This window comes from Sulfurimonas hydrogeniphila (genome assembly GCF_009068765.1).
GTDB classification, from domain to species: domain Bacteria; phylum Campylobacterota; class Campylobacteria; order Campylobacterales; family Sulfurimonadaceae; genus Sulfurimonas; species Sulfurimonas hydrogeniphila.
In genome coordinates, this window is sequence record NZ_CP035534.1 from 1,437,707 (window position 1) to 1,553,049 (window position 115,343).

Here is a 115,343-nt window from a genome sequence, read left to right on the forward strand (position 1 = left end):
TCCAACTTAGAGAAAAACTCCTTATTTATTCGCATCCTGTAAAGAATCAGCGATTAAAAATGCCAACTCTAATGACTGATCAGCATTGAGACGCGGGTCACAGTGTGTATGATAACGAGAACTTAAATCCTCTTCTGTTACAGTAAATGAACCGCCGATACACTCCGTAACATTTTTTCCTGTCATCTCCAAATGAACTCCGCCGGCAAATGTACCCTCAGCCTTATGTACCTGAAAGAACTGCTTCATCTCGGTTAATATAGCATCAACAGGACGTGTTTTATAGTTGTTGGATGATTTTATAGTATTTCCGTGCATTGGGTCACATGACCAGACAACGTTGAGTCCCTCTCTCTCAACAGCACGAATCAATGCAGGCATATGCTCGCCGACTTTGTTCGCACCCATTCTCACAATGATATTGAGACGCCCTGCTTCATTTTCAGGATTTACCGCCTGAGCCAACCGTACCAGATCATCCGGGTTCATAGTAGGTCCCGCTTTAATGCCTATAGGGTTTTTAATGCCTTTCATATACTCAACATGCGCACCGTCAAGCTGGCGTGTTCTATCCCCTATCCATACCATGTGTGCTGCAGTATTATACCAGTCACCGGTAAGAGAATCCTGTCTTGTAAAAGCCTCTTCATACGGTAAAAGCAGTGCTTCATGGGAAGTAAAAAAATCTGTTTCACGCAATGTTCTGTATGTTTTAGAAGTAACACCACAGGCTTCCATAAACTTTAATGATTTTTCTATATCCTCTGCCAATGCTTCGTATTTCTCACCCACTTCACTTTTATGGGCAAAATCCAGGTTCCACTTACTGACCTGGTGCAAGTCAGCCAATCCGCCTGATGCAAAAGCACGGAGCAGATTTTGTGTAGCCGTTGCCTGGTTATAGGCTCTTATCATACGTTCCGGATCCGGTGTACGTGACTTTTCGTCAAAGTCTATACCGTTAATAATATCCCCACGGTAAGAGTCAAGAGTAATATCCCCTTTTGTTTCCGTATCTGAGGAACGCGGTTTTGCAAACTGACCGCCGAGACGTCCTACTTTTACAACAGGAAGTCCGCCGGCATAGGTCATAACAACCGCCATTTGCATCAAGGCTTTAAAAGTATCGCGAATATTATCTGCATGAAATTCACTGAAACTCTCGGCACAGTCACCGCCTTGCAGTAAAAAAGCCTTTCCCTGTGACACATTGGCCAACTGTTCTTTCAATGAACGTGCTTCTCCTGCAAATACCAATGGCGGGTAGCTTTTCAACTCTTTTAAAACAGCTTCAAGTTTTGCTTTATCAGGATATGTCGGTTGTTGTAATATCGGTTTTTCTCTCCAGCTAGACGGGCTCCAAGTGCTCATTATCAGACCTTATATATTATTGTTTTTGGAATTTTATCAAAAAATAGCTAAAATTGCTATGAGAAAAGCTTTTTTTATGCTTAAATTAGTATAATTGTGAATATTTTTATTTGGAGATTTATGACAAAAAGTGACTTAAAATCATTAGTAACTCAAATGTATCATGAGCTGCTTGAAAATATTGACACACAACAAGAGCCTAACAAGGAACAGGTTATCACCTATTTGCAGGATGCTGTGATGACTATTCAAAATATAAATGACGGGGATATAGACTCAGTAGAACATGCAAAGCTGGCATTCACCAACACTTATAAAGAAATTGCAAATAAAACACTTTTATCATATCAACATACAAACAACAAATTTGCCAAACTGACTCAAATTCATGAAGAGACTATTCACAGCTATGAAAATCAGCTCATAGATATGCCTTCAATAAAAGAAAAGTTTGATGAGATTCAAAATCACATGGCAAAAGAGGTACAACGCGCAAATCAGGTTATATCAGAGTTAAGCACACAGGTAAAAAAACTTGAAGAGAGCTCAAACCTGGATTCTTTGACAAAAATATTCAACAGACGGGCACTTGATACATACCTTCAAAAACTCTGTGCAAAAAAAGAATTAGAGTATGAACTGCACATACTTCTTCTGGATATAGATGATTTCAAACATATCAATGATAAATACGGACATATTGCAGGTGATAAAATACTGATTTTTGTTGCCAGACTTTTAAGAAAAACATTGCGTGACGGTGATAAAGTTTTTCGTTACGGTGGCGAAGAGTTCTTGATTATACTCAACAGAATAGATGCACAAACCTGCCAAAAAATTGCAAGAAGAATTTTAACGCTTATCAGTTCAAATCAACTCTTTTATCAGGGAAAATCTTTGAAAGTAACCATGAGTCTGGGTGCGACAATGTACTATCCTGGCGATACGGCGGAAACACTTATAGAAAGAGCTGACAAGGCACTGTACAAATCCAAGCAAAACGGAAAAAATCAAATGCATATGGAAGTGAAAAATGGAATTTAACTATTTTGACATTATTGTAGGAGTTGTCATTCTGCTCCTGGGTTTAAAAGGAATACTGAACGGGTTTTTTAAAGAAATTTTCGGACTCATTGGTATCATAGGCGGTATATTCGTAGCATCCAGATTTGGTGATGATGTCGGACTGTATCTGAGTAATACGATATTTAAATTTTCAAACGAATCGGCTATAAGTTTTACAGGTTTTCTGGTAACACTGGCACTTTTTTGGCTGGTAATGGTTCTTATAGGGTTTGCATTTAAAAAGTTAAGCGCAGTAAGCGGTCTTGGTCCGATAGACAAAATTTTGGGATTTATCGTAGGTTCAAGCAAGTTTTTTCTTATAGCAGCAGTTATTGCTTATGCGGTTTATAATGTCAAGGCAATAAGAACGACACTTGATTCTGCACTCAAAACAAGTATACTCTTTCCTGTTTTAGTCGAAACAGGAAAATATATTATGAAAATAGACCCTACGGATATTTCAAATGATATCAATACAACAATCTCACAGGGCAGTGCTGATATGCAACAAAAAATTGAAGACAACATCTCAGCAGCAGCCTTGCAGCAAATTGACACTATCAAAAATCAAATAAAAGAGAAATAATTATGATACATGTAACGACAAACTTCAACAATAAAACCATGGAATATGAAGAACTGCTGAATGATTTCAAAAAATTATTAAAAAAGAATAATCTCAAATTTACGATTCAGCGTGAAGTGATATTGGAAACTCTGTACAATTCGGATGAACATCTGACTCCTGAAGATTTACATCATCTCCTGCAAAACAAATACCCGGAACTAAAAACAGGTATAGCAACTGTTTACAGAACACTTTCGCTTCTTGAAGACTCCCAGGTTGTTACCTCACTTTCATTTGGAGCACAGGGAAAAAAATACGAACTTGGTGTAAAAATACATCACGACCACCTCATCTGTACAGAATGTGGAAAAATCACAGAATTTTTGGATGATGAGATAGAAAAGCGCCAACATATAATCACAAAAAAATTCGGTTTTAAAATGACTGACCACTCTATGCAGATATATGGCGTTTGTAAAGAGTGCCAAGAAAAAGAAAACAACTAAGAAAGAAGGAAAACTATTGATTTTTGAAAATAAATACATACAGCAAAGAATAGAAAAAGCAAATGCATTAAAAGATGCAGGGTACAATCCTTATGCAAATGATTCACAAAGAAATACAACTATCGAAAAATATTTGAATGTCAACTCTGATGTGGCCGAGATGGAAAACAAACGTGACGAAAAGCGTCACTACATTGTAAGCGGGCGTATAAAGTTTCTTCGTATTATGGGAAAAGCAAGTTTTGTAAAGATTGAAGATGAAAGCGGTATGCTACAGGTTTATATTACACGCGACAATCTTCCTGAGGGTTTCTACAACACTATGTTTAAAAAAAACATAGAAGTCGGAGATATCATTGAAGTCGGCGGTTTTCCTTTTGTAACAGGACAGGGAGAACTCTCTTTGCATGTAGACAGTTTCAAACTCCTGACAAAAGCCATCTCACCGCTTCCTGAAAAATTTCACGGTATTACTGACAAAGAGATTCGTTACAGAAAACGCTATCTTGATCTGATTATGAATGCGGAAGTCAGAAAAACTTTTCAAATCCGTTCCCGCGTTATCTCTTTGACACGCCGTTTCTTTGAGGACAAAGGTTTTTTGGAAGTGGAAACACCTATGATGCATCCTATTGCCGGCGGGGCCAATGCCAAACCTTTTGTTACACATCATAATGCACTCGGTGTTGACAGATACCTCAGAATTGCACCGGAACTTTACCTTAAAAGGCTCATTGTCGGCGGTTTTGAAGCCGTTTTTGAAATCAACCGTAACTTTAGAAATGAGGGGATGGATGCAACACATAACCCTGAATTCACCTCTATAGAGTTTTACTGGGCATACAAAACATACAAAGATTTAATCGAAATCACAAAAGAGTACTTCCAGTACCTTTTTGAACATTTAAATCTGCCGACACTCTTGCCTTACGGTGATTTGGAAGTCAATTTTGCAAACTTCCAGGAGATTCCTCTTATAGAGTCTTTAACAACGATTGGCGGAGTTCCTGCAGATGTTACAAAAGACAAAGAAAAAATCATTGCCTATTTGAATGAAAAAGGTATTACGGTTAAACCCGGAATGAATTTGGGGCAGCTTCAGGGTGAACTTTTTGATGAATTTGTTGAGAAAAAACTGATAGACCCTACTTTTATTACAGAGTATCCTGTTGAAATTTCTCCGCTTGCTCGCAGAAGTGATGCACATCCTGAAATTACAGAGAGGTTTGAACTCTTTATAGCAGGCCGTGAAATTGCCAATGCTTTCAGTGAGTTAAATGACCCAATAGACCAACTTGCACGTTTTGAAGGACAGATGGCTGCAAAAGAGAGCGGAGATGACGAAGCCCATGAAATGGACAGTGATTTTGTTGAAGCACTCAGCTATGGCATGGCACCAACAGCGGGACAGGGAATAGGAATAGACAGACTTGTAATGTTGCTGACAAATGAGCACAGCATAAGAGATGTTTTACTCTTCCCTGCTATGAAACCTGTACAGGAAGAAAACACAAAAGAAGAGGAAGAGTAAAAATACTCTTTCCTCCCCCCCATCTTCTGCTGATTACAGCTTCTCTGGAGTCAGCCCTGCACTCTCTAAAAAATGACGCAGTTCTACCACTATCTCTTTTGAAATATTTGTATCTTGATGAGGAAGAGGCATAACATACTCTTTGTCATTTAAAAATATTTTTACATGATGATTTTTTGTCATCTCTATTTTTGCACCATAATGTTCTAAAGCATGTATTAGTTTTTTATAATCAATATTAGATGAAAGCGGATGCTCAAATACTTTTTCTATTTTTGCTTTGTGTTTACTCATGGGTAAATCCTTTTCTTTTTTATTTATAGTGCTATTATAACATGCAGACAGAGAAACTTTTGCTACTTAGTTTGCATTTTTTTCAAAACCAGGAATGCAGTGCCGGAACTCACCGTTTTTTCTCCACTCTCAGCCAGGACTGCAGAAAAAAATTCAGTTTTTTTCTAAGTCATGCTTTAGCATAGAAAGTCCGGGTTTCGAAATATTCCGGAATCGGTACTTTAGTGCCGACTGTTGTTACATCCTTGTCACTCTCAGCCCACCCTAAAGGATGGGTTCCAGAAAAATAATATGCTTTTTCCCAACCTAATGCATCAAGACTGAAGTCCGAGGGTTCCGAAATATTCCGGAATCGGTACTCTGCTTTTACTCCTTTTTTGCTACTCTGTTCTTTTTTTAAAGATAAGCAGTGTTTTGTCTTGTGTATCATAAAGAGAAAAAGTCTGTTTTTCCACAAGTTTGAGTTTTGAAAGTTTTTGAAATATCTGTATTTTATGAAAATACTGCACAATTGTATCTTGCTGTTTTGTATAACTTCCATCTTCTTTTTTTTCAAAAAGTGTGAATTTTGTATGCAGTTCATTGTTTTGAAATATGGCATCGACATTTAAAAATTCTTCTTCATTTTCACTGCTCATCGTTCCTTCTGCCACATCACTGAAACCATAAAGCGTATTGATATCAGCGATAAAAACACCCTCATCACTGAGTTTGTCCGCAACCGATTCCAAAAAAGAAAGAAGACTCTCTCTGTCCATAAAATTTAAAACATCAAAAATACTTACAATGGCATCAAATTTGCCATCAACCTCTTTTATATCAATGCACTCGGCGTCAAATCCCTGCTCTTTACACTCAGCAACCATTACAGCACTCAAATCAATGCCTTTACATGTAACACCGTCGCTACTCATTCGCTGCATAAATCCGCCACGACCGCATCCGACATCCAGCAGTGTTTTTACACTATAGTCATCCAGTTCCGAGCGGTATAAATCATAGAGTGCCTCTGTAGCCTCTTCTATACCTAAAAGATGTTCTGCCTTGGCATAAAGATCAAGATTAGTCATTTTCTGCTTTTATAACTTCATTAATTTTTTCGTAAATATCCAAAACTTCATCTTTTTTGGCAATATAACTGTTCTTGTTTGCTATTAAATAGGTCGAACTTGTCATAATGTCCTGCACAACTTCCAAGCCGTTTTGTTTCATAGTCGTTCCCGTTTCAACAATATCTACTATCATATCTGCAAGACCGATTAACGGGGCAAGTTCTATAGAACCGTAAAGCTTTATAATTTCTACACTCACAGCCCGTTCTTCAAAGTAACGCTTTGTAATGTTGACCATTTTGGAGGCTACTTTAAGCTCTGGTTTTGTCAAATCAAACTTTTCACCCCTTCTCATGCCTATTGCCACTTTACAAATGCCACGACGCAAATCGAGCAGACGGACAACATCAAGTCCCTGTTCTTCCAGGGTATCAAGCCCGACAACCCCAATATCAGCTGCCTGATGGTATACATAGGTTGCCACATCTTGATTACGCACAAGTAAAAAACGAAATTTCGACGTCTCAAGAATTAGTTTTCTGTCATCAAATTTAAAACTGTCACCAAAAATAGTTTCAAAAATTTCCAAAGTTTCTTTGGCTATACGACCTTTTGGCAGTGCAACTGTTAGCATTGTCTATCCTCATTCTGTAATATAATCTTTTTCATAGAGTTGAAAATCAGTTTTTCATCGACTTTTGCATCTCTAAATATCTTTTTAAATTCCAAGGCATCGCCACCTGTCAAGATGACCGGCAGGTTATTGGACATTACTTCACTATAGAGTGTTTTTAAATATCCGTAACTTATGGCATCTTGTGAATTTTTTGGCATTATATCCAAGTCACACTCAAAGTTAAATGAATATGCCAGCGCAGGAGAAATATTCTCATAGGTTTTTTGCATTGCTTTAATTCCCGGGTAAATAAAACCGCCCATGAATTGTCCGTTTTTTACAACATCAACAGTCACAGCACTCCCCGCATCAATAATAATACCGTCGGAAACAGACTCTACGGCAAAAATTCTGTCAATTCCCATAGTCTGATAATATTTTTTTTTATCAATATATTCAGATAAATCTATCCAGTTTGGCAAAGACTGCAAGTTTACATGCAGAGCCTTGTTCACACAAATATAATAGACTTTTTCTTTTATACAGGAGGGGTCAAAACTCTTTACATGTTCTTTATAGTCTCTGTTTTCATCATAAAAATGATAGGAAGTATTGCCTATATCACACAAAAGCATTATTGGATTTTCCATCCTGCTTCTTTAAAAGCTTTTTGGGCTTTTGAGCATAAGGGTGCATCTATAAACAAAATCTTATGTTTAAAATTGTGTTCACAGTAGAGTGTCAACTTTGCATAAATCTCTTCAAATTTATGCACATCTTTCATCAATATTCTGCTCTTTTGGCTCACAGCAAAAATTGCCCAAAAATATCCGCGTATATCTGTTGCCTTATAAATTTTTATCTTATTTCTTATACCCAAATCTTTTGGAGAAATCTCCTGCATCTTTTTAAATATTTTACCCTTGTGTCTCAAAGAGTCTACAATCATTTGCATAGAAATACTATACTCCTTTGTTTTTTGCAATTATAAATGCTTCACATTCATCTACAGGTAACGGCTTGGAGAAAAAATACCCTTGAATGTCATAACATCCCTCTTGTACTAAAAAGTCCAGTTGTTCTTTAGTTTCAACACCTTCAGCTATTATTTGCAAGCCTAAATTTTTTGCCAAAGATATAATTGTTTTGACAATTGCAACATCATCTTTGTTTTTTGGAACATCTGTAATAAAACTACGGTCTATCTTGATTTTGTTTACCGGCAGTTTTTTCAGATAGGACAATGATGAATATCCTGTGCCAAAATCATCTATAGAAACGGAAATACCCAAGTTTTGTATTTTATTTAAAATATCTATAGATTTTTGAGGATCTTTCATAATCTGACCTTCAAGAATTTCAAGTTCCAAAAGAGCTGTATCAAACTGCAAACGCTCAACAGTATAAGCAAGCTCTTCAATATAATTACCGCTTTCTATCTTTTTAGTAGACACATTTACAGAAACCTTTCCAAATTCAAGACCCTTTTGCTGCCATTTCAGTATCTGTTTTATTGAGTGCGTCAGCATGTATTTGTCAATTTCGAGAATTAAGCCTGTTTCTTCACAAAACGGGATAAAATCATTTGGATTAATCAAACCTTTTTGCGGGTGTATCCAACGAATCAATGCTTCTAATCCTACAATTTTTCCGTTTCTTGCATCTATTTTCGGTTGAAAATAACTTACAAATTCTCTGTTTTTCAAGGCTTTGCGTATATCTGCATCGAGTTGAATTTTCTGCAGTGCCATCTCTGTCATTTTTTTCTCATAAAACTGATAGGTGTTCTTACCGCTGTCTTTTGCTTTATACATGGCAGTTTCGGCATTGCGTAAAAGCTGGCTCGCTTTTTTGGCATCTTGAGGATACAGGGCTACACCAATACTGAATGTAGTATATATTTCTATATTTTTTATATTAAACGGTTTTTTCATCTGAATCAAAATAGATTCAATCAGATTTATTGTACTGAAATGTGTTGTATTTCTGTGCAATATGGCAAACTCATCTCCACCAAGCCGTGCCAGAGTATCATCATTCTTTATACACTTTTGCAGCCTTTTGGTAATTTCTAACAGCAATTCATCGCCTACTTCATGTCCGTAGGTGTCATTGACATCTTTAAAGCTGTCTAAGTCTAAGAAAAATATACTCAACTGTTCGCCGGTTGCTTTGTAGTGTTTTATAGCCTCTTCAATTCTGTCTAAAAGTAACACTTTGTTTGGCAGTTGTGTCAAATGGTCATGATGCGCAATAAATCGCAAAACATTTGACTGCAGTTCCAGCTCTTTGGTTTTTTCCTCTACACTTTGTTCGAGTATCTCATTTTGTTCTTCTATAAAGCGTTTGTAATTTACATTATAAGCATAATACAAGAGCACAATGATCAATAAAAAAATGAGCAGTGTTACTTCCAAAATACTGTTTTTAGCCTGTTCAATATCTGAAAGATCAATCAGTCTCAAATCTTTTGCAATGATAAAATAGCCCATGGATTTTGCATTCAAATCCGGCAACCGCAAGGTTGTAATCAAAAGAGAATGCTCTTTGTCTACTCTATATTCAGGAATATCAAGGTATTTTGTAATTGACGAACTTTTGACTATTTCAAGCAGCCTGTTGCTCTTAAAGGGATTGACTATATAATAATTTTCAACAAAAGTATTTGAATAGGCTTCACTCAACTGCTTTTTATAACTTTTGTCAACAACTATCAGCAGATCATTGCCACTGCGTTTCATTTTTTCACTTATGGAGTCAAATTTTGCGATGCTCTCAACAATACCTATGAACTTGCCTCTTTCATAGATCGGCACCATTGCTTTAAAAGTCATATCAAATTTTCCGGTACTGACGGTGGAGATAACTTTAGGATCATGAATAGCCTGCTTTACATCCTGTCGCACAAAAGAGAGATCATCTCCTCTTTTGTCACTCCAGCTTCTGTAAATGCTTCTCCCGTCGGGTGCGATAAACTGTATCCAGATATTTTTTAAAGAGGAGTAGCGTTGCAGAGTTGTAATTAAATTATCAAGATAAAGACTGCTGTGATTTTTCTGTTCTAACGCATTTTTTATATTCTGATTTGCAGAAAGTGCCAAAGTCACCAGCAAAATCGCCTCAGATTTTTCTTTAATCAGACTCTGCAGTTCATTTTTCATATCTTTACTGACTTCAAAATACTTTTCATTTTTTAAAGTCTCTACTTTATTGGTCACATAAAGATAGCTTCCTGTCAAAAAAACTGTAATTAACAATACAGCTATGACAATGATTCTTAAAAACTGCGTCATAAAAAATTATTTACTCAAACCTAATTCTGCAAATAAAACTTCAAAATATTCACTGATATTCAAAAGCTCTTCCATAAGTGTTCCAAATGCTTTATCCTCTTCTATCCACTCTTCAATTCTTTTGACACTGTCACTTTTTTGGCTCTCATCCAGCTTGTCACTGTTGACAACTGCATCTTTGATTTTTTCTAAATGTTCTTTGTGTTTATGTGCGCTCATTTCTTTTTCCTTTGTAATTAATAATTTTCATATTTTCCGGCTTTTACATCTTCTCTAAGCTGTTGAATCTTTTTTTCCATAATATTTAAAATAATATCTGCCGCCTCTGTATCATCCGCTTCGGGAACATCCCAGTCTGTTATTTTCATATTCATTTTAAACAGTAATTCCAATTCTTTTTCTATTTCAGCCTTTCTTTCCGCCAATTCCTGTATAACTGCATCTGACATTTTCAATCCTTACTTTTTCTTTTAGTATACATCAAATTTTATTTAATATCTATATACTTTGGAATGAAACTTTTGATTTTTTTGTAAATCCTTTCAAAATCTGTTGAGTAGACTCTTGTATGAGCAACAGCAGTGATAAAGTTCGTATCTCGCTCCCATCTTGGAACAAGATGCATATGAATATGCTCGGCTATTCCTGCACCCGCAGCCTTGCCCAAATTCATACCGATATTTACGCCGTTTGCACCTAATCCTTCTTTGAGCAGTTTGACACTCTGCTGTGCGAGTTTGGACATGTTCAGCCAAACTTCACTCGGCAGCTCTTCAAGTTTGTCCGTATGCATATGGGGGATAATCATAAAATGCCCCGGAGTATAAGGATATTTGTTCATCACCATAAAACAGTGTTCATTTCTGTAGAGTACATGTAAAGACGCATCCTCTTGCGGGTGTGTACTGATATGGCAAAAAACACACCCTTTTATTTTTTCCTGTGTAACATATTCATCCCTCCAGGGAGCATATAAAATATCTTCCATTCATTCTCCTTCAAAAATTATAAATCGCTATGGCAACAGTAATAAAACCAGCCTAAAGCCCGCACTGAAGTACGGGTTCCGAAAAAAAAATACAGACTCACCCGGAATCGGTACTTCAGTACCGACTATTGCTACTTTCTTGCCACTCTCAGCCCGCACTGAAGTACGGGTTCCAAAAAAAAACACAGACTCACCCGGAATCGGTACTTTAGTGCCGACTGATGGCGACAGCATTACAAAAATGCAAAAACCAGATCAGGAAAAGCCACGACAAGCCCCAGACCTAACAACTGCAAAGCGATAAAAGGGATAATACCTTTGTAGATATCCATCGTTGTAACACTGTTGCCGGCGGCCCCTTTTAAAAAGAAAAGCGAAAGTCCAAACGGCGGTGTTAAAAATGATGCCTGCAGATTCATGGCTATTAACACGCCAAACCAGATGGGATCTATTCCAAAAGCAGCCATAACAGGGACTAAAATAGGTACAATAATGAAACTTATTTCTATAAAATCTATAAAAAATCCGAGTATAAAAATACTCAGCATTGCCACAGCTATAAATACCCAGACATTTCCTATGTCTTGCGAGAAAAATTCCAAAATCAAATCAGTTCCACCGAGTTCGTTAAAAACAAGACTAAAAGTTGTCGCACCGATTAAAATCATAAAAATCATACCGCTGAGCTTCATCGTCTCAAACAGAGCATATTTTATCATCGCAAACTTAAGTGTTTTATTGTATGCCGATAAAATGACGCCACCGAGTACGCCAAAAGCCGCTGATTCTGTCGGAGAGGCGATACCGGTAAAGATACTACCCAAAACCGCCAGCATTAACAAAAGCGGCGGGATTATAGCAGAGAGTACGGCAAACATACTGATTTTTTCTTCACTCATCAGTGCCGGAGCATCTTCTTTGTTCATGAAAGCACGAATGAGAATATAGGCTATATAGAGTGAAACAAGTGTCAGTCCCGGCAAAACCGCACCTTTGAACAAATCACCGACACTGACACTCATCACATCACCCAGCACTATAAGAATGATCGAAGGCGGTATAATCTGTCCAAGCGTTCCGCTTGCGGCAATAGTTCCCGATGCCAGGCTTTTATTGTACCCGGCTCCAAGCATCAACGGCAAAGCAATGACACTCATCATTACCACAGAAGCCGAAACTATTCCCGTAGAAGCTGCCAAAAGTGCGCCGACCAGAACAACACTTACACCCAAACCGCCGCGAACACTTTTAAAAAGCGCACTCATCGAAATCAGCAGCTTTTCCGCCATACCTGACTTTTCGAGAATCAGTCCCATCATAATAAAAAGCGGCACTGCCATAAGCGTAGTATTGCTCATAATGCCGTAAATTCTAAAAGGCAGTATATTAAAAACATCAAATCCCAAAGAAGGAATGAAAAAGGCAAAAAACATTGCCACACCGCCAAAGGCAAAGGCAACAGGGATTCCCCAAAGTAAAAGTGCAAGCGCCACACCAAACATTACAAATGCCATTAGAGTGATTTCCATTTTTCAATGTCGCTTACAAGCTCTTTGAGTGCCTGCAACACCAAAAGAACAAAAGCAAACGGCATCAAAGATTTGACAATCCAACGGTATTGCAAACCGCCCGGATCTGAAGAGGCTTCATGCTGCACAAAGCTCATCTCCACAAATCCTATTCCTATATAAATAATCAAAATTGAAAGAGGGAGTACAAAAAAGAGAGCCGAGACAATATTAATGAGGGCCTGTGTCTTTGGCGAAAATTTTTCATAAAAAATATCAACACGGACATGGGTATTATGACGCAGAGCAAAGGCAATACTGAGTAAAATAACCACATCAAAAAAATGCCACTCCAACTCCTGCAGTGCCGTAGAACCGTGAGAAAAAAGATAGCGGCTTGTTGCATCAAATACAACCAAAACAACCAGTAATGCCAGAATCACTGCAGTCAAATAAGATATATACTTCATAAATTTATCGACAGCATTTAACATACAAAAATCCTATATAAAATTCGGTGCATCATTGGCAAAGAGTATGATATCGCCTGATTTTGTCTGACTGGCCAAAATGTCAACCATTGATGCTTTGTCTTTGAGTATTATTTTGTTCTTTACATGTAAATGCCTGTCAAAAAGATCTGCATTTAAGGAGCCGGTAACAATCACTATGTCAAAGACTTTGTTGATTGCTTCAATCAGCTGCAGATTCAATTCATCCGTACTTTCAACAAGTCCCGGTGTAACGATGACTTTTCTGCCCTCATGCAGTGAACACAAACGTATACCCTCAAGCATACCGTCAATATTTCCGTTATATCCGTCATCAAGAATGATTTTTCCACCGGCTTTTATGAGTTGGAGTCTATGCTCAACCGGTTCGAGGTTTTTGACAGCCTCAACTATCTCTTCATCACTCATTCCAAAACTTTTTGCTATTCTTACCGCTACGGCAATATTCATCGTCTGAAAAGCACCCAGAATATCTGTATGCAGTTGTAAAGTTCTCCCATCTGATTCAAGTTCAAAATCAGTACCTTCGAGCGTTGCCTGTACGTTTTTTATCTCATCACCGAAAAAAGTTACCTTTTCATGCGGTTCATCTGTCACAGAGGTATGAATAAATGCCTGCTCCAACCTTGGTGATTTAATAATTTCGAGTTTTGTAGCGATAATATTTTTCAAAGATTTAAAATACTCTATATGTGCCTCACCCACACGCCCGACCACAACTCTCTGCGGTTCCAGAAAAGTCGTAATTTCATAAATATCTCCGCGCTCTCTTGCGCCTGCTTCACATACATATATCTGTGTATCTTCAGGGAGATTATTGTTTATATCCGCAACAATTCCGCCTAAAGTGTTTACACTTCTCGGTGTTGCATAGACATTAAATTTATACGAGAGAATTTTGGCTGTAAAGTTTTTAATGCTTGTCTTGCCGTAACTGCCGGTAATGCAGACAATTTCCAAATCTTTCATAGATTGCAGTTTTTTCTTCGCCTCTTTCATGTAGACTTTGAAAAGAAACTTCTCTATTATATAACTGCCGATATAGGCAAGTGCCAAAGGCATAAAAACACCGTATGTTGCACAGCCCTCTTTAAGCGTACACAGTACATCCTGAAACAATGTCAGCGAAACCAAAAGAATCAAAAATCTTTTGACACGCCATGTAAAAACCAGCTTTTTATCAAGCTTTTTATACCAGATAATAATACTCGGGACAAAAGCAAATATAAAAAATATAATGAAAAACTTCCCTGTTGTGTAATAGGCGATAAAAGGAATAATAAAATACAAAATATGCCAATGCGGTTTATGATGTCTGAAAATCACTCTCTCAATTTTATAATCATACCACTGCAGGTTTGTAATAAGGTACCAGCCTAAAAGTGTGACAAAAAGAACATTGGTTACAAAGGCCAGCAGTGTTTCATACTCTTGCATTGCATACTCCCTTTTAGTGTTGCATTGTTTCTAAAAACGCAGTTTGAATTTTTAAAGAAATATCCTCTGCATTTTTCATAAAAAAATAATGATCGCCATTATATACTTCCAAAGCAGAATCATTGATAAGCTCTTGGATTTTTCTTCCCGAATCAAGTGGGGTGGCACTGTCCTCTTTACCCCAAAAAAGCAATGCTTTTTCTTCAAATCTTGAAAATTCATCACTAAAATCTTCATTGACCACATTTTTAAAAGTCTGATACATGTATTCGCTGAGTTGCTTGGCATCATCTGCCACAAAGAGCGAACGGAATTTGGATAAACCAAAAACTTTCAATGCCTTAAAAAGTGCTATTTTTGCCTGTACTTTCAAAGGCTTTGGTATATAAATACCGGCACTTGCAACCAAAACAAGCAGTTTCGGCTCCAGCAACAAAGCAACTTTTCCGCCAAAAGAGTGCCCCATTACAATATCTTTTGAAGCATTCATATGAATCATCAGCAATTCTACAATTCTTGCTACATCAGCAGTTGTTAAAGCATCATTACATGTAGAATTACCAAAACCCGGCAAATCTATATAGATGTGGCGAAAAGTGTCCATATAGGGAGAAAATGTCTGTTTCATCAGATTTTTATTGCTTCCCCAGCCATGCAGGACTATCAAATCAACCTTTGCTTGAGGATTCACTATTTCATAACTAATGTCAAAAGTATGCTGATTATACTGTATTGACTTTACCGCCATCTATTTGCCTTTGGCCTGAGAAATAGAGTGAATATAATCATAAGTCACTTTTGGACGTTTTGAATGGGGTAAAGAGGAGGCAAGTTCTTCAAGAGAGGCTGCAAAATCTTCAAAAAGATAATTTGCCATAGAACCCGGAATAGGGTTGATTTCATTGAGCAGTACTTCATCATTGAAAACAAAAAAGTCACAGCGTATCAAAGCACCTTCAAACAAACCACGATAGACTTTTTCAAAATTTGTTTTCAGACGCAGTGCCAACTCTTCACTGACATCCGCCTGAAGCACCTGTTCACTTCTTGAAAAATCCATATACTTTTTCTCAAAATCTAAAAATTCTTCTTTTTTCGGTTCTTCGACAATGGAGTAATGCATCATGCCGTTTGCGTAATATCCTGCCAGATTATACTCTTTGACACCCTCTAAAAACGGCTCTACAATGAGTGTGTCATCAAATTCAAAAGCAACATCGAGTGCATAATCAAGTTCACTTTCATCTTTGACTACACTTACCCCGATTGAGCTGCCAAGAGAAGCAGGTTTGACTATAAAAGGATACGGTATCGTTATATTGCAATGTTCATTTTTATGAATAACTTCATATTTTACATACTTGACACCTGTGGCTTCACACAAATATTTTGTATAACGCTTGTCATAAGAGAATGTACAGGCATCCACACGCGGACCAATGTATTTTACAGAGTAAAAATCAAACAGTGCGGCTATTGTCCCGTCTTCTCCATCCGCCCCGTGAATTAAATTTAACACGATACTGTTGTATTGACTCTTTGAAAACATGCTTTTTTGTACAAAAGAGCCCTGTGCGAGTGTAAGCAGAGGCATCTTTTTATAGGCACCTTTTGAAAAAGTGACTGCTTTCATTTTTGCAGGTTCTATGAGATAAAAAGTATGATCACTGTCACAAAATACAAATGTCAAATCAAAACCTGCTAATTTCTCTTTTAATGTTATGGCACTGACAATGCTTATTTCATGCTCGAAACTTGCACCGCCAAATAAAATTGTTAATTTCAATAGATATTTCCTTTTAAATTGTTTGGAGTTGTTTAAGGGCACCTTTTACAAGTGAAGCGGTATCGTCTCCCTCACATGCGCTCAATGCCTTTGCTATTTTATCTTTTTTAAAGCCTAAAGCTTCCAGTGCTTCACTGGCTTCGTTAAATGCCTGTGAGGCCTGCGGTGTTGCATTGTCACCGAGTATTTCAGCATCAAAACCGTTAAGTTCCACTAAAATTCGCCCGGCACTTTTAGGCCCTATTCCGGGTACTTTTTTGACACCGTTCACGTCTTTGTTATTTATAATTGCAGCAAACTGGGAAGGTGTATAGGTAGAACAGATTGCCATAGCAACCTTGGGACCGACGCCGTTGATTTTGATCAAACGGGAAAACATTTTTTTCTCTGCCATATCCATAAAACCAAAAAGCAGCTGTGCATCTTCGCGAATGATGTGTGTTGCAAACAAAGAAACATTTTCTTTTGGCAAAGCAGAAAATGTGTGTAAAGAGATAAAAACCTCATATACAATTCCCTGTACGTTTACATGTACATATTTTGGTTCTTTATATTCAATTTTTCCGTGTAAGCCTACTATCATATTTATTTCATTTCCTCTTCATTCATAGGACGTATGGCATATTCGCCTTCGTCCAGTTCAACGAGTCCAAAAACCTGTTCACGGGAACCTTCCATAGGTTTATAAACCAGTTCCATAGGAGGGTCGACCAGTTTAAATCTAATTTCGTTGTACCCTATCCACCTGTCTCTGTTTATAATCCTTGCATCAAAAATATTTTCTTGAAAAGAAGAAGTTTTTGTTGTTAAAAGGTTTAACGCATCCTGTGTCACTGAAACTTCGGTCTTTAAATTCTTTACATTTTCCTGCATGACCTGAAACTGTTTGTATTTTTTTACAAAAGAAGCAGGCATTTTCACTCCGTTTTTTTTGTAATGCAAAAGTCTTTTTTTAATTTCTATAAAAGCCGGTGTTGCTTCTTTGAGCAAATGCATCTGTTTTTTTAATTCTTCTCGTAACTCTTTGAGCTGCAGCTCCAGTTTTTCTATTTTTTGCTGATTCTCGTCCAGGCTTTCTTTGGCTTCTTTTTGCAACAAAGGATCAATCGTAAAAATGTTTTCACTGCCCTGAAGTTTTTGTATTTCAATGCGTTTTGTTGCAATTGCTTTGACATGAGAAGTACAAATTTCTATATCTATTTCCCGGCCTCGAATTATACCACCTAAAGCTTGTGCAACCTTTACCTGCTCACCGTCAATTTCACCATGTTCGAGTCTCGTAACCCGGATATTTTTCCCATAGGCTTTCCCCTTATGGACATTTATTTCCAAGTTGTCTGCTTTGATAACAGCAGTTTTATGCGTTTGTCCGTTTACAGTAGCCTCTTTTGCTATAACTTTTGCATTGGAGCCGACATTTCCTTCAATTTTTATTTTACTTACCTCAACAGTCATACCTGTTCCAACAGCATCTTTGACGGCATCTGTCTCTTTTACAGACATCTCCACATCAGAGTCCACACCGCTTTTGATAGATCCTGTCGTTTTGAAACTGACTTCTCTTACATCAACGTCATTTTTTATCACATAAGTATCGTTTTCAAAAGCAATATAACCATTTTCATTGGCAATATATTTTATTGATTTTTCATCTTCAACGACTCGTATCGTACTGTCAACTTTAAAAGTCGGTTCATGTTTGACGACAGGCTCGGCAGGTTTTATATATTCGCCACGACAGTTACGCCCGGGTTTTCCGGGTTTTGGTTTGATATACTCTATAAGCACTTCATCTTTTTTGACACTTTGTATAAACCCTCTTAACGCATAATCAATTCTCTCATTTTCATCAAACTCTTTATTTTTTTCAAAATAGAGTATCAAAGCATCATTTGTTGTAGGTGTCGGCTCAATCCCTTCTGCTATCAAATGTGTTTCATTTTGCAAAAATTCAAGGTGCTGCGCCACTCTGACTCGTGCAGAGATTTTTGAGACCACATCAGGAAGCATCTCATCAAAAATATGCACAAGAATTCCTGCCCGTATTTTTTTCTTATTTATAAGATCCAAAAAACTGTCTTCGAATCTCGGAGAATACTCAACACTTGATCCCGCTGCAATACTCAGATACACTTTACACTTTGTAGCATTGGCCCCAACTGCTGTTTTGAAATTTTTACAGAGTTCATCTTCATCCAGCCTTTTGGAAAAAATTTCCACCTCATATGTCTGTTTAATCTGAAAATCAGGGTTTAAAAAGCTCTCTTCATTGTTGAGTTCACGCAGGGCTTCGGGTGTGACTTCTTCCCATTCACTCTCTTCTTTGTCTTTTTTTATTCTCGTATAAGTCTGAATATCAAGTATGTTAAAATCCAGCAATTCCGGCTTTATATCGTATGATTTTGCAATGTTAAAAATCTCTTTTGCAACATTTTGCGTTCGTACGACAGTCGGACGAACTTTTCTTACTGTTTTAGTCTTTTTATCAGAACCAAATAATGCCATAATGAAATTACCATACTTTTTTTAATTTTTTTTATGAAAGATTTTAACCAAAGATTTGTTAAAATTATGTAAAACTTATATTATATCGACAAAGAAGCCTATGTTTAAAGCAATTTTCACCAACAGTTTTGGAATTCTCATCTCCCGTGTATTGGGATTTTTCAGAGACCTTTTAACCGCATCCGCACTTGGTGCAAACATATACAGCGATATATTTTTCATCGCCTTTAAACTCCCCAATCTTTTTCGCAGAATTTTTGCAGAAGGTGCTTTCAGTCAGGTTTTTATACCTGCGTTTACACGAAGCAGACACAAGGCGCTCTTTAGCATCAATATACTCCTTGTTTTCACTTCTGTCATACTTATACTCACCCTTCTTGTCAATCTCATACCGCAGCTTTTTACAAAAGCAATCGCCACAGGTTTTGATGCGGACACCATTGCCCTCGCCGCTCCCTATGTTGCCATCAATTTTTGGTACCTTCCGCTTATATTTTTTGTTACATTTTTGAGTGCTATGCTGCAGTACAAACACCATTTTGCAACCTCGGCATTTGCAACTGCCCTGCTCAATCTTTCACTCATTGCTGCTTTGTACCTCTCTCAGGACAAAAGCCAAAGTGAAATTGTTTACTATTTAAGTTACGGGGTCATTATTGGCGGAGTGTTGCAACTCGGCGTCCATCTGCTGGCCATATACAAACTCGGACTGGCAAAACTGCTTCTTGGCGGCGTGAAGTATTTTGGAGTCAAATCTAAAAATATAAATGAGGATACCAAAAAATTTCGCACAAATTTCTTTCCGGCGGTCTGGGGAAACTCTACCGCACAGGTTTCTGCTTTTTTGGACACTTTTTTAGCCTCGTTTTTAGTCACCGGTTCTATCTCCTATCTTTACTATGCCAACCGCATTTTTCAACTGCCTTTGGCACTTTTTGCCATTGCCGTATCTGTTGCGCTGTTTCCAAGAATCGCACGCTATTTAAAAAACAATGATGAAGCAAAAGCGCTTGCAAACCTGCAAAAGGCTTTCTGGTTTTTGGCATTTCTGCTTACATGCAGTACTCTTGGAGGCATCATCCTTTCTCATGAAATCATCTGGCTTTTGTTTCAAAGAGGTGCCTTTGACGCCCAGGATACCCAAAACACAAGTGCCGTACTGCAAATGTATATGCTCGGACTTTTACCTTTTGGCATACAAAAACTTTTTGTTCTCTGGCTCTATGCAAAAGAGATGCAGGCAAAAGCCGCAAAAATAGCGACTGTTTCTCTTGTCGCCTACATTACTTTTGCCTTGGCTTTTATTGGCCCTTTTGGCGTGGCAGGTTTGGCACTGGCAAGTACCATCGGCGGCTATGTGAGTCTCTTTTTTACCCTCAAAGTTTTTGGGATAAAAAACTTTTTTGCTATACTTCGTTCAAAAAATCTCATCTATCTGGCTGTAAGTTCTGTTGTACTTATCGCATTACTACTCTATTTAAAGGAAATTCTCCGTGCATATATTTGATTCTGTACAAAAAACAAAACGAAAATTCATTCCGCTCAAAGAAGGAAAAGTCACACTCTATGTCTGTGGTCCTACCGTTTATGATGATGCCCACCTCGGACATGCAAAATCAGCGCTTGTGTTTGACTTGCTTACGCGTGTTTTGGAGGCAAACGGATATGAAGTCATCTATGCACGCAACATTACCGACATAGATGACAAAATCATCAAAAAAGCGATAGAGCAGAAAAAAGAGATACAGGAGATTACAGACTTTTATACAGAGGCATACCACAAAGAGATGGAAGCTATCGGTGTAAAAAAACCGACCCTGGAGCCAAAAGCAACACAAAACCTTGAAGCGATGGTTGATTTGATACAAAAGCTCATAGACAAAGGACATGCCTACACAACACCTGATGGCGATGTCTATTTTGATACGGCAAGCGACAGTGAGTATCTGACGCTTTCACACCGCAGCCAAAACGAAGAAGACAAGCAGGAGCGGGTCGCGAGTTCTAGCTACAAAAAAAATCATGCCGATTTTGCCCTGTGGAAAAGTGTCAAGGACAACAGTGTTACCTTTTCTTCTCCTTTTGGTGCAGGTCGTCCGGGCTGGCATCTGGAGTGTTCTGCCATGATAGAAAAGCATTTGGCCTACAAAGATACGCCTTTTGCCATAGACATCCACGGAGGCGGAGCTGACCTGCTTTTTCCCCACCATGAAAATGAAGCGGCACAGACACGGTGTGCCACAAAACATGAACTTGCCAACTACTGGATGCATAACGGATTTGTCAATATTGAAGGCGAAAAGATGAGCAAATCACTGGGCAACAGCTTTTTTCTCAAAGATGCCCTCAAAGAGTATGACGGCGAGGTATTGCGGTTTTACCTCTTAAGTACACATTACCGCAGTAATTTTAATTTTAACACGCAGGATCTGGAAGCTTCCAAAAAGCGTCTTGACAAACTCTACAGACTGAAAAAACGTCTTTTTGGTTTGTCTGCGTGTAATGATGAAACACCCTTTAAAAAAGAGCTTTTAAAATCTCTTAATGATGATATGAATGTCTCAACGGCTCTGGCCCTTATTGATGAGATGATAAGCAAAGCCAACGAAACACTCGACACTGCAGGAAAACACAAACTGCTCAAGCGTGAGACTCTGGCAAATTTGGCATACATAGAAGAAATTTTGGGCTTTGGTGTACAAAATCCTTTTGAGTATTTTCAGTTTGGCATAGATGACAATACAAAAGAGAAAATTAATACCCTCATAGAACAAAGAGACAGCGCAAAAAAAGAGAAAGATTTCGCGCTCTCGGACAAGATTCGAGATGAAATTCTTAGCCTTGGTGTTCATCTAATGGATACCCCGCAGGGAACTTTTTGGGAAAAAGTATAAATGACACTCAAAGAACTCCAACAGCATCTTGAGAAAAACGCCCTTGCATGTAATGAAGAGTTTAAACGCCTGTTTCATGGTCGTGGCGGACTTTACGAGGAGTGGAGGCATCTTACAGTAGACTCCATTGACACTATTTTGAGTATTGCTTTGTATTTTGAAAAAAAGAATGAGACAGAACTTTTAGAGATGCTCAAAGCCTTTACATGTAACACGCGATATACAACACTTGTAATACAAAGACGATATCTTAAAGATGCACCGAGTGAAGTGATTACAGGAGAAATTCCGCAGGATTTACATGTAACAGAAAACGGCATGCAACTCAAAATCAACCTTCTCTCCAACAAAAACAGCGGTTATTTTCCCGATATGAAGAACGGGCGTGCCTTTGTACGCGAAAATGCCAAAGGCAAACACATTTTAAATCTCTTTTCCTATACCTGTGCATTTAGTGTTGCGGCAAAGCTCGGAGGTGCAAAGAGTATTGTCAATGTCGATATGAGCAAAGGTGCCCTAAAAACAGGAATGGCAAACCATGCTTTAAACAATCTCGACCCAAAAGGTGTGAGCTTTCTCTCATACAACATACTCAAATCATTCTCTTCACTCAAAAGAAAAGGTCCTTACGATATGATTGTCATCGATCCGCCGAGCTTTCAAAGAGGCAGTTTTGAAGCGACAAAAGATTATGAAAAACTCATAAAAAAACTGCCGCAGCTTGCAAGCCAGAACTGCATACTTTTGGCATGTCTGAATTCTCCTGAGTTGGAAAGTAACTTCATTATAGAGATGATAGAAAAATTCGCACCGAGTTTTACATTTGAAAAACGACTGGAAAACCTGCCCGAATTTGCAAGTAATGACGAAGAAAAAAGTTTGAAAAATCTTGTTTTTACAAGAGTTGCTGTATAATCAGTTATGAAAAAAGAGAACCAAATCAAATATGAACTGATGCGACTGATGGCATTGGATTCTTATGCCTCTTCTGTTTCATTGCTTTTTATAGTTACCGTAGTTGCCGCTCTTTTTTGGCAAGAGACAGCACTGAAGGTTCCGCTTGCTGTTTGGTTGCTCTCTCTTTATACTGTTCTTATAATCAGAAGCTACTATGTAAGACAGTTTTTACATAATAAAACAAACCTTCAAAAAGCACAGACAATTTTTAATTTTTCCACCATTTTTTCAGCTCTGCTCACCAGTGCAGGTTTTTTGTTTTTATTTACAACTGCTGACCATGTGCATCAGACATTTATTATAATTATTATTTCCGGAACTTCAGCCGGTGCTGTCATTACACTCTCTTATTTCAAAAAACTGAGTATCAGTTATTTGTTTGTCCTGCTGCTTCCGCTTATTTACACTCTTTTGACACATAAATCGAATGCTTTTAATGCACTAAGCTATCTTATCATTTTGTTTTTGATTATGCTCTCCATTTTTTCGGCAAAATACAATAAAAATATTGTAACAACATTAATAAGCAAATATAAAATTTTGGCGACCAAAAAAGCACTCGAAGTTTCAAAAAACAATTTTGAATCAATTTTCAAAGAACTTCCTATCGGTGTTTTCACCTACAGCAAAGACCTCGTACTGACCCAGGTGAACAAAGCATTTGCAAAAATTATAAAGGTTCCTCAGGAAAAACTTTTCAACCTTGACATGAAAACACTCAAAGACAAATCTATAATAGAACCCCTGCAAAAAGTTTTTAAAAATGAAAAAGCAGTTTATGAGGGTATTTACCATACAACACTCACTGACCTGGATCTGTGGATACGCCTCCATGCAATTCCCATGTATGATGCACAGGGCAATATCATTTCCGGACTGGGCATGGTAGAAGACATCACAACAGAGGTACAGAATCAAAAAAAACTGGAGTACCAGGCTTTTTATGATTCTCTGACCGGTTTAACCAACAGAGCCTCTTTTCGCAACTATTTAGAGCAGTTTATGAAAAAAATTCACCGCTCAAAAGAGTATGGTGCCCTGCTGTTCATTGATCTGGATGACTTTAAGAATATTAATGATTCTATCGGACATGATGTCGGTGATTATGTATTGCAGATATTTGCACAAAGAATCAGAAAAGTTCTCAGAGCAGAAGATATTTTTGCCAGACTCGGAGGGGATGAGTTTGTCATTCTCCTTTCGCAAACTGATGCAAATCTTGCAAAGATGCATGAAACAGCTCTGTACTTATCGGAAAAAATTCATACAACCCTCAAAGAACCGATACACAAAGAAAATGAAACACTCTATATATCACTCAGTATAGGCATAAAAATACTCACACCCGAAGAGCTTGATACTACCACTATACTCAAACATGCAGATATAGCCATGTATGAATCAAAAAAAGGAGGAAAAAACAAAACCTCTTTTTATGACAGCGCAATGAGCAGACAGATACAGGAGCAATTGCTTTTGCACAATGAACTCAAAATTGCCATACAGGAAAAACAGTTTGAACTCTACCTGCAGCCTATTGTAGAGACAAAGACAGGTAAAATTGTTTCTGCCGAAGCATTGATACGATGGAATCACCCGACAAAAGGGCTTCTGTTTCCAGATGCTTTTATAGAGTATGCAGAACAGTCCAGCCTTATCATCAACATAGGCAGTTGGGTGATAGAGAACGCTTTTGCAATGTATAAAGAACTCGAAGATACGCTTGAAAATATTGCTGTAAATATCAGCTTGAAACAGTTTTCCCAGGATAATTTTGAAGAACTTTTGCTTGCGAGTGCAAAAAAACACAATGTACATCCTCGCTGTATCAAACTTGAACTTACAGAATCTGTGATGCTAAACAATCTGGAAAAGACCATTGACAAAATGCTCCATATCAAAGCGCACGGATTTGCATTTTCCATGGATGATTTTGGCACAGGCTACTCTTCACTCTCCTATCTGAAAAATCTGCCGTTTGACTATCTCAAAATCGATCAAAGTTTTGTACGGGATATGCTTGAGAATGAAAATGACAAAAAGCTTGTCAAAATTATTATTGATGTGGCAAAACAGTTTGATTTTTCAGTAATAGCCGAAGGGGTAGAAACAGTCGAGCATGCTCACTTTATAGAGGAAAACGGATGTGACTACTATCAAGGCTATTTGATATCCAAACCTGTTCCTTTGGCAGAATTTAAAAAACTCCTCTAAAAGACTTATTATTATGTAAGTTAATAAAATTAATAACTTACATTTATTAATTGTTAATGCTGATTGGAATAATATTCCGCCATGAAAACACATATCACAAACTTTTTTCGATCCGTTTTCTATTTGTACTATGATGGTTTTGTAAATATGAGAATAGGCAAAACCCTTTGGATTCTCATAGCTGTAAAACTATTTGTTATGTTTGCCGTTATAAAATGGCTGTTCTTCCCAAATATATTGCAGGAAAACTTCAAAACTGACACACAAAGAAGTCAATATATTTTGCAACAACTCACAAAGGAAAAATAATATGGAACACACTGACGTGCTTGTTGACTGGTCACGGGCGCAATTTGCTCTTACAGCACTCTATCACTGGCTTTTCGTACCGCTTACACTTGGTTTGACATTTATCGTTGCCATTATGGAAACTCTTTATGTCAAAACCGGCGATGAAAAATGGAAACAGACAACAAAATACTGGATGGGACTTTTAGCCATTAACTTTGCCATAGGGCTGGCTACCGGTATTATTATGGAGTTTGAGTTTGGTACCAACTGGTCGAACTACTCCTGGATTGTCGGCGATATTTTCGGTGCACCGCTTGCCATTGAAGGGCTTATGGCATTTTTCATGGAATCGACATTCTTTGCCGTTATGTTTTTCGGCTGGGACAAAGTCAGCAAAAAAATGCACCTGACCTCCACATGGCTTGTTGCGATCGGTTCAAACCTCTCTGCACTGTGGATTTTGGTAGCAAACGGCTGGATGCAGCACCCTGTTGGTATGAAATTCAATCCCGATACGGCAAGAAACGAAATGTTGAATTTTTGGGAAGTATTTTTCAACCCGAATGCAGTCAGCAAGTTTTTGCATACAATAAGCAGCGGTTATGTACTTGCTTCACTTTTTGTTATAGGAATCAGTGCCTGGTATCTGCTTAAAAAACGCGATACACAGTTTGCACGACGCAGCATTATTGTAGCCTCAAGCTTCGGGCTTATTACCTCACTTTTTTTGTTAACCACAGGTGATGAATCAGCCCACCAGGTAGCCCTCAACCAGCCCATGAAACTTGCCGCTATGGAAGGTTTGTATGATGGAGAAAAACGCGCCGGAATTGTTGCCTTTGGTGTACTTGATACCGCAAAAGAGATAGGTGACGACTTAAATCCCTTTCTTTTCAGTTTTGAAATCCCGGGTGCGCTTTCTTTCCTTGGCTACCATGATTTGAATGCTTTTGTACCGGGTATAGACAACCTGATGCAGGGAAGCGAGAAATACGGCATTATGTCCATACCGCAAAAAATGCAAAAAGGGAAAACTGCCGTGGCCGCTTTAGGCGCCTATAAAAAGTTCAAAAAAGAAGGCAATCTCGTTGAGGCTGAAAAAGCACTCAAAACTTTTGAAGCAAATCAGGCTTATATGGGCTACGGTTATTTGAAAAAACCGCAGGATGCTGTCCCCGATGTTGCACTGAGCTTTTACAGTTTTCACACAATGGTAGGGCTTGGAACATGGTTTTTGGTTCTTTTTATGGTGACCCTTTATTATGCCATGACCAACGAAATGCACAACAAAAAGTGGCTGCTCTACCTCGCAGTGGCAACCATTCCGCTTGGATATATCGCACAGGAAGCCGGATGGATAGTAGCAGAAGCGGGACGTCAGCCCTGGGCTATTCAGGATCTGCTTCCGGTAGGCATGGCAGCTTCCAACATTGCCTCAACAAGCGTTATGATTACTTTTTGGCTCTTTGCAGTGCTTTTTACAGCACTCTTAATAGCCGAAGTAAAAATCATGTTAAAACAGATAAAAATCGGGCCGGAGGGACATTAAATGTTTGACTTACTCACTTTACAACAATACTGGTGGTTCTTAATCAGTCTTTTAGGAGCACTCTTTGTCTTTATGACCTTTGTACAGGGCGGACAGACACTGCTGTATACTCTGGCAAAAACAGAAGATGAAAGAAATGTTTTAGTCAACTCTTTAGGGAGAAAATGGGAACTTACTTTTACAATGCTTGTCATGTTCGGCGGTGCGCTTTTTGCCGCAATGCCGCTTTTTTATGCAGTAAGTTTCGGCGGTGCCTATTATGTCTGGATGGGCATTCTTTTTTGTTTTATTATTCAGGCTGTCGCGTATGAATACAGAAAAAAACCGGACAATTTTTACGGGGAACGTTTTTATGAGACCCTGCTCTACATCAACGGCTCCCTCGGGATATTTTTAATCGGTGTGGCAGTGGCGACACTCTTTAGCGGCGGTAATTTCATTGTCAATGAAAACAACCTCTCACACTGGACGATGCAGAGCTACGGGCTTGAAGCACTTTTAAACCCTTTTAATGTTGCCTTTGGATTGATGCTTGTTTTTCTTTCACGATTTCAGGGTGCTTTGTATTTTTTAAATAATGTCGATGTGCCGACTGTTACGGCAAGAATCAAAAAGGTTGTTATTGTAAACTTCGGGATGTTTCTGATCCTTTTTCTTTATGTTTTGGCAACAATATTGTTTATGGACGGTTTGCGTTATGATCCCGATACCCTTGTTGTCAGTGTTGAAAGTATGAAATTTTTACACAGCTTTATGGATATGCCGGCTTTAGCAGGTTTACTGCTTGTCGGTGTTCTCACATTATTATACGGAGTAGTTATCGCAGTAACGAAAAAAGCACAAAAAGCCATCTGGTTTAGCGGATTGGGCGTTATACTTACAGTGCTTGTATTGTTTTTGATTTTGGGACTGGACGCTTCGGTTTTTTACCCGTCACTTGCAGATATACAAAGTTCACTCACCATACAAAACAGTTCAGGAAGTCACTACACACTTGAAGTGATGAGTATTGTCTCTGTCCTTGTTCCGGTTGTCCTGCTTTATATTATATTTGTATGGCGTTCAATGGACAAATCACAAATCACAATAGATGAAGTCAAATCTGACCCGCATCATTACTAGGAGAAATTATGGAATATTTAGCAGAATCAATTTGGTATTTAAGCTGGCCGGTCATTATTTATCTCTCATATAAATTTGTCAGTCTCAACCTGCATCACTACAAAAAGATGGAAAGACTCGAAGAACTTGAAGAAATACATACTGAGAACTCACTAAAAATCTCCTGATTTTTAGGAGTGTTCCAGCATACCTTTTTCTTTGTTTTTGTAACGCTCTTGAATATCTGTAAAAACTTGTATATTTTTTAAAAAATTTTCCACTAAAAATGGATCAAATTGTTTTGCTTTACCAGATTCAATATAATTCAAAATTTTATCAAGTGGCCATGCTTTTTTATACACTCTGTCATGTCCCAATGCATCAAAAACATCTACTATTGCTATAATACGCCCATAAATATGAATGTTTTCGCCTTTTAGACCTCTTGGATATCCGCTTCCATCCCATTTTTCATGATGTTCATATGCAACAATTGCTGCAGTTTGTAAGAGTTTTTGTTGAGAACCGCTTAACATTTCATAACCCAGTAAAGAGTGTTGTTTCATAATTTCAAACTCTTCTTCTGTAAGTTTTCCCGGTTTGTTTAAAATAGCATCTTCAATCCCTACTTTTCCAATATCATGCATTGGTGCTGCCATTCTTAGTTCTTCTGCTTCTTCAGAAGAGAGTCCAATTATTAATGCCAATGCTTTTGCATATTCACCGACTCGTAAAACATGATCACCCGTCTCCTTTGATCGTGTCTCACCAATTGCTCCCATCGTTGCAATAACCTCACGTTGTGTTACAATAATATCATTTGTGAGACGCACATTTTTTTCAACCTCTTTTTCAACCAGTTCTGTTATATGTTTATTGTATTTTGCAAGCATTCTATTCGCTTTATCAAGTTCCAAAACAAGCAACTCTTTATCGTTTCTGTCTTGAATAGATTTCTGTTGCATCTTCACAAAGTCAGTCACATCTTCAAATAAAATAATAATTGTTTCGATTGCTTCAAATTTGTTTTTTCTTCCTGCTTGAACACTAATGGTAACATAATCACCATTCTTGTAAATCAATGGTAGTTCTAAATTTGCTCTTTCTCCTTTTCCTATTTGCATCAGTTCTTTCTCTAAACCAATCAATTCAGGAATAAGTTTCATAATACTGACATACATTTGTGAAGCTTCTTCTATATCAATATATTTTATAACTTTGTCAGAGAATTCAATACATTGCATATTCATATCTGCCACTATATATTCATACTGATGCCGTTCATAAATAGCATTAAAGACCTCTTGTATATGCATTTGAACCTCCTTTTTCAACTCTATTGTTTTAGTATAGCTTTACTCAGTGAGAGAAAAAGTTCTTCCACATTCCTGCCATCTTTTGCAGAAGTTTCAAAAATTTCTTCTACTTTTTCAAGAGAGTCGCGAAGTTGTGAAACTGTACTTTTTATTTGAGTATTTTCTATAAGCAAATCAGCCTTATTCAAGGCTACAACAGCAGGAACATTTTTCAGTAAATTTTGTGCTAACTTTAGATGCAAAGATATATTGTCTATACTTGATTGGCGTGTAATATCTCCCACAACAATCACACCATGTGCTCCTAAGACATAGGCAGGATTTGTATCTTTTACATCTGTCCGCCCTTCAATATCCCAGATCATAAGCTGTAACTCTAATTCTTCTGAAACTTGTACATATTTTTTAGATATTTTAACACCTATAGTTGTAAGGTAATCATCACTGAACTGGTTATCAACATAACGACGTATTAAACTTGTTTTTCCAGTTGCAAAATCGCCGATTAAGACTACTTTTTTAGTTATCATTTTTTATCCATTTAATCTGCACTAAGCGTCCTTCATGATTTTTTTTATTCTCCATCTCTGCTAAAGGAACAGGCGAAGCAATAAAACTTATCCTACTAGACGGTATCCCTTTTTCTATAAGATAATTATACACATTTTTTGCTCTTTCTTGCGCATAATATATATTTTTTGAAGAAACACCTCTTCCATCTGAGAAGCCCATTACCAAGAGATTTAAATCATTATAAAGTTCTAAAGTTTTCTTCATTTTTGAAGACTTCATCCATAAATCAATAAGCTTCATCTTTTCCTGAGTCAACTTGGATTGAGAAACCCCATAATAAATTTTCAGTTCATCTTGGGAAAAACTATACTCAATATCTGAAATAATTTGCCTAATACCTTTTATAGAACTTACTTCTTTTAATAAATCATTATAGCTTTTTTTATTTTTTATTATACCACGTATCATAAGTATACCGTTATGGAATTTATATCTCAATCTGTTTCCACTGTCCAAATTAAGCATTGCAAATGCAATCGACAACTCTTTATTTATTTCTTCTTCGCTTAAAGGTGCATGCGCTAAAACAATTTTATCTTCCAATACTCTTCTTGTCAGAAGTGGTTTGATTGTCTGTAAAATATTTGTATGAAGACTTTCATAAGGAATCTTACCTTGAACTAAGACGTTTTTGTAGTTGACATCCACGTTGATATTATAAAGATTAAGATAAGGATTTTTTTGCAAATTTTGTTCAATTTTCTCTTGTAATACTTGATTACTGTAATTTATGTAAGAATATAGAGATAATCCGGCTAATGCTGATATTCCTACTATCCAAAGAAAAGTATAACTTTGTTTTTTTTCTTCTTCTTCCAATATTTCGCTTTCATTTTCAAGCAAGGTATCAAGCTGTTCATTAATCTCATCAAGATTGAGTTTATCCTTATCTCCTTCAAAATGCATAATTGCATCAGAATGTTTTTTGACTAAGAATTCCAAAACAGATGTAATTTTGTCTTGTAACTTACGATTACTTGTACCGCTTAAAACAACAGCCAGATAACAACAACCTGCCACCTCTAAATAAATAGTATAATTTCCAAACTCTATTTCATTTAACTCTAAACTATCACTGTTCTTAGAAATCCAATCATTCACAAAACTTCGAATCGCACTCAACATTGAAGCGACCATCTCAGGTTCTATAGATTCATGATTTTTAATGCTTCGTTCACTAACTAAAAGTCCACTCTCCTTATGAATTAAAAAAACACTCTCTACTTTATTTAATTTTGTAGAACTTTGCAGAAGCAATTCTGTCTCTGATATACCTTTAATTTTAGCAACGATTTTTCTTTTGAGTGTTTCATATGAGAATGTTGTTTGTACTTTTGTATTTATCTCATCAATCATATCTTTAAAAGATTGTGAAACAAACTTACTAATCATATTACCAATAACAGGATAAAGTGCATCTACTATCTCATCTTTTTCATTTTTAACTTGATCTTTAATTGCCAGGGAAATTATAGGAGACATTACTTTTGCTATTTTATCACTCGAGTCTTGAATGGTGCTCTGTAACATATCACCAATAAGTGGAGCAAAAATAGCAATAAATTCAGCTTTATTTTTTTCAATGGTTTTTGAAAATATATCACTTAAAAGTGGTGAAATTTTTTCAACAATAACAGTAGCATCACCACTTTCTTTGATAGCCTTCTGAAGAAGCAGTTCAAGTTCATCTATTTTATGGCGTTCTTCTTCAAACAGCAGCTGTTTTAGTTTTTCGTAATCATTCATCTAATTACTTACTTTTTTCTTCCTCTTTAGGTACGCTCTCTTCTATCATCATGTCAAAATTCTCTGCTATGGTTGTATCTTTTACCTTCATGGCTAAATCAAAAAACATACTTGAAAGATTATCTTTTGAAACTTTTGCGCCCTCGAGATTTTCAACCTGTTCTTTAAGAAGTTTTATAATAGATGTTTCAATTTCTTTTAGTTCATTATGAAGTTCTTCTTTATTTTGGATATTTTCTCTTTTCATTGCATCAACTTGTGACTCAAATACTTTTTGAACGTCATCAAGCGCATTGTTTGCTTTTCTTTCTTGGCGAACAAGCTGTTCTTTTAATTCAATACTTTCATCCTGCAGTGCGTTTGATACAGTTTTAATCTTTTGTTCCAGAAGTTGCACATTTGAAGCATGTTCAGCAGTCAGTTTTTTCTCTAATAATATTACTTTTTGACTTAACTCTTTAGCAACAACATTCATATTTTCTTGAAGTTTGCTCAATTCTTCTTCAAATTTACGAATTTGCGGACCAAACATAAGCTCTCTTATTTGATCCATATTTCCTAATTGCCCTATTGAATTTTCTATTTTCGTTGCCATTTTCTAAACCTTTCATTTCTTCAGTTGCACCATAATAACATAATACATATAAAAATGTAATATCACTAAATATTTACAATAAAGCTTTTAGATACCGGGCAACTTTAGAGTCTAATTGCAGTAAGTTGCCAAAAGCCCTGCTTTGAGTGCATTGTACGTCTCTTCTCCTTTGAGTTTTTTCACGATTTTCAGACCAAAGCACAACGCCGTACCCGGTCCGCGTGAGGTCATCACATTTTGATCTTCAACGACCATTGCTTTGTCTCCCATATATCCTTCTTGGCGTATCTGTTCTTCTACAGACGGGTAGCAGGTATATTTTTCTTTTAAAACACCCGCTTTGTTCAGGGCAAACGGGGCTGCACAGATAGCTCCGATATTTTTTCCTTTGGCATCCATTTCACGCAAAATTCTCTGTACATTTTCATCATCAGCCAACGCATAGGTACCGTCCCATCCGCCAGGCAAAACGACCATATCAATCATGTCGGCATTGACATCCTTTACATGTAAGTCCGCTTGAATGACAATATTGTTCGCTCCTTTTACAAGCATCTCATCACTTAAAGATGCAACCAAAACTTCAATCTCTGCACGTCTTAAAACATCTATGATGCTCACCGCTTCTATCTCTTCAAATCCGTTTGCCAACGGGACTAAAACTTTACTCATAAACTACTCCTTTCCTGAGAACTTTTTATTATTCTAACACGACTTCAGTAACAAAAAAATTAAGTACAATCAAAGGTCAAAGAGATTAAAATGTTCACTAATAAAAGTTATAATGTGTTAATATTAAATACTGGAGATATTTTGACAAAATCGCTGCTTATACTCTTACTGCTTCTTTTGAGTGCCTGCTCTTCAAAACCACAAAAGCAGATTGTCATCTCTACAAATCAATGGATAGGCTATGCACCTTTGTTTTATGCCTATGAAACAGGAAAACTTGATTCTTTGAACATAAAAATAGTTACCAGCGTCTCTCTTGCAGAAGCAGCCGATTTGTACAGTATCGGCAAGGCGGATATGGTCACGACTACACAGCATGAATACAATGTTTTAAAACAAACCACCCATGATATCAAAGCGGTTATTTTGATAGACCGCTCAAACGGCGGCGATATGATTTTGTCAAACAGAACACTTGAGGCACTCAAAAAAAGTACAAAAACAGATGCCTATCTTGAAGTTGATTCCATCAATCAGGAAATTTTACTTGATTTTCTCAAAAAAAATGCCATCAGTAAAGAGAAGATAAACTTTATAAACAAAGATCAGCGGCAAATCCAGGATGTGGAAAATGACCCCCAAAAAGCCATACTCATTGCCACCTACACGCCTTATGAGATTGCTTTGAAAAAAAAGAATTTCAAAGAGGTTGCCTCAACAAAAGATATTAACAGTATTATTGTCATAGATGCACTGTGTGCAAGAGATACTCTTATCAAAAATGACAAGCAGAGGCTTATACAACTCAAAAAAGTGATAGACAAAGCTATAACAGCCATAGAAACAAATCCAAAAGCATCCTATAAAGTTATTTCCAAATACTTTTCACATGTAAGCTATAAAGAGTATCGTCACTCTCTGAGTCTTATCAAATGGATAAACAAGCCCTCACAGGAGTTTTTGGAATATATACAACAGTATGGATACAAAAAGGACGATATCATTTTATGAACTCCATTTCCATAAAGAGTTTTATCCTGTCGATTATATTTGTTGCGTTTGCACTCGAAGGGTATATTTTTTATAATTTTTTTGAAAATTCAAAAGAGACGATAAGCAAACTGCTTCAGACAAGCATACAGACCGATGTGTTAAATCTCAAGCACTTTATGGAAAAAAATTTAAAACAAAAAGACATCAACTTTATTGCCTCTCATATTGACAATATTATTATCATTAATCCCACTGTCAAAGATATACATATTCTTGACAGCAACAAAAATATTATTTACCATGCAAATATCAGATATGAAAATCACAATCACTCAACACAAAAGTGTCTCCCGATTTCCAAAATTACAAATACGAATATTTTCAAACAACAGTGTTACTCTTTTTCCATTAAAACTTTTCATGGACTCCAGGCAAAATATTATTATGCAAATGTATATATTGATGAAGCCTATACGCATGGACTCATTGCACAACAGATAAGAAAAATTCTTGTCGCCTTTCTTGTAAGCGCTTTTGTCTTTATACTGTTTTTATGGATATTGTCAAAAATCTACATCATCACACCTCTTGAGAAACTGCGCCAGTATGCCTACTACAGTCGAAATCCTCCAAAAAACTTTTTTGTCAAAGAGATAGAAAGTATCCGCTACTCCCTCAATATGACATTCAAAAGGCTGCAGCAGGAACAGGAAGAACTCTATAATTTGTCGACAAAAGACCCTTTAAGCGGTCTGTATAACAGGCTGAGTCTTATAGAAAAAATCAATTGGCTGATTGCAAAAAGCAAAAGAGACAAAAAAGAGTTTGCCATTATATTTTTGGATCTGGATAATTTTAAAAATATAAATGATTCAAAAGGACATGCCTTTGGTGATAAAATTCTTTTGCACATTGCTCAGGTTCTTTTAAAAACAACCCGGGAAAATGACATTGTCGCACGTCTGGGAGGCGATGAATTTGTAGTAATTCTGCCTGATTTTACAAATGAAAATACAATTATAGAAATTGCCCAAAGACTCAAAGAAAAACTCTCATTGCCTTTTAGAATTGAGGATGAGGAGTACCAGATCACTGCCAGCATGGGGATTGCCATCTATCCCAAAGACGGCAGGGATGTTCAGACACTGCTAAAAAATGCAGATATTGCAATGTACAAATCAAAAGAGCTCGGAAAAAACAATTTCCAGTTTTTTACAAATGCCATCAACAAGGCGGTTCAGGAAAAAATACATATGCAGCAAATCATAAAAGATGCTTTGCAACACAATCATTTCAAACTCTATTATCAGCCAAAAGTAGATATAAAAACCAAAAAAATAGTCGGATGCGAAGCACTTATCAGACTTATAGACCCTGTAGAGGGAATCATTCCTCCTTACAGGTTCATCGGTATTGCTGAAGAAAACAGAACGATTATTCCTCTTGGAGAATGGATTATTCAAGAAGCTGTTGCTCAAATAAAAAAATGGGAACAGACTCCTTTAAAAAATATAAAAATCTCTGTCAATCTGTCTGCTGTGCAATTCCAAGACCCAAAACTCTTGCAAAAGATACAAAAATATACACAGGACATAGACAGAAGCAAATTTGACATAGAATTGACAGAATCTGTCCTTATACAACATTTCAAAGAACGGTTAAATATTATCAAAAATATTAAAAAGCTGGGAATCACTCTCTCTTTGGATGATTTTGGCACCGGCTACTCTTCTTTGTCTTATCTCAAAGATATTCCTTTTGACACCCTTAAAATAGACAAAGCATTTATAGACAATATTTACACAAAAGATGATTTGACTTTTATCAATATGATAGTGGGTATTGCCGATGACCTGCATCTCAATGTCGTCGCCGAGGGTGTCGAGACAAAAGAACAGCTCAAACTTTTAGAAGAAATCAACTGTAAAGAGTACCAGGGATATTTGTGTTCCAAACCGGTACCGCCAAAAGAGTTTGAGAAGTTATTTAGCTTAGATTGTGTATAATAATCCAATTTTATACAAGTGGACAGTTATGTTAAGTTATGAATCTATAAAACCTTATCTTTTTAAATTCCAGCCGGAAACTGCACATCATATTGCCGAATGCGTTTTACGCCTGCCAAATATTTGTCAGATTCCCTTTAACTTCTTTTTGGAATCTCATTTCATCAATGATGCAAGTCTGAAGCAGGAAATTTTCGGACGTACCTTTTACAACCCGGTAGGACTTGGCGCCGGCTTTGACAAAAATGCAACAATGATACGCGGTATGCAGATTTTGGGATTTGGTTTTACCGAGATCGGTACAGTCACCCCAAAACCCCAGGCCGGAAATCCGAAGCCAAGAATGTTCCGCCATGTGGAGGAACAAAGCATTCAAAATGCTATGGGTTTTAACAATGACGGCGCCTATAAAGTCATAAAGAGACTCAAACAACGCACTCCGTTTACTACACCCATTGGTATCAATATCGGAAAAAACAAAACAACACCTGAAAAAGAGGCTCTTAATGACTATACGCATCTTATCAAAGCTTTTGACGGGTTGGGCGACTATTTTGTAATTAATATTTCCTCACCAAATACACCCGGATTACGGGATCTGCAAAATGAAGCGTTTATTACAAACCTTTTTACACAGGCAAAAAAACTCACACAAATGCCGATCTTGCTAAAAATTGCACCGGACATGGAAATACAAGACGCCGTAAATTTAACAAAAATGGCAGTAGCTGCCGGAGCTGACGGTATCATAGCGACCAATACAACTATAGACTACTCACTTGTCAAACATCCAAAAAGTATAGGCGGGCTCAGCGGTGCCGTCCTTAAAGAAAAAAGCTTTAAAATCTTTGACGCTATTGCAAACGAACTCTATGGAAAGACAGTACTGATTTCCGTCGGCGGTATTGATTCTGCGGAAGAAGCATACAAACGCATACGGGCAGGCGCATCACTGGTACAGATTTTAAGCGGATTGATTTTTCACGGTCCCGATATGATCATGAACATAAACAAAGAACTCATACAACTGCTCAAAGCAGACGGTTTTGACAACATCACACAGGCCGTCGGAGCTGACAGAAAGCAATGAAAACATTACTTACAATACTCTTAACACTAGGAACACTTATGGCGACATCACTCCCAAAATATGAAACAAAAATACTCAAAAACGGACTGCAGATTGTAGTCATCCCTTTGAAGAACCATTCAAATGTCATCAGTACGGACATTTTTTACAAAGTCGGCAGTCGAAATGAGGTCATGGGCAAAACAGGCATAGCCCATATGCTTGAGCATATGAACTTTAAATCCAGCAAAAATCTCAAAGCCGGTGAATTTGACAAAGAGGTCAAAAGCATCGGAGGGGTGAACAATGCTTCAACAAGCTTTGACTATACGCACTACTATATCAAATCAAGCACAGACAATTTAAACAAATCCATAGAACTCTATGCCGAACTTATGCAAAATCTCAATCTCAAAGATGACGAGTTTCAACCCGAGCGTGATGTTGTTACAGAGGAGAGACGCTGGAGAACTGACAACAATCCTTTGGGATATCTCTATTTCAGACTTTTTAACAATGCCTACATTTACCACCCGTACCACTGGACACCTATCGGGTTTATGAATGACATCAGAACATGGACCATCAAGGACATAAGAGATTTTCATGCGACCTACTATCAGCCGCAAAATGCCATTTTAATGGTAACAGGGGATGTCGATCCAAAAGAGGTCTTTAAAAGTGCAAAAGCCGCTTTTGGCAAAATAAAAAATCATGGGAAAATCCCAAAAGTAAAATTTGTAGAACCGGAACAGGACGGTGCAAAAAGAGTGATCGTGCATAAAGAGAGTGAAGTGGAAATGCTCGCTATTACTTTTCATATTCCTGATTTTAAAGACCCTGACCAGGTCACACTCAGCGTTATTTCCGAAATTCTCTACTCGGGGAAAAGTTCACGGCTCTATAAAGAACTTGTAGACAAAAAACGTCTTGTCAACTCTGTCTATGCATACAATATGGAAAACACAGACCCGGGACTTTTTATCTTTATGGCTACATGTAACCCCGGTGTCAAGGCAGAGACAGTAGAAAAAGAGCTTATCAGACAGATAAACCTGATGAAAGAGACAAAAGTGACAAAAGCGGAGCTTGAAAAAGTCAAAATCAACACAAAATCAGATTTTATCTATTCGCTTGAGAGTTCAACCTCTGTGGCTAATCTTTTTGGCAGCTACCTTGTACGGGGAAACATTGAACCTCTTTTACATTATGAAGAAGAGATCAATAAAGTCACAGCAAAGAAAGTACAAAAAGTCGCCCAAAAGTATTTTAATTTTGACAAATCGACAACCCTTATTTTAAAGAAATAACAAATACTTATAACATAAAGTTACATAAAAGTAATTCTTTTGTAACTTTATCAAAAAAATATCACAAAAAATAAGTTTCTGTGCTACCATTAGTAAAAATAATACTATGCAAGGTTCTTATTCGTGTCAAAAACTCTCTTCTTTCTCCTTATTTCATCCGCTCTTTTTGCCATTTCAAACCAGGAAGTTGCCAACAAATGTGAAGCTGTTATGAACGGTTTCAAAGACTCCTCCTCAACTATGAAAATGACGCTCATTAATGCCAACAATCAAAAACGTGAACGTCATATGAAAATGATCATTCTTGAAAAAGCATCCGGAAACAAATCACTGATGACCTTTCTTTCGCCTGCGGATGTAAAAGGAACAAAGTTTCTCAATTATGAGCATATCAACAAAGATGATGACCAGTGGCTCTATCTGCCGGCATTAAAACGTGTAAAACGGATCGCTTCAAAAAACAAATCGGGCTCTTTTATGGGTTCGGAATTCTCTTATGAGGATCTCAGCTCTTTTAGTGCGAAAAAATACACTTTTACAGGTGAAGCCAAAGAAGAAATGCTCAACGGCAAAAAATATTATGTCGGCAAAAGAGTGCCTGTGAGTAAAAACTCAGGCTATACAAAACAGATCTCATGGGTGAATGCAAAAACATTTTTGATAAAAAAAGTGGACTATTACGACAGAAAACATGAACTGCTTAAAACAGCTTTTTTTGATGATTACAAAAAGATAAAAGGCGTATGGCGCGTAGGCATGATGAGAATAAAAAACCATCAAAATGGCAAGAAGACCATTTTAGTCTGGGAAGACGAAAAAATAAAAACCGGGCTCAAAGAGAGAAATTTTCATAAACGCGTCTTGAAAAAATAATTATGAAACTGCTTTTTTTACTGCTTTTTTGCATAAGTATCCTTTATGCAAAATCTGATGATACCTGCTACTCCGTACAACTGACAAGTTTTAAATTCAAAAAGAATTCGACCTATGATTTTGCAGCACACAATTACCCAAAAACATGCAGACTTATCTCTTTTAGCAATATCAACAGTGTACGCTGCGGGTGTTATGAGAAATACCGTGATGCCAGAGCAGCACTCAAAAAACTCTCAAAAAAATACCCAAAGCCTATTATTGTAAATACATATAAATACAGATTTCAAAAAAAAGTTGAAAAAGTTGAAAAATTACAAAAAAATTACAAAAAAATTACAAAAAAGCCGCAAAAGAAAAATATTCCAAAAATAAGTCCAGTGTTGCATGAGCCTTTGCGTGTAAGCGAAGAAGTAATACAAAAAGAAACAGCAAGTTTCCTCGATGACATCAGCTATCAGGGCAATATCAACCTGACACTGCAGTCCTATATGAAAGCTCCTGCAGGCAAAGAGAAACAAAATGCACTGCTGTCTGCCAATTTTGAAGCAAAATACATCAAAGAAAACTTTACAGGGTTTGCAAAAGCCAGAGTACAACAGGATTATTATGATTTGCAAAAAACAGTGAAACATACCAACAGAAGTTTTATCCGTTTGGATGAACTTTACGGCAGTTATGATTTTGAAAATGATTCCATCCTTCTTGGAAAAAATATTTTGTTCTGGGGTGCACTTGAAGTACGCAATATTGTCAATGTTTTTAATCCTGACGAACTGCGGTCTGACCCTTTTTACACAGACAAACTCGGTGTCATCAATGCAACTTACACACACTACACAGAAAGCGGAGAGTTTTCTGCCATTATAAAACTGTATGAACAAAACAGGAAAATGCCTGCCTATCCTTATGTCTATTACTATTTTCCCGCTACACTCAATGTAGCGCCAAATGTTACTCTGCCTTTGGTATATAAAGAAAAACTCAGAACAAAAGCCAGCCCCTACCGACCAAGTATTTACCTGAAATATTCAGACAGCACAGACACCCAATATGCACTTGATTATGCTTTTGTCTTTGAAAACGGGTACGATTCCCAACGCTACTATACACAAACACTCCAGACTGACAATACTGTTACAACAGAAGAAAATGCCTACCTGGTCAACAAATTTATGACCTATGATACCCTTGTAATTGGCGCAACACTCTATAAGCTTGAAGCCACCTTTGCCGACATTCTTGATGATACACTTGTTTCTGATTATATACATGTAGGGATTGGTGCAGAACATACGCTCTCGCAGGTTTACAAAGAGGCTGATCTGGGATTACTTGTGGAATACTACCGTTATATTACACTGCAAAGCGGAAAAAAAGATGATCTGGCACTGTTTGAACTCTTTCAAAATGACCTTTTTTTAGGGCTTCGTTACAGTTTCAACCAGGGCAATGATGCAAGTATCGTCGGCGGCGGCATATTTGACCTTGATTATAATGAACAGGTCTACTATATGGAGTATCAAACCCGTGTTATGGATACTTTCAAACTTAATTTTGACTACAGATACATATCTCCGTCAAAAAATTACAATACGGCTTTTAAACTGATGGGTGCGCATGAACGCATCAGTCTAAAACTCGGTTATTATTTTTAATATAGAGGAAAAAATGAAAAAATTTGTAGATTTCATCATCAGATTTCGCTGGTTTATTGTCACACTGATTCCGCTTATTACTGTTGTCCTTGCCTATCAGCTCAAATATGCACAGTTTGACGGCTCCTACAGAATCTGGTTTGGCAAAGAGTCACAAACACTCAAACAGTATGATGCCTTTAAAAACACCTTTGGCAATGATGACTCCATCATCATAGTTTTTCGCGATGAAAACGGTATTTTTAACAAAAAAGCGTTACATGTAATAGATCGGCTCACCCAAAAACTCTGGCAGACAAAATACATAGCAAGAGTAGATTCGCTTACAAATTACCAATATGTCCATCAAAACCCGCAGGACGAAGATGACATTCTCATAGATAATTTTATAGAAGATATTGACGCTTTACATGTAAATGATTTACAGAAGAAAAAAGCAATTGCTTTGGGTGAAGATTTGATTGTCAACCGTATTATATCAAAAGATGCCAAAACTACTATGATAGTCGGGCGTTTGACACCAAAAGCAGGCAACACCATTGGGGCTTCCAAACATATTATGCAGGATATAAACAGATATATCCAGGAGGAAAAAGAGAGCGGTTACAAATTTTATCTCGCAGGCGGACCTGTTGTCAATACAACATTCAGTTCCCTCGGTCAGTATGATGTCAAAACCTTCACCCCGCTTGTTCTTTTGATAGCTATGCTTCTGCTGTGGACTATTTTTCGTAAAATTTCCGGTGTTTTTCTGACAATAGCCGTCGTTGTTTTTACCTTTACTATAGTTCTGTCACTGCAAACAGTTTTTGGCTACAAACTCAACAACTTTACGGCAAATATGCCCGTATTTATCATTGCTATCGGCATTGCCGATGCTATGCACCTTTTTTGGATCTACCTGCTTGGCAGAAAAGCAGGACTTGACAATTATGCGGCAATTCATGATACTTTGGAGAAAAACCTCCTGCCTACTTTTTTAACCTCCATAACAACCGCTGTCGGTTTTGCTTCTTTGGGTATTTCAGATATTGTTCCCATCAAGACCTTAGGTCTGGCAACAGCAAATGCCGCCATATTGGCTTTTGTCATTACGATACTTTTTGTTCCTGCAGCCCTGGCAATTTTAAATATAAAGGTCAAAGTCACGCAAAAGACGGCTGTCCAAAACAGACTCGGTGCCTTTGCCAAAAAATATGCAAAATTCATCATAAAGCATGACAACAAAATTATCATTGCCACACTTTTGCTCTTTAGCTTTATAGCTTTTGGACTGACAAACCTCAAAGTGGATTCCAATGCGGTCAGATATTTCAGAGAGGATGTTCCCTTTCGTCAAACCGTCAATGTGATAGAAAAAAACCTTACCGGTCCGATGAGTTACGAAATTGTCATAGATTCAAAAATCACAGACGGGATTAAAAATGCAAAATTCATGCAAACTGTCGATAAATTTTCCTATGCGCTCAAAGAAAAATTTCCGGATGCCAGACATACTTCTTCGCTTGTGGATGTGGTCAAAAAATTCAATGAGGTCATTGATGCAAACAAAAGCATACCAGACAACAACAATCTTATTGCCCAATATCTTCTGCTGTATTCACTCTCACTGCCGCAGGGTATGGAAATAAATGATAAAATGGATGTCAACGAACGGCTGCTCAGACTCACTGTATCTATGAATGTCGTTGATACCTCAAAAGATCTGCAGATGATAGAGTGGATTGAGAAGTGGTGGCAAAAAACACCCTACTCTGCACAGGTTAACGGTCAGACCCAAATGTTTGCACATATGCAGGCTGATGTAACAAAAACTCTTATTGAATCTATATTGCTTGCCATTACCGCTACTTCTCTGCTTATGTTTTTTATTTTTAAAAATATAAAAATGATACCGCTCTTTTTAATTCCCAATATCTTGCCTATTGTCTTGGTCATAGGTGTTATGGGCTGGCTCAACATTAACATAGATTTGGGTGTAGCCATCTCAGGTGCCATCATTCTCGGTATAGCCATAGATGACACAATTCACTTCTTAATCAAATACAAAGAAGCGAGAAAAAAAGGATTTGATTTTGAAAATGCCCTGGCCTATGTTATGCAGTATGCAGGTTTGGCAATGGTACTGACCACTGTCGTTTTAAGCAGTGCATTCATAGTCTTCCGTCTTTCACAGTTTATGCTCAATGCAAATTTCGGACTCATTACAGCCATTGCTTTACTCATCGCCCTGCTGGTAGATCTGCTCTTATTGCCGGCACTTTTGAAAAAGATTGACGGCAAAACAAGAAGCATACTTATAGAAAAGGAGAAAATATAATATGTTGGATATAGAAAAAGCCTACAAAACAAATTTTAAAAAAGCCGTAAAATACCTGCCGGCATCTGTTAATAATTTTTTTATACAAAGACTCAAAAAAATATTTCATGAAGAAAAATATAATGAAATTCATGAAAAAAACCATTATCTGCATGGACTGGAGTTCGTTGACAGTATGCTTGAACTTTTGGATATAGACTATACCATCAAGCCAAAGGAGCTCAAAAACATTCCCTCAACGGGCAGAGTACTTGTTGTTGCAAACCATATAACAGGAGCATCAGATGCCTTTGCTTTGGTACAACTCATAGCAAGTGTAAGAGAAAACAAGAAAGTAAGACTGATGGTAAACGGTATGCTCATGGGTGTGACACAGGCAAGTGACATCATCATTCCCGTTGACAACATTACAGGAGCCATTACAAAAACAAGTATCAAAGCCATTAATGAAGCTCTAAAAAATGAAGAAGCGGTAATCATTTTTCCCGCAGGCATTGTCAACAGATTTTCACTCAAAGGGATAAAAGACACCCCGTGGAAAGCAAGTTTTTTAAAAATTGCCAAAAGAAACAAAACACCGATCCTGCCGGTAAGAATCGAGGGTCGCAATAGCTTTTTATTTTATTTTGTCTCGCTGATACTTCCCAAAAAGCTCAGCGGTCTGTTAATGCTCCCGCATGAATTTGTCACAGCAGGAGATAAAAAACCGCTAGTATTTAACATAGGCAGAGTTATTCCTCTCAGCTCTTTTTCTGATGAAAATATCAGCATTGCCGAGTATCTCAAACTTTTCTACCGGCATCTTTATACCCTTGGAACAAAAAAAGAATGTGTATTGCAAACTGAGACTACCATCACAGCAGCGCATAATAAGATGCTTTTGCGTGCAGAGGTAAACAATGCCGAAGTTTTGGGACATACACTTGACGGCAAAAAAATCATTCTCGCCCAGGCGGATGAAGCACCGTTTTTAATGCAGGAACTCGGACGCGTGAGAGAAATTTCTTTTCGTGCAATCGGCGGCGGGACAGGCACGGCAAAAGACAATGACCTGTATGACAACTACTACAAACATCTTATCCTTTGGGACGAAGAAGATCTTGAAATTGTCGGAGCCTACCGCATAGGGGAAGTCGCACAAATCATAAAAAACCGTGGTATGGAAGGGCTGTATACTTACAACCTGTGTGATTTCAGTAAACATTTTCAAGACTACTGCAACAACTCCGTAGAACTCGGACGCAGTTTTGTGCAACCAAAATACTGGGGCTCACGGGCACTCGACAATCTGTGGCAGGGCGTCGGTGCCTATTTGGCAAAAAATCCGCATATCATTTATACCTATGGCACAGTTACCATTAATGCAGACACACCAAAACAGGCCGTTGCGGCACTTGTCTACTTCTACTCTCTGCATTTTTCCTGCAATACCGATATGATGAGTGCAAAAACACCCTATTTTATGAGCTATGAACAAAAACAGGAGTTTGACATGCTTTTTAAATACAGATCCTACAAAGAGGGGTTTGTTGTTTTAAAAAAATATCTCAAAGAGTTGGGAACGGCTGTGCCGACTTTGTTTAAACAGTATGCAGAACTGTATGATGAGGGGGCTGTCCGCTTTTTCGATTTTAGTGTCAATGAAGGACTCCATGGTGTGGTCGAAGGATTTATCATTGCAGACAATTCAAAAATGAAAGAGGCGAAAAGAAAACGCTACATTAAAAACTTCGAATCTGAAAAAATTTAATACTTTTTAGCTATAATTAGCCATTATTTTTAAAGGCTATTTAGAATGAATTTAGTAACAGGTTCTTCAACCGCACTGATAACTCCGTTTAAAAACGGAAAACTTGATGAACAGACCTATGCTGCGTTAATACAACGCCAAATAAACAACGGTATGAATGCAGTATGCCCTGTCGGAACAACAGGCGAAAGCGCCACACTGACACATGATGAACACAAACGCTGTATAGAAATTGCCGTAGAAGTCTGTAAAGGCACGCAGACAAAAGTTTTGGCAGGAGCAGGCAGCAATGCAACACATGAAGCGATAGAAATTGCCAAACATGCGCAAAGCTGTGGTGTTGATGCTATTTTTTCTGTTTCTCCCTACTACAACAAACCATCACAAGAAGGTCTGTACCAACACTATAAAGCTATAGCAGAAGCTGTCAGCGAACTGCCGTTTATGCTTTATAATGTTCCCGGACGTACAGGTGTGGACATTTCTGCAGACACGACTATCAGACTTTTTGATGATGTCAAAAATATTTACGGAGTCAAAGAAGCGACAGGCAGCCTGGAGCGTACTGTAGAACTGCTTTCGCGCAGACCCGAATTAAAAGTATTTTCAGGGGATGATGCGATTGACTATCCTATTTTGGCAAACGGCGGAGCAGGAATCACTTCAGTTACATCCAATCTTATGCCTGACCTGAAATCAGAACTCGTCAACAAAGCGCTCAGCGGTGATTTTATGGGGGCAAAAGCCATCAATGACAAACTCTACCCTTTGAACAAAGTGATGTTTTGTGAGTCAAATCCTATTCCGATAAAAGCGGCAATGTATATAGCAGGACTTACAGAGACACTGGAGTACAGACTGCCTCTTGTTGCTCCAAGCAAAGAAAACATGAAAAAGATTGAAGAAGTAATGAAAAATTACGATATTAAAGGACTCTAAAGTATGAAAAACAAAACTCTCTTTGTAAGCGGCGGAACTCGCGGAATCGGCAAGGCAATTGTGTATGCTTTTGCAAAAGAAGGCTGTAATGTTGCCTTTACCTATGCTTCAAGCGCTGATACCGCAAATGAAATTATTAAAGATATCGAGACAAATTACGGAGTAAAATGCCGTGCCTACAAACTGGATATATTAGAGCCAAACACATATAAAGATGTTTATAAAGAGTTTGACGAAGATTTTGACAGACTGGATTATTTTATATCCAATGCAATTATCTCAGGGCGTGCCGTTGTCGGTGGATTTGGACCGTTTATGCGCCTTAAGCCAAAAGGTCTCAACAATATCTATACGGCAACGGTAGATGCTTTTGTCGTCGGTGCACAGGAAGCTGCCAAAAGAATGGAAAAAACAGGAGGCGGCAGCATTATTTCCATGAGTTCTACAGGAAACCTTGTTTATACGCCGAATTATGCAGGTCACGGAACAAACAAAGCTGCTGTTGAGGCTATGGTACGTTATGCCGCAGCTGAACTCGGTGAGAAAAATATTCGTGTCAATGCCGTAAGCGGCGGACCGATTGATACCGACGCACTCAAGGCATTTCCAAACTACGAAGAGGTAAAAGCTGAAGTTGTCAGACGCTCTCCGCTTTCTCGTATGGGTGTTCCTGAGGATTTAACAGGTGCATGCAAATTTTTGTGTTCTGATGAGGCATCCTGGCTGACAGGACAGACAATAGTCATTGACGGCGGAACTACTTTTCAGTAAACACTTACGGCTTATGAAACTCTAAAGAGATCAAGCCCGTACTTTAGCATTAAGAGTACAGATTCAGAAGAACATATCGGAATCGGTACTTCAGTGCCGACGGCCAAAACATTCCTGCCACTCTCTGCCCACCCTGAAGGATGGGTTCCAAAAAGCCATACATTCCTCAGAATCGGTACTTCAGTGCCGACTGTTAAAACATTCCTGCCACTCTCTGCCCATCCTGAAGGATGGGTTCCAAAAAACCACACATTCTTCGGAATCGGTACTTCAGTGCCGACTGTTATTACTTACTTTTACGCCACTTTCAGCCCGCACTAAAGTACGGGTTTCAAAAATTTGTAAAAGAGAAGAAAGTTTTATAAACGAGCGTAGTTAACACTTATGCAGGCATCTAAAGATGCCAATTCATTCAAGGTAGTATCATTTACCGCATTGTCTACCAAGATCACAGCAAGCGCTTCTGACTGCTCGTTTCTTGCCAATGAAAAATCTGAAATATTGACATTGTTGTCTGCAAGTATAGTTCCTACACTGCCAATGACACCGGGAACATCAGAGTTTTTAAACAGAACCATATCACCTTTGAGAGGGAATTCAATGTCAAAACCGTCTATTGCAACAATACGCTGTAACCCGTCTTCAAAAATTGTAGCCGAAATTGATGTTGTTCCCTCATTTGTTGTGATTTTCACAGTGATCAGGTTCTTGTAAACTTTTGAGTCTCCCAAATTAACCGCTTCAACTTCAATAGCTTTTTCTTTGGCAACAAAGTCTGCATTTACATAATTTATAGTCTCTGAACTGTGGCTCAATGCCCCAACTGTCACAAAAGTAGCAAGAGAATCAACATAGTTTGCTATTTCTCCCTGCCCTTTTACTTTTATAGAGATTATTTTAGACTTATTAATCTGAGACTCCAGAAAACCGATTTTTTGTCCCATTTCCAAGAATGGCTTTACAAAAGGAGGTATTTTACTCTCATCTATCGGCAAATTCATTGCATTAGGATAGGCTATTCCTTTCGCCGCGGCGATTGCATTTTGTGCCGCCTGTGTTCCGATATTGTACTGAGACTCATAGGTATTTGCTCCCAAGTGAGGAGAAACGACAATATTGTCCAAATCAAGCAGTTTATTGTTAATTGCAGGCTCTTTAACAAACACATCGATGCCGGCAAAACGAATTTTACCGGATTTCAGTCCGTCATACAAAGCATCTTCGTTATAGAGTCCGCCACGTGCACAGTTGACAAGCACAACGCCGTCTTTCATTTTTGCAATTTCTTCTTTATCGATAATATTAATTGTCTCTTGGTTTTTCGGTGTATGTATCGTGATAACATCACATGCCAAAATATCATCAAAATTTTTCGTATAGATCATGTCCAAATCAGTTACCTTTGAAGGGTCGATATACGGATCATAGGCAACTATATCCATCTCAAATGCTTTTGCGCGTTTCGCAACACGGGAACCGATATTTCCAAAACCGATAATACCGAGTTTTTTACCTTTAAGTTCATATCCGTACCACTTTTCACGCTTCCAGATTCGCTGGTTTTTCAAATGGTCATGAGAATACGGAAACATTCTCATACATGAAAGCATGTGTGTCATAGTAAGTTCTACCGCAGCAATTGTATTGGCAGTCGGTACATTCATTACAATGATTCCTTTTTTGGAACACTCGGGAATGTTGACATTGTCAACACCGACACCGGCACGCACAATAGCTTTCATATTTGTTGCATGTTCTATAAAAAATTCATCAACATCCGTTGAACTTCTTGTGATGGCAACATCTGCTTTTGGAATAATTGTTTCAACAAGCTCTTTTTTATCCACATCAGCTGCCATGATGAAGTTGATATTTTCATCTTCTTGAAGCATTTTCAAGCCGGCTTCATGGATATGGTCACACACAACTACTGTATATTTCTGCATTTAATCTTCCTTTTTATAAGGCGCAACAGTGGCCTTAATTTTATAATTTTTTAGCACTTTTACCAATTTGTTTAATTTATCTACATTTTGTGAATAAATAAGTAAATCTATACCTTTAGTATCTTTTTTTAAAAAATACTTTAATTTATGTCTTTTCAACTCTTCTTTGAGACAAAAAAGCTGATAGGGATCTAAAAGTTTTGCTGACAGTTTATAGGTAATAGTTTTAGTTATTTTTTCATTCAGATCAAGTGTAATATACACTTCATTCACAGGATAAAAATAACCGAGCCTCTCAGATTTTGAAAAATGATTCAGCCACAGTTTTTCCGGTTTTTTAAAAACAGTTTCATTTTTTAAAACCAGAGGTTGCGTATCTATCACTTCATCCTGTGAGTTTATAGATACTAGAAAAAAGACAATAAACACGGCTACCCCCAATGCTAAAAGCGGGGCAAACCATTTAATTATCTTTTGCATTTAAAAGCTTGAGCTTATTTAAATTTATCTTTTATCAAGTCACCGAGAGAGTGTGATTCTGTATCATTAATCTCTTCAAGCATTGCCTGATTTTTGATATAATCCAATTTTTTAACAGATAAACGGATACGGTCACGACGGGTATCAATGTTTGCAATTGCAGCTTCTATTTCCTGACCCGGCTCTAACTCTTCTTTTACCAGTGGCGCCAAATCTTCATCACGAATAAGTGCATCAACACCGTCTTCGAGAGAAACAAATACACCAAAGTCTTTAATGTCGCGAATAGTCCCTTTGACTACAGAGTTTACTTTGTGTGTTGTAGCAAACTTGTCTATAGGTGACTCCAAAAGTGTTTTACGGTTTAAAGATATTTTTTGGTCTTCTTTGTTGATTTTGGCAATTTTTACTTCAACTTCTTCACCGGATTTCAAAACATCTTTTGCTTTTGTATTTTTGTCCCATGAAATATCCTGATTGTGTAAAAGGCCTTCAACACCGTCTATACGGACAAATGCACCAAAATCAGTTAAAGATGTAACTGTACCGGTCACCACATCACCTTCATGATATTTTTTAACAAATTCATCAAATGGTTTTGGTAATAGTCTTTTTAATGAAACACGAAGTTTATGTGTTTTAGAATTGATTTCTATTACTTCAACATCGATTTCCTGTCCAACTTCCAGATAATCATTTGGATTTTTTACATTTTTGTTCCATGTGATTTCTGAAATATGCAAGAAACCTTCTATATCATTTCCAAGATCAACAAAAACACCGTATGCTTCAATATTTGAAACAGTAACAGTAATTGTGTCGCCCTCATCCAGTTCACTTTCAACTTCTGCCCAAGGGTCAGGCTGAACAGCTTTGATAGATAAAGAAAGATGACGCTTGTCTTTGTCATAAGAGATTGCTTTGACAGTTACAACATCACCCTCTTTATAAAGTTTTGACGGATTTACCGGACCTTTATAAGAGATTTCATTGTAGTGTACCAAACCGTCAACACCGCCGACATCTACAAACATACCGTAACTGGTGATTTTTTTGATAGTCCCTTCAACAATAACATCTTCAGCCATCAGTTGATCAATAATCTCTTTTTTCTTTTTGCGCTCTTCATTGAAAAGCTTACGACGTGAAAGAATAATCGAATTTTCAGCCGGATCAATTTTCACAACCTGTGCTTTGATTTTACGCCCTACAACATCGTCAGTCTCTTTGAATGCTGCTAAAGAACGCGGCATAAAGAATGAAACTGCATCAGCCTCAACAACATATCCGCCACGATTTTTCTTCGTAATGACACCTTCAACAACCAGGTCTTCAAAATCCTCTTTGTGTGCATCAATAAACTCTATAGTTTTTTCCTGCTCTAAAACTTTCTTGTATGATATTTTGGGACGCTCATTGTAGTATCCCATTTGCATAACTTTAATTTTATCACCGGTATTAAACTTCAACTCACCGTTTTCATCACGGATTTCGTCAAGGCTTAATATACCTTCGAGTTTATCACCTACACTTACTAATGCTCTGTTCTCATCAGCCTGTATCTCTACTATTTCACCTTCTACGATGCGACTTGTTTCTTGCTTTTTTTCGCTTGCTGCGAACATCTCTGCAAAATTTTCTTCTTCTTCAAATGATTCGTTATCGAACGCCATTGCCTATCCTCTGTTACATAAAAATTGTCGTGATTATAACAAAGTTATGATTAATTTATACTTTTTTCAATCGAATTGATAACATTTTGTATAATCCAGTCCGGAGTGGAGGCACCTGCAGTAACACCACAATGTTTTTTATCCAAAAACCACTCGCTCTCTAATTCGTTTTCATCTTCAATATGATGACTGTTTGGACAGTTTTCATAAGATATATTAAAAAGCTGTTTGGTATTTGATGAATTTTTTCCACCGATGATTATCATAACATCTGCTTTTTTAGAAAGTTTTCTCACAGCTTCCTGATTTTCAAATGTTGCATTGCATATCGTGTTAAAAATACGTACCTCTTTGTGGCGGGGAATCAGATAATTTGCAATCTCCATATAGTCTTCTACTTTTCTTGTTGTCTGGGCAATCAGTGCTATACGTTCATGAAACTTCAGATTCTGTAACTCTTGAACGCTTGTAACAACCGTTGCACCGTGTGTTGCATAAGACTTTACTCCTTTTATCTCAGGGTGTGATTCATCCCCGAAAATGACAACATCATACCCATTTTCACTCATCTCCTGAGCTATCTCCTGTGGCTTTGTCACAAACGGACAGGTGGCATCCACCACTTCAATGCCATTTTCTTTGAGTTGCGCAAGTTCACCTTTGACTATACCGTGTGTCCGAACGATTGCTTTATCTCCCGGCTTGAATGTTTGAAAATCTTCAACGAGGCCTACTTTAAAATCTTTATCCAGTCTTGCTATCTCTTTAGAGTTGTGAATCAACGGACCATAGGTTGCTGCATTTGTATTTTCTTCTGCAATTTTAATCGCCCGTTTCACACCAAAACAAAAACCGTAGTTTTCTGCAAGCTCTATTTTCATTCTGTAAACTCCGTTTCACTTATTTTGCTTAAAAGTTCAAAAAAGTTTGGAAAAGAGGTATTTATACACTCCAAATCACTCACTTCCATCCCGCATTTCACTCCTGCAATAATAAAACTCATAGCAATCCTGTGGTCTCCGTCACTCTCAACCTTGGCTTTTTTCAATGCTCCGCCAGTAATTTTGTATCCGTCTTCATATTCGTCAACTTCAATACCGCAGGCTCTCAGACCTTCAACAACCGTAGAAATTCTGTCAGACTCTTTGACCCGCAACTCTTTGGCATTTTTGACAATACTCTCGCCATTTGCAGTTGCCATAGCTATGGAGAGTGCCGGCAGTTCATCAATCAACCATGAGATGTTTTCCTCAATGACAATTGAGTGCAAAGGCGCATACTTTACATGTATATTGCCAACAGGCTCATACCTGTCATCTGTTAATTCGTAAGAGATATCCGCTCCCATACGTTCTAATGCCTTAAAAGCTTCTATTCTTGTAGGATTTAGTGTAACACCTTCAAGAATTACCTGAGAACCCGGAACAATCGCAGCCGCAACTGCAAAGAAAAAAGCAGAAGAAGGATCAGCAGGAACTCGAATTTTTAAAGGTTCAAGAAGTTTTTTTAACGGTGTAACAGTCGTTGTCAAACCATCTACTTTGATATCTGCCCCCATACCTTTGAGCATTCGTTCTGTATGGTCACGTGAAAGTTCCGGCTCGCGATACCTGCACACCCCGTCTGCCCGCAGTGCTGCCAAAATCATTGCACTTTTCACCTGTGCTGAAGCAATTTTACTCTCATAATCAAAAGCTTTCAAAGAAGCGCCGCGAATTGAGAGCGGTGCCAAATCTCCGTTTTTTCTGCCGTCAAGTTTTGCACCGATGCTCATCAACGGTTCCGTAACACGTTTCATCGGGCGGCGACGAAGATATTTGTCTCCCGTAAGAACAAAATGTCCGTTTGCAGAACTTAACAGTCCGCAAAAAAGGCGCATACCTGTTCCCGAATTACCGCAGTCAAGTATTTCAAACGGTTCCTGTATGCCGTTAGAGGATATTTTAATGATTTTTCCGTCATCTTCGACATTTGCACCAAGATTTTTTACAATTTCCAAAGAGTTCATCGTATCTTCGGCCCGTAAAAAATTTTCTATCTCACTGACACCTTTGCTTAGCATTGCAAACATGACACTTCGGTGTGAAATAGACTTGTCCGGGGCAATTTCTGAAATTTTCAGAGAAAAAGACTCAGCAGGAGAAACAACTACCGTATTCATCGCAGACCAATTCCAAGTTTCTTGTTTAATGCATCGAGGATAGAATCCATTGCCGTTGTGATATCTTCTTCTTCCAAAGTTTTTTCATCAGACTGCAGTACAAAGCGCAGAGAAAGGCTGATGTTGTCACCCAGTGATTCATCACTGTATTTGTCAACAGGATAAAAGCGCACAACTTCTTTGCGTGCATGTGTATGAATCACATCTTTGACTCTCTCATAACTCATATCTTTTGGCATTATGATGCTCAAATCTCTAAAAGAGGCCTGATATTTTGATCTCTGCTGTGCGGTTTTCAATGCATAAGGAATTTTTTGCAAATCAAGTTCACACATATATGTTCTATGCAGATCATAGGCTTTTTCAACTTCAGGATGCACTCTGAAAAGTTCTCCGATCACTGCATTGTTCAACAAAACCTCTGCTGACTGATAGGTATGGGAAAGGGCATGTTTTGTCGTATACTCACGCAACTCTATATCGCCAACCACATCCGCTATCTTCTGCACAAAAAAGGCAAAATCGACCTTTTCAGGCTTACCGCTGTTGGCAAGATTTTCATTCTCTTTATCCCCGCTGAAAACAAATGACATTTTGTAAGACTCTTCCCTGGTCGGGGTAAAAACAGAACCTATTTCAAAGAGCCTGACAGAAGCGTAACCATTTTTAATATTTGAGGATGCTGCTTTGAGCAGACCTGTTAAAAGTGTAGGACGCAGAGTGTCTAAAGTCTGTACAATTGGGTTTAAAAGTTCAAGGTCTTTTTTTGTTGTTTCAAATCCGTAAGACTCTAAAATCTTTTTCTCATCAAAAACAAAATGAACAGATTCAAAAAATCCGCTCTGTGCGCACCTGTGTCTAAAGACAGAACGCTTTTTGTATTCAAAATAGTTGTCTTCAAGTCTGTTTGCTTCTTTGAGAAGAAAGGGCTTGGAAGGGATATTGTCTATCCCGACCATCCGTACAATTTCTTCTACAATATCCTGCTTGTTTGCAATATCGTGACGAAACTGCGGTATGGAAATTACAAACTTGTCAACTGATGACTTGGAAACATCAAAACCTAAATTTTTCAAAATCTTTGTAATAACGATTTTGTCAATATTTGCACCAATTATCTCATCAATTTCCTGCTTTGTAACAATCACATTCTTTTCTCTGAATGACGTAGACAACTCTATACTGCCGCTGAATGTTGATGAGACAGAGTTTGATTCTATCAGGTCAATACAGTATGAAAGTCCGCCATTCAACTCTGGTTCACTGCCCCGTGATGTTTTGTAAAACATTGGACCTGATTCAATTTTTTTCTCGGCCATTTTTTTAGAAATAATATCAGGCGGAATATAACTGGCTTCCAAAAGAACAATTCCCTCGTTTTTTGTCACTTTGGATTCATCTTTTTGAATAATACCGACTATGGAAGCAATTTGCCCCTCCTGTGTTTTGATACAGGCATATCCGTTTTCATCTTCGCCAAGAATAATCTTCGCCATCACTTCATCATCTTTTGTAAAAAACTCATGTCTGTAGGCTCTCAAAATCACACCTGTAGCATGCGTCACATAGAGTGTCATTGCTTCAACATCACATTTTCGGGACTCTTCTATCTGTCCAAGACGGAGTTTGACAATAAAAGGCAGAACCAGTTCTTTTAAATCTATGGCTTTATAGCGTAAATTTACATCCAAATCTTTTTCATGTGTTAAAGAGAGAATGCGTCCTATTCCTCTTTTTTCATCATTGTCAGTCTGTTCGTACTCTTTCACAGGTCTGTCAAACGCAGCGCTCAAGTCTCTTGCAACACCACGAATACTTAAACAGTCTCCACGGTTTGCTGTCAACTCTATTTCAATCAAATCATCATTGAAAAGAGGATTTTCATTGACATCCTGTCCAAGCGAAAAGGTTCCTACACTTGCATCCAGTTCCATAATACCTTTGCCCAAATCAGGCAGACCGATTTCTGACGCCGAGCATATCATCCCCTCTGAATCTACTCCGCGAAGTTTGACAGGTTTTATCACAAGTCCTGACGGCATTACAGCCCCGATAGTTGCCACGACTACATGTAACCCTGCTCTGACATTTGAAGCACCGCATACAATTTGACGGATACACGACCCTATATCAACCTGGCAGATATTGAGTTTGTCTGCATCGGGATGTTTTTCACACTCTAATACTTTTCCAAAAACTATTTTTGCAGGTACACGATATTCGTGAATCCTGTCAACCTCCAGACCGATAGCGTTAAAAGTATCAGCGAGTTCCTTTGTCGAAATTCCTTCCAGGTCAATCCATTCGTTTAACCAACTCTTCGTAACTATCATTGAAACTGCTCCAGTAACTTAATATCTCCCTCAAAAAGTGAGCGAAGGTCACCTATGTGATGAATCAGCATTGCAAAACGCTCTACTCCCAAACCAAAAGCATACCCGCTGACATTTTTGTAATTGACCGCTTCAAATACATTTTCATCCACAATACCGCAGCCGAGTACTTCCAGCCATCCCGTATGAGAGCAGACACGGCAGCCTTCTCCCTGACAAAACACACAGGAGATATCCACTTCCGCAGAAGGCTCCGTAAAAGGGAAAAACGAAGGGCGAAAACGAACCTTCACATCACCAAACATATACTTTAAAAAATCTTCCAGAATGAACTTTAAATTGGCAAAAGAGACTTTTCCCTCTTCATCAACAAGCAATCCCTCAACCTGATGAAACATCGGGGTATGTGTCAAATCATAATCACGGCGAAAAACCGCACCCGGTGCGATCATACGAATCGGCGGTTTTGACTCCAGCATTGTTCTGATTTGTACAGGTGAAGTATGTGTGCGTAAAAGCATTTCGTCTTTAAAATAAAATGTGTCTTGCATATCTCGTGCCGGATGGTATTTTGGAAGGTTGAGTGCTTCAAAGTTGTGAAAATCATCTTCAACAATCTGCCCTGTTTTTACAGAAAAATTCATACATGAAAAATATTCTACAATTCTGTCCATTGTTTCCATCACAGGATGCAGTGCCCCTGCTGAAGATTTTGTGCCAAACATTGACACATCTATGGCCTCTTCTTTCATAGCACGTTGCAACTCTTGCGTTTGCAAGGCAATTTTTTTTGCAGTAAACTCATTCATCAATGCACTCTTGTGCTTGTTTAAATCTTTTGCGATTTGAGATTTTTGCTCATTTGGAGCATCTTTCATTTTAGCAAATTCGGCAGCTAATATGCCTTTTTTTCCAAAGACAGCAATGCGAATCTCTTCTAAAGCTTCTACACTTGGTGCTTCTTTTATTTTATCATACCACTCTTTCAATAGAGTCTCCGTAGTTATTTAATTTTGTAGTGATTATACTGAAAAATTTGTTATAAATAGCTTTTATGTGCTACAATAATAAGAAATGAAGGAAAGAATTATGTGTCTTTTTTGTAAAATCGTAAATAAAGAAATACCCGCAAATATTGTTTTGGAGAATGAAAATTTTTTAGCTTTTCATGACATCAATCCTAAAGCACCTGTGCATATTTTGGCAATACCAAAGTTGCATATAGACAGCTTTAACGAAGTTACCGGTGAGACTATGGCAAAGATGACAGAGTTTATTCAGGAAATTGTCAAAGAGGTCAAGATTGAGACCTCAGGATACAGAGTCATTACAAATGTAGGAGAGAACGGCGGACAGGAAGTCAAACATTTGCATTTTCATATTCTGGGTGGAGCAAAACTCAAATGGGGCCATTTCAGTGATGCCGATCCAAAAGATTTTTTATAGCTAGAGAAACTCTCTAGCTTGGGCAAGACTCGATTTCGCCCATATCTATTTTCGCTCCGCCGCCGCTGATCATTTTTTCATTTTCACGAATCAGCTTGCCGTTATGTGTGATGGAGTAAGAAATCTCTGTTGTATCTCGAATAGTGTTGATAGTAGAACAATACGTTTCAACCGAAGCCATTACCCATCTTGCCGCTGTTACATCATCTGCATCCGAATTAAAACTGTAGGTCAAATGCAATTTTACAAATTTACGAGGATGATCCTCCGCACGAACCACATCACCGTCTACCACTAAATCGGTGACTGTTTTTCCCTGATTTTTCGGTATCAGTATCAAGTCAGTTGCACTGCATGTAATGATACCTGCCAAGAAATACTCAACAGGTGAAATTACCGGACAGTCTATAATAAAACTGCTTTTCTCGGTTTTTGCCTCAAATTTCATTCCTTCTTTGTGTGATACGCTTACTTTCATTTTTTATTGCTCCTCCAAATATTTTTTAAAATAGTCCAGTTGTTCCTGTGTTCTTAGTGTTGCCGTACCGCCTTGGGATTTTCTGGCATTCATAGAATTTTCCAGCACAAGAAAATCAAGGACATCTTCAGAAATTCTCTCATCAATTTCCTGCAAATATTTTAATGCAATTTCACTTAAATCAATGCCAAGTTCTTCACTTTTGGCCACTGCTTTTCCTGTAATAAAATGGGCTTCACGAAACGGAATATTGCATTTTTCAACCAAATAGTCAGCCAAGTCTGTTGCCGAGAGATGCCCTACCTTACAGGCAGAATGCATATTTTGCGATTTTACCTGCATTGTTTTTATCGCTTCTTTTAAAATTTCCAAAGAGATTTCAGCCGTCTCTACTGCGTCAAATACACCCTCTTTGTCTTCTTGCGTGTCTTTGTTGTAGGCAAGAGGCAGACCTTTCATAACCGTCAAAAGTCCGACCAGTGCACCATATACACGGCCTGTTTTTCCGCGAAGCAGTTCAGGAACATCCGGATTTTTCTTTTGCGGCATTATTGAACTTCCTGTGGAATATTCATCACTCAGTTCTATAAATCCAAATTCATAAGAGGACCAGAGAACCAACTCTTCACTCAAACGGGAAATATGCATCATCATCGTCGATATATTAAAAAGAATTTCAAGAGCAAAGTCTCTGTCACTCACGGTATCGAGACAATTGACACTCACACGTTCAAAACCCAAAAGTTCTGCGCTGTATTGTCTGTCAATATTATGCGGTGTTCCCGCAAGAGCGGCACATCCAAGCGGTGACACATTGTTTCGTTCATACGAACTTTCAAACCGCTCAATATCACGTTGAAACATTGCCAAATACGCTCCAAGATGAAACGCAAAGTTAATAGGCTGTGCATGCTGCAAATGTGTCATACCCGGTAAAAGCGTCTCTGTATGTTTTTCTGCGACACCCACAATCTCTTTCATTAAAAGTTTCACAAGTTTCGCAATTTCAAGATTTTTTCGCAGAACATAACGACGAAAATCAACAGCAACCTGGTCGTTTCTGCTTCTTGCTGTGTGCAACTTCTTCCCGGTATCTCCTATAATTTGCGTCAGGCGTTTTTCTATGCCCATATGCAAATCTTCGTCAGAAATATTCCACTCAAATTCGCCTGACTCAATCTCTTTTTTTACCTGAGCCAAACCTTCTTGAATCTGCCTTAGTTCATCTTGCGTTAATATACCCTGTTTTGCAAGCATCTGGGCATGTGCAAGGGAGCCCTCTATATCTTCACGGTATAACTTCCGATCATACATTATCGAGGCATTAAATTGATCTAAAAGATTTGAAGCAGATGCCGAAAAACGGCCTGACCACATTTTTTCCATAGTTTTTCCTTCGTTTGTTTCATAAATAATATTAAAAAGTTTGCTATTTTATCTAAAAAGAAGAGTTTTACAAAGAGAGAAAAATAAAATGAAGCGATTATGCTTCATTTTATTTAGTTACAGGCAGGAACATTCCCGCTGTCTTTGGCATATTCAACTAAAAACTGTTTCAAATGTTTTGATTTTCTGGCATATTTTTTACTCTTAAAATATTTCCATGATTTTTTGGCTTTTTCACTTTTCAGGTGGATTTCTGCCAAAGCTTTGCCTTTCTTTCGCATAAGCTTTTTCCATTTTTTCATTTTATACTTTGCAACAAAATTCTGTCCGGAGTCATGACACTTTAAACATTTTTTAATAAAAACACGCTGCCCTTTGTAAATAGCAGCATTTGACGAAGAAAGCGTCAAAAAAGCCAAAGAAAGTGCAATTAATAAAATTTTTTCATATACTTTTCCTGAAGTGAAATATCTTTCATTGATATTACATTAGAAATTATTATATATTCCTTACAGTGATAAAATTTATCACATAAAACACAAAAAATTCTATAATTGAAACTTACCGACGAGTTTTTCGTCCAGACTCCAGACTCCTTTTTCTTTTAACTTTTCAACAACACTCTGTGTACATTCGACATCATCAGGCCATTCTCTTGTAAAATTATCCAAGGAATTTTTATTTGTACCGTCAATACCTACCATGAGTCCCGATGTATATACATCACGCAGTGCATCCATATTGTTCGTGACACGCCAAATCAGCATATAAGAGTTCCGTATGTCATTTTTTTCAGCATCAACAAATACAACCACTCTTACATGTGTACTCAATACCAGCAAATCATCAAAATACTCTTTTACATTTCTTTTTTTATCTACACTGATGACTGTAACAGGGTTGTTTGTGCGCTGCATAAACTGATGCAAATCTACAACATCAGGAATGAGCTCTTTTACTCTATTGAGAAGTTCTGCATCTCCCAAAAGCTGAGGCGCTTCAACGCTGTCTGCACCAGTAGCATCTATGCCAAGCTTTCCGCCTACCAAAGTCTCAGGAGATGAGTGGTCAAGCGCATCCAGGATACCTTCTGTAATAAACAGTGATTTAGGAGTAAAACGATTCAGAACATATGTGGCAAAAGCTTCATAGTTCTCCAGTTTTGGTGCTTTTTCATCAACAAAAATGGCATGTTTGACAAAGCTCATCTGTCCGGCGCCCCAAAAAGCATGCATAAACTGTTTTGCATGTCCTTTGTAAAGTGGCTGCATTTTTGCAAGTATCAGGTTGTGAAAACCTGCATTTTCCGGCATGTGGTAATCCAGCAAATCAGGAGCAGTTGTTTTAAGCAAAGGAAAGAAAATTTTTCCTGTTGCCCAACCCATATATTTGTCTTCAAGCGGCGGTTTTCCGACAACAGTAGCTAAAAAAGTTCTTTTTTGCTTCATCGTTATCGCTGAAACTTCCATCACAGGGTAAGGTTCTTCCAAAGTGTAGTATCCTGTATGGTCACCAAACGGACCTTCAATTTTCAGACTATCAGGATCAACCCAGCCCTCTATTACATAATCCACATCTTTGGGAATATACAAAGGCGTTGTCAAAGATTTTACAAGCTGTGCAGGCTTTTTGGTAATCAGTCCATACATTAAAAGCTCATTCACGCCATAAGGCAGAGGAGCAGTTGCGCACCAGGTATACAAAGGATCTCCCCCTACAGCTATACTTACAGGCATTTTTTTGCCGGCTTTTTGATACTGGTCAAAAAAGTGTGAAGAATCCTTATGTATCTGCCAGTGCATGCCCAAATGATTTTTATCATATACCTGTAATCTGTACATACCAAGGTTTACCATTTCGCCGTCAAGGCTTTGTGTATAGACCTGACCCATTGTTATAAATGGTCCGCCGTCTTGTTCCCAGGTTGTCAGGACCGGTAATTTATATAAATCTATTGCATCTTTTAAATATTTTATCTGCTGGCATTCTCCCTCGCCTTTGAGACGTTTTGGAAAAATATTTTTGAGTGAAAAAAGTTCACTTGCCATAGAAATTTTCTCTTTGAAGCCTACGGGCGGTTTCATATGCAGCAGTTTTGTAATTTCATCTGCCACAGACTCAATAGTTCGTCCAAAAAGCAGCTCACAACGCCTGTAAGATCCAAAAAGGTTCATCATGACCGGTTCTTCAAATTTTTTACCGTTTTTTTTATCAACAACATTGGTAAAAAGCAGTGCTTTGCCGCCGTCTTCTTTTTTTACTTCGGCATAAGCCAGATGCGGAATTTCAAGATATATATCGAGTTCAGTATCTATTGTTGTGAGTTCATCATTTTTTTGTAAAAGTTTTATTGTTTTTTGCATATATCCTACTCAAATATTTTTTCCTGATTGTAGCATATAAAAACTGAGTGTATAAAAAATCAGCCTCTTGTTTTTATTGCAAGCTGTCATCGTTTCTGTCTTGTTTTAATTTTTTTTTCAAAATAATTTTGCCGTTTTCAACACCGGGTTGATTGTAGGCATCAATATACATCAGTTTTGCACACAGGGAAGTCAACAGTTCATATTCATACATCAAAGCGGCAATGGCACTTTCACAAACACCGTCTATTGTTATCACATCACACGGGATGTCTTTTTGGCTGTTTATTGATTCTATCGTTGCATCCGCCTGTTTGTTTATCAATTCGGAAAAAGGAATATTATTAAGATATCGTAACTCTTCAAGCCCTTCCAGTTTTACATCCGGAATTTTCAAATCATTGTCAAAATTTTCCACCTTGATGACAGTTACCGTTTTATCTCGTCTGCCTTCGATGATAAGCTGTAAAAACGAGTGCTGATCAATCGGACCGATAATACCGATAGGTGTCAATCCCTGACGTGTATTGTTTATATCAATTTTACCAAGACTTTCTCCCCAAAGCTGAATATACCACTTGTTGAAACCTTCAAGGCGTGAGGAGTAGGAAAAGACTACATTTATGTTGTAATTGTATTTGTATTCGACTAAAAATCGGGCTTTTTTTAAAAGGCGTTGTTTAATATTTATGCCATTGTCAGCCGGCACTGAAGTACCGGTTCCGGAGATATTACCTGTGTCATCTTTGTGGAGAGGCACTGAAGTAGCGGTTCCGGAGATATTACCTGCGTTATCGTTGTGGAGGGGAACTGAAGTAGCAGTTCCGGAGATATTGCCTGTGTCATCGTTGTGGAGGGGAACTGAAGTAGCAGTTCCGGAGATATTGCCTGTGTCATCGTTGTGGAGAGGCACTGAAGTAGCGGTTGCAGAGGTACCCTGGAACCCGTACTTCAGTGCGGGCTGCTCTTTATGAGTCCCAAAAAACTCATCATGTACTTTTCTCGCACCGGACAACAATGCATCTATGTCTATACCCACTATCGCCAAAGGTAGTAAACCGACTGCACAAAACACAGAAAAGCGTCCTCCCACATTTTTCGGAATCTCAAAAATCTTCATGCTGTGTATACGGGCATAATCACTTAATTTGGAATCGTTCTCACTGACAATCACGCTGTTTTCTCTGTTACATGTAACCAAAGAGTTTATATACTTAAACAATGCAATTGTTTCCAAAGTTGTCCCGGATTTTGAAATCACTATAAAAAGCGTATCTTCCAAATCAATATTTTCAATCTTGGACTTTATATCAATAGGGTCTGTAGTTTCAAGAAAAAAAAGTTTTTTCCTTAAATCTTTTGAGTGTTTTAAAAATTTATAAACAGCATAGGTACCAAGGGTACTTCCGCCGATACCGATAACGGCTATATTAGTTTGTTTCACTGTTTTGGCATACTCTTTATAAACAGATGTATCTTGAAGCGGCAGTGTATAATAGCCGATAGAGTTCTTTTCTTTTACAATTTCAGCAAAAACATCTTCATCTGAGATAGTCGGATTGAAATTATGACTATAGTTCATGAACAACTCTTGTTGTAAAAATAATTTGTAGCTGCAACAAAACCGTCTACACTGCCACAGTCAAAGCGTTTTCCTTGAAATTTATAGGCAATTACTCTGCCTTGTTTCGCCTGTTGCAGCAGTGCATCGGTTATTTGAATTTCTCCGCCTTTACCCGGTTTTGTTTCACGCAAAATATCGAATATATCCGGAGTAAGGATGTACCTGCCTATAATGGCCAGATTGGACGGAGCGTCCTGCGGGGATGGTTTTTCTACCATATCTGTAATTTTAAAAGCGTTATCGCCCAGACTAAAGTCTGGGTTCCGTATCTCACCTTCAATATCCTTGTCGCCTAGACTAATGTCTGGATTCCTTGTCTCACCTGCATCTGATTCATCTTCCCGGAACCCGTACTTCAGTGCGGGCTGCTCTTCTATTGCTACTACACCGTATTTGTTAGTATCATCATAAGGTACTTCTTCGACAGCAACGATAGAGCACTTGTATTTTTCGTAAAGTTTTACCATCTGTGCCAAAACACCCGCACTCTCATTATCACACAAATCATCTGCTAGTATGACGGCAAAAGGTTCTTTTCCGATAAGAGTTTCACCTGTCAGTATGGCATGTCCAAGCCCTTTCATCTCAACTTGTCGCGTATAGGAAAAGGTGCAGGTTGTTATTACTTTTCTTATCTCTTGCAAATAACTCTCTTTTGCAGTACCTTTAATCTGATGCTCGAGTTCATAAGAAACATCAAAGTGATCTTCAATTGCACGTTTCCCACGCCCCGTAACGATTGCCATAGTAGTAAGCCCCGCTTCTATTGCTTCTTCCACCCCGTATTGAAGAAGCGGTTTCGTAAGGACGGGGAGCATCTCTTTTGGTATCGCTTTTGTAGCCGGCAAAAATCTTGTTCCGTAGCCTGCCGCCGGAAAAAGACATTTTCTGATTGTTGTTTGCAAGAGAATCCTTTGTTTTAATGAAATGATTATAGTAAACCTTTGATTATATTTACTTAAATTCAGCCCGTACTGAAGTACGGGTTCCGAAAAAGCTGCACATCTCCAGGAATCAGTACTTTAATGCCGACTGTTGTTGCTTACTGTCACTCTCAGCCCACCCTAAAGGATGGGTTCCTAAATACTGAATACTTCCCGGAATCGGTACTTTAGTGCCGACTGTTCTTTAATTCTTATATTTTCAATTTATATACTTTAGCCTGTGGTGTTAATATCACAGGTTCAAAAAGTTTTTTATCATAATTTTCCAGCACCATCAGTTGTATATAGAGCGAATTATATGTCTGTTCATCCACTATTAAAAAAGTATTATAGTTTTTCATAAAAATAATATTTAAATTTGAGGAAAGGTTGATAACCTGTACCTGTTTGTGTAGTTTCATATTTTTGTCATAGTAAGTTTGCACAAAACGTCTTATCGGCAATGTTTTATTTCCAAGAGTAAGCTGCAGAATTCTTTTGTCTAAAAATACATTTTGTGCCAATTGAATTTTGTTGCCAATATCTTTAAAATTCCTGCTTACAAAGAAAAATGGCTGCCTGCCTTTGTCTCCGTTCATTAAATTCAAATTTGAGAAAAGTGTGACAGTCGGATAAATGTTTATCATTCTGAAAGGCAGATAAACGTAGATATCTCTTGTTTTTTTCGGCAGTTTAATATCAGACTGCAAACTCTTTAAAAATTCGTTTGTATCTTTGTATCCGTAATCTTTTGTCATCTGTTCGATATTTGAAAAAACTGTAATATTTTTGTCTTCTATCTCTTTCTTGTTTTTATCTCCAAAATCGTATGTTTTTTCCGTATACTCTACATCAAGCCGTGCCATTTTTGCAGCCTCTTCCTGTGTGTGTGTCAGCATAAAACTCACAGGAAAATTCACGCTTCCACTGTGTTTTCCGCCATCGGCCAAAGTTTTGACATCTGCATAGTATCGAATTGGATAGCCATAGTCCCACCATGCTACAACATAATCTTCACGACTTGCTCTTTTTCCCAGGGTAGTTAAAACTTTCACTTCATTCGCATTAAAAACAGTAGGTACTTTATACGCCTCTATATGTTTATAGTTTGGATACAGTGCCAGCAGAGTAAAAGCACTCATGCTTAAAACTTTCAACTTCTGCGTAGGCATTTTTGAAGCAATCTGCGTAATTAAAAAGGCAATGCCGAAAGCTAAAATCGGTACGGCATAGATTGTAAAACGAAGTCCACCGACATAGGCTAAAAATCCAAGCCCGACAAGAGGCAGTGAAAAGAGCATAATACGGTGTTTGTACAGTAAATAGATATAGCCAAACAAGGCAATCACAAAAGTAACAGTATTTCCACTGATACGATTAGCAAAAGTCTCAAAAGGAATATGCCCTGCTTCTCGTACCGTTTGTATTACCGTGAAAAAATGAAGTCCCAGTCCTTTGGTTCCCGCACTGACACTCTCTCTAAAAATATAGCCTTTTAACTGCGACCAAATCGGATCAAATCCACCGGTTGCAAAAAATGCAATAATTGAAGTCCCTAAGATATAGTAAATATACTTATCATATTTTTCCTGCTTAAATGTATAAAAAGCGGCTAAAACAAAACCCAGACGAACCAATCCGTCTGTATTCATCATAGCAAACATCATAATGGCAAGCAGTTTATAATTAAATACATTTTTTCGATCAAACACCAAAGTATAAAAAAGAATCAATCCGAAAAATGAAAACTCCAAAGAGTAAGATTGAGGGTACCACCATCTGTAAACCAGAATATCCAAAGCAGTAAAGAGCAGATATATGTCTTTATTGGTTTTAATCGCCCAAATAACAGACCAGAGCAAAAACATAGGAAGCACAATGTTGAGCATATCGGTATCATAATACCCTGCCATTGTACGGTTATAATAACTCCATGCAACAGATGCAAATATTGCGGCAATAAACCCCATCTCAAGATTTTTCAGCGCTTTGGCTATCAAAATGATGGGAATAACGACAAGAGAACTCAAAAATACCGGTAAATAAAAAATAACACTCTCAAAGGAAAAAGGCAGGATTTTTGCAAAGAATGCTGTAAGTTGGGAAGCAGCACTTGAAACAGGTGAGAGGTCATGCAACTGATGAAATTTATCAAAATACTCTTTTGCATCCGGATTTGTTCCGGTTCCGGAAAGTAAATCACGAGCACCTTCCGCCCAAACATAACCATCATTGGTATTAATCATAAACTGCCCGTTAAAATAAAACGGTGCATATCCGTTAAAATGATATACCCAAACAAGGCGCATACCAATAGAAAAAGCAAAAGCTATAAAAATATAAAGAAGTGTTAATTTTGTTTCGTGGGAAGTATCTGTCAAGTTTTAGTCCTCTAAAAAGTTGAGGAATTATAACATAAAAAGAAGTGGCTCCGGATACTGGATTCGAACCAGTGACCAAGTGATTAACAGTCACCTACTCTACCGCTGAGCTAATCCGGAATGTATGGCAGAATTCTATCCAAACAATTTTAAAATAACCTAAAATTTTGATAATTTAGGAATTTGTTTGATGATTAAACTCCGGCACTATCTCTTTGAGTTTTTTCAGCGTATCATTACATGTAAGCAGTGCTTCTATATCTTCATTCAATCTTTTCAAATCATACGGTGTAGGTTTTGCCACGGTTATGGATTCATATTCTGTTTTTGTGTCACTCTCGTCTATCAAAAGCTCTTCATAGAGTTTTTCACCCGGTCGTAAACCTGTATATGTAATGTCAATGTTTTGACTTCCGCTCAGGTCAATCATTTTTTTTGCCAAATCAACTATCCTTATCGGTTCACCCATATCAAGTATGAAAATCTCACCGCCGCTTCCTATAGCACCTGCCTGCAAAACCAGTTCACAGGCTTCGGGTATCAACATAAAATATCGTGTGATATCAGGATGTGTTACGGTAACAGGTCCGCCTGCTTCTATCTGTTTTTTAAATTTTGGAATAACACTTCCGCTAGAGCCTAAAACATTACCAAACCTCACAGCGACTATGTCTGTTCCCTGTCCATTTGAATTTTGGGCATACAGTTCGCAAATACGCTTAGTCGTTCCCATAACATTTGTAGGACGCACTGCCTTATCGGTAGATATCATCACAAACTTTTGCACGCCATGCTTTATAGACGTATCTATAACATTTTTAGTGCCTATGACATTATTAACGATGCCTTCATATATGTTTGATTCAACAAGCGGTACATGTTTGTATGCTGCGGCATGTATAACTATCTGAGGTTTATACTTTTGAAATGTTTCATCTAAAAGTTTCGAATTTACTACACTTTGCATAACAGGAACAGCATCAACATTCTTAATCTCTTCCAAAATAGCATACAAATTGTATTCGCTGTGGTCTAAAAGTATAAGTTTTTTCGCTCCGTATTTTTCACATTGACGACATATTTCACTCCCGATACTCCCACCGGCACCCGTAACCAAAACAGTTTTGTCTTTTATGAATGCTTTTATCTTTTTTTTGTCCAAATCTTTTGGATGGCGTGCAAGCAAATCTTCTACAGAGAGATCTTTTAACTGTGTCGAAAGATTTTTTCCCGTTAAAATTTCATCAATAGAAGGAAGAATCTGAATAACTTCAAAGTAATTTGAGAGATTGTCATATATCGTTCTGATACGCTCTTTTGGAACAGACGGCATGGCAATAACAAGCAAATCATACTTTTTATCTTTCATAACTGTTTTGAGCTGTTGCTCAGAAAGTATATTTACAGAATCTACAGAACGGTTTTGCAAAGCCTTGTCATCATCCACAAAATATTCTATTTTATACTTAGAATCATGAAACTCGGATGCCAGTTTTATTCCAGCCTTCCCTGCACCATAAATTACCACTGATTTTGTCTTCTTTACTTTTGATTTGTTGGTAAAATAATAGTATGCATACATCAAAAAATTAATGCTAAAAAGATATAAAAAAAGTTCTGATGCCAAAAAAGAAAAACGTACTTTTCCATAAAATACAGGCAAATAAACAAAAAAAGCAGCAATATAGACAACACTTTTTATAAGAAAAGTTTTTTGCGAAGCTTTCGACCAAGAGAGAGAGTAGTCTCGCAGTATAAAGCGTGATGCAAGCATACGAATGACGATGACGCTTGCCACAACCTCAAACTCAAACGGCATATGATAGATAAAAAATGTCCACCAAAACGTAATAAAAGAGAGTACTATAATTACTAAAAAGTTTAATATTTTTTTATCTATTCGCACTATTTATGATTCTCTGGATCTTTAAGTTTTAATACGCTCATACTATACTTTCCTCTCTTATTATAAACATCATTATAACACATTTGTAAACTCACAGTTTTCACTCCATATGTGCAGCGCACCATAAAGAGTGGGTTCCAAAAAACTGTACACATTCACAGAAATCGGTACTTTCCTGGCATTCTCGCCCGCACTGAAGTACGGATTCCAAATGCAACAATTTCTCGGAATCGGTACTTCAGTGCCGACTGATAAAATACGCCAAGACAAATAAAACCATATTCGCCCCCATAGCCATAAACACAACTCTGTCATGGGAAAATCCGGCCTGCGTCAGCCTTTGGTATAGATGCTTTTTATGTGCCACCAAAAGCCTTTCTCCATTGAGGTACCGCTTGACTAAAGTATACGTCGCATCAAACCAAAACACGCCAAATAAGATAATCCATATCCATAAATTTACAGCATCTTGATTTGCATAATATATAGCAAAAATCGCTACAGTATACCCAAGCAAAGTACTCCCGACATCTCCCATAAATATCTTCGCTCTATGCCAGTTCCAGACCAAAAATCCTAACACAGACACAATCAAAACTAAAAAATGCACCCCGCCAAAAAGTAAAAAACCGGCAATTCCAAGAAAAACAGCTTCACTTCCGGCATAGCCGTCAATTCCGTCTAAAAAATTGTAAAGATTGATAAACCAGATAATCGCCACAAAAGCAATGATATTAGCAACCAGTTGATTTTCAATGCTAAAAAGCCAAAAGTCCAAGCTACCTAAACCACCCAGAGCCATTAACCCACCAACAGCGACACTGCTCTGTGTGACAAGCCTTACTTTAGGAGAAAGTTCATACAAGTCATCCAAGTAACTTACAACAGCAAGCACAACCCCCGCCATTAAAGCATAATACAAAGATGAAACAATCTCTCCCCTGAAAAAAAGATAACTCAACCCCACAAACCAAGTAACAGCTATAGCAATCCCCCACCATGAGGCGTAGGCACCGTGTGAGAACTCCGTTCATTTACCTCGGCAACCAAGGATTTTTCAATGGCATAATTTTTGATAAAATAAGTGAGCATAAATGACAATAAAAATAAAAATATATAGATCACAGATCGCTTCCTTTATATCTGACTCTCAAAAACACAGGAAATCTTGGCTTTTTGTATTTTGTAAATTCTTGGTACTTAAATGTTACAATATCACCGACTTTAGGAGGATCCATTCTCTCTTTATTTGTAAATCCACTGCCTATTTTAAAGGTTGCATTGTTATCTAAACGACAGGTTAACGATCCCATCATATTTGCAAATTTTCCTTTGCCATGGTTGAGAGAGACAACCCTGCATTCGGCATCTTTAAATGATTTTACTTTTAAGGCTTTTGATGTTCTTTTGTCTATATATGCCACATTTGGGTCTCGCACCACAACACCCTCACCGCCTTTTGATTCTACTACGGATAAAAATCTAAAAAGTTCATCTTTTGAATTCACCTCTCTTTGAACTATTACATGTAAGATATCACTTTCATATGGTTTTACTTTTTCTAAACGCTTCAAAAGACCTTCTTTTGCATGAGGTACTTCAAAAATGTTATATGTAATTTCTTTCCATTTTTCAGATGGTACTTTATCTCGCACTATAGAAGATATATTTTCAAAATCATCCCTTTTGCTCCACAACTCCCCATCTAATTCAAAAGGAGGAAAATCTTTTATAAAAAACTTTGGAGCATAAATATGCTTTCCTCCACGACTTATAAGTTGTTTCCCATCCCAGTAAGCACGGATCCCATCAAGCTTTTCACTCATTACCCAATTTGTAATATTTTGATCTTTATAGACTTGCAAAAGTAAAAGTTGTGGTTTTTGCGCAAACAGTACAAATGGCAGGAGTAATATTAGGTACAGTTTCATATCATTAAGTCCTTTAAACTTTTCTCACCGTTTATCATAAAATCAATCCCTTCTTCCGCACCAAACGGAAGCGATGCTTCAGCCTTGCCAAAAAGTTTTTTCATTGCATCCTTATTGTCAACTTCCAAACTCCCATAAAGCCTCTTATGAAACGATGGCTTTAAAACCTTCAACAAACTCTCAAAAAACGGCACCCGAACAAGATAAACTTTTTTTCCTAAATTTTCAGCTATAAGCTCTATAAGTTTTATGGTACTAAACGGTTTATCATCGCTCACTAAAAATATGCCATCTTTTTGCCGCTCAATGACAGCATCCATAAAAAAACATAAATTCCCAATGTAGATCATACTGCGTCTGTTCTCAATTCCTCCAAAAGGCAACACAGGCACTTTGCGAACCAAATTAATAAGATTTTTTATGTTAGCTTTCACCCCATACCCATAAACAATAGGCGTTCTTATAATAGAAACAATAAAATTATCATCTTCGATTTTTTGAAGTTCCTGCTCGGCTTTTAATTTACTTTTACCGTATTCATCCTGAGGGTAACATGGTGTACTTTCTGTATAACAAACATCACTCTCTTCCCCATATACTTTCACACTGCTCATAAACACAAAATGCTTCACGCCAGATGCTTTTGCTTTTTTGGCCAGATCCAAAGTTTGCGTAACATTTATCTTTTCATACGCCTCTTTACTCGCTCCACCCATCTGATGTACCAAAGCAGACAAATGTACAACAACATCAACACCCTTTACATGTAGAGCATCAAAATTCTCCTGTAAAAAAGAAAAAGTTCTTATATTATAGTGTTGAGAATATTTTAACTGGAAATAACTCCCGATAAAACCTCTTACCCCTGTTAATAAAATAGTTTTCATCTATATATCCATGTCTAGTTTCTTTAACTCACCTAACAGTTCATTCCAAAAATATTTTTGATCATACTTTTTGACAATACTATCTCTTACATTGCATCTAACAAAATTGTAAAATTTTTCATCTATAATAAATTTTTCCATTGCATGGAACAAAGCTACTTCATCTTTTTTCTTTACCAGCATTCCATTTATATTGTGTTCTATTACTTCATTACACCCATTTATATCAGTTGCAAGCAGTGGTATATTAAAACTACCTGCTTCTATGAGAACATTTGGCAGTCCCTCCCTGTATGAAGGAAGAACAAATAGGTTAGTAATGCAAAGATATTTTCTTATATCATCCTGAAATTCTATATATTTTACAGAATTATTTTCTTTTATTATTTGATGGCTTTGTTTAGAAATCGGGTCTGATTCATTTTTATAATCGCCTATCAATAATAATTTAATCTTAGGATATTTATCACTTAACAAATCAAATACACTCAACAACTCATCAATGCCTTTATCTTTTACAATTCTTCCTACAAAAGTTATTATAAAGTCATCTTTCTTAAGCTTTAAATTATCCTTGATTTTATTTTTTTGACTCTCCGAAAACTTATCTTTAAAAAACTCGGTATCAACACCGTTAACTGAACCATTTCCAATTATAGCAACCTCTTTCGCTGTCATGTTTTTAACTGTTGCAGTCAAAATTTTGCTATTACAATATATTTTAGAGGAAAAAAAATATGTAGTCTTTTCTGTTATTGTCAATATTTTTTTTCTTATTCCTGTCGCTTCCAAATGAGGAAGGCCCACAACACTGTGCAGTCTATGCGGAACTCTAGTTATCCATGATGAAATCATTCCAAGTAATCCGGCTTTTGGAGTAAGTGTATAAACAATCAAAGGCTTCTTTTTTAACAGATACACTGTAAGCTGTATCAAAACTTTTAAATCTTTAAAAATATTAATTTTTCTATTAAAATCCACTATTTTTACAGATACATTTTCATACTCTTTAATACTTTGGATTTTATCTGAATATGATGTAACTATTTCAACTTCATAATAATTAGATAAAAATTTTGCCTGTCCTTTTAGCCAAGTTTCTAAAACAACAGGAACAGTAACCATTATTACAATTTTTTTCATAAATTAAATTCTTGTTGTAAATATTCTTTCACATTGATAAAATCATTTTTTTGAATTACTTCAACCAGTAATCTTGCATCAGAGGTTGAAACTTTTAACTCATCTCTAAATATATTGCTTGTTTTAATTTCGATCTGATTATTTGACAAAAATTCCAAGATCCCTTTTATTGAACTGCCAAAACCAGTACCTACATTAAGTATTTTAATATTTTGTATCTTTAACAGTTTACTATATATAAAAACCACATCATCAATATGTATAAAATCTCTAATGGCATTTCCATTGTTTACTATTTTTATTTCTTGATTGTTTTTATGAGCATTTATAATTTTACTGATAACAGAAAATTTATCATTTCCGCCATACATATTAAAAATCCTGGTAATCGTATAGTCTATCTTATACTCATTACAATATTTTTCAATCAATTTCTCATTTGCAACTTTTAAAGAGGCATGCAAGTTTATAGGTTTTAATTCATCTGATTCATTACATAAAATATTATTTCCATATACGGAACTGCTACTTGTGTATATTATTTTGTTGATGTCTGCATTTTTAAAGTAATCAAGCACTAAAGAAGTAATTAAAATGGCATTAGTGATGTAACTACTACTGCTATCGAAATTATTTAGCTGTGTTGCAGGTTGAAAGTTATTAAAAATAATATTAATTTTTTGATTTTTATACTCTTGTAAAATATTTATATTTTCCAATATTTCTCTTGAAGACAGTAATATGGAATTATCTATATACCTATTCATTCTTGTAGAAAGATTACTATTTTTCCCAATAATTAAATTTTTAGGCATAACTGTATCTCTTAAAAACAATCTTACAAATTTGTAACAAAGAACTAAATACATAATGTCTCATCGGTATCTCTTTTTTTAAAAAAATCAATGAAAGCAAATACAATGCTTTTCTGTAACCTATATCTGTCTCTCTGTTTGAAATTGAAGCATTATGAACTCTATAATTCAACAGCTTTTCTTTGAGTAAAACAATTTTTTTTTCATTTCTAATTAATTTTATCCAAAGTTGCCAATCTTCTACCGCAATCAAATTTTTCTCTTCTTCAAAATTAACTAAAGCACTTTTTTTTAACAATACAGAATTTACATTTATATAATTGATATAATAAATAATATTTTTCATACTTATAACAGTTTTTAAAAAATTAACCAGTTTTTGATTATCAAAATTTCCTTGTAATTCAGATTTTTCATCAATTTCATATGCCAATGTATGGACTACGTCAGCATGATTGTTTTGTAAAAATGCTAATTGTTTTTCTAACTTTTCCGGCAACCATACATCATCAGAATCCAAGAAAGCTATATATTCACCTTTTGCAATTTTTAAACCCTCATTTCTAGGATAAGCTGGTCCTCCTTTGTTCATATCCAAATTTACGACCTTGATTCTTTTATCTTGCTGCTGATATTCCTCAATAATAGAAACACTTTTATCTGTTGAATTATGATTTATAAGCAGTAGTTCAAAAACCTCATAAGTTTGCTTCAACACTGATTGTATTGTTTCATCTAGATAATTTTCTGCATTATATATTGGAATAATGACACTAATCAAAGGATTTTTCATATTAAATTTTATCCTTAATATATTTTTTCAAACCACTTTCCAAAGAAATATTCACTTTATAATTCAACTCTTTTTGCGACATTTCTATATCTGCACATGCTCTGATTGTATCAATTTTACGACTTTTATTCGCACCCCATGCAATATTTGCTTTTTTATTTGTAATACTTTCTAAAGTCTTTACCAAATCTCTTATTGATATACATTTTCCTGTTCCCACGTCATAGTCAATTTTAGAAGCTTTAATATTATTAAAATCAAGAATAAGGTTATAATAAAGGTTTACAACATCATCTATATGTACAAAATCCAATATCTGCTTACCATCACTCATATTAACAGCCTCATCCGAGTCTAGAGAATCTATAGCATAATCAATAATCTTTTTATTGGCATTTTTCTTTCCATAAACTGTAAACAAAATCATATTTAAAAATTTAAAAGAGTTCTTTTTGGCATAGTACTCAATTATATATTTTGCAGAAGTTTTTGTAGCAGAATAAAAATATGTTGGGCTTATTATATTGTTGATATGATATTCGGAAAAAGAACCTGTATTTATAAACAATTGCAACTTGCAACCTGATAATGCAATTAACAGATTAGAGGTAAATACAATATTTGATTCTATTAGCTTAACTATATCTTTTGGTTCATCTGAACTTGTTGAATATGCAGCCAGATGAACTACAATTTCAGGTGAAAATTGTAAAACACTGTCATTAAACTCAGTTAGGTTATTACATTCGATATATATAACCGCATTCCCAAACATTTTTATGGCACTTTTTGAATCTCGAACAACCAGTGCAATTTCTATATTATGATTGATTAAAAGTTTATTCACAAGATCTGAACCAACATAGCCGGTTCCGCCAGTTACAAGAACTCTTTTTTTACCATTCATAGTTTATCTCATTAATATCTAAATTTATTGCTTCGTCTGGATTATGCTCAATTGAAGCGATATTTAATAACATACTGCTTTCGCTTAAACCTTTAAAAGCCATCCACAAATTTGGTTTTACAGTAAGTCTTTGGTAATTTTTTTGAGAAAGTTTTACACTGAAAAACTCTTTATTTATTTCATCATACACAACAAATTCTATTTCTCCAACAACCACTACAAGATTTAAAGTCATTTGAGTATGTTTCTTCCATCCCTTGATATCATTTAGGTATATAGTTGAAAAATAAGCTTCTCCAAATCCATCAAACCCCTCATCACTTTTTTTCATGGCATGAAAAATATCACCTTTTGGATTATAAATCTGTTTTAGCGGTGTTAAAATTACTCCGTCCATTGCAAACCTCGCGTTTTTGCCATACTTTCATATTCATTTATCTGTTCCAAAGTTTTTTCTAAAATATTGTTATTATTGTTATAAAAGTCATAATACCACTCACTGGTAAATCTAATAGTATCTTTATACTCTAAATTTGCCTGCCATTTCAGATAAAAGAGAGCTTTGTCACAATTGAGTTTTAGCAATCCTGCCTCATGAAAAGGTATGTTCCCTGTAATAGTAAAAGCATCCTTGGCATTTGTAAAATGCCAATACTGACTTAAATCTGCAAGCAATTGTTTAACTGTGTGATTTTGTTCTGCCCTTGGTCCAAAGTTAAACGCTTCCCCATGCAAAGAGTTGTTTTCATACAAAACCTGCCCTAGATTTAAATATCCACTTAAAGGTTCAAGCACATGCTGCCAAGGTCTCGTAGCTTCTGGGCTTCGTATCTCCACACTTTGATTTTTACTCCAAGCGTGCATGCAGTCAACTACAATCCTGTCTTTTGCCCAATCTCCGCCACCTATAACATTTCCGGCTCTACCAATGGCTAACTTAACATTACAATTGTCTTTTTTAAAAAATGAGTGATAATATGATTTTATAATAAGCTCAGCAGCACCCTTGCTACCACTGTAAATATCTTTACCACCCATTTTATCATCCTCTTTGTAGCCCCATACCTGTTCTACATTGGCATACGCTTTATCACTTGTGATAATTATAACGCTGCATTTATGATTTGAGTTTTTAAGAGCTTCTAAAATATTTGCCGTTCCCATTACATTTGAGGATATTGTGTCAATTGGATTTTCATAAGATGTTGAAACTATCGGCTGTGCTGCCAGATGAAAAAGAAACTCCGGCGCTTCTGCGGCTATAATTTCATTCATTTTAGATAAATTTCTTATATCCTCTTGATAATGCTTTATCTTTTTTTGTAGCTGTAACTCTTCAAACATTGAAGGATTTGTCGGAATATCTTTTGAGATGCCTATAACTTTTGCCCCAAGTTTTAAAAGCCACAGAGTAAGCCATGTGCCTTTAAATCCTGTATGCCCGGTAACAAGTACTTTTTTATCTTTGTATACATTTTTGAACATTGCTATTCCCATACCTTCCAAGGGGCAACACCTTCATCCCAAAGTTTATTAAGATCATTTTTATCTTTTAAGCTATCCATCGGCTTCCAAAAGCCTTCATGTTTGAAAGTAAATATTTCTCCATCTTTAGCAAGTTTTTGCAGTGGTTCTTGCTCAAAAACAGTTGCATCTCCACCTGTAATGTAGTCAAAAACTTTCGGTTCGCAAACAAAAAACCCTGCATTTATCCAACCACCGTCACCCTTTGGCTTCTCTAAAAAATCTGTTACCTGATGTGATTCAGAGATATTAAGTGCACCAAAACGTCCATCTGGTTGAGCAGAGGTCATAGTCATTGCTTTACCGTGTTTTTTATGAAATGCTACCAATTCTTTTATATTTACATCACTTACCCCATCTCCATAAGTGAGCATAAACGCTTCATTACCAATAACTTTTTGTGCCTGTTTAATTCGTCCTCCTGTCATAGAGTTCAGCCCTGTATCAAGCAATGTTACCTTCCATGGTTCACTTGAATTATTTAACACTTCCATTTTACCATTTGACATATCTATAGTTATATCACTTTGATGTAAAAAATAGTTTGCAAAATACTCTTTAATATAATAGCCTTTATATCCTAAGAGAATAACAAAATCATTAAAACCATACTCTGAATATATTTTCATAATATGCCATAAAATAGGCTTACCCCCTATTTCAACCATAGGTTTTGGCCTTATGTCTGTCTCTTCACTAAGTCTTGTTCCAAAACCGCCTGCTAACAGTAATACTTTCATAAATTATTTTCCTCAATTCCAAATATATTTTTAATTCTTTCTTCTGTTGGCTCTCTAAAAAAGTTTTCCTTGTACCACAAAGAAATTTGCTTTATTTCATCTTTATAATTTTTTCTATATACCAATAACTTATTATACAATTTCTCAATATCATCTTTAGTAAACGCAATATCCCAAATCTTCCCTTTTCCATGGGTCACTAATGGATTAGCGGTAAGATTATCTTGACTGGCTATTATTATTACAGATAATCCACAGGTTACTGCCTCAAGAGAAGTCCCAGAAGCAGTACCTATTACTAGTTTTGTGTTTTCAAAAAGTTTATAAATATTGCTATTCGAAATTTCAATAGTATTTGGGATATTACCAAGTTTATGTATATTAACTGCTGGATGGTTTTTAAATATCACATTATCTAAATGTTCTATCCTTTCTATCATATATTTTGTATCATTTTCTATATAAGAACCGAGCAAAAGTACATTTTTTTCTTCTTTGATACCCTGAAATTCAAAAACTCCTTTATATCTTAATGAAACTCCAACATCATATTTCACTTTTTCTCTATCTAATACATAATATTTTCCATTAACAGACACCTTATGAGGTGATGCAAGCATATCATAATCTAAATCATCTACATAAGCATTAAAATAAGTTTCATAATTTAAATAAAACTGTAATGCGTTTAATGTTATTTTGTCATTATGATTTCTAATCCCATAGTTAAAACTTCTCTCAATCACTTGAAATTCACTCCAGGAATATATTGTTTTTATACTCTCAATTTGAGCTAAATTTTTACCTAAAATATATCTTGTTAAACTATCAAAACTAAAATATTTAATATCATTAACTACAGCATTATTAAATATTTTATCAATATCATTCTCTTCTTTTTGTAACAGTCTTAATGTTTTAAATGGATACACTACTATAAGTCCAAACAGTTTCACAAAATCACTTAATTTCAAAAATTCATACTCAAATACAAAATCCTTTTTATCTTGATTTATTATTTTAAAAAAGTGTTTTAACTTTAATGGATTTTGACCAACGCCATAAGGTCTTAATAAAATAGCATACTGAGTATGATATTTTTCAAATATTTCATAGATACCGGTTAAATAATTTTCACTAAATTGACCATTTTCATTTGTCTTATCTATAAGTCCAAAAGTATCAATAATAATTTCTAATCTGTTTTTTCTTTGTTTCTTATAATAAATTTTATAGATAAAAAAAGCAGTAACATATGAAAAATAAAGATAAATATTTTTTATATAATATTTCACTAATTTTCTTGTGAATAAAAACAGATTATTGTCTTTTTGAATATTATTTGTAAAAAAGTTTTTAGGAAACACACTTGCATATGGATTTTTAACTAAAGTAGCATTAATTATTGTATAGATATCCCATCTGGCATTTCTTTTTATCTTATCAATGTAGGCATGAAAATTACTTTTTTTATTTTGGTAATTCTCCTCTAATTCCTTTGGATTCAAAGTTTAAACTCCAAAAATGTATCAATATAATTTCCATACTGTTTTAACTCTGAATTATTATACCCATAAAAATTTATCTTATTCTTTTTAGCCGCATTATAATCTGTGATGGCATCACCGATTAATATTGTTTCATCAGTTTTGTAATTATATTTCTCCATAATATTAGCTATTAAAATATCTTTTTTAGTTGGACTTCCATTGATTGATAAAAAATAGCATGTGATTTCAAACTGTTTACACAAATCATTAAGTTCACGATTTTCTGCACCTGAGACGATATGAAAATTATATTCTTTGTAATTCGCTTTTATAAATTCAATGGTTTCCATAATTAAGTTTTCTTTGTTAGATAATTTCATTTTAATAATCCGAGCAAATTTATCTGCTAGTTTTACAATTTCATCTTCTGAAATATCTTGATGCAAAATATCAGTATAAAAATATCTAATTTTATCAAATCTTGAAACACCACCGTTTTCATAATGATATTTCTCAATCTGTTGTAAATATTTTTTGTCATAACCATGGAACAATTTTACAAAACCATCCCCCTTAATCTTCATACTATCAAGTATAACACCATCAAAATCCCATAAAATTGTTTTAATCATGTAATATTCCAAATACAGTACATGGTAAGCCATCACACTGAGATATTCTAAACGGTGACACTATAATCTCTTTAAACTGTACATTTTCGCTAATACTTCTTAAATCCATATCTTCAAGTAAAAGTATAGGTTTTTGGGGATTTAAAAACCTTTTATGGGATTCTCTTCCTAATTCTCTGTTTTGAAAACTAGATACAGAGATAGAATCAAATCCAAACACTCTGATAGATGGAAAATTTTCTATTAAAAAATTATAAATATCTCCATGAAAACCATAATTCTCTTTCCAAAATTTTTCACTATTTCGACTATTACAAATACCTGTTTTTACAATTAAAATATCATAACCAATATCTGTGATGTTTTTTAATCTTGCTGTCAATTTTTCATTTATAATTAACTCTTCTTGAACTATCTCTACAATGAGTGGTTTTTTAAATACCCAAAAATCAGCATTAAAATCCTTAACAGTCTGTCCCTTTTCATAAAAGTGGTAGGGCATATCTATATGTGTACCTATATGAACAGTAGTAGATATTGTTGTATCATTAGCAACATCCCCTTTTAAAATATCACTTTTTTTTATTTGTACAAATTTATTTTTATTCCCGTAAGCAGGTGTGTGTTCATCTAATATATAAGACAAAAACAACATCTACGCTTCCAGCTCTTCATGAATAACTTGAATACATTCCAAAAGACCCTGACCTAAATCAATATACGGATTTGCCACCAACTTTTTGGCAACAGTTGGATGATACGAATAAGGAGTAATTTTATAGTGTCCCATGTTATTATCTGTAATTTGCTTCAGCTCTAGCTTGTTTTGCATGATCTCATTTATCATTGTAAGGAGTTCTATACGTTTTAGTCTTTCAGTTCCTGTTAAGATAATATGCTCATTTTCGTAACTTTCATCCTCTAAAATGTCGACTGAAAGTTTTGCTGCATCTGCTGCGTGAATGTATTCTCTTAGATCTTGACCATCACCTTTGTAGTGAAGTTCTCCATTTTTCAAGGCATCATATAAAAGATTATAAATATAATTGTTATGACTCGCTCGCTCTCCATACAAAGAGCCGTAACGAATAACTGTATATTTCAGACCATACCTTTTATAATATTCTTCCGTAAGTTTCTCTGATGTTTGCTTACTAATGCCATAAAAAGAACCCTCATTACTAAGGGCATAAGCACTGCTTGCATACACAAATCTTTCTACTTTTCTTGTTTTACATACTTCAAGTATATTTAGATTCCCCATAACATTTATATTCATAGTATTGATTGGGTCGTGGATAGCATCATCAAGATTTGCTATCGCTACAAAATTATATACAATATCAGCGCCATTAATTACATTTTTATACTGTTCATATCTAATATATCTACAGTTTGAAACTCTTGATTTACTTGTAAATACTTTGACTTATGAATATCAGCAATAACTACATCATAGTTTCTACGAGACAGTTCATCAGCGACATACGAACCTAAAAAACCACTTCCACCGAAAATAACAACTTTCTTACGATTTGGCATTTAATACCTCACTGCACTGAATTTTTAGGAGTACTAACATATGGCACTCTCCACTTTGAATTCTTATCATAATTTATAATACTCTCTTAAATGTTTTATAGCGCTCATACCCATAGCTTCTACAGCTTCTTTTGCGTTTCCACCAATGTGCGGTGTGCATATAAGATTTGGAAGTTCTAAAAATTCTTTATCTGTAGGTGGTTCTTCAACATAAGCATCTATCGCAGCACCTGCGATTATGCCGTTTTTTAAAGCATATTTTAAATCATTTTCATTTATCAGACCACCTCTGGCCGTATTTAACAAATATGCTGTTTTTTTCATCATTTTCATTTCATTTAAAGTTATGAAATTATATGTGCTTTCATCTTGCGGTGTGTGCACTGTTATAAAGTCAGACTCTCTGTAAAGTTCTTCTTTACTCACTTCTATCAAATCGTTTTGAGTATAGTATTCATCTTGATTTATAATGTCATTCACAAGTATTTTGCACCCAAAAGGCTTCAACAGTCTCACTAATTCTTTACCTATGTAACCCACGCCAACTATACCAACTGTTTTTCCGCTCAGTTGAAATCCTCCGGACTTATTCCAGACACCACTTTTAAGTTCATTTGTTGTCATAAAAAGATTACGACTAAACATAAGCATAAACCCGAGTGCCATCTCTGCTACTGAAAGACGATTTACTCCTCCTGTCCAGCCAATAGCTATGTCCCTTTTTTTACATGCTTTTTTATCTAAATTATTAAGACCAACACCATATTTTGAAATTATTTTTAAATTTTTACAATGCTTGAGCACTTCTTCATTCACAGGTTCCAGTCCAACTATCAAAGCCTCAGCATCTTTGATATATTCTATCAACTCATCTTGATTAAACCTTTTGCCCTCTAAATTTAGCTTAGCCTCTGGAAAATATTTGTATACTTCTTCTTGTAAGATCTTATTTTTTGAAAAACTGGGACTTGTTGCTACTATATTCATAATACTAATCCTTAAAAATTTTTAATATGATAGTATCACATTTCCAATTATTTATTAAATCATTCCTATAAGCTTCTAATGTTTTTTCAGAAAAAATATCAAATCTACCTTGTCCCCCTGGTTTTCCATCCATCATCCAAGTTATATGATTTGACAAATCATATCTCTGTTCCGCTAATAATTCATATTTATATCCTAACTCATCTAAAATATATTTCAATGATTGAGGATTATAATAATAATGATGCGCAATAGACCAATAAAATTTTTCAAATGTTGGTATATTATAAACAGAAGTCAATACATCCGTAGCAGATGGTATTTCGGCTATAATAACTCCACCATCATTGAGCATTTCGTAAGTTTCTTTTAAAAAATCAAATGGATTAGCTATATGTTCAAATACAAAAAAATGTACTATCAAATCAAATTTAATACTTTCTTTATTCTTTAATTCACTTATGCTTTCGTAAGCTTGATGCCCGTTCTTTTTTAAAAATTCTAAGAATTCACCAGATGGTTCAACCCCATAACAATCTAAACCAACATTTTTAAAAGCATCCATCATAAATCCTGATGAACAACCAATTTCTAATATTTTTTTGCCTTTGTGCAAATGATTGGCTAAAAAGTGCCATCGCCTTTTTACTTGATCTTGGTTTGAATCTATATGCTTTTGTGCATTGCTCCAATCTCGATGGTCACCTACTCTTTTGGACATAAATTTTTCAAACTCTTTTTTATAAAAATGTTTTTCTTCTTCTTCGGTTAAATATGGGTATAAATATATTACACCACATTTTGAACATTCCCAAAAATTATGCTCATCTTTTCCACCAAATACATAATCTGCTCTTAAGATTTGATTCTCTTTACATTTACATACTCTACATATTGGCATTTTAATTCTCCTTAACCCACTCAATCATTTTTTTTAAACCTTGCTCAAAACTTGTTAATGGTTTATCATATATACTGAGTAATAATTGATTATTTGCATATATCCCAAACTGATCACCAGGAGTACCTTTTGATATAACAATATCTTTTGTACTTTGTAAATTATCTTTTATTAAAGTCAATATCTGCTTGACTGTTGTTTTTTTACCTGTCCCAATATTTAAGATTTTGTTTTTAAATTTATCATTTCTTGAAGACTCTATAGTGATGTCAACAACATCATCAATATATATTAAATCCCTAAAACGATTTAAATCACCTTTTACAAGTACCTTTTCAAAAGAATCATCTAAAAATTGCTTCAGATATATACTAACCATGCCCTGTTTTAAATTTTCAAGATTTTGCCCCGGACCATACACATTAAAGTATCTTAATGCTACATACTCTATATCATATTGTTGTGCAAAAATTTTCATATATTTTTCACTTGCCAATTTGCCAACAGCATAAAATGATTTTGGATTTTCAACATCATCTTCAGAAAATTGCTCTTTATTGGATTGCTCCCCATATACAGACATAGTAGAAGCATATACAAATTTTTTACATCCTGTTTTTACACAATATTGCAATAACTTCAAAGTAGATAATGTATTAGTATTTAAATCATATTCTGGGTCTTCAAAACTTATCTCCCCAGAACTTTGACCACCTATATGAAAAATTACATCAAATTTTGCATTTTGAAGCTTTTCAATAGTTTCATTTTTACTAAAATCTTCATTAATAAAAACTGTATTTTTAGGGATGTTAGAAAGATGACCTGTTTGAAGATTGTCTATAACATATACTTCATTTCCCTCATTTAACAATCTATTAGCAATAGCACTACCAATAAACCCTGCTCCTCCTGTTACTAAATATCGCATCTTATTTTCTCTTTCGTATAAGTTTTGCAGGAACACCACCCATAACAGAATATGGTTCTACATCTTTTGTAACTACAGAACCCGCACCAATAATTGAACTTTTGCCTATTTTAGTATTTGCTGTAATCACACAATTTGAGGAAATCCAAACATCATCTTCTATTATAATCTCACCATAAGTATGTCCTTGTTCTCTAAACGGAACATTGGGGTCATCAAAAGTATGATTTGCGGCTCTTAATACACAATTCGGAGCAATCGCACAATCATCTCCAATAACTATCTTACCAAAACTAGCACCAAGTTGTGAATTAGTATTCATTGTGAAGTTATTTCCTATCACAATATCCCCTCCATCATGAGCATAAACATAACTATTTTTCATTAATACTATATCATTACCTAATGAAATATTTTTAAACCCCATAATAGTTACTCCAGTATCAATATTAAATTTTCCTTTTACTTCTTGAAAAAAAGGTCTATAACCCCAATATCTTAATGTTGTGCCCAGTTTTGTTGGTATTGATGATAAGAATGCTATATAAAGTTGAAAAAATAACTTTTTAAATTTATTGATAACTTTCAATTAACTCATCCTTTTTAACCATATCCATAATCCTCTCTAAAATTTCTATATCCACTATTATCTCTTTAATACCTCGCTATCTCTTATAAACTCAAATTTATCAATACAATATTTATAAAAAATATCATAAAAAATAAAAGTTTATAAGTAATGTCATAAATAAGATTGATACTATCTACTACTTCATCTTGATTGAAACTATACTCATGAGCTATCTCATTTCTATCTTTTCTCAACTTCAACCATTCATTTTTATCTACAATTCCTAATTCTTCTAATCTATTGAGTCTGTCTATAAATGGTTTACTTTTTACCTCTTCTCCCATTAGCTCAAGCAATGCTGGGAAAAGTTTATCTCCCATAGTATCCTGTAGCTTAGAAAATCTAAATATAAGCTGATCTATATAGCTAATATAATCATCATTAAGATTGTTATACTTTTGAATATTAAGTGGTATAATTGAATCCAGTTTCTTTTTTGCTAAAAGTAACCTTTTTTTATGCTGATTACATTCATGGAGTTTTTCTATAAATGTAGCTTTTAGATCTCTCATAGTTCTATCCCTGTTCTTAAAGCCTCTTTTTCTATAAGTCTATTTAAATCTTTTGCAATTACTACATCAATTTTTTGCTCACCTATGTACTCATCTAATTTTACTAAAAAATCAATCTTCTTTTTTCTTAACTCATCATGATTTTTAGGAACAATATACAAGTCAATATCCCCACCTCTTTTTGTATCATCTACACGACTTCCAAAAAGATAAATTTTACCATCTTTAAAAGTTTCAAAAAAAGCTTTTTTTATTAAGTTTACTTCATCATCAGTGAGTCTCATCTATTTATACCTTAACTTATATATAGTTCTCAAACAACTCATCATCTTTCATAATCTCCACAACTTTATCCAAATCTTCCTTTGTATCAACAGCTTTTGTTTCATACTCTGTGTCTATCATTTTAACTTTGCCCCCATTTTCAAGAATTCTCATCATATCAACTGATTCTATTATCTCTAAAGGTGTTGGTTCCATTTCATTGTACTCTAGTAAAAAATCTCTAGTAAACGGTATGACACACACTTGTTTTTTCATAGGAACATCCAAAACACCTTTTTTTCTACTTGGTATTGGTTCTCGTGAAAAATAAAGGGCATGATTATTCTTATCCATAACAACTTTTACTTCATTTGGATCTTCAAACTCTTCAACCGTGTTTAAATCGGCTACTAAGTTTGTAATTTTTATGCTTGTATCTTGAAGCATAGGTTCTACTGCTTCATCTATCATCTGAGGAAATGTCAAAGGCTCATCACCCTGCACCATTATCATGATGTCAACTTTGATATTTTCATCTTGTTCTATTTTAAGCATAGCCTCCGCACACCTGTCACTGCATCTCTCATGGCAATCACTTGTCATAACAGCTTTTCCGCCTATGGATTCTACATAATTATAAATTTCTTCATCACATGTAGCTACATACACTTCACTCAAAAGTTTAGACATTTTTACCCTTTTGTAAACATGTCCTATCATTGGCATTCCAAGTATATCTGCCATCGGTTTACCTGGAAACCTACTTGAGCCCATTCTTGCTGGAATTATCGAAATGATATTCATGATTTTATTCCTCGTATAATAAATTTATCAAATCATTACATCCAAAGGAGTAGTGATTTGATATTTATTTTTTAGTTTTTGATAAAGTTGTTATATTTGTCAAATACTAAAACAACTTACAGTTAAAGAGTTGAATGACAGTCATTTTTCCTTATGAGGTGTAATGCCAACTATCTAAGAAAGCATACTGCGTTTAACCTGAGTAACTTACCCATAGGATGCCAGGATGAGTTCTATCTCAATCCTCTATCGTTACGAGGCTGTAAGAAAAAAGTTAAACATACGAAAGGATGTACAGATGCACTATTATGTAGGTATAGATATAGCAAAAGGTTTTCATGTTGCCTGTGTGGTTAATCAAGATGATAAAGTGATAAAGAAGTCACTTAAGTTCAGCAATGATGAGAATGGCTTTAATGAGCTACTTTTACTTTTAAACTCCATTGATGAAGTATCAACCTTTACCATTGGTATGGAAACCACTGGAATTTTCTTTGAAAATCTCTATCTTTATCTGAGTGAAAAAGGATTTAATGTACTATTACTCAATCCTTATCAAACAAATAGATTTAGAGAGATGGACAGCATGAAGAAAGTAAAAAATGACAACATTGATGCTTTAATGATAGCAGCTCTTATTAAATCAGGCAGATACTCTAAAGCCTATGTAAGTGAAGATACTTATCAGAGTATCAAATCACTCTATAGACATAAGAATAATCTACTTGAAGAGATGAAAAAGCATAAAAGACAAATCTCTACACTCTTAGCTGTGGTATTCCCAGAGATGGAACAAGTGATAAGAGATCCCTTTAATGTGACAGGCTTGGCACTTTTAGAGAAGTATCCAACTGCAAAGCATTATCATCATGCGAGTGTAGAGAGAATACTAAAAACCTTTCGGGGTATCAAAGGCAATAACTTCAATGAAGAAAAAGCTACAAAGCTTTTAGAGTTAGCCAAACACTCTGTTTATCAAGGCAATGGTGTAGATGAGAGAGCTTATGTTATTAAATCTCATATCCGAGTGATTAAGCTTCTACAAGAGGAGCTTAAAGAGCTTGAGAATGAGATGTTAAAGCTTTTTAATCAAACACCGCAACTTGAGAGTAATGAAGAGCAAGAGATTATGAATATTATTGATAATCTTAGAACCATACCAGGTGTGAGTGATAAAACCATCTTTGCTCTTATTAGTGAGTGTGGAGACTTAGCGCGATTCAAAAATAATTCTCACTTCATTGGTTATTTAGGTCTTTATCCTACACTAGAGCAATCAGGTAATAAACTCACCTACGGTGCAATCGCAAAAAGAGGTGCAAAGCTTGCTAAAAAAGCTCTCTATCAAGCCGCTATTGCTGCCATTAGGCATAATGAGCAACTCAACAAGCTTTTTCTTGACAAGGTCTCTCAAGGTAGAGCCAAAAAGGAAGCTGTTGTGATTGTTGCAAGGAAGCTTGCACATATCATTTTAGCTATATATAAAAACAATGTTGCCTATAACCCACAAAGGGTATTTCAAGCATCACTATCCTAAAGTTTAATTCAACTATTTAACAATAAGTTGTTATAGAACTTGATAAACACTATATAGGAAATTATATAAATTGTCCTATACCCTCAAGGGGCACCTAGTACCTTATCATTGTCAACCAAACAGTTTTTAGGTGTTTGATCATTGAAACACTTGAGTCAAATTCTAGATAATGACTTTAATAAAGTGCTTCAAAAATCAAACAATCCCAAGAGTTTTATACTCTTGAAAATGTTCTTTGAGGTTTTATTGTTACTGGGCTATTGTTTTTTTTATTTTTTTACTCCGTTTAAGTTATTCTTTATAGGATTGCTTTTTTAATTGTTTCCATCCCTTTTATAGCCAAATCTCGCATAAAAAAGTAATCTATCCCGTAAGCTAAAAATGTACAACCTTGTTCTATCTTCTCTTGTAATTTTGATGGGTCTGTATCTACTACATGAAAACCTGAGGGGATATTGTTTTTTTTGCAACTATCGAGTACAGTTTGCACAGCATCCTTTACATCATCTCGTTCAAACTCTCCAGGATGACCTATACTACCGCTTAAGTCATACGGACCTATAATAGTACCATCTATTCCTTCTACACTTATAATTTCATTTATATTATTTATTGCATCTATATGCTCTATTTGAGCTATGATTACAAGCTCTTCTTCCACCCATTTTTTATATTCTTCAAAACCTGTTCCATATTTAGAAGCTCTGTATAGTCCAACACCTCTTTTGCCTATTGGTGGGTACTTTGCAAACTCTACTGCCTGCAGCGCATCTTCTTTTGAATTTACCATGGGCACTATGATGCCATCAGCTCCCATATCTAAAACTTTTTTTATGATTACTTCTTCATTTTTACTTACTCTTACAAGTGCTTTTATTCCACTTGATTGAATGGTCGCTATTAAATCTTGAATTGTTTTTAAGTCTATTGAAGTATGCTCTGTATCTACTACAAGCCATTCAAAACCAGCCAAAGCCATAACTTCAACACTCATAGTATCGCCTATCATTATCCAACTACCAATAGTTAACTCATTGTTTTTTAGTTTATTTTTTAGTGACATTTTTTAACCTTAAAAAAAGTGTATTTATCTCATCTCTATCAGTTGCAAAAACTTTTGGAAATATATATGCTCCTATTATAACAAAACCTGTATATAGTGTACTTGATGTCAAAAAATTTATCAGAGGAGAGGTAAAACTAAAAACATGACTTGATATATAAGCGATGACTACAAAAAACACTATGGAATAAATTTGATGATATACAAATGACTTCATCTTAAAGTTTAAAAATTTAGCATTAAAATAAAGTTGAATATTTACACCAATTAGTTGAAGAATAAGTATTTTAACGGCAAGTCCTATAGCCCCAAAATCTAAAATATATATCAGTCCAAAAGATATAAACATCCCTAGTGGCTGTGTAAATAAAGATATATTGCGCATAAGTTTCGTCTTCCCAGTAGCATAAAATACACTTCCACTAAGCTGTCCATAAGTTTGATGAATAGGGTACAATGCCATTATCATTAAAACCGGATAAGCATTTTGAAATTTTTCATCTGTAAATATTGCCAATACATTTTCACTCTGTATAGAAATAAATACCGCAAAATATGCAGCTATACTATAAAGCATAGGTATATATCTATAAAAAAGTTTTCTCATATTTTCTAAATCTTTTTTCTCATAAGATTTACTAAATTCTCTAGTGATGATAGGTGTCATAGCAGAGGTAAATAAAAAACACATAGCTGCTAAACTATAAGCAAGACCATAAAACCCGGTTTGTTCACTTCCAGCTATTTTTTGAAGAAGCCAAATATCAAAAAAACCGGCAATTAGTCCTACTATGCTGTATATCACAAGAGGATGACAATATTCTATAAACTCTTTTGAGAGATTTAGAATTGAAAATTTAAGACTAAAAACATTTTCAAATATCCTTTTTTTAACAAACAGCCAAGAAATTATCAATAAAAAAGATATTAATGCAATATATTGAAAATAAAAATATTTATGTAAATCAAAAGCAGTAACATAAACAAAACACAAAAGCAACAAAAGAGATGCTATTTTATGCCCTATTTTTATAAGTTCTACTGATACAGTCAATGCATAGGCATCTGATATTTTAATAAATATTTGAGTAAACCATGAAAGAAAACCAAAAAGTAAACCCATAAAAATATATTCACTTGGTATATTTGGCAAAAGTTTTTCACTGTAACCCAAGCTTTTAACACCATATACAAAAAGTAATACTATAAACAATACTGCAATAGAATATAAGAAATAAAATGAGATAAGCTCTTTTCTAGTATGTCTAGCTGAGAGCTTTGTAAAAAAAGCAATAGAACTTCCCATATCTAAAAAACCAATTGCTTTCATAAAAAAATCTTGAAGATATACAAACTGCCCGTAAGCAACAGGACCTAATGCTTTTAGTACAATAGCTACTAAAATAGCACCTATAATACCACTTATGATATTTGCAAAGAGTTTAATGCTATATCGTTTTTTTAGGCTATTTTCTTGCATTTAGTTCTTTCTCTAATATTTCTGTAACTAACTTTTTGGTATCACATTTTTTTGAAGAGTAATACTCTATAATGTCATCATATCGTTTTCTATTTTTTGTTATATTTTCAATATTTCTAACTTTTTCTTCCAAATCATCAACAGTATCAACTAAAATGAACATTTTTTTCATATCTTCTAGTGTCTCTTCTGGTAAGCAGAGAGGTGGTCCACTAAACAAGATTATATCTCTTTTATAGTGCAATTCTCTATTTATAAACTCTGACGAAAAATAGTCACTAATTATATATTTACTTTTCGGAATTAAATTTTGAATTGGAATACTAAATTCTATAGTCACATTTGGATAATTCTGACTTAATTCTAAAAATGGTATATATAACATTGTCTCCAGCATAATACCTGGCTGTATTTTGATACATATATTTTTATCTTTCAATTTTATACCAAAAAGCTCTATTATTTTTTTATGTCTTGTGTATATATTATTTGTATCCGTTGAAACTAAATGAGAAAAATTATTTATTAACACTCCTGTATATGAATAACCGGTACAATATGTAATATATAAAAAATCAAACTTTTTTTTCTTTTCTTTTATTGAATAGTTAAAATTTATACTACCTACAGATTCAATTTTTTTAGCTCCTCTATTCTGAAATAATTCTTTAGTAAAGTCATTAAATACAAAGTTTATATCAGCAGGATATATTTCATTGTATTTTAAAAAAATATTTTCCTGTAAATAACTGCCATGTTGCATAAATATATTTGGAATTGAATTTTTTTTATTTATAAGTATTTGTCGATAGTTTTGCATCCTGGATAAAAAAGAAAAAGGTTTTATAATTATATATTTTTCATCATATTTGGTTATATGAATAGTAATATCTTCTAATAATTTCATATATTGATTTTTAAATAGACTGTTTTTTTATCTATTATAGTTTTATTTACTCTTCCTATGAAATCAAAAATTTGCTTTTTTTCAATACTCTCTTTTCTCGTTACCGGATTCAAATCATTATAGACATCTAAAAAATGTATCATATCATATGGTAAGCTTGTATCTTTTCTTAAAATATATTTATTTATAATATTTTCAAATATATCTTTTTTATATTTTAAAGTATTAAAAATATTTTGTAGTTTATTCTTTTTATAAAAACTTGCATCTTTATTTTTTATGTTTATAATTTTATCCACATATTGATTATCAAATAAACAACTTTTATATAAAAAACAATTCTCTTCTCTCTTTATACCATCTACATCTGTAAGATAAAAAATTTGTCTATTTTCTTTTTTGGCTAATTTTAAATAACTTTTGAGCTGATTAAAATATTTTTCAAAAGTTATCAAAAAAGCAAAATCTCTAAATAAAAAACTCAATTCTTTAAAGTCACTAAAAATTTCTTCAAACTCTTTATATTCTTTAAATACATTTTTATGAAATTCTTCAATCTTTACTATATCATGAAAAGTAATAAATTTTTTCTTAGCTTGATTCAATAAAAAGCTAGAATAAGGGGTCAATGATAATATATTTGCATTAATATCTTTTAGATAACTACTTAAATCAAAACTATTTTGTTTAAATCTCATATCAACAATATATAAATATTTATCTTTCAAATCTATCCCCAAACTTATAGTCTTTATCAGATATTTCACCCAAAACATCTTTCAAATACTTAGGATGTATTCCATATCCTGGTCTTACACTTCTTACATTTTCTTCATTAAATTTTTCACCTTTTTTTATATTTTTAGCCACATAAAGACTTCGTGCAAATTGACGAGATTTTTTCTTTTTTTCATTCATACTATAGTCAACTTTTCCAAGCAATTTCTCAGTATCTCTTATAGCTTTTACCATATCACTAAATTCTTGTTTATCAAGACTAAAATCAGCATCAGCTCCACCTATGCTTTTATCTAGTATAAAGTGTTTTTCAATTACTTTCGCACCAAGAGTAACCGCTGCTATAGGAGCAGTTAAACCTAAAGTATGGTCACTAAAACCACTAATAACTCCAAAAGTTTGTGCTAAGTTTGGTACCATTTGCAAGTTTGCATCTTCTAATGGTGCTGGGTAAGCAGAAGTACATTTCAATAAAACTATATCTTCATTTCCTTCTTCCCTGCAAATATCCACAGCATCCTGAATCTCATCTATTGTTGCTATCCCTGTACTTATAATAACAGGTCTGCCCGTAGAAGCTGTATAGCGTATAAGTTCGTAATCTGTTATCTCAAAAGAAGCTATCTTATACGCTGATGGATTAAACTGTTCTAAAAAGTCAACCGCCGTTTTATCAAAAGGAGAAGAGAAGATGTCTATACCTATCGCTCTTGCATATTCAAAAAGTTCTTTGTGCCACTCCCACGGGGTATATGCTTCTTTATACAAATCATACAGTTTTTTTCCATCCCAAAGAGTGCCACCTTTTATGATAAAATCTTCTTTATCTGAGTCTAGTGTCATACTATCTGCTGTGTATGTTTGAAGTTTAATAGCATTTGCACCTATCTCTTTTGCACCTTTAATAGTATCAAGTGCATTTTGTAATACACCATTATGGTTTGCACTAAGTTCTGCTATTATATAAACTCCATCTTTTTCTAAATCAAAACTACCTATTTTCATTTTTCAACTCCATACAAATTACATCTTTGTTATGCACTATTTTTACTCCAACTTCTTTAAAATTGAATTTTTTATATAAATTTATAGCTTTTTTATTATCTTTAAAAACTTCAAGTTTTAGTTTTTTAAACTTTAAGTTTTTAAAGACATAATTAATGCATAATTGTTCTAAAACTTGACCCACCCCAGCTATTTTTTCAAAAGGATTAGCATATAGTCCAAAATAACATTCTCTCTTTTTATAGTCAATATCGGTAAAATAAATTACTCCAAGAAAGATATCATTTTTTTTGACTAAAAAATACTTATCCTTTTTTTGTTCTAAGAGGTTAATATGTTCTAAATGTTCATATAAAGAAATCTCTGTATTACGATACATCCATTTTTTTACATCCAAATGATTCCTCCACTGCAAAACCATTTCTTTCTCTAAATCTGATAAGTCAGGAAATGAAATTAACTGATAGCTACCCATCTTCATCGTATATTCCTCACACATTTAAAAGCCTCAACATACTCTTTGCCTATTCTCATACCTCGATGCTTAGCATTTAGTTCAATTCCTTCTAAACTCCTGGGATGAGGATATTTACACAATTCGGAATCATACGCTTTCATTGCTTCTATTTTTAAACTTAAAGTCGTTGAGATATCATAAAAAGTATCAGGACTAAAAGAAAGTGGATAGTTCCATTCAGTGGAAGATAAAACCTCAAAGCTATATATCTCCTTAACAGATTCCTCTTCCATAGGTCTAGTAGCGGTAATGACAGTTTGATAGGTTATTCGATGGTCAATATTTAAATCATTTTCATAATGAGTAAAGATAATATCTGGTTTAATATTTTCTTTAACTTTAGAGACAACCTTGACAATATCTAACAAATCAACACTATCAAAACGATTATCCGGAAAACTTTCAACAAAAACTTTTTTAATACCTATAATGCTATTTGCTTTTTTTATTTCACTATTCAGTACCCATAACTCATTTTTTTTATTTTCTATCTCTCTTTTTTTATCTCTACTTGTTTTTCCCTCTCCAAGAATAAGTGTATATGCTTCATATCCTTCTTTTATAAGTCTTGCAACTGTTCCAAAACAACCCAATACTTCATCATCAGGATGCGCTGCTATAATTAATATCTTTTTATTCATTTTCTTTTACCTCAAACCTTCCGACCAGTTCATTCTTTTTTAAATGAACTTCACTAAATTCAATTTTTAAATTATTTACCTCTATATATGCTTTAGGATAGCCTTCAGCATCCAACATCCTTATAAAATCATACATTTTTTTCATAGTTGTAATTTGTTCATTAAGTATATTACTCTGGTTGGGAGTTCTTCTTTTAAATTTTGTTATTTTACCTTTTTGTGGTATTGATTTTATTGGATGATTCAAAAATTGTGGAATCATTTTATTAAAAATAATATTAGACAATTCTATAAAATTTTCTTCTGCACTTCCAAGGGAGATATTAAAAGGTTCTTTTAAATAAATATTACCTGTATCAAGACCTTCTTCAACTCTTATAGCAGATACTTTTGTTTCATATATTTCAGACATTATTAAATTTTGGAAAGGACTTCCGCCTCTTCCAAACGGTAAATCAGTCATATGAAATAAAATTGATTCAAAATTTTCATATATCTCTTTAGGTATTAACCAAGACCAATGAGGGAAAAATATATATTTAGGCTTTATTTTTTTTAACTCTTCATAGTTAAGCTCTTTGGGTGTTGTTATTAACATAAAATCAAATTTATTTTTATATTTTTCTGCCAAAAGAAAGTATTGTTTAATATTCCATTCCTTAATAGTGGCAATGATAATTGTATCTTTCATATCAATCCTTTAAATATGTCTATATTATCAATAGTTTTATATCCATTACTTTTAAGATAACTATAGATTTCTCCTTGATTATCAGCCGTCTTTATAACCACAAAATCAACACCTAAAAAGTATACTTCATTCACCGTTACACTAGGAGTTATTATAGCTAATTGACTCTGATTCATAAGCTTTGCTATCCTCTTTGAGTTTATGAAAAGTGAGATATTTACTTTATCTTTAACATACTCCTGTAACTGGGTTAGATTTTTATTCGCAGTTGTTGTAACAAGTGCCACTTTTTTATCTTTTGGTAAAATTTCTAAAATTTTTATATTTAGATTAGCTGTATCTGCTCCACCCATTGCAATAAAATACTCATAAATTTTTTCTCGTTTTATCTTCTTTTCTTCTATAAATTCATTACGCAAAAGTGTATAGTCAGCCCCACATCTTATCTCACAAAAAGAAGGAACTAAACTTTTATATCTACTTTCATCAGCACTCATATTATGATTTAACAGTATATCACAATAGTGCTTTTCATAAGTATCATCAAACGAAAGAATTTTTAATGTTGGATTTTTGGTTTTTAATGCTTTTTCAGATACTTCATCTATTTCATAATGATCAATAACCAACAAGTCTATTTTTAACTTTTTGATCAAACTGTGTAATTCATTGAGCGTATTAGATTTTAAAAGTTCTATGGCATATCCTGCCTCTTCTATTCTTTCATTTGCATTCCCTTCCAGATCTAAAGTAGCAAAAATAATATTGGCATTTTTATACTGCTGTGCCAATACTAAATCACGCATAATATGCCCTGTTCCTATGCTTGAAGATGAATCTACACGAAAGAGGATATTTTGATTCATACTTAATTCAACCTTTTGAATCCGCTGTGACAGACATCAGTTTCTAATAAATTTTTAATTTTTTTATTTCCCAGTTCACACTCTTTGATAATCTCAAAAATCGGTTCTAATTTCTCAAAATATTCATTTACAATATCCTTTGTATGTGCAATGGAAGCATAAAAAACATTAGAAGCTAAAAATCCTTTTTTTAGCATCTCTTGTGTAATATAGGTTTTATATTCTAATGCATCACTGCTCTCTATCATAAATCCACCCAACGGTTTAATACCCCAAGTATTTATTTCTAACTCATATTTTAATGCTAAATCTTTCCATCTTGTTGTAACATCTGAACCAATCTTGCTAATCTTCTCCCAAGATTTTTCTTTTTCCATAATTTCAAGTGTTTTTAGTGCTGCTGTTGGACCAATTCTTTCTGTCCAAAAAGTACTGCTTATAAAAGTATCTTGTGTGGCTGTCATTATTTCTTTTTTACCGATACAAGCTGAAATAGCATAACCATTTCCAAGAGCTTTTGCAAAAACTGCCATATCAGGTTCAACACCAAAATTTTTATGAAGCCCTCCATAGCTCTCCCTGAATCCTGAAGTACACTCATCAAAAATCAAAACAATATTATGTTTAGTTGCTAAAGCTCTCACTTTATGTAAAAAACTGTCATTAGGACCTTCATTTCGTGAAACTTCCATTTTAATAGCTGCAATCTCATTTTGATTTTCTAAAATGATTTTTTCTAAACTTTCAATATCATTATAATTAAAAGGTAATGTTGTTCCGACCAATCCTCTTGGAACTCCACTAGGTTTTAACCCTGGAAGGAGATGTCCATCCAGGTTCTTATCACTGCTAAGATTTGTAGAAAGGTACCAGTCATGCCAGCCATGATACCCGCAAATAGCTATTTTATCTCTACCTGTAGCACTTCTTGCTATCCTAATAGCTATTGAATTTATTTCACCACCTGCTCGTGCAAATCTTACCATATCTGCCCAAGGATGAAGATTTATGAGTTTTTCTGCCAAATAAACCTCTTCAGGACAATTAAAAGTGGACATATTACTTTTATAAGTTACTTCTCTTACAGCTTCATCAACTTCATCATTTGCGTATCCCAAAGTATTTGTTCCAATACCCATAATAGACATATCTATATATTTTTTATCATCTAAATCCCAAACTTCACACCCTTTTGCTTTGCTGTAATATGCGGGCCATAGGTCAGGTAAAAACATCTCTGGTCTTTTTGAAAGAAGTTGTGTTCCTCCTGGAATATACCGTTTTGCTTTTTTGTATAATTTTTGAGATTTACCCATTTTTTTGATCCTCTTGTAATGATTTTAAATAGCCCTCATTACGATTAATTTCACTATTGAGTTCTAAAATATCTAAATTATGTTCCAGAAATAAAATCATTTCTTCAAATGTAAAATCATTTGTTTTGAAATGATTATAAATTTTCTCTATAACTGTAAAATCACTTGGTTCGTCTACTGTTAAACGCCAATTATTATAAATAATATCTTTTTTTAAATCCATAACCTTGAATTTACCGCTATTCCTAATATAAGGTGTTACATGCTCTTTTTGAGATATTTTAGTTGCTTCATAATATGCTTGTTTTAATGTTTTAAAAGTAAAAACTTCAGCATCAAGTCCATCTGGATAGATTGGTTTTACACAATTTGCCATATAATCACAATCAGCTATTAAAAAAGCATCTATTAATTCATCTATAATCTTAGCATCATGTACAGGACAATCTCCTGTTAGCCTGACAATAATATCGCTATCTTTTAAATCTAACTCATTACAGCATTTATAAAATCTCTCTAAAACATTATTTTTTGAACCACGATAAACTGAATATCCAAATAATTGAACTGTTTTTGCCAATTCATCATCGTTTTTTTCCAAACTCGTTAACAATATTAATTTATCTATTAATTTAGATTTATCTGTTCTTTGCAACTGATGAATAATCATAGGTATACCCAAAAGAGGTTTCAATACTTTTTTAGGTAATCTAGTAGAATCTGTTCTTGCTTGTAAAAGTGCAACAATTTTTCTATTCATTGCATATTCCATCTACTTGGATTAATTATATTTTCTGGAATATTTGAAAAAGCTCTGTTTATATTGTTTAAAATTTCTTCCTTTAATTTAGGTAATTTACTGTAAGTTTCTATATTTTCTTTTGCCTGAGTTAAGCTGTCACATCCAAATAAAACAACAGCATCATCTGCTATACTTTCTACATATGCCATTGCAAAGTCTGCTATAGACAAATCCAGTGTTTCTCGCATACTATTCATCTGCTTTAAATACCCCTTAGCTTCCATAAGTGTCCCTGTTAATTTTTCTATCTCCATAAAAAAAAGACCCTGGAGAAATACAGAACGAATAAAAATCAATTTGTTAGCCTCTTTTGCTTTTTGAAACCAACTATTATTATTTGCCCTTTGATCAAACAGATTAAAAGGAATTTGAATAATTTCTATTGAAGTATTCTCTATTGCCAAATCAAATTCTTCATTGGTATAAATAGAAACGCCAAAGTGATTAATTAGATTATACTTTTTTAATCTATCAACTTTATCTCGATATTCATCTCTCCATCGAAAAAGTAACTCCCCATCATGTAGCATAAAACCAAATAACTTTGAATAACCTAATCTATCCAGTGAGCGAAACAGTATCTTTTCCACATCTGAAAGAAAAATATCTGATTTTACTTTTGAAACAATGTGACAACTTTTTTTTTGATTTAATGCTTTGCCTAAAACGATTTCACTATCTCCATAAGCAACAGCTGTATCAAAACAATTAATACCACTTTGTGTTACAAATCCAACAATATCATTCACCTCATCTTGTTTCGGTTTACCACTACTGTTTGAAATACCATAATTCAGTCCAAATTGAACTGTACCTAAAGAGAGTTTGGAAATTTCATTCCCATTGAAATTTATATATTTCATTTTAACATCTCAAACAAATTCTCTATAATATATTCTTGTTCATCATCACTCAGTTTAGGAAACATTGGTAAAGAGAAACACTCTTTGTAATAGTTATCCATATTAGGCGTGTATTCATCTCCATAACCTAAACTTTGATAATAAGGTTGCTTATTAATGGGCATATAATGCAACTGAATACCAATATTTTTTTCTCTAAGCCTATGAAACAATTCTTCTTTTGAAAGAGTAAGTTTTGAGAAATCAACTTGCACTACATAGAGGTGATACGATGACTTGCCATCAAAAAAATAAAGAGGCTTGATAATACTCTCTTTAAAAGCTTCGTCATACCTTTTTACTATCTCTGTTCGCCGTTCTATAAAGCTATCTAGTTTATTAAGTTGAGAAAGACCTAATGCACACTGCATATCGCTAATACGGTAGTTAAATCCAAGTTCCCGCATCTCATATTCCCAAGGTTTCATATCGGGGGTTTTAACCATTCCGTGACCTCGCAATGTAAGCATCTTTGCATAAAGCTCTTTTGAATTTGTAGTAATCGCTCCACCTTCAGCCGTAGTCAAATGCTTCACAGGATGAAAAGAGAAGATAGAAACATCAGAGTTTGTACAACTCCCTGCTTTGATGCCATTATACACGGCTCCAATAGCATGAGCATTGTCTTCTAAAATTCTAATACTGTAGGTATCTTTTAGATATTTCAACTTCTCTTGATTGACCATGCGACCTGAAAAGGAAACAGCATATATGGCTTTGATAGAACTGTCTTTTTTAAGCTCCTCTTCACACAGATCCAAATCAATATTCCCGTCTTTTGCAATATCGACAAAAATTGGTTTAGCCCCTGCATACAAAATAGCATTGGAAGTAGCCAAAAATGAGTTTGGTGTAGTTAAAACTTTTTCATCCTTATTTAATAAAACCAATGAAGCCAAATGTAAAGCAGCGGTACCATTAGCAACAGCAATACAATATTTCGCTCCACAATAATTACTAAGAGCCTTTTCAAATACTTTTACTACCGGACCCGTTGTTAAATAGTCTGATTTTAATACATCTACGACAGCATCAATATCATCTTGCTCTATAAATTGTTTACCATAAGGAATAAATTGTTTCATCTTATAAACTTTGTTCCATTGCTAAAAACTCTTTTTTACTTATCCATTGTGTATTGTTTAATGAGTTATACTCAAATCCTATACCTATATCTTTACCTTCCTCACCCAAAGCATTAGCTGTATAATCAACATGATGGTTAAATTGAATTGTTGGAGTAATAACATAATAGGTTTTATATTCGACTACCCTGTCATCAGCTGTTATCATCACCTCATGCATCTTCTCTCCCGGTCGAATACCTATAATCTTATGTGGCAAATTTGGAGCTAAGGCTTTGGCTAAATCAGTCATCTTCATTGAAGGAATTTTAGGAATAAATATCTCTCCTCCATGCATTCTCTCAAAATTATTTAAAACAAACTGTACACCATCTTTAAGGGTAATTAAAAATCTTGTCATATCGGCATCGGTTATAGGTAATTCAGATGCACCTGTCTCAATAAGATTTTTAAAAAAAGGAACAACTGAACCCCGACTTCCAACAACATTCCCATAACGAACTACTGCAAATCTTGTTTTTCGTTTTCCTACTATATTATTTGCAGCTATAAAAAGTTTATCAGACGCCAGTTTAGTTGCTCCATAAAGATTAATTGGACTCGATGCCTTATCCGTAGAAAGTGCTATTACTTTTTCAACCTCATTTTTAATAGCAGCATTTATCACATTTTGAGCACCATCAATATTTGTTTTAATACACTCTGTTGGATTATATTCAGCTGCAGGAACATGCTTTAAAGCAGCCGCATGAATAACATAATCAACACCATCCATAGCATATTCAACACGCTGTGCATCGCGAACATCCCCTATAAAATACCTCATGCAATCATCATTAAAAGATTGTGCCATTTCATACTGTTTTAATTCATCACGACTAAAAATAATTATTTTGTTAGGTTTGTACTTTGCAAGTATCATTTCTGTATACTTTTTCCCGAAACTACCTGTTCCGCCTGTGATTAATATATTTTTATTGTTAAACATTTTGTTCCTTTGTTCTCATAATATTAAATTACATATTTGTATAGTTTACTAAGAGTTTTTCGTATTTTTTATAAGAGCAGTACTCAGTATATCTAAAATTTGAATTGTAGTAAAAAATTTATTTCTTATTATCTTAAAAGGTGAAAAATTTTCTGTTAGTATTACATAATCTGTTTTTTCTATTGCTATTGTCATAGACTGTTTCCAACTCTCTTTGCAGTTCTTCATACTCAGCTTTTTTTCTGGCGATAAACTTTTTTGTAAGGTCTATTTTGGTTTTTATGCCATCTTCTGTCAAGAGGTATTTGTACTGGTTTTTATGTTTGTTAGCGAAAAAGTTTTCGGCTTTTACCAAGCCTTTTTCTATGAGGGCTTTAAGAACATAGTTTACTTTTCCTACACTGTATCCCAATTCATCAGCCAAAGATTTTTGACTTCTTGAGCTTTCTATCTTTCTAAGTACATTCAGTATCAATTCATCATTTTGCAATACGGTATTCCTAAAATTCAATTTTTGAATTATAATCTTTTTTTACTTATATAGTTATAAAATGTTCTCTTTCATTTCAATTTTTCTGGAATCTGTACTTTCTATGCTAAAACAAACTACAGAAAAAACTAAATTTTTTTCTGTAGTGCCGACTGTTGTTTTTGTCATGCCACTCCCAGCCCACCCTAAAGGATGGGTTCCAAAAACAATAGCTTCCCGGAATCGGTACTTCAGTGCCGACTAACAATTCCAGGTTACAAAAATACCCATTACTATTAAAAGCACACACAATATTCTGACAATTAACAATAAAATTAGCTAAATAATATTTTTTTATGTACACTGTATTCAAATCAAAAAAAGGATTTCCATGAAATTTTTAGCTATATTAGCCATAAGTACTACACTGCTTTTTAGTGCAGTAGATATAAACAATGCAAGTAAATCAGAGTTGACAACACTAAGCGGCATCGGTGCGAAAAAAGCTGAAGCAGTTTTAGCCTACAGAACAAATCACTGTTTTAAAAATGTAGATGATTTAACAGCAGTCAAAGGTATAAGTACTAAAACTGTAGAAAAAAACAGAGCTAATTTAACAGTCGGAAAGTGTAAAAAATAACTTAATTCTTAGATTAAGAATATTGGCTAACAAACCATACAGTCTCAGCTGTTTGAACTTTTTTGCCACTCTCGCCCGCACTAAAAGTACGGGTTCCCAAATACTGTGGAATCGCTACTTTAGTGCCGACTATTTCCAAATTTTACTAAAATCAAACGGCAGTTCTTTGTTGCATTCATCAATTTTAAATGTCACAATCCCATCGCTAATATCACACATTTTTATATATTTGCCATTTTGAAGCTGGTACACTTTTGCATTTTCTTCTTGAGGATCAACCATGATGTAGTAGTTCACACCCTCTTTTTCATACAAATCATATTTTACGCCTCTGTCTTTTTTGGCAGTTGCCTTGGACAATACTTCAAAAATAATTTTTGGCGCCTGTGTAATATAAGCATCATTTTTGGGTTCATGGCATATCACACTGTTGTCTGGCTGAACAACAGTATCTTCTGCAATTTTCCAATCAACAGGAAGCAAAACCTGACATTTTGGACAGTCTTGAAAAATACTTTTCAATTCCCATCCAATATTATTACTTATTTTCTGATGTTTAATCATAGGAGCAGGAGACATAGCGTACGGATACCCAGCTATCAGTTCCCACTTTCCATCCCATAATTTATAATCATCATACGTATATCGTGGTATTTCTTCTACTTTTAAAGCACCCATAATAAATCCTTGTAAAATTATTGTTCATTATAACAAAGTTTTACTTTTTATTTGAATGAGATATTGATAATATTTATTTTGTAATGATGTTCATGAGGTGGTGGCCTGTCTCGGAATCGAACCAAGGACACAGTGATTTTCAGTCACTTGCTCTACCGACTGAGCTAACAGGCCTTTGTGAAAGAGTTGGAATTATAGTCATACTTAACTGAATAGTTGCTTAGTATGAAGCTCTTCAGCGGTTTTTTTCTTTTTTCTTTGTCCCAACAGCTTTTGTATAGTTTTTTTAAAACAATATTTCTGTATTTATCCAGATCTTTTGTAAATACACACTGGCATTATCTTCTACATATTTACCGTTGCTTACCAACTTTCTTGCTACTATCTCAGCCTACCCTGCAGGATGTGACATTCGGAATCGCTACTTTCTATATTAAAACATGACTTGTGAGAAAAAAACTTGATGTTTTCTTGGAACCTAGGTTTTAACCTAGGCTTTAATCTTGAAAAACACAAAGCCCGCACTGAAGTACGGGTTCCGAAAAAGCCGCTTAACTTAATGGCATTGCCTAAAGGATAGATTCCAAAAACTGCACATCTCTCGGAATCGGTACTTCAGTGCCGACTGTTTCCAAATATCGGTAAAATCAAACGGCAGTTCTTTGTTGCATCCATCTATTTTAAATACTACAACCCCGTCACTTACATCACACATTTTTATATATTTGCTGTTTTGAAGCTTATACACTTTTGCATTTTTTTCCTGCAGGTCAACTGTGATGTAGTATTTTATGCCTCTGTCTTTTTTGTTGCTCTAAAATTTTTCCATCTAACTCATACTGAATTAAAAGCCTTTTTTCTTCACTATTACATGTAAGCAGCAGTTTTTTGAGCACTTTTATTCTGTATACATCCATATTTTTTCGAAACCCGAGTTGTGCATCATGCCCGGCATATTTTATAATAAGTGTTTCATCTATAAGCCCTATTTTATGCTTACATGTAATACGAAGCCACAGGTCATAATCTTCACAAACTGCCAAATGCTCATCAAAAAGTCCTACTGTTTCGAGTAAACTTTTATGAAGTATTACGGATGAAGGAGCAATATTACAATATGACAAATTTTCTAAAAAAGCATCTTTTCCTATTTTTCTATATTTTTTAGGTATTTTTACCGTAATTCCGTTTCTCACCCATTTTTCATGCGTATAACTCATTAAAATATCCAGATTATGTGTATGAAAATCTACTTGTTTTTGCAGCTTTTGAGGGCAGAATTCATCATCTGAGTCCAAAAAAGCTATCCATTCGCTTTTGGCGATTTCTATGCCTTTGTTCCGTGCAGCAGAAACTCCACTGTTTTTTTGATAAATGTATATAATGTTTGGAAAATCATTTTGTATGTTACATGTAGTATCGGTAGAACCGTCATCTATCACTATAATTTCTTTTGGTGTGTATGTTTGAGCGAGTACTGATTTTATGGCTCTTTTTAAAAGTTTGTATCGGTTATATGTTGGAATGATTACCGATATGTCCATTTTTCACTCTCCTGCCACTCTCGCCCGCACTGAAGTCATAAGTATCTACACAACTCAAAAAAGCAAAGAAAGCGGAATAGATATTGCATAAGATTTTAAAAAACAAGAGAGTTTATGCAATGGAAGAGCGTTTAAAAAAAAAGATATATGAGACTGGTAAAAAGTCATATGAATCATAAACAACACAGTACCAATGGATTAAACCTGCTACAAAAGACTGAAGGATTTTCACAAGCACAAAGTGCTTGGAGATTTTACAATAATGAGCATGTAGATATAGAGTCACTCAATGAGCCAATGCTTACAAGAGGGATTAAAACTATTAATAAAAGCAGTGATGAATATATACTTGTAGCCCATGACTGGTCACTCATAAATTATAAAAACCATACGGCAAAAACAGATTGTATACGAAAACGCAGAAGCAATGTAAATAATGCTTCATCAAGAGGATATGAGTTGCAAAGTTCCCTTGCAATTGAGAGCAGCAGCGGCAAACCAATCCTTCCCTTGGTACAGAACCTAAAGACACAAGATAAAGTGCTCTCAAGCTATAATCCTACAATGAAGAGTCATCTTACCCATCTCGGTGAATTAACACAAAGAATAGCTTATATCAATCAATCCCTCAACATACAAAAGAAAATTGTACATGTAATTGACAGAGAAGCAGACAGTGCGGGGTTTTTCAGAGGACTGCAAAAAGAGGATTTATATATAGTACGAGCATTAGACAATGTCAAAGTCAGGTATGAAGATGAAGATATTACCCAAAAAGAGTTGTCCAAAAAAATGGATAAAGGCAAATATGTAAAAACTATACAGTATCAAAATAAAAAAGTAAAAATTTATGTTAATACGGTAGATATACTTATAACAAGAGACAGCTATCAAAAGACAGATACGCCACAAGGTAAAACAATAAAACAAAAAGTAAAAGGCAAGCCAATAAAAAACAGATTTATAGTCCAAAGACTCATAGATGAGAAGAACAATACAGTTGCTACCTGGCTTCTGTTAAGCAATCTTCCAAAAGATGTTGATATAACAAGGATAGGATTGTGGTATTATTACAGATGGAATATAGAAACGTATTTTAAACTGTTAAAAAGCTCAGGGTTTAATTTGGAAAAATGGCAGCAAGAGAGTGCACAGGCTATATTTAAACGCTTGTTTGTTGCCTCTTATGCCTGTTTGCTTGTATGGGAAATTGAACATACAAATAGTAAAAACATGCTGGCAATTAGAAAGTTTTTAGTTCGATTAAGCGGGAGATTGGTAGCAAGAAAGAAGATATCTACCTCTCCGGCTCTGTTAGCAGGTTTATGGAACTTCTTCTCTGCTATGGATATGCTTGAACTTTATGATATTGAAGAACTCCATAGCATTAAAAAAGAACTCAATGACTTTATGCAGATGGAGTTTTAAGTTGTGTAGATACTTATGACTGAAGTACGAGTTCCCAAATAACTGCATATTCTTCGGAATCGGTACTTTAGTGCCGACCAGTTTACCAGACCTTTATCTCATTATACACACTGTCACGCTCAACAGGAATAAAGCCAGAATTTGTTATCAATCCCGTAAATTCTTTCACATCCACCCCATTGGCACTCGCGGCTCCTGCTGCAGAGTTGATGGACTCTTTTTCTATCGTCCCATCCAAATCATTTGCCCCGAATTCCTGTGCGACAAGTGCAAGATTCACAGTCGATGTCACCCAGTACGCTTTTAAATTCGGCACATTGTCAAGAACCAGCCTTGCAATGGCATAGGTTTTGAGTATTTCATTTGCCGTAATCGGTTTGTCAATATTAAGGTAATTATTTTCTGTCTGATAGACAAGCGGTATAAAAGCGTTAAACCCACCCGTTATATCTTGCAACTCACGAATTCGCATCATATGATCTATACGGTTTGCACGAGATTCTACATGTCCAAAAAGCATAGTAACATTAGATTTTTTCCCGCGTTCATGCCATTTACGATGAATTTCAAACCATTGATCTGATGTCACTTTGCCTTTACAGATGTAATCTCTGACCTTTTCATCAAAAATCTCCGCACCGCCGCCGGGCATAGAATCTACACCGTTTTCTACCATCAAATCAAGCACTTCATCATATGTAAGTCCATGATGACGAGACAAGAAGTCCACTTCTGCAGCAGTCAATGCCTTTACATGTAAGGCTGGATACTTCTCTTTGATTTTTTTAAAAATACCCAAATACCAATCGAGCGTTACATTAGGATTATGGGCAGAAACTATGTGAACCTCTTTTGCATCATGTGCCACTATGTTGTCGACTATATTCATAATTTCTTCATGGCTCATTGTATACTGGTTAGGATTTTTGCGTGTTGCCGAATAGGCGCAAAATTTACAAACATCTGCACAGACGTTTGTAGGGTTTATATGCCGGTTAATATTAAAATATGTCTTTTTACCGTGTAATTCCTGACGCTTTGCATCGGCAAGTTCACCAAGTTCAAAAAGGTCTCTTTCATAAAGTTTTATTGCATCTTCAAAATTTATTCTGTTATTCATTCTTTTACCTGTTTTTTTAGCGCTTGCAGCCCACTCCAAGAATGGCTCCGGAATCGGTACTTCAGTGCCGACTGTTACTACTTTTTTGTCACTCCCGCCCACCCTAAAGGATGGGTTCCGAAAAATAATGACTCCTCGGAATCGGTACTTCAGTGCCGACTTTACTTCTTTAAAGTCCGGGGGCTTTCCACATTGAAGTCGTGATATTATCATCAACTAGCTTTAATTGCACTTCATACGCTTTTTGCCATCTTTCTTTTAACTTTGCATAAACTTCTTTATTCTTCTCGTTGGGCATATATTTTTTATCCCAGACCACCAACTCTTTTGCCGCTTCTGCTAAACTTTTATAAACACCGACACCTACACCTGCTGCCATTGCCGCACCAAGTGCGGTTGCCTCGGTCACTTTTGGAATCTTCACCACACAGCCCGTTACATCCGCTAGAATCTGTGCCCACAGTTTTCCTTTGCTTGCCCCGCCTGCAAAGACAATCTCTTTTATTTTTATACCGCTGAATACCTCTATATTTTGCAAATTAATGCTTGAAACAATGGCAGCATTTTCCTCCAAACTCCGAAACATTGAGATATGATTATATTTCTCGGCATCAAGTCCGAGATTTAAAAAACTCGGCGCGGCATGGTACCACTTGCCGTATTTCATCACATCTGAAAATATCGGTAAAATATCATAAGAACCTGCGGGAATTTTCTGTGCTTTTTCTTCTAAAACTTCATAAACATCTTTACCACACAGACTTGCCTCTTCTTTTTCCGTCTGACAAAAAGCGTCGCGAAACCAGCGCATAACAAGCCCAGAAAAAAATGTTATGCCCTCCGCCTGAGAAAGCCCTTCTATAACATGCGGATTGACGCGTATACTCATATCTTTTGGTGGTTTGACACTGCTTGGAATATTGACCACCTGTTGCCAAAAACTTCCACCCAAAATTGCCACATCACCCTCTTTGACAACCCCGAGTCCGGCAGAACCAAGTTGCACATCTCCTCCGCCCATCACAACTTTCGTCAAGGGGCTCAATCCTGTTTCATCTGCAACTTTTTCACTTACATTGCCAAGAATCGTTCCCGTTTCCAGCACAGGAGGAAATATCTCCTCTTTTATACCGACTTTTTGTGCCATCTCTTTTTCCCAGCTGCGCGAAGCAAGAGAAAAAATTCCTGTAGTGCCGCCGTTACTTGGGTCAACGGCTATTACTCCGCTCAAACGTGCCAAAATCCAATCACCTATCATAGAAATATTTGCCACTTTTTCATAGATTTTTGGTCTCTTGTTTTTAAGCCACAGCAAACGGGGCAAAGCGCCAAGAGCAAAGGTCTGTCCGCTTTTTTGGTAAAACTCTTCTTCGATTTCAGGAAATTTTTCTTTTAAATATTTTACTTCTTTTGAAGCACGGGCATCAACATTAGCAACGCCCCAGAGTTCCTTGCCGTTCTTGTCATACAGGACAATTCCCTCACGCATACTTGTAGCACTGAGTGCCAAAATATCTGCAGGATTAATCTTTGATTTTGCAATAACATTTTTGATACAGTTACATGTAAGCAGCCAGTTCTTTTCAAAATCAAAAGCCATGGAGTTTGCTACACCCTCTTCTTCTAAATGTGTCCATTCTTTTTGCTCTGCGGCAATTTGCTTCCCCTGCGTATCAAAAAGTACAGCACGAATACTTCCTGTACCTGCATCTATTGCTAAAAGATATGCCATATTTTTCCTTTTCATTAACTTTCCTACCACGCTTGCCCGCACTGAAGTACGGGTTCCAAAATGCAGTGACTCCTCGGAATCGGTACTTCAGTGCCGACTCTTTGAACTTTTTTGCCGCTCCCACCCACCCTAAAGGATAGGTTCCAGAATGCAGTGACTCCCGGAATCGGTACTTCAGTGCCGACTTTTGTTACTCATATTTACTAAAAACCCGCTCATCTGTGAGTCCGGCTTTGAGAGGGTTATTTTTTATGTAATTATAAACTTTTACATAATGTTCTTCATCTCTTATAAGTTTGTCATAATACCCGTCTGCCCAAAATTTTCCTGATTTTTGCAAAAGTCTATTGAGTTCAACCGCACTTTTACCTTTGATATATTGCATAATTTTACCTAAATCCTCATTTTGCTTGAATAACAAATGAATATGATTTGGCATAACTGCCATCATTTCCACATCATAAAGTTTTTCGTCTTCTTCTAAAATAACATCTACAAAGACATCAATAGCTTCATCAAACAGATAGGCACCATTTTTTGACATGTCCAAATAACTGTCTATTTGAAACTGTTTTATATGTTCTTTTTCATCATTTGCCAGAATTTTTTGTACATAAGCATCTACGCTGTCTTGTGTACGAAATGTTATAAATTGGTAATGTTCTTTCAGACTGATATGATGCAGTTTTGTGTGGTTCATTTTTTATTGTAAAGCCCTCTTTAAATTTTTACTCAGTTTAGCCCGCACTGAAGTACGGGTTCCGAAATTTCCCGGAATCGGTACTTTAGTGCCGACTGCTGTTACTTTCTTGCCACTCTCGCCCGCACTGAAGTACGGGTTCCGGGATAAATTACACTTTCGTGCCGCCTTTGTTACTTTTTCAGTTTCGCCTGTTCCAGTTCCCAGTACTCCATCGCAAAGCTCTCTTTTTCACTGATGCTTTGGTAGCCGCCTAATTTGTCTGAGCGCAATACTGCCAACATGGTATGGTTTACTATATCATTGATAATTGCCGCTTCTTTTCTGTTTTTTCCAAAAGAGATGACTGCGAGATTTTTTATAATCATATAATTGGGGGCAGGATTCAGCATCACCTCATCAGTGGCATATTTTTCAAAATAGGTTTTATACTCTTGCATATATTTTTCTACTGCTGCTTCCAAATTTGTATCTTCCATCACAAGCGGTACTCTTTTTGTGCGTATGATATGCTCAGGAGTCAAGACACCGCGTGATGCAAACTCTTTTAAATTCGGCTGTGACGCATAATATGCTGCCAAAGGCGACTGATTGATATTGATAGAGACTTCATAGCCTTTCGCGGCAGAAAGTACCTTTGTTATTTTTCCGATATCACAGTCACTGTGGACATAATTATGTTCAATATGCACAACAGCCTGTTCGTCCAAAAAATTTTCTGCTTTTGTGACGGCTTCTATCATTTTGTCATAAGATTTTTTGGCATCATTGTCGAAAGTAAAAATCCCGTGATGATGCAAAATGATGCCGTCTATACTCTCCCAGTCCAAATCTTTTGTCATTTTATAAATTGTATGTGCCAGTTCAAAGCCCGGCATAATATAATCAACAATTAAAAAATTTGGAAAAAGCTTGACAATATGCTCATCCCCGTTCACTGAATTTGAAATCGTTACAATAGCATCCGCATGGGTATGGTCCACAAATTTGTAGGGAATCAGCGCATGCAGTATCGCTTCCACCGAAGGATTCGGCGCAGATTTATCCGTCATCGCCTCTCGTTGCAGGTGTACCATTTCACTGTCACTCAAATGCTCACGTTTTGCCATTTCTAAAAGTACATCCAGTTTCACAGGTGCAAAACCTTCTGCTTCTATGCTTGCCAAGTCCCAGCCACTTCCCTTTACATGTAAGACATCTTCGCCGTTTATTTTGCTTTTGAGTGAGGTATTGCCGCCTCCGTGCAGTACCAGTTCATCATTTTGTCCCAACAGGTTTGAGCTGTATACCCTCAAATCCAAATCACTTTTACATGCAGCCGCTTTTTTTTCATTCCATAAATTGTCCATGATTTAGCCCAACACTTCTAATTCATCTGTGTATTTGTCTTCACAGTATGGCTCGTATGAAGATTTATATACTTTATAATGGGCAGAGGCTTTATGCCCGTTCAGTGCAGCTTCATTTTCCCAGGTCTCAACTGCCATAAATCTTTTTTTATCGTTTTTGTATTGAAATATTTCATAAAAAATACAGCCTTTTTCTGCCTTGCTCGGTGCTACCATTGCAGACAGCAGTTCTTTCATTTTTTCTTCACAGCCCTCTTTTGCTATGAATGTTACGCTTTTTGTAATTGTCATTTTATTTTCCCTTTTTATTTTTACTGCCGCTCTCAGCCCACCCTAAAGGATGGGTTCCATTAAGTTAAGCGGCTTTTTCGGAACCCGTACTTCAGTGCGGGCTTTGTGTCTTTCAAAACTAAGGCCTAGATTCCGAAAGAATATCGAACTTTTTTTCTTAACCTAACGGCATTGACCCTCCAAAAATAGGTTCCATTGTCGACTATTTTTGCTTTTTTAAATTTTAAAGATAAATTATAGCAAAAATTCAATATAATCAATTATGAATTTACTTTTAGAAATAGAAAATGTATTAGAAAAAAAAGGCTCAGACTTTGAGCTGTCCAAACTTTTTAAACAATACATAAAAGAGTATAAAGAATCGCTTCCCGAACTTTTTACAAAAAACCAGGGCAAAGACTTCCTTGTCCGCCACACAAAAAAACTCGACTCCATCATCGAACTGATGTATAAAACTGTCCTGCGTCGAGCCTTTGGCAACTACCTGCCTATGCGCAGTTCCATACCCATAGCCATTATAGCCCTTGGAAGTTATGGCAGAGAACAGCTCTGTGTACACAGTGATATTGACCTGCTCATCGTTTACCAGGATGTTGAAGGGTACAACTCTGAACTCATTATCGAAAAACTGTTTTATCTTGCCCTTGATGCAGGGATGAAACTCGGACACAGAGTCCACGAGGTTGACGACCTCTTTAAAGCAAGCATACAGGATATAACCATTAAAACCTCTTTAATGGAATCCAGGTTTATCACAGGATCTCCCTTTACCTGGCATGCAACGCAGAGAGAACTTGGCAGAATTCGTCTGCATGAACAAAAAGAGTTTCTCCTTGCCAAAATAGAAGAAGCACAAAAAAGAAGAAAAAAATACCCGACCTCTATGCAACCAAACATAAAAGAGAGTGTTGGAGGCTTACGGGATGCCCACCTCATCTATTGGGTAGCCAAAACAATTTATGGCATTAACAGTATCAAAGAACTCAGCGGTACTGTTTTCAGTGATGAAGAGTACAAAGAATTCCGCATAGCCCTTGAACTCCTCTACAGAGTCAGAAGCGCCCTGCACCTCATAGCAAACAAACAAGAAGACAGACTGCTTCTTGAGTATATTCCTCAAGTGAGTAAACTATTAGGCTTCAAAGACCAAAAAAAACTTGCCGGTAAAGTTTTGGAAGCCGGATGGCGTATCAATAACTTCACACAGATTTTTGTAAAAAAAATGGTACGTCCCTATATCTATGATGCCAAACATATAGCATCTTTCAAACGAAACAGGCTCAAAAAAGGTTTTTATCAGTACAATGCAAGGCTTTATGCTTCCTTCAAGCTGCCTCAGCAAAAAATTTCAGATTTACTGCAACTGCTTCTTGACCTAGAAGACAAAGACTACCGTTTTGATGCCGGTTTTTTGCATCAGTTTACTGTTGCAAAAGTTTCCCATCCACTGAGTGAAAAAACCTATTTTCTCATAAAAAAGCTCTTTACAAAAGCCCATATAGCTTCCTTTTTAAAACTTTTTTATGATGCGGGAATCCTTCCAAAAATTTTTCCGAATTTTCGAAAAGTCATGCATCTGCCACAGTTTGACGGCTACCATCACTACCCTGTTGATATTCATTCCATCAAATGTGTCCAAGCCCTGGAAAACATTACAGAGCCTTTTTTGCAAAATCTTTTTAATACACTGAGCGAAGAAGAAAAACTGATTCTCAAAATTGTCGTATTTTTCCATGACAGCGGCAAGGGAAGAAGGCAGGATCACAGTGAAGTCGGCGCAAAACTTGTTGTGCAGTTTGCAAAACATATCCATTTGAATGAAGAGCAGACAAAAAGAGCAGTCACTCTTGTTCGGCAGCATATTCTTATGAGCAGTGTAGCCTTCAAAGAAAACATACACAATGAAAAAACACTCTATAAATTTATGTCAAAAGTGGGCGATGCCAAAAACCTTCAACTGCTTTACATCCTCACCTATGCCGATATCAGCGGTGTCGGCGGAGATATCTACAACGCTTTTAATGCAAAACTTTTACATGATTTGTATTTAAGTGCTCTTGAGATTGCCCAAAACACTGGAAGAATTACCGATGCAAAAAAAAGACTGCTCATAGAAGCAAGAGTCAGAAATCTTGACGAGTTTAAAGAACTGCCGAGTCTGTTGCAGAAAAAAGTTTTAACAATAGAATCCAATCTTTTTTTCTTTAAACATGCACCCCAGGACATTATCAGTATTGCCAAAATTGCAAAAGAGACAAAAGAGTACAGTTTTCGAGTCAAAAACATCAACTCTTTGAGTATAGAAATTTATCGTCGTATCCCTTTAAATATCGGTTATCTTCTAGCTACCCTGGCACATCTCAATGTTGCTTCGATGGAGATTTTCACTCTCTTTGACGGCATTAAATATTTTAAAATCGAGTTTATACAAAATGTAGACTCTAATGTACTCGTTGAAATTCAAGACACCATTGACAATGCTTTTGACATGAGTAAAGAGGTCAAACTCAAAAAAATTCACATTAAAAGAGAAGAGATTGCAATTGACTGTGAACACTCAATGACGCATGCCGAACTGACAATTCATACGGCAAACCAGATAGGGCTTTTGGCCTATGTCATGCACAAGTTTGAAGAGCTGCATATCAATATCATCACAGCAAAAATCCACTCAAGCAAATACAAAGTCCGAGACAGTTTTTTAATGGAAAAACAAAACAATATATGTAATAATGTTGAAAAAATCTATGAATTATTATCAGAAAATACAAAATAAAGGGTCTGCATGTGCGGAATTGTCGGATATATAGGAAACAAAAATACAAAAGAAATTTTATTAAACGGCCTCAAAGAGCTGGAATACAGAGGTTATGATTCTGCCGGCATTGCAGTGTTGAGTAATGGAGAATTTTCCAATTTCAAATCCGTAGGCAAACTTGTCAACCTTGAAGAAAAAACAAAAGATTTTGTGACCGACAAATTTGCAGTCGGTATCGGACATACCCGCTGGGCAACACACGGCAAACCAACAGAACTCAACGCCCATCCCCATACCGGAATACACTCTTATGTCGTGCATAACGGCATTATAGAAAACTATGCGGAGTTAAAAAAAGAACTCCTCAAAGAAGGTAGCATTTTTTTAAGCCAGACAGATACCGAAGTGATTGTACATCAATTTGAAAAAAACCTGAAAAATACCAAAAATGCTTTTGAAGCCTTTGAAAAAACAATTTTTGAACTCAAAGGGGCTTATGCAATTCTTTTAGTCACGAAAGAAGAAAAAAATAAAATATTTTTCGCAAAAAACGGTTCTCCCATGCTTGTAGGCATCAACGAAGCAAATGAAAAATATTTTGCATCCTCGGACACACCGCTTATCGGACAGTGTGGTAAAGTCAATTACTTTGAAGACGGTGATTACGGCTATGCGACACCTGATGAGCTTGTTATTTTTGACAAGAACCGTGAAAAAAAAGAACCTCATTTCATACAGCTTACAAACAACAAACTCTCCGCACAAAAAGAGGGATACCGTTTTTTTATGGAAAAGGAGATATATGAACAGAGTTCTGTTGTTGCCGATACGCTTTTAGGACGTTTGAGTGATAATGCAATCATTTTTGATGAACTGGGAAAGGATTTTTTCGAAGGTATCAACGAGATAAAACTATGTGCCTGCGGTACTTCGTACCATTCGGCCCTGACAGCCTCTTACCTGTTTGAACGCTATGCAAAAATAAAAACTTCTGTTGAAGTTGCTTCAGAGTTTCGCTACCGTTCACCTCTCATGAATGAAGATACACTCTTTGTTGTTATATCACAAAGCGGTGAGACTGCAGATACACTTGAGACACTCAAAATGGCCAAAAAAGCAGGATTAAAAACGCTTGTTATATGTAATGTTGACAACTCTTCCATGGTCCGCATTGCCGACAAAACGATACTCACGCGGGCAGGCATTGAAAAAGGAGTGGCTTCAACAAAAGCCTTTGCAACTCAGGTCACGGTTTTTTGGATGCTTGCTTTACATGTAGCACAAAGCAAAAAAACACTCACCAAAGCTGCAATGGCACAACATATACACCATCTGCGCAGCATTCCTGCAAGTGTAAAGGTCAGTGATACCCTGCATGAACGCATCAAACGGTTGTCAAAACGCTACTTGCACGGACACGGTTTTTTCTTTATCGGCAGGGATGTCTTTTTTCCATTGGCCCTTGAGGGTGCTTTAAAACTCAAAGAGATCTCTTATCTCCATGCCGAAGGGTATCCAAGCGGAGAGATGAAGCACGGACCTATTGCTCTGGCCGATCCGGAACTCTTCACCATTGCCCTGCTGCCGCAGCATATGCTTTATGAAAAATCAAAAAGCAATGCTGAGGAGCTGAGTGCAAGAGATTCTACTATCTGTGCCATCAGTCCTTTGGAATTTGACAAGGCGGATGACTTCATCCAGACAAAAAACATGAACACTATATGCTGGAGTTTTTTGAAATGATGGTTGTTTTACAACTCTTATCCTTAGAAATTTCGATTCGTCTTGGAAATGATGTTGATATGCCAAGAAACCTTGCAAAAAGTGTTACGGTAGAATAGATATTTCTTGAAATCGGTACTTTCTCTGCCTGCAAGCCCGCACTGAAGTACGGGTTCCGGAATGCAGTGACTCCCGGAATCGGTACTTTAGTGCCGACTCTTTGAACTTTTTTGCCACTCTCAGCCCACCCTAAAGGATGGGTTCCGAAAAATAGTAACTCCTCGGAATCGGTACTTCAGTGCCGACTGTTGTTACTTTTTTGCCACTCTCAGCCCGCTCTGCATTGGTTCTTCAAAACCTCTGTTTTATCACTAAAATGTAACTTATAGACAAAAATAACATTTTTCACTTTAAATTAATTTGTTTCTGGCTAATATATTAAAAACAATCCTATTATAAGTGAACACTATGCAAACAAAATCAAAACTCCTACTCTTTGTCGCTTTAATGCTTTTGGGTCTTGGCCTGGCCACTATCGTAAATGTCTCTTTAAATTTCAGGGAATACAGTATAAAAGATGCCACACAAAAAGCTACAATGGCTGCAGCTATCGTCAAAGACGGGTTGACAGCACATATGGTCAACGGTATTATGGACAAAAGAAGTTATTTCCTCAACCAAATCAGCTCCAACAATGATAAAATAAAAAACTTGTGGATTGTCCGATCTGATAAAGTCATCAAACAATACGGAAAAGGCTTTAACAGTGAAACAGTAAGAGATGCGATTGATGAAGAAGTTTTAAAAACAGGAAAGATGGTTCAAAAAATTTCAGAATCGACTGAAAACTCTATGCTTAGAATTACTATTCCCTATAAAGCCACAGTTGCAAACGGTCCAAACTGTCTCTCCTGTCACAATGTTCAGCGAGGAGATACACTCGGAGCCATCAGTATGGAGTTTGACATTACAGATATGCGTAATGCAGGGATGTTTACCATTTTGAAAATACTTGGAATAAATCTTCTTTTCATTGTCATTGTATTACTGCTGATCAACCATTATGTAACACCCTATATGGAGCTTTTCTCCAATATGCAAAAAGGAATAAGAAAAGCCTACAAGGGAGACTTTTCCTATGAATTTACCACAAAAGTGAAAGGTGATGCCAAAAACATTGTCGATCAGCTTAATACGCTCTTTAGAAAAAT

At 35.7% G+C, this 115,343-nt stretch carries 107 protein-coding genes, 2 tRNA genes and 3 pseudogenes (1 of these 112 cut by a window edge); 29 read left to right on the plus strand and 83 right to left on the minus strand.

Annotation, left to right across the window (positions count from 1 at the left end; all coding sequences use genetic code 11):
* Positions 1-21 precede the first annotated feature (21 nt).
* Positions 22-1,371: a class II 3-deoxy-7-phosphoheptulonate synthase gene (locus ETP70_RS07615; RefSeq protein WP_151900628.1), complete on the minus strand. Its 1,350-nt coding sequence runs from the start codon at positions 1,369-1,371 to the stop codon at positions 22-24.
* Between the two features lie 120 nt (positions 1,372-1,491).
* Here ETP70_RS07615 and ETP70_RS07620 point away from each other — a divergent pair, with 120 nt between their 5' ends.
* From ETP70_RS07620 to lysS, 4 genes are read left to right on the plus strand one after another with little or no spacing between them, the layout of a single operon-like run.
* Positions 1,492-2,415 (plus strand): GGDEF domain-containing protein, encoded by a 924-nt coding sequence (locus ETP70_RS07620; RefSeq protein WP_151900629.1) that lies wholly within the window; start codon positions 1,492-1,494, stop codon positions 2,413-2,415.
* A complete protein-coding gene (locus tag ETP70_RS07625) occupies positions 2,405-3,022 on the plus strand; it encodes a CvpA family protein (RefSeq protein WP_151900630.1) in 618 nt (205 codons plus the stop codon). The genes ETP70_RS07620 and ETP70_RS07625 overlap by 11 nt, the downstream gene beginning before the upstream one ends.
* 2 nt (positions 3,023-3,024) lie before the next feature.
* The gene (locus ETP70_RS07630) at positions 3,025-3,510 is read left to right on the plus strand and encodes a Fur family transcriptional regulator (protein WP_151900631.1); all 486 of its coding nucleotides are present in this window, start codon (positions 3,025-3,027) and stop codon (positions 3,508-3,510) included.
* Positions 3,511-3,526: 16 nt separating this feature from the next.
* Positions 3,527-5,041 carry a lysine--tRNA ligase gene (gene lysS / locus ETP70_RS07635; protein ID WP_151900632.1) on the plus strand — a complete coding sequence of 505 codons (1,515 nt, stop codon included), beginning with the start codon at positions 3,527-3,529 and terminating at the stop codon, positions 5,039-5,041.
* Between the two features lie 33 nt (positions 5,042-5,074).
* On the opposite strand, the gene ETP70_RS07640 is transcribed toward lysS, so the two are convergent.
* The 16 genes from ETP70_RS07640 to ETP70_RS07720 all read right to left on the minus strand — a co-directional run bounded on the left by ETP70_RS07640 (position 5,075) and on the right by ETP70_RS07720 (position 19,032).
* Positions 5,075-5,335, minus strand: coding sequence for a hypothetical protein (locus ETP70_RS07640; RefSeq protein ID WP_151900633.1), 261 nt, complete (start codon positions 5,333-5,335; stop codon positions 5,075-5,077).
* A gap of 380 nt (positions 5,336-5,715) precedes the next feature.
* Positions 5,716-6,405, minus strand: coding sequence for an SAM-dependent methyltransferase (locus ETP70_RS07650; RefSeq protein WP_151900635.1), 690 nt, complete (start codon positions 6,403-6,405; stop codon positions 5,716-5,718).
* The gene (gene hisG / locus ETP70_RS07655; protein ID WP_151900636.1) at positions 6,398-7,021 is read right to left on the minus strand and encodes an ATP phosphoribosyltransferase; all 624 of its coding nucleotides are present in this window, start codon (positions 7,019-7,021) and stop codon (positions 6,398-6,400) included. The genes ETP70_RS07650 and hisG overlap by 8 nt, the downstream gene beginning before the upstream one ends.
* Positions 7,015-7,653, minus strand: a complete 639-nt coding sequence (locus ETP70_RS07660; protein WP_230973240.1) for a type III pantothenate kinase — start codon at positions 7,651-7,653, stop codon at positions 7,015-7,017. Before ETP70_RS07660 ends, hisG begins: the two co-directional genes overlap by 7 nt.
* Positions 7,638-7,958 (minus strand): hypothetical protein, encoded by a 321-nt coding sequence (locus ETP70_RS07665; protein WP_151900637.1) that lies wholly within the window; start codon positions 7,956-7,958, stop codon positions 7,638-7,640. The genes ETP70_RS07660 and ETP70_RS07665 overlap by 16 nt, the downstream gene beginning before the upstream one ends.
* A 7-nt stretch (positions 7,959-7,965) precedes the next feature.
* A complete protein-coding gene (locus ETP70_RS07670) occupies positions 7,966-10,296 on the minus strand; it encodes a bifunctional diguanylate cyclase/phosphodiesterase (RefSeq protein WP_151900638.1) in 2,331 nt (776 codons plus the stop codon).
* A gap of 6 nt (positions 10,297-10,302) precedes the next feature.
* Positions 10,303-10,515: a hypothetical protein gene (locus tag ETP70_RS07675; protein WP_151900639.1), complete on the minus strand. Its 213-nt coding sequence runs from the start codon at positions 10,513-10,515 to the stop codon at positions 10,303-10,305.
* Positions 10,516-10,532: 17 nt separating this feature from the next.
* Positions 10,533-10,745 (minus strand): hypothetical protein, encoded by a 213-nt coding sequence (locus tag ETP70_RS07680; RefSeq protein WP_151900640.1) that lies wholly within the window; start codon positions 10,743-10,745, stop codon positions 10,533-10,535.
* Between the two features lie 38 nt (positions 10,746-10,783).
* Entirely contained in the window at positions 10,784-11,284 is a 501-nt protein-coding gene (locus ETP70_RS07685; protein ID WP_151900641.1) for an HIT family protein, read from the minus strand.
* 233 nt (positions 11,285-11,517) lie between these two features.
* Positions 11,518-12,798 (minus strand): TRAP transporter large permease, encoded by a 1,281-nt coding sequence (locus ETP70_RS07690; RefSeq protein WP_230973241.1) that lies wholly within the window; start codon positions 12,796-12,798, stop codon positions 11,518-11,520.
* On the minus strand, positions 12,798-13,286 hold the full coding sequence (locus tag ETP70_RS07695) for a TRAP transporter small permease subunit (protein WP_151900643.1): 489 nt from the start codon (positions 13,284-13,286) through the stop codon (positions 12,798-12,800). The genes ETP70_RS07690 and ETP70_RS07695 overlap by 1 nt, the downstream gene beginning before the upstream one ends.
* Before the next feature lie 9 nt (positions 13,287-13,295).
* Positions 13,296-14,741 (minus strand): Mur ligase family protein, encoded by a 1,446-nt coding sequence (locus tag ETP70_RS07700; RefSeq protein WP_151900644.1) that lies wholly within the window; start codon positions 14,739-14,741, stop codon positions 13,296-13,298.
* Between the two features lie 13 nt (positions 14,742-14,754).
* Positions 14,755-15,489 (minus strand): EstV family lipase, encoded by a 735-nt coding sequence (locus ETP70_RS07705; protein WP_151900645.1) that lies wholly within the window; start codon positions 15,487-15,489, stop codon positions 14,755-14,757.
* Positions 15,490-16,527 carry a D-alanine--D-alanine ligase gene (locus ETP70_RS07710; protein ID WP_151900646.1) on the minus strand — a complete coding sequence of 346 codons (1,038 nt, stop codon included), beginning with the start codon at positions 16,525-16,527 and terminating at the stop codon, positions 15,490-15,492. It lies immediately after the preceding gene.
* Between the two features lie 13 nt (positions 16,528-16,540).
* Entirely contained in the window at positions 16,541-17,110 is a 570-nt protein-coding gene (gene ruvA / locus ETP70_RS07715) for a Holliday junction branch migration protein RuvA (protein ID WP_151900647.1), read from the minus strand.
* A 2-nt stretch (positions 17,111-17,112) separates the two neighbouring features.
* Entirely contained in the window at positions 17,113-19,032 is a 1,920-nt protein-coding gene (locus tag ETP70_RS07720) for a flagellar assembly protein A (RefSeq protein WP_151900648.1), read from the minus strand.
* Between the two features lie 100 nt (positions 19,033-19,132).
* Here ETP70_RS07720 and murJ point away from each other — a divergent pair, with 100 nt between their 5' ends.
* The 8 genes from murJ to ETP70_RS12420 all read left to right on the plus strand — a co-directional run bounded on the left by murJ (position 19,133) and on the right by ETP70_RS12420 (position 28,226).
* Positions 19,133-20,539, plus strand: a complete 1,407-nt coding sequence (gene murJ / locus ETP70_RS07725; protein WP_151900649.1) for a murein biosynthesis integral membrane protein MurJ — start codon at positions 19,133-19,135, stop codon at positions 20,537-20,539.
* Positions 20,526-21,926, plus strand: a complete 1,401-nt coding sequence (gene cysS / locus ETP70_RS07730) for a cysteine--tRNA ligase (protein ID WP_151900650.1) — start codon at positions 20,526-20,528, stop codon at positions 21,924-21,926. Before murJ ends, cysS begins: the two co-directional genes overlap by 14 nt.
* Positions 21,927-22,841 (plus strand): class I SAM-dependent methyltransferase, encoded by a 915-nt coding sequence (locus ETP70_RS07735; protein WP_151900651.1) that lies wholly within the window; start codon positions 21,927-21,929, stop codon positions 22,839-22,841.
* 6 nt (positions 22,842-22,847) lie between these two features.
* The gene (locus tag ETP70_RS07740) at positions 22,848-25,097 is read left to right on the plus strand and encodes a sensor domain-containing protein (RefSeq protein ID WP_151900652.1); all 2,250 of its coding nucleotides are present in this window, start codon (positions 22,848-22,850) and stop codon (positions 25,095-25,097) included.
* Between the two features lie 147 nt (positions 25,098-25,244).
* Positions 25,245-25,406, plus strand: a complete 162-nt coding sequence (locus tag ETP70_RS07745; protein ID WP_230973242.1) for a DUF4492 domain-containing protein — start codon at positions 25,245-25,247, stop codon at positions 25,404-25,406.
* A 1-nt stretch (position 25,407) separates the two neighbouring features.
* On the plus strand, positions 25,408-26,937 hold the full coding sequence (locus ETP70_RS07750; protein WP_151900654.1) for a cytochrome ubiquinol oxidase subunit I: 1,530 nt from the start codon (positions 25,408-25,410) through the stop codon (positions 26,935-26,937).
* Complete coding sequence (gene cydB, locus ETP70_RS07755; RefSeq protein ID WP_151900655.1) at positions 26,938-28,059, plus strand: cytochrome d ubiquinol oxidase subunit II; 1,122 nt, start codon at positions 26,938-26,940, stop codon at positions 28,057-28,059.
* Between the two features lie 8 nt (positions 28,060-28,067).
* Positions 28,068-28,226: a hypothetical protein gene (locus tag ETP70_RS12420; protein WP_188109963.1), complete on the plus strand. Its 159-nt coding sequence runs from the start codon at positions 28,068-28,070 to the stop codon at positions 28,224-28,226.
* 3 nt (positions 28,227-28,229) lie between these two features.
* Here ETP70_RS12420 and ETP70_RS07760 read toward each other — a convergent pair whose 3' ends face one another.
* The 5 genes from ETP70_RS07760 to ETP70_RS07780 form a co-directional block, all read right to left on the minus strand.
* A complete protein-coding gene (locus ETP70_RS07760; RefSeq protein WP_151900656.1) occupies positions 28,230-29,354 on the minus strand; it encodes an HD-GYP domain-containing protein in 1,125 nt (374 codons plus the stop codon).
* A 20-nt stretch (positions 29,355-29,374) separates the two neighbouring features.
* The gene (locus tag ETP70_RS07765) at positions 29,375-29,884 is read right to left on the minus strand and encodes a Rab family GTPase (protein ID WP_151900657.1); all 510 of its coding nucleotides are present in this window, start codon (positions 29,882-29,884) and stop codon (positions 29,375-29,377) included.
* Positions 29,874-31,673, minus strand: coding sequence for an OmpA family protein (locus ETP70_RS07770; protein ID WP_151900658.1), 1,800 nt, complete (start codon positions 31,671-31,673; stop codon positions 29,874-29,876). Before ETP70_RS07770 ends, ETP70_RS07765 begins: the two co-directional genes overlap by 11 nt.
* 4 nt (positions 31,674-31,677) lie before the next feature.
* Entirely contained in the window at positions 31,678-32,268 is a 591-nt protein-coding gene (locus tag ETP70_RS07775; RefSeq protein WP_151900659.1) for a hypothetical protein, read from the minus strand.
* A gap of 111 nt (positions 32,269-32,379) precedes the next feature.
* Entirely contained in the window at positions 32,380-32,940 is a 561-nt protein-coding gene (locus ETP70_RS07780) for a DJ-1 family glyoxalase III (protein WP_151900660.1), read from the minus strand.
* Between the two features lie 114 nt (positions 32,941-33,054).
* On the opposite strand from ETP70_RS07780, the gene ETP70_RS07785 reads away from it, so the two are divergent.
* The 10 genes from ETP70_RS07785 (at position 33,055) to ETP70_RS07830 (ending at position 46,629) form a co-directional block, all read left to right on the plus strand.
* The gene (locus ETP70_RS07785; RefSeq protein WP_188109964.1) at positions 33,055-33,951 is read left to right on the plus strand and encodes an ABC transporter substrate-binding protein; all 897 of its coding nucleotides are present in this window, start codon (positions 33,055-33,057) and stop codon (positions 33,949-33,951) included.
* Positions 33,873-35,939, plus strand: coding sequence for a putative bifunctional diguanylate cyclase/phosphodiesterase (locus tag ETP70_RS07790; protein ID WP_151900662.1), 2,067 nt, complete (start codon positions 33,873-33,875; stop codon positions 35,937-35,939). Before ETP70_RS07785 ends, ETP70_RS07790 begins: the two co-directional genes overlap by 79 nt.
* 28 nt (positions 35,940-35,967) lie before the next feature.
* Positions 35,968-37,029, plus strand: a complete 1,062-nt coding sequence (locus ETP70_RS07795) for a quinone-dependent dihydroorotate dehydrogenase (protein ID WP_151900663.1) — start codon at positions 35,968-35,970, stop codon at positions 37,027-37,029.
* Entirely contained in the window at positions 37,026-38,318 is a 1,293-nt protein-coding gene (locus ETP70_RS07800; RefSeq protein ID WP_188109965.1) for a M16 family metallopeptidase, read from the plus strand. The genes ETP70_RS07795 and ETP70_RS07800 overlap by 4 nt, the downstream gene beginning before the upstream one ends.
* A gap of 123 nt (positions 38,319-38,441) precedes the next feature.
* A complete protein-coding gene (locus ETP70_RS07805) occupies positions 38,442-39,191 on the plus strand; it encodes an outer membrane lipoprotein-sorting protein (RefSeq protein ID WP_151900664.1) in 750 nt (249 codons plus the stop codon).
* A gap of 2 nt (positions 39,192-39,193) precedes the next feature.
* Positions 39,194-40,849: a hypothetical protein gene (locus ETP70_RS07810; RefSeq protein ID WP_151900665.1), complete on the plus strand. Its 1,656-nt coding sequence runs from the start codon at positions 39,194-39,196 to the stop codon at positions 40,847-40,849.
* Positions 40,850-40,862: 13 nt separating this feature from the next.
* Complete coding sequence (locus tag ETP70_RS07815; protein ID WP_151900666.1) at positions 40,863-43,169, plus strand: efflux RND transporter permease subunit; 2,307 nt, start codon at positions 40,863-40,865, stop codon at positions 43,167-43,169.
* 1 nt (position 43,170) lies between these two features.
* Positions 43,171-44,919: a bifunctional ornithine lipid synthase OlsF gene (gene olsF / locus ETP70_RS07820; RefSeq protein WP_151900667.1), complete on the plus strand. Its 1,749-nt coding sequence runs from the start codon at positions 43,171-43,173 to the stop codon at positions 44,917-44,919.
* Positions 44,920-44,964: 45 nt separating this feature from the next.
* Positions 44,965-45,858 (plus strand): 4-hydroxy-tetrahydrodipicolinate synthase, encoded by an 894-nt coding sequence (gene dapA / locus ETP70_RS07825; protein ID WP_151900668.1) that lies wholly within the window; start codon positions 44,965-44,967, stop codon positions 45,856-45,858.
* A 3-nt stretch (positions 45,859-45,861) separates the two neighbouring features.
* A complete protein-coding gene (locus tag ETP70_RS07830) occupies positions 45,862-46,629 on the plus strand; it encodes an enoyl-ACP reductase (RefSeq protein ID WP_151900669.1) in 768 nt (255 codons plus the stop codon).
* Between the two features lie 359 nt (positions 46,630-46,988).
* Here ETP70_RS07830 and serA read toward each other — a convergent pair whose 3' ends face one another.
* Genes serA through pheS form a run of 7 tightly spaced genes read right to left on the minus strand, consistent with a single transcriptional unit; the run spans position 46,989 to position 56,211 of the window.
* Positions 46,989-48,575, minus strand: a complete 1,587-nt coding sequence (gene serA / locus ETP70_RS07835; protein ID WP_151900670.1) for a phosphoglycerate dehydrogenase — start codon at positions 48,573-48,575, stop codon at positions 46,989-46,991.
* Positions 48,576-49,055, minus strand: a complete 480-nt coding sequence (locus tag ETP70_RS07840; RefSeq protein ID WP_151900671.1) for a hypothetical protein — start codon at positions 49,053-49,055, stop codon at positions 48,576-48,578.
* A 14-nt stretch (positions 49,056-49,069) separates the two neighbouring features.
* The gene (locus ETP70_RS07845; RefSeq protein WP_151900672.1) at positions 49,070-50,728 is read right to left on the minus strand and encodes a 30S ribosomal protein S1; all 1,659 of its coding nucleotides are present in this window, start codon (positions 50,726-50,728) and stop codon (positions 49,070-49,072) included.
* Between the two features lie 50 nt (positions 50,729-50,778).
* Entirely contained in the window at positions 50,779-51,609 is an 831-nt protein-coding gene (locus ETP70_RS07850; protein WP_151900673.1) for a 4-hydroxy-3-methylbut-2-enyl diphosphate reductase, read from the minus strand.
* Positions 51,606-52,889, minus strand: a complete 1,284-nt coding sequence (gene aroA / locus ETP70_RS07855) for a 3-phosphoshikimate 1-carboxyvinyltransferase (protein WP_151900674.1) — start codon at positions 52,887-52,889, stop codon at positions 51,606-51,608. The genes ETP70_RS07850 and aroA overlap by 4 nt, the downstream gene beginning before the upstream one ends.
* Entirely contained in the window at positions 52,886-55,222 is a 2,337-nt protein-coding gene (gene pheT / locus ETP70_RS07860; RefSeq protein WP_151900675.1) for a phenylalanine--tRNA ligase subunit beta, read from the minus strand. The genes aroA and pheT overlap by 4 nt, the downstream gene beginning before the upstream one ends.
* Complete coding sequence (pheS, locus tag ETP70_RS07865; RefSeq protein WP_151900676.1) at positions 55,219-56,211, minus strand: phenylalanine--tRNA ligase subunit alpha; 993 nt, start codon at positions 56,209-56,211, stop codon at positions 55,219-55,221. Before pheS ends, pheT begins: the two co-directional genes overlap by 4 nt.
* A 100-nt stretch (positions 56,212-56,311) precedes the next feature.
* Between pheS and ETP70_RS07870 the strand changes: the two genes are divergently transcribed.
* Positions 56,312-56,668 (plus strand): histidine triad nucleotide-binding protein, encoded by a 357-nt coding sequence (locus tag ETP70_RS07870; protein ID WP_151900677.1) that lies wholly within the window; start codon positions 56,312-56,314, stop codon positions 56,666-56,668.
* Between the two features lie 13 nt (positions 56,669-56,681).
* On the opposite strand, the gene ETP70_RS07875 is transcribed toward ETP70_RS07870, so the two are convergent.
* From ETP70_RS07875 to kdsB, 30 genes and pseudogenes are all read right to left on the minus strand, one after another.
* Positions 56,682-57,146 carry an OsmC family protein gene (locus ETP70_RS07875; protein WP_151900678.1) on the minus strand — a complete coding sequence of 155 codons (465 nt, stop codon included), beginning with the start codon at positions 57,144-57,146 and terminating at the stop codon, positions 56,682-56,684.
* 3 nt (positions 57,147-57,149) lie between these two features.
* Entirely contained in the window at positions 57,150-58,532 is a 1,383-nt protein-coding gene (gene argH / locus ETP70_RS07880) for an argininosuccinate lyase (protein WP_151900679.1), read from the minus strand.
* Between the two features lie 113 nt (positions 58,533-58,645).
* On the minus strand, positions 58,646-58,834 hold the full coding sequence (locus tag ETP70_RS12550; protein WP_230973243.1) for a hypothetical protein: 189 nt from the start codon (positions 58,832-58,834) through the stop codon (positions 58,646-58,648).
* 246 nt (positions 58,835-59,080) lie between these two features.
* Positions 59,081-60,895 carry a menaquinone biosynthesis decarboxylase gene (locus ETP70_RS07890; protein WP_151900681.1) on the minus strand — a complete coding sequence of 605 codons (1,815 nt, stop codon included), beginning with the start codon at positions 60,893-60,895 and terminating at the stop codon, positions 59,081-59,083.
* Positions 60,896-60,968: 73 nt separating this feature from the next.
* Positions 60,969-62,477 (minus strand): glucose-6-phosphate isomerase, encoded by a 1,509-nt coding sequence (locus ETP70_RS12555; RefSeq protein ID WP_230973244.1) that lies wholly within the window; start codon positions 62,475-62,477, stop codon positions 60,969-60,971.
* Entirely contained in the window at positions 62,474-63,424 is a 951-nt protein-coding gene (locus tag ETP70_RS07905) for a UTP--glucose-1-phosphate uridylyltransferase (RefSeq protein ID WP_151900682.1), read from the minus strand. Before ETP70_RS07905 ends, ETP70_RS12555 begins: the two co-directional genes overlap by 4 nt.
* A gap of 230 nt (positions 63,425-63,654) precedes the next feature.
* The gene (locus ETP70_RS07910) at positions 63,655-65,823 is read right to left on the minus strand and encodes an STT3 domain-containing protein (RefSeq protein ID WP_151900683.1); all 2,169 of its coding nucleotides are present in this window, start codon (positions 65,821-65,823) and stop codon (positions 63,655-63,657) included.
* Between the two features lie 45 nt (positions 65,824-65,868).
* Positions 65,869-65,943, minus strand: a tRNA-Asn gene (locus tag ETP70_RS07915).
* Between the two features lie 55 nt (positions 65,944-65,998).
* Positions 65,999-67,729, minus strand: coding sequence for a polysaccharide biosynthesis protein (locus ETP70_RS07920; RefSeq protein ID WP_151900684.1), 1,731 nt, complete (start codon positions 67,727-67,729; stop codon positions 65,999-66,001).
* A gap of 247 nt (positions 67,730-67,976) precedes the next feature.
* Positions 67,977-68,854 (minus strand): annotated as a pseudogene (locus ETP70_RS07925) (MraY family glycosyltransferase); the annotation flags it as partial.
* Positions 68,851-69,660, minus strand: coding sequence for a DNA ligase (locus ETP70_RS07930; protein WP_151900685.1), 810 nt, complete (start codon positions 69,658-69,660; stop codon positions 68,851-68,853). The gene ETP70_RS07930 and the pseudogene ETP70_RS07925, both read right to left, overlap by 4 nt.
* Positions 69,657-70,547 (minus strand): NAD-dependent epimerase/dehydratase family protein, encoded by an 891-nt coding sequence (locus ETP70_RS07935; protein ID WP_151900686.1) that lies wholly within the window; start codon positions 70,545-70,547, stop codon positions 69,657-69,659. The genes ETP70_RS07930 and ETP70_RS07935 overlap by 4 nt, the downstream gene beginning before the upstream one ends.
* Positions 70,548-71,690: a glycosyltransferase family 4 protein gene (locus tag ETP70_RS07940; protein ID WP_151900687.1), complete on the minus strand. Its 1,143-nt coding sequence runs from the start codon at positions 71,688-71,690 to the stop codon at positions 70,548-70,550.
* Positions 71,687-72,505, minus strand: a complete 819-nt coding sequence (locus tag ETP70_RS07945) for an SDR family oxidoreductase (RefSeq protein WP_151900688.1) — start codon at positions 72,503-72,505, stop codon at positions 71,687-71,689. Before ETP70_RS07945 ends, ETP70_RS07940 begins: the two co-directional genes overlap by 4 nt.
* Entirely contained in the window at positions 72,498-73,298 is an 801-nt protein-coding gene (locus ETP70_RS07950; protein WP_151900689.1) for a glycosyltransferase family 2 protein, read from the minus strand. Before ETP70_RS07950 ends, ETP70_RS07945 begins: the two co-directional genes overlap by 8 nt.
* A 1-nt stretch (position 73,299) precedes the next feature.
* Positions 73,300-74,205, minus strand: coding sequence for an NAD-dependent epimerase/dehydratase family protein (locus ETP70_RS07955; RefSeq protein WP_151900690.1), 906 nt, complete (start codon positions 74,203-74,205; stop codon positions 73,300-73,302).
* On the minus strand, positions 74,195-74,602 hold the full coding sequence (locus ETP70_RS07960) for a WxcM-like domain-containing protein (protein WP_151900691.1): 408 nt from the start codon (positions 74,600-74,602) through the stop codon (positions 74,195-74,197). The genes ETP70_RS07955 and ETP70_RS07960 overlap by 11 nt, the downstream gene beginning before the upstream one ends.
* Entirely contained in the window at positions 74,590-75,690 is a 1,101-nt protein-coding gene (rfbG, locus tag ETP70_RS07965) for a CDP-glucose 4,6-dehydratase (protein ID WP_151900692.1), read from the minus strand. Before rfbG ends, ETP70_RS07960 begins: the two co-directional genes overlap by 13 nt.
* 2 nt (positions 75,691-75,692) lie before the next feature.
* Positions 75,693-76,469 carry a glucose-1-phosphate cytidylyltransferase gene (gene rfbF, locus ETP70_RS07970; protein WP_151900693.1) on the minus strand — a complete coding sequence of 259 codons (777 nt, stop codon included), beginning with the start codon at positions 76,467-76,469 and terminating at the stop codon, positions 75,693-75,695.
* Positions 76,466-77,977: a hypothetical protein gene (locus ETP70_RS07975; RefSeq protein WP_151900694.1), complete on the minus strand. Its 1,512-nt coding sequence runs from the start codon at positions 77,975-77,977 to the stop codon at positions 76,466-76,468. The genes rfbF and ETP70_RS07975 overlap by 4 nt, the downstream gene beginning before the upstream one ends.
* A complete protein-coding gene (locus tag ETP70_RS07980) occupies positions 77,974-78,591 on the minus strand; it encodes an HAD family hydrolase (RefSeq protein ID WP_151900695.1) in 618 nt (205 codons plus the stop codon). The genes ETP70_RS07975 and ETP70_RS07980 overlap by 4 nt, the downstream gene beginning before the upstream one ends.
* Positions 78,584-79,246: a cyclase family protein gene (locus ETP70_RS07985; RefSeq protein ID WP_151900696.1), complete on the minus strand. Its 663-nt coding sequence runs from the start codon at positions 79,244-79,246 to the stop codon at positions 78,584-78,586. The genes ETP70_RS07980 and ETP70_RS07985 overlap by 8 nt, the downstream gene beginning before the upstream one ends.
* Positions 79,247-80,133: pseudogene (locus ETP70_RS07990) on the minus strand (NAD-dependent epimerase/dehydratase family protein).
* Positions 80,134-80,199: 66 nt separating this feature from the next.
* A complete protein-coding gene (locus ETP70_RS07995; protein WP_151900697.1) occupies positions 80,200-81,120 on the minus strand; it encodes a phosphoglycerate dehydrogenase in 921 nt (306 codons plus the stop codon).
* A 4-nt stretch (positions 81,121-81,124) separates the two neighbouring features.
* The gene (locus tag ETP70_RS08000; protein WP_151900698.1) at positions 81,125-82,021 is read right to left on the minus strand and encodes a class I SAM-dependent methyltransferase; all 897 of its coding nucleotides are present in this window, start codon (positions 82,019-82,021) and stop codon (positions 81,125-81,127) included.
* Between the two features lies 1 nt (position 82,022).
* A complete protein-coding gene (locus tag ETP70_RS08005) occupies positions 82,023-82,952 on the minus strand; it encodes an NAD-dependent epimerase/dehydratase family protein (protein WP_151900699.1) in 930 nt (309 codons plus the stop codon).
* A 1-nt stretch (position 82,953) separates the two neighbouring features.
* On the minus strand, positions 82,954-83,541 hold the full coding sequence (locus ETP70_RS12720; RefSeq protein WP_283949346.1) for an acyltransferase: 588 nt from the start codon (positions 83,539-83,541) through the stop codon (positions 82,954-82,956).
* Between the two features lie 83 nt (positions 83,542-83,624).
* The gene (locus ETP70_RS08015) at positions 83,625-84,095 is read right to left on the minus strand and encodes a hypothetical protein (RefSeq protein WP_151900700.1); all 471 of its coding nucleotides are present in this window, start codon (positions 84,093-84,095) and stop codon (positions 83,625-83,627) included.
* Entirely contained in the window at positions 84,092-84,379 is a 288-nt protein-coding gene (locus ETP70_RS08020) for a nucleotidyltransferase family protein (RefSeq protein ID WP_151900701.1), read from the minus strand. The genes ETP70_RS08015 and ETP70_RS08020 overlap by 4 nt, the downstream gene beginning before the upstream one ends.
* 16 nt (positions 84,380-84,395) lie before the next feature.
* Positions 84,396-85,163 carry a 3-deoxy-manno-octulosonate cytidylyltransferase gene (gene kdsB / locus ETP70_RS08025; RefSeq protein ID WP_151900702.1) on the minus strand — a complete coding sequence of 256 codons (768 nt, stop codon included), beginning with the start codon at positions 85,161-85,163 and terminating at the stop codon, positions 84,396-84,398.
* A 298-nt stretch (positions 85,164-85,461) separates the two neighbouring features.
* Here kdsB and ETP70_RS08030 point away from each other — a divergent pair, with 298 nt between their 5' ends.
* Positions 85,462-86,700 carry an IS110 family RNA-guided transposase gene (locus tag ETP70_RS08030; RefSeq protein WP_188109966.1) on the plus strand — a complete coding sequence of 413 codons (1,239 nt, stop codon included), beginning with the start codon at positions 85,462-85,464 and terminating at the stop codon, positions 86,698-86,700.
* Positions 86,701-86,998: 298 nt separating this feature from the next.
* Here the strand turns inward: ETP70_RS08030 and ETP70_RS08035 are convergent, their stop codons facing one another.
* The 15 genes from ETP70_RS08035 to ETP70_RS08100 all read right to left on the minus strand — a co-directional run bounded on the left by ETP70_RS08035 (position 86,999) and on the right by ETP70_RS08100 (position 100,191).
* Positions 86,999-87,763: an HpcH/HpaI aldolase family protein gene (locus tag ETP70_RS08035; protein ID WP_151900703.1), complete on the minus strand. Its 765-nt coding sequence runs from the start codon at positions 87,761-87,763 to the stop codon at positions 86,999-87,001.
* The gene (locus tag ETP70_RS08040) at positions 87,747-89,243 is read right to left on the minus strand and encodes a lipopolysaccharide biosynthesis protein (RefSeq protein WP_151900704.1); all 1,497 of its coding nucleotides are present in this window, start codon (positions 89,241-89,243) and stop codon (positions 87,747-87,749) included. Before ETP70_RS08040 ends, ETP70_RS08035 begins: the two co-directional genes overlap by 17 nt.
* Positions 89,230-90,150 carry a hypothetical protein gene (locus ETP70_RS08045; protein ID WP_151900705.1) on the minus strand — a complete coding sequence of 307 codons (921 nt, stop codon included), beginning with the start codon at positions 90,148-90,150 and terminating at the stop codon, positions 89,230-89,232. Before ETP70_RS08045 ends, ETP70_RS08040 begins: the two co-directional genes overlap by 14 nt.
* Entirely contained in the window at positions 90,147-90,878 is a 732-nt protein-coding gene (locus ETP70_RS08050; protein ID WP_151900706.1) for a hypothetical protein, read from the minus strand. The genes ETP70_RS08045 and ETP70_RS08050 overlap by 4 nt, the downstream gene beginning before the upstream one ends.
* A complete protein-coding gene (pseI, locus tag ETP70_RS08055) occupies positions 90,868-91,893 on the minus strand; it encodes a pseudaminic acid synthase (RefSeq protein WP_151900707.1) in 1,026 nt (341 codons plus the stop codon). The genes ETP70_RS08050 and pseI overlap by 11 nt, the downstream gene beginning before the upstream one ends.
* Complete coding sequence (pseH, locus tag ETP70_RS08060) at positions 91,880-92,374, minus strand: UDP-4-amino-4,6-dideoxy-N-acetyl-beta-L-altrosamine N-acetyltransferase (protein WP_188109967.1); 495 nt, start codon at positions 92,372-92,374, stop codon at positions 91,880-91,882. The genes pseI and pseH overlap by 14 nt, the downstream gene beginning before the upstream one ends.
* Positions 92,371-93,051: a PIG-L deacetylase family protein gene (locus ETP70_RS08065; RefSeq protein ID WP_151900709.1), complete on the minus strand. Its 681-nt coding sequence runs from the start codon at positions 93,049-93,051 to the stop codon at positions 92,371-92,373. Before ETP70_RS08065 ends, pseH begins: the two co-directional genes overlap by 4 nt.
* The gene (locus ETP70_RS08070; RefSeq protein WP_151900710.1) at positions 93,044-93,742 is read right to left on the minus strand and encodes a formyl transferase; all 699 of its coding nucleotides are present in this window, start codon (positions 93,740-93,742) and stop codon (positions 93,044-93,046) included. The genes ETP70_RS08065 and ETP70_RS08070 overlap by 8 nt, the downstream gene beginning before the upstream one ends.
* Complete coding sequence (gene pseG / locus ETP70_RS08075; protein WP_151900711.1) at positions 93,739-94,608, minus strand: UDP-2,4-diacetamido-2,4,6-trideoxy-beta-L-altropyranose hydrolase; 870 nt, start codon at positions 94,606-94,608, stop codon at positions 93,739-93,741. Before pseG ends, ETP70_RS08070 begins: the two co-directional genes overlap by 4 nt.
* A 2-nt stretch (positions 94,609-94,610) precedes the next feature.
* Positions 94,611-95,924 (minus strand): aminotransferase class III-fold pyridoxal phosphate-dependent enzyme, encoded by a 1,314-nt coding sequence (locus tag ETP70_RS12460; protein ID WP_223176095.1) that lies wholly within the window; start codon positions 95,922-95,924, stop codon positions 94,611-94,613.
* Positions 95,917-96,684, minus strand: coding sequence for a cytidylyltransferase domain-containing protein (locus tag ETP70_RS12465; RefSeq protein ID WP_223176096.1), 768 nt, complete (start codon positions 96,682-96,684; stop codon positions 95,917-95,919). The genes ETP70_RS12460 and ETP70_RS12465 overlap by 8 nt, the downstream gene beginning before the upstream one ends.
* Entirely contained in the window at positions 96,681-97,589 is a 909-nt protein-coding gene (locus ETP70_RS08085; RefSeq protein WP_151900712.1) for an aldo/keto reductase, read from the minus strand. Before ETP70_RS08085 ends, ETP70_RS12465 begins: the two co-directional genes overlap by 4 nt.
* Positions 97,586-98,713: a UDP-4-amino-4,6-dideoxy-N-acetyl-beta-L-altrosamine transaminase gene (pseC, locus tag ETP70_RS08090; protein ID WP_151900713.1), complete on the minus strand. Its 1,128-nt coding sequence runs from the start codon at positions 98,711-98,713 to the stop codon at positions 97,586-97,588. The genes ETP70_RS08085 and pseC overlap by 4 nt, the downstream gene beginning before the upstream one ends.
* Position 98,714: 1 nt before the next feature.
* Entirely contained in the window at positions 98,715-99,701 is a 987-nt protein-coding gene (pseB, locus tag ETP70_RS08095) for a UDP-N-acetylglucosamine 4,6-dehydratase (inverting) (protein WP_151900714.1), read from the minus strand.
* Between the two features lie 133 nt (positions 99,702-99,834).
* Positions 99,835-100,191 carry a MarR family EPS-associated transcriptional regulator gene (locus tag ETP70_RS08100; RefSeq protein WP_151900715.1) on the minus strand — a complete coding sequence of 119 codons (357 nt, stop codon included), beginning with the start codon at positions 100,189-100,191 and terminating at the stop codon, positions 99,835-99,837.
* A 370-nt stretch (positions 100,192-100,561) separates the two neighbouring features.
* On the opposite strand from ETP70_RS08100, the gene ETP70_RS08105 reads away from it, so the two are divergent.
* Positions 100,562-100,810, plus strand: coding sequence for a ComEA family DNA-binding protein (locus tag ETP70_RS08105; protein ID WP_151900716.1), 249 nt, complete (start codon positions 100,562-100,564; stop codon positions 100,808-100,810).
* A gap of 129 nt (positions 100,811-100,939) precedes the next feature.
* Here the strand turns inward: ETP70_RS08105 and ETP70_RS08110 are convergent, their stop codons facing one another.
* The 4 genes from ETP70_RS08110 to ETP70_RS08125 form a co-directional block, all read right to left on the minus strand.
* Positions 100,940-101,488, minus strand: a complete 549-nt coding sequence (locus tag ETP70_RS08110) for a Uma2 family endonuclease (RefSeq protein WP_151900717.1) — start codon at positions 101,486-101,488, stop codon at positions 100,940-100,942.
* 98 nt (positions 101,489-101,586) lie between these two features.
* Positions 101,587-101,662 (minus strand) — tRNA-Phe (locus tag ETP70_RS08115).
* Positions 101,663-102,044: 382 nt separating this feature from the next.
* The gene (locus ETP70_RS08120) at positions 102,045-102,236 is read right to left on the minus strand and encodes a hypothetical protein (protein ID WP_151900718.1); all 192 of its coding nucleotides are present in this window, start codon (positions 102,234-102,236) and stop codon (positions 102,045-102,047) included.
* A gap of 22 nt (positions 102,237-102,258) precedes the next feature.
* Positions 102,259-103,032, minus strand: coding sequence for a glycosyltransferase family 2 protein (locus tag ETP70_RS08125; RefSeq protein ID WP_151900719.1), 774 nt, complete (start codon positions 103,030-103,032; stop codon positions 102,259-102,261).
* A gap of 168 nt (positions 103,033-103,200) precedes the next feature.
* Between ETP70_RS08125 and ETP70_RS08130 the strand changes: the two genes are divergently transcribed.
* Positions 103,201-104,460 (plus strand): transposase, encoded by a 1,260-nt coding sequence (locus ETP70_RS08130; protein WP_188109950.1) that lies wholly within the window; start codon positions 103,201-103,203, stop codon positions 104,458-104,460.
* Between the two features lie 82 nt (positions 104,461-104,542).
* Here the strand turns inward: ETP70_RS08130 and mqnE are convergent, their stop codons facing one another.
* The 5 genes from mqnE to ETP70_RS08155 all read right to left on the minus strand — a co-directional run bounded on the left by mqnE (position 104,543) and on the right by ETP70_RS08155 (position 109,652).
* A complete protein-coding gene (gene mqnE / locus ETP70_RS08135) occupies positions 104,543-105,580 on the minus strand; it encodes an aminofutalosine synthase MqnE (protein WP_151900720.1) in 1,038 nt (345 codons plus the stop codon).
* Between the two features lie 169 nt (positions 105,581-105,749).
* Positions 105,750-107,312, minus strand: a complete 1,563-nt coding sequence (gene lsrK, locus ETP70_RS08140) for an autoinducer-2 kinase (protein ID WP_151900721.1) — start codon at positions 107,310-107,312, stop codon at positions 105,750-105,752.
* A gap of 190 nt (positions 107,313-107,502) precedes the next feature.
* On the minus strand, positions 107,503-108,012 hold the full coding sequence (locus tag ETP70_RS08145) for a transposase (protein ID WP_151900722.1): 510 nt from the start codon (positions 108,010-108,012) through the stop codon (positions 107,503-107,505).
* Between the two features lie 173 nt (positions 108,013-108,185).
* Positions 108,186-109,361, minus strand: a complete 1,176-nt coding sequence (locus ETP70_RS08150; RefSeq protein WP_151900723.1) for a class II aldolase/adducin family protein — start codon at positions 109,359-109,361, stop codon at positions 108,186-108,188.
* 3 nt (positions 109,362-109,364) lie between these two features.
* Positions 109,365-109,652 (minus strand): putative quinol monooxygenase, encoded by a 288-nt coding sequence (locus ETP70_RS08155; protein WP_151900724.1) that lies wholly within the window; start codon positions 109,650-109,652, stop codon positions 109,365-109,367.
* Positions 109,653-109,914: 262 nt separating this feature from the next.
* Here ETP70_RS08155 and ETP70_RS08160 point away from each other — a divergent pair, with 262 nt between their 5' ends.
* The 3 genes and pseudogenes from ETP70_RS08160 to ETP70_RS08170 all read left to right on the plus strand — a co-directional run.
* Positions 109,915-112,428, plus strand: a complete 2,514-nt coding sequence (locus ETP70_RS08160) for a [protein-PII] uridylyltransferase family protein (RefSeq protein WP_151900725.1) — start codon at positions 109,915-109,917, stop codon at positions 112,426-112,428.
* A 9-nt stretch (positions 112,429-112,437) separates the two neighbouring features.
* Positions 112,438-114,251: pseudogene (glmS, locus tag ETP70_RS08165) on the plus strand (glutamine--fructose-6-phosphate transaminase (isomerizing)).
* A 349-nt stretch (positions 114,252-114,600) separates the two neighbouring features.
* On the plus strand, positions 114,601-115,343 hold the start of the coding sequence (locus tag ETP70_RS08170; protein ID WP_151900726.1) for a GGDEF domain-containing protein. Its footprint extends 1,105 nt past the window's final position; the window shows 743 of its 1,848 coding nt (coding positions 1-743); the start codon lies at positions 114,601-114,603; its stop codon lies off the right edge, out of view.

Excerpts from the sequence above, each read along its gene's own strand:
- ETP70_RS07615 (WP_151900628.1), bottom strand. The coding sequence starts at position 1,371 with ATGAGCACTTGGAGCCCGTCTAGCTGGAGAGAAAAACCGATATTACAA.
- ETP70_RS07620 (WP_151900629.1), top strand. The coding sequence starts at position 1,492 with ATGACAAAAAGTGACTTAAAATCATTAGTAACTCAAATGTATCATGAG.
- ETP70_RS07625 (WP_151900630.1), top strand. The coding sequence starts at position 2,405 with ATGGAATTTAACTATTTTGACATTATTGTAGGAGTTGTCATTCTGCTC.
- ETP70_RS07630 (WP_151900631.1), top strand. The coding sequence starts at position 3,025 with ATGATACATGTAACGACAAACTTCAACAATAAAACCATGGAATATGAA.
- ETP70_RS07640 (WP_151900633.1), bottom strand. The coding sequence starts at position 5,335 with ATGAGTAAACACAAAGCAAAAATAGAAAAAGTATTTGAGCATCCGCTT.
- ETP70_RS07650 (WP_151900635.1), bottom strand. The coding sequence starts at position 6,405 with ATGACTAATCTTGATCTTTATGCCAAGGCAGAACATCTTTTAGGTATA.
- hisG (WP_151900636.1), bottom strand. The coding sequence starts at position 7,021 with ATGCTAACAGTTGCACTGCCAAAAGGTCGTATAGCCAAAGAAACTTTG.
- ETP70_RS07660 (WP_230973240.1), bottom strand. The coding sequence starts at position 7,653 with ATGGAAAATCCAATAATGCTTTTGTGTGATATAGGCAATACTTCCTAT.
- ETP70_RS07665 (WP_151900637.1), bottom strand. The coding sequence starts at position 7,958 with ATGCAAATGATTGTAGACTCTTTGAGACACAAGGGTAAAATATTTAAA.
- ETP70_RS07670 (WP_151900638.1), bottom strand. The coding sequence starts at position 10,296 with ATGACGCAGTTTTTAAGAATCATTGTCATAGCTGTATTGTTAATTACA.
- ETP70_RS07675 (WP_151900639.1), bottom strand. The coding sequence starts at position 10,515 with ATGAGCGCACATAAACACAAAGAACATTTAGAAAAAATCAAAGATGCA.
- ETP70_RS07680 (WP_151900640.1), bottom strand. The coding sequence starts at position 10,745 with ATGTCAGATGCAGTTATACAGGAATTGGCGGAAAGAAAGGCTGAAATA.
- ETP70_RS07685 (WP_151900641.1), bottom strand. The coding sequence starts at position 11,284 with ATGGAAGATATTTTATATGCTCCCTGGAGGGATGAATATGTTACACAG.
- ETP70_RS07690 (WP_230973241.1), bottom strand. The coding sequence starts at position 12,798 with ATGGCATTTGTAATGTTTGGTGTGGCGCTTGCACTTTTACTTTGGGGA.
- ETP70_RS07695 (WP_151900643.1), bottom strand. The coding sequence starts at position 13,286 with ATGTTAAATGCTGTCGATAAATTTATGAAGTATATATCTTATTTGACT.
- ETP70_RS07700 (WP_151900644.1), bottom strand. The coding sequence starts at position 14,741 with ATGCAAGAGTATGAAACACTGCTGGCCTTTGTAACCAATGTTCTTTTT.
- ETP70_RS07705 (WP_151900645.1), bottom strand. The coding sequence starts at position 15,489 with ATGGCGGTAAAGTCAATACAGTATAATCAGCATACTTTTGACATTAGT.
- ruvA (WP_151900647.1), bottom strand. The coding sequence starts at position 17,110 with ATGATAGTAGGCTTACACGGAAAAATTGAATATAAAGAACCAAAATAT.
- ETP70_RS07720 (WP_151900648.1), bottom strand. The coding sequence starts at position 19,032 with ATGGCATTATTTGGTTCTGATAAAAAGACTAAAACAGTAAGAAAAGTT.
- murJ (WP_151900649.1), top strand. The coding sequence starts at position 19,133 with ATGTTTAAAGCAATTTTCACCAACAGTTTTGGAATTCTCATCTCCCGT.
- ETP70_RS07735 (WP_151900651.1), top strand. The coding sequence starts at position 21,927 with ATGACACTCAAAGAACTCCAACAGCATCTTGAGAAAAACGCCCTTGCA.
- ETP70_RS07740 (WP_151900652.1), top strand. The coding sequence starts at position 22,848 with ATGAAAAAAGAGAACCAAATCAAATATGAACTGATGCGACTGATGGCA.
- ETP70_RS07745 (WP_230973242.1), top strand. The coding sequence starts at position 25,245 with ATGAGAATAGGCAAAACCCTTTGGATTCTCATAGCTGTAAAACTATTT.
- ETP70_RS07750 (WP_151900654.1), top strand. The coding sequence starts at position 25,408 with ATGGAACACACTGACGTGCTTGTTGACTGGTCACGGGCGCAATTTGCT.
- cydB (WP_151900655.1), top strand. The coding sequence starts at position 26,938 with ATGTTTGACTTACTCACTTTACAACAATACTGGTGGTTCTTAATCAGT.
- ETP70_RS12420 (WP_188109963.1), top strand. The coding sequence starts at position 28,068 with ATGGAATATTTAGCAGAATCAATTTGGTATTTAAGCTGGCCGGTCATT.
- ETP70_RS07760 (WP_151900656.1), bottom strand. The coding sequence starts at position 29,354 with ATGCATATACAAGAGGTCTTTAATGCTATTTATGAACGGCATCAGTAT.
- ETP70_RS07765 (WP_151900657.1), bottom strand. The coding sequence starts at position 29,884 with ATGATAACTAAAAAAGTAGTCTTAATCGGCGATTTTGCAACTGGAAAA.
- ETP70_RS07770 (WP_151900658.1), bottom strand. The coding sequence starts at position 31,673 with ATGAATGATTACGAAAAACTAAAACAGCTGCTGTTTGAAGAAGAACGC.
- ETP70_RS07775 (WP_151900659.1), bottom strand. The coding sequence starts at position 32,268 with ATGGCAACGAAAATAGAAAATTCAATAGGGCAATTAGGAAATATGGAT.
- ETP70_RS07780 (WP_151900660.1), bottom strand. The coding sequence starts at position 32,940 with ATGAGTAAAGTTTTAGTCCCGTTGGCAAACGGATTTGAAGAGATAGAA.
- ETP70_RS07790 (WP_151900662.1), top strand. The coding sequence starts at position 33,873 with ATGGATAAACAAGCCCTCACAGGAGTTTTTGGAATATATACAACAGTA.
- ETP70_RS07795 (WP_151900663.1), top strand. The coding sequence starts at position 35,968 with ATGTTAAGTTATGAATCTATAAAACCTTATCTTTTTAAATTCCAGCCG.
- ETP70_RS07800 (WP_188109965.1), top strand. The coding sequence starts at position 37,026 with ATGAAAACATTACTTACAATACTCTTAACACTAGGAACACTTATGGCG.
- ETP70_RS07810 (WP_151900665.1), top strand. The coding sequence starts at position 39,194 with ATGAAACTGCTTTTTTTACTGCTTTTTTGCATAAGTATCCTTTATGCA.
- ETP70_RS07815 (WP_151900666.1), top strand. The coding sequence starts at position 40,863 with ATGAAAAAATTTGTAGATTTCATCATCAGATTTCGCTGGTTTATTGTC.
- olsF (WP_151900667.1), top strand. The coding sequence starts at position 43,171 with ATGTTGGATATAGAAAAAGCCTACAAAACAAATTTTAAAAAAGCCGTA.
- dapA (WP_151900668.1), top strand. The coding sequence starts at position 44,965 with ATGAATTTAGTAACAGGTTCTTCAACCGCACTGATAACTCCGTTTAAA.
- ETP70_RS07830 (WP_151900669.1), top strand. The coding sequence starts at position 45,862 with ATGAAAAACAAAACTCTCTTTGTAAGCGGCGGAACTCGCGGAATCGGC.
- serA (WP_151900670.1), bottom strand. The coding sequence starts at position 48,575 with ATGCAGAAATATACAGTAGTTGTGTGTGACCATATCCATGAAGCCGGC.
- ETP70_RS07840 (WP_151900671.1), bottom strand. The coding sequence starts at position 49,055 with ATGCAAAAGATAATTAAATGGTTTGCCCCGCTTTTAGCATTGGGGGTA.
- ETP70_RS07845 (WP_151900672.1), bottom strand. The coding sequence starts at position 50,728 with ATGGCGTTCGATAACGAATCATTTGAAGAAGAAGAAAATTTTGCAGAG.
- ETP70_RS07850 (WP_151900673.1), bottom strand. The coding sequence starts at position 51,609 with ATGAAAATAGAGCTTGCAGAAAACTACGGTTTTTGTTTTGGTGTGAAA.
- aroA (WP_151900674.1), bottom strand. The coding sequence starts at position 52,889 with ATGAATACGGTAGTTGTTTCTCCTGCTGAGTCTTTTTCTCTGAAAATT.
- pheT (WP_151900675.1), bottom strand. The coding sequence starts at position 55,222 with ATGATAGTTACGAAGAGTTGGTTAAACGAATGGATTGACCTGGAAGGA.
- ETP70_RS07870 (WP_151900677.1), top strand. The coding sequence starts at position 56,312 with ATGTGTCTTTTTTGTAAAATCGTAAATAAAGAAATACCCGCAAATATT.
- ETP70_RS07875 (WP_151900678.1), bottom strand. The coding sequence starts at position 57,146 with ATGAAAGTAAGCGTATCACACAAAGAAGGAATGAAATTTGAGGCAAAA.
- argH (WP_151900679.1), bottom strand. The coding sequence starts at position 58,532 with ATGGAAAAAATGTGGTCAGGCCGTTTTTCGGCATCTGCTTCAAATCTT.
- ETP70_RS12550 (WP_230973243.1), bottom strand. The coding sequence starts at position 58,834 with ATGAAAAAATGGAAAAAGCTTATGCGAAAGAAAGGCAAAGCTTTGGCA.
- ETP70_RS07890 (WP_151900681.1), bottom strand. The coding sequence starts at position 60,895 with ATGCAAAAAACAATAAAACTTTTACAAAAAAATGATGAACTCACAACA.
- ETP70_RS12555 (WP_230973244.1), bottom strand. The coding sequence starts at position 62,477 with ATGAACTATAGTCATAATTTCAATCCGACTATCTCAGATGAAGATGTT.
- ETP70_RS07930 (WP_151900685.1), bottom strand. The coding sequence starts at position 69,660 with ATGAAACTGTACCTAATATTACTCCTGCCATTTGTACTGTTTGCGCAA.
- ETP70_RS07935 (WP_151900686.1), bottom strand. The coding sequence starts at position 70,547 with ATGAAAACTATTTTATTAACAGGGGTAAGAGGTTTTATCGGGAGTTAT.
- ETP70_RS07940 (WP_151900687.1), bottom strand. The coding sequence starts at position 71,690 with ATGAAAAAAATTGTAATAATGGTTACTGTTCCTGTTGTTTTAGAAACT.
- ETP70_RS07945 (WP_151900688.1), bottom strand. The coding sequence starts at position 72,505 with ATGCCTAAAAATTTAATTATTGGGAAAAATAGTAATCTTTCTACAAGA.
- ETP70_RS07950 (WP_151900689.1), bottom strand. The coding sequence starts at position 73,298 with ATGAAAAATCCTTTGATTAGTGTCATTATTCCAATATATAATGCAGAA.
- ETP70_RS07955 (WP_151900690.1), bottom strand. The coding sequence starts at position 74,205 with ATGAATGGTAAAAAAAGAGTTCTTGTAACTGGCGGAACCGGCTATGTT.
- ETP70_RS07960 (WP_151900691.1), bottom strand. The coding sequence starts at position 74,602 with ATGGACGGAGTAATTTTAACACCGCTAAAACAGATTTATAATCCAAAA.
- rfbG (WP_151900692.1), bottom strand. The coding sequence starts at position 75,690 with ATGTTCAAAAATGTATACAAAGATAAAAAAGTACTTGTTACCGGGCAT.
- rfbF (WP_151900693.1), bottom strand. The coding sequence starts at position 76,469 with ATGAAAGTATTACTGTTAGCAGGCGGTTTTGGAACAAGACTTAGTGAA.
- ETP70_RS07980 (WP_151900695.1), bottom strand. The coding sequence starts at position 78,591 with ATGATTAAAACAATTTTATGGGATTTTGATGGTGTTATACTTGATAGT.
- ETP70_RS07985 (WP_151900696.1), bottom strand. The coding sequence starts at position 79,246 with ATGTTGTTTTTGTCTTATATATTAGATGAACACACACCTGCTTACGGG.
- ETP70_RS07995 (WP_151900697.1), bottom strand. The coding sequence starts at position 81,120 with ATGAATATAGTAGCAACAAGTCCCAGTTTTTCAAAAAATAAGATCTTA.
- ETP70_RS08000 (WP_151900698.1), bottom strand. The coding sequence starts at position 82,021 with ATGCCAATATGTAGAGTATGTAAATGTAAAGAGAATCAAATCTTAAGA.
- ETP70_RS08005 (WP_151900699.1), bottom strand. The coding sequence starts at position 82,952 with ATGCGATATTTAGTAACAGGAGGAGCAGGGTTTATTGGTAGTGCTATT.
- ETP70_RS08015 (WP_151900700.1), bottom strand. The coding sequence starts at position 84,095 with ATGAGAGATCTAAAAGCTACATTTATAGAAAAACTCCATGAATGTAAT.
- ETP70_RS08020 (WP_151900701.1), bottom strand. The coding sequence starts at position 84,379 with ATGAGACTCACTGATGATGAAGTAAACTTAATAAAAAAAGCTTTTTTT.
- kdsB (WP_151900702.1), bottom strand. The coding sequence starts at position 85,163 with ATGAATATCATTTCGATAATTCCAGCAAGAATGGGCTCAAGTAGGTTT.
- ETP70_RS08030 (WP_188109966.1), top strand. The coding sequence starts at position 85,462 with ATGCACTATTATGTAGGTATAGATATAGCAAAAGGTTTTCATGTTGCC.
- ETP70_RS08035 (WP_151900703.1), bottom strand. The coding sequence starts at position 87,763 with ATGTCACTAAAAAATAAACTAAAAAACAATGAGTTAACTATTGGTAGT.
- ETP70_RS08040 (WP_151900704.1), bottom strand. The coding sequence starts at position 89,243 with ATGCAAGAAAATAGCCTAAAAAAACGATATAGCATTAAACTCTTTGCA.
- ETP70_RS08045 (WP_151900705.1), bottom strand. The coding sequence starts at position 90,150 with ATGAAATTATTAGAAGATATTACTATTCATATAACCAAATATGATGAA.
- pseI (WP_151900707.1), bottom strand. The coding sequence starts at position 91,893 with ATGAAAATAGGTAGTTTTGATTTAGAAAAAGATGGAGTTTATATAATA.
- pseH (WP_188109967.1), bottom strand. The coding sequence starts at position 92,374 with ATGAAGATGGGTAGCTATCAGTTAATTTCATTTCCTGACTTATCAGAT.
- ETP70_RS08065 (WP_151900709.1), bottom strand. The coding sequence starts at position 93,051 with ATGAATAAAAAGATATTAATTATAGCAGCGCATCCTGATGATGAAGTA.
- ETP70_RS08070 (WP_151900710.1), bottom strand. The coding sequence starts at position 93,742 with ATGAAAGATACAATTATCATTGCCACTATTAAGGAATGGAATATTAAA.
- pseG (WP_151900711.1), bottom strand. The coding sequence starts at position 94,608 with ATGAATCAAAATATCCTCTTTCGTGTAGATTCATCTTCAAGCATAGGA.
- ETP70_RS12460 (WP_223176095.1), bottom strand. The coding sequence starts at position 95,924 with ATGGGTAAATCTCAAAAATTATACAAAAAAGCAAAACGGTATATTCCA.
- ETP70_RS12465 (WP_223176096.1), bottom strand. The coding sequence starts at position 96,684 with ATGAATAGAAAAATTGTTGCACTTTTACAAGCAAGAACAGATTCTACT.
- ETP70_RS08085 (WP_151900712.1), bottom strand. The coding sequence starts at position 97,589 with ATGAAATATATAAATTTCAATGGGAATGAAATTTCCAAACTCTCTTTA.
- pseC (WP_151900713.1), bottom strand. The coding sequence starts at position 98,713 with ATGAAACAATTTATTCCTTATGGTAAACAATTTATAGAGCAAGATGAT.
- pseB (WP_151900714.1), bottom strand. The coding sequence starts at position 99,701 with ATGTTTAACAATAAAAATATATTAATCACAGGCGGAACAGGTAGTTTC.
- ETP70_RS08105 (WP_151900716.1), top strand. The coding sequence starts at position 100,562 with ATGAAATTTTTAGCTATATTAGCCATAAGTACTACACTGCTTTTTAGT.
- ETP70_RS08110 (WP_151900717.1), bottom strand. The coding sequence starts at position 101,488 with ATGGGTGCTTTAAAAGTAGAAGAAATACCACGATATACGTATGATGAT.
- ETP70_RS08125 (WP_151900719.1), bottom strand. The coding sequence starts at position 103,032 with ATGGACATATCGGTAATCATTCCAACATATAACCGATACAAACTTTTA.
- ETP70_RS08130 (WP_188109950.1), top strand. The coding sequence starts at position 103,201 with ATGAATCATAAACAACACAGTACCAATGGATTAAACCTGCTACAAAAG.
- mqnE (WP_151900720.1), bottom strand. The coding sequence starts at position 105,580 with ATGAATAACAGAATAAATTTTGAAGATGCAATAAAACTTTATGAAAGA.
- lsrK (WP_151900721.1), bottom strand. The coding sequence starts at position 107,312 with ATGGCATATCTTTTAGCAATAGATGCAGGTACAGGAAGTATTCGTGCT.
- ETP70_RS08145 (WP_151900722.1), bottom strand. The coding sequence starts at position 108,012 with ATGAACCACACAAAACTGCATCATATCAGTCTGAAAGAACATTACCAA.
- ETP70_RS08150 (WP_151900723.1), bottom strand. The coding sequence starts at position 109,361 with ATGGACAATTTATGGAATGAAAAAAAAGCGGCTGCATGTAAAAGTGAT.
- ETP70_RS08155 (WP_151900724.1), bottom strand. The coding sequence starts at position 109,652 with ATGACAATTACAAAAAGCGTAACATTCATAGCAAAAGAGGGCTGTGAA.
- ETP70_RS08160 (WP_151900725.1), top strand. The coding sequence starts at position 109,915 with ATGAATTTACTTTTAGAAATAGAAAATGTATTAGAAAAAAAAGGCTCA.